The following is a 113,168-nucleotide window of genomic DNA, read 5'->3' on the forward strand; positions in this document are numbered from 1 at the left end:
CCGCTACGACAAGACCGCGACCATCTACCTCGCCGGACTCCACATCGCCGGCATCTTCCTCTGGTCCGCCCGATGATCCAAACGAAACCGCCTAGTGCTGACCGGATGGGTTCACCGGCTCGCGACGTCCGGCACGGCACCTCGCCGTGTTGTCGCATCACCCGGTACATCCAGTGCGCGGGCGATGCTCCGCCTTGCGATGCACCACGCCGGACGCCGCGAGCTTTCCGGCAACCTGTCCGGTCACAGCACTCGCTAGACGGTGACGTCGCTCTCCGGGGTCTGTGCCGTGTCCGGCGTGCGGCCCCGGCCGCGCCGTCTGCGTACAGCCCGGGTCAGGGCGGACACCGCGCCCGCCAGGAACAGCCCGCCCACGACGACGGGGATGCCCGCGAACCACGGAGCCTCCCAGGCGCCGCCGGCGTCACCGGCGTAGATCACGCCCGCGACGGTGAGGAAGAAACCGGCGACCAGCTTCCCGGGCTGAAACTCATGACGCAGCACGGGTGACCTCCACCTGTCCCACACCGACCTGGACGTCGATGTCGATCGTGCCGGTGTTCTCGCCGCCCGTCGGCGACAGCGTCACGTCCTTGTGCCTGCCCGGCTTCACGTCCACGTCCTTCTTGTCGTCCCCCGGCAACCGGATGTCGCCCACACCCACGTCGATGCTCATCCTCACGGTCACGTCGGCAGGCGTGATCACCTTCAGTTGCCCCGCGCCGACCGCGGCCTGCGTCTCCAGCGTCTGCCCCCTGCCGGGCCGCACCCGGCTCAGGTCCAGGGTGCCGACGCCCGTGCCGACGTCGTACTTCGGCTGCACGTCCGTCGCGGTGGCGGGCGTCCACGACGTGCGTATCCAGTGCGTGGTGATGTTCTTGGGCAATGCCGCCGCGCCGATCAGCAGTGCCGCCGTCACGATCGCCAGGAACACCGATCCGGCCCCCGTCCGCCCCAGGAAGGCGCTGACCGCGATACCGAGTCCGAAGACGACCAGCGCCCAGGCCAGGCCGGTCTGCAGGCTGGTGGCGAGCGGATGCTCCTCCCACGTCGCGCCGGTGCGCAGGCCCCCGGCCAGCAGGGCGAGGAGGAAGACCCAGCCGCCGATCCAGCGCGGGCCGCGCGGCCTGGTGGGCGCGGTGTGCCGAGTGCGTATGCCGTCGTAGGCGTTCCAGGAGTCGCCGCGGCCGATGTTGACCGCCGCCGCGATGTCGCGGTCCCGCGAGTCCCCGGGGCCCCACAGATAGCCGGTGCCGCCGACGTGGGTGCCGTCCTTGACGATGGGGTCACGCCACCAGGACGGGTAGGCGGTGGCGACCGGCGGTGCCTGGGCCTCCGGAGGGGCGTCGGCGACGGCTTGGGCGGCCAGCGGATCGGAGTCGGGGGCGTCGCGCCGCCGCGACCAGTACCCGGCGCCGGCCAGGAGCACGGAGAGGACCACGGCGAAGGTGAGCACCCCGCCGTTCCTCAGCATGGTCAGGAAGACCCCGCACCCGACCAGGGCGAACAGCACGGCCGCCAGCGCCTGGCCGTCGACCCGGCCGGTCAGCAGCTTGCGGACCTCGTTCTCCTCCTCGTCCTCGTACGGCACGAAGAGCCACGCGAAGCCGTAGAAGATGAGCCCGATCCCGCCGGACGCGGCCAGCACCGCGAGCGTGATCCGGAAGATCACGGGGTCCATGTCGGTGTGCCGCCCGAGCCCGGCGCACACCCCCGAGATCATCTTGTGCCGCCGGTCCCGCCGGAACCCGCGGGCGGCCTCGGCCGCGGCGGGCACGGCATCCGCCAGCCCGGTGCCCCGGCCGGGGCTCGGGCCGGGGCCGGGTCCCGGACCCGTCGCGGCGCGCTCGTGATCGGTCATGCGTCCATGGTGACGGCCGGGCCGCCGCGACGGCAGTCGGGATGACCCTGGGCGAACCCTGATATCGGCCCTGAGACGGCGCCGGGGACCTGTTCGACCTCCGGTTTTCCGAAGATCAGGGGTGTCTCGGGGCCGGCCCCCGATGCCCCGCTGCTCCGGCCGTGTGACCATCGTGGGCATGCCGGAAGCCGCAGCAGCGCCCCTCGACGACCCGCGGCCCCTGCGCAAGCTCTACCGCAGCAGCGACGGCCGCTGGCTCGGTGGTGTGGCGCGGGGCCTCGCCGGGCACCTCGGGCTGCCCGTGATCTGGGTGCGGCTCGTCTTCGTGGGCCTGCTCATGGGCGACGGCCTCGGCGCGCTGCTGTACGCGGCGTTCTGGTTCTTCGTCCCGCTCGGCGTCGGCGGCGTCGGCGACCAGAAGCCGCCGTCCCTGGTCGGCACGGAGACCGCGCCGGACGGCCGGCGCAGACTCGTTGCCCGCAAGCCGGACCGGGGCCAGATCGTCGCCCTGCTCCTCATGGTCGTCGTGGCCATGGTCTTCGTGGGCAGCGTCAATCTCGGCAGCGCCGCCAAGGCCTATCTGATACCCGCCGTCCTCGTCGGCGCGGGCGTCGCCCTGGTCTGGCGCCAGGCGGACAACGCCCGCCGGGCCCGCTGGGCCGAGGTCGGCAGACGCCGCCGTACCCTCACGCTCCTGCGCGCGGTCGCCGGCGTCCTGCTGGTCACCGCCGGTGTCTCCGGCATGTTCGTCCTGCAGGGCTCCGCCGCCCACCTCGGCTCCGTCCTCCAGGCCGCCCTCGCGGTCCTCGTCGGCATAACGCTGCTCGCCGGCCCCTACCTCGTCCGCATGACCCAGGACCTCTCCGAGGAGCGCCTGATGCGCATCCGCGCCCAGGAGCGCGCCGAGGTCGCGGCGCACGTCCACGACTCCGTGCTGCACACCCTGACCCTGATCCAGCGCAACGCGGAGAACGCGGGCGAGGTGCGCCGCCTCGCCCGTGCCCAGGAGCGCGACCTGCGCGCCTGGCTCTACAAGCCCGAGGGCAACGGCAAGGACGAGGCCGACGAACCCGCCACCCTCGCCGAGGCGGTGAGGCGCAACGCCGCCGAGGTGGAGGACAAGCACGGCGTCCCCATCGAGGTCGTCGTGGTCGGCGACTGCCCGCTCGACGAACGGATCGGCGCGCAGATGCAGGCCGCGCGCGAAGCGATGGTGAACGCCGCCAAGTACGGTGGCGAGGGCGGCGCCGTGCAGGTCTACGCCGAAGTCGAGGGCAGGACGGTCTTCGTGTCCGTCCGTGACCGCGGCCCGGGCTTCGACCTCGACTCGATACCCGCCGACCGCATGGGTGTCAGAGAATCGATCATCGGCCGCATGGAGCGCAACGGCGGTACGGCCCGGCTGCGGGCGGTGCCGGACGGCGGCACGGAGGTCGAGCTGGAGATGGAGAGGGCGGAGAAGACGTCATGAGCGACGCGACCGAGGCGAACGGCACGGCAGGGACGCCGGAGGCGGCCGGGACGGACCGGGCCGCGGGCGGCGCGGCCGGGCGCCACGTGCGCGTGGTCCTCGTCGACGACCACCGCATGTTCCGTACGGGAGTCCAGGCCGAGATCGGCCGGACCGAGGAGACCGGCGTCGAGGTCGTCGGGGAGGCCGCCGACGTCGACCAGGCGGTCACGGTGATCACCGCGACCCGGCCCGAGGTGGTCCTCCTCGACGTCCACCTGCCCGGCGGCGGCGGGGTCGAAGTGCTGCGCCGCTGCGCCCCGTTGATGGCCGACACCGAGCGGCCGGTCCGTTTCCTCGCCCTGTCCGTCTCGGACGCGGCGGAGGACGTGATCGGCGTGATCCGCGGCGGCGCCCGGGGATACGTCACCAAGACGATCACCGGCACGGACCTGGTCGAATCCGTCTTCCGCGTCCAGGAGGGCGACGCGGTCTTCTCCCCGCGCCTGGCCGGCTTCGTCCTCGACGCCTTCGCCTCCACGGACGCCCCGCCGGTCGACGAGGACCTCGACCGCCTCACCCAGCGCGAGCGCGAGGTGCTGCGGCTCATCGCACGCGGCTACGCCTACAAGGAGATCGCCAAGCAGCTGTTCATCTCCGTCAAGACGGTCGAGTCCCACGTCTCCGCCGTCCTGCGCAAGCTCCAGCTCTCCAACCGGCACGAGCTGACCCGCTGGGCGACGGCCCGACGGCTGGTGTAAGCCTCACACCACCCGGCTCGCCCCCGCGAACGGCATCTCGTCGATCGGTGCCAGCCGCACCGGCGCCGAGGGGTTCGGCGCGTGGATCATCTGTCCATTGCCCACGTAGATGCCGACGTGGCTGATGCCGGAGTAGAAGAACACGAGGTCACCGGGGGCGAGTTCGGACCGAGAGACGCGGCGGCCCGCGGTGATCTGGGCGTATGTCGTCCGGGGCAGGGAGATGCCGGCGGAGCGGTAGGCGGCCTGGGCGAGGCCCGAGCAGTCGAAGGCGTGCGGGCCCGTCGCGCCCCACACGTAGGGGCTGCCCAGCTTCTGGTAGGCGTACGCGACGGCCGCCGCCGCGCGGGAGTCGGGTGCCGCGACGGACCCCGGCGCCGGGAGGGCGTCCCGCGTACCGTTCGCGGCCGACCGCGAGGCGGGCCCCGTCCCGTCCGCGGTGACCCGTGTCCGCTCGCGCGGGGTCAGCCGGTCCAGCAGCCGCCGTGCCTCGTCCAGCTTCCCGGTGACGGTCTTCTTCTGCCGCTTCAGCTCCGCCTGTTCGGACCTGAGCGACGCCAGCTCGGCATGGGCGGCGCCGCGCAGCTGCTCGATCTCCCGCAGCCGCTTCCGTACCCGCGCCACGGCCTGCGTCTGCCGGTCGCCGGCCCGTTCGGCGAACGCGGCCCCCCGCAGGTACTGGTCGGGATCGTCGGACAGCGCCAGTTGCAGCGCCGGGTCGAGCCCGCCGCTGCGGTACTGCGCCGCGGCGATCGAACCCAGCGCCCCGCGTGCCGAGTTCAGTTTCTCCTGCTTGCGGGCGGCCTCGTCCCGCAGGGTGTTCAGCCGTTGCTGGGCCGTGTCGGCCTTCTCCTTCGCGCCGTTGTACTTCTCGGTGGCGGTCTCCGCCTCCTGGTACAGCTTGTCCACCTTCGCCCTGACCTGGGCCGGCGTCAGCTGCGGCGCCGCGTGTCCGGTCCCGTCGAAGCCCGTCGCGGTCGCCGCGCCCGCCAGGGCGATGGTCGCCGCCGTCCGGGCGGTGTTTCCGCTGAGCGGGCGCTGTCTGGGCTTGCGGTGTGCTGCCACCTGGACCGTCACGTCCTCTCGTACGACCGCCGTGGGGGGGGGAGCGGTTTACGCGTCCGGCGGCGGCCTGCACAGGGGGAGCGGGCCGCCGCCGGACCTTCTCGGCGGTGGTGTCCGACTGCCGCCCCTGGCCCGGGCGGCGGTGGGGAGCCGGTCACCTGGTGGAGGACGCTAAACCCGACGGTGACGGCTCGGTAACGCCATGTACGGAACTGACGTCACCGGACCGCCGGGTGTCCGCGCATGACCGTGCTCCCGGCCCACAGCCGCCGACTTCGGGCAGCGCGTTGACCGATGCGGCGGTTTCCGGGGCGCGGGAGAGTCAAGTGATGCTATGGGGCGCATGTAGTGCGGCCAATTAGACTGCGGCGCCATGGACTTACTCATCAATCTGTTCATCGGCCTGCACATGGTCGGCATCGCCGCGATCCTCGGCGGCATCCTGAGCCAGGTGAAGGCGATGGGCCGGGGCGAGGCCCGCTTCGTCCCCTTCATGCTGCGCGGCGCCCTCGCCATGTTGGGCACCGGTGTGATCCTGGTAGGGCTCAACCGGGCCGACGACCAGGACGTCAACATGATCAAGATCGGCGTTAAGCTGGCCCTGTTGATCGTGATCCTCGGGCTCGTCTACGTGAAGCGGGACGAGGAGCGGGTGGACAAGAGCCTCTTCGGCCTGGTGGGCCTGCTGACCACGGCGAACATCCTCATCGCCGTGCTGTGGACCTGACCGCGCCCCCCTCGGTCACCTGCCGCGGACCGAACCGGGCCAGGCGAGCGCCTCGGGCCGTTGCCGGCCTGGAACCGGCGGACGATGCCGGCCCGTTGCTTGTACGTGGCTTGACTGTTCAAGCAGGACATCAGGAAGTTTTCGCCCGATTCCCCTTGTGTCAGTGGCTGCCCACGTCATGGCCCTCCTGAGCGGGTTGGTCACCGGCCCCGGAATGCCGGGTCGTCCCCTTCACGGAGCGGCTGCCTCCTCGATCGCGGTCCGGCTCCTGTACCGGCCCGTGGGCTTTCCGGCAGGACGCAAGGAAATCACCAGCACAGCTGCTCCGAAGAGTGCGATGAGCATGATCCAGGCCGCGCCGACGTGCACAGCGTGAACAAACGCATCGTCTGCAGCGTGCGCAAGAGTGGGCCGGTGGACCGCGGTGGTGACATGCCGGGCCTGTTCGGGCGGAAACCCGCGCCCGGTCCTGCACCGGCCCGGGTGCATCGCTCAGCGAGGGTTCGATCGCGCGCCGGTACACGATCGACATGATCGTGCCGCCAACTGCGACTCCCGATCACGCTGCCGGTCTGGCGCACGGTGTTGGTGACAGTCGACCCGGCACCGGCCCGATCCAACGGCAGGGAGCTGATCAATGGCTGCCATCACCGGGCCGATCACCATGCCGATGGAGAGGCCCTGGACCAGCGACAGGATCTCGCTTACGGATGAGCGGGGTTTGCAGTCCGCGGAACCCGTAGGCGCCCATGGTCAGCGCCGCCCTGGTGAGCGCTGGTGTGGTGACAGGCGTAGCGGCCAGCGGCGAACCACATGCCGGCCTACAACGGGCTCAGGCCGGTCGCACCACGCTGTGGATGATCGATTCGCCGCCGTAGTAGATCGACTCCTCGCGGACGTAGGTACCCGGCTTGGGGGCGTGGATCATCATGCCGTTGCCGATGTAGATGCCGACGTGGCTGACATCGTCGTAGAAGAAGACCAGGTCACCGGGCTGGGCGTCGGCGAGGGGAACCGTGGTGCCCGCCTCGACCTGGTCGTAGGTGGTGCGCGGCAGGCTGACGCCGGCGGCCTTCCAGGCGGCCTGGGTCAGGCCGGAGCAGTCGTAGGAGCCGGGGCCGGTGGCGCCCCAGACGTAGGGTTTGCCGATCTGGGCACGGGCGAACGCGATCGCTTTGTCGGCCATGGTGGCGTACGAGGGCGACGTGCCGGAGGAGCCGGACGAGGTTCCGCTCGCCGAGCCCGACGAGCCCGACGAGTCGGACGACGAGCTGTCCTGTTGCGCCGCCGCCGCCTCCTGCTGCTGCTTCGCGAGCTCCGCCGCCTTGCGCGCGGCCTCCTCCCGCTTCTGCCTCTCGATCGCCGCGAGCCGCGCCTTCTCCTGGGCCGTCAGCGTGGACAGCAGTTCCCGTGCGGTGGCGAGCTTCTTCTGGACGGTGGCCTTGGCGGTCTGCAGGTCGTTCCGCGACTCGGTCAGCGTCTCGAGGCTCTTGGTCGCCTCCTGCCGCTTCTTCATGGTCGCGGACTGCTGGGTGACGTAGTCGTCGACCGCGTCCTTCTGCCGGGAGGTCAGCCGGCTCATCAGCTGCGTCTGGTCGAAGTAGTCCTGCGGGGTGTCCGCGAGCAGGAAGGTGGCGGTGTCGGGGGCGGTGGCCCCGGTCCGGTACTGGGCCGCGGCGAACGAACCCAGCTTCTCGCGCGCCTTGTTGAGCTTCTCCGTGCGCTTGGCCACCTCGTCGAGGAGGGCGTCGACCCGTCTGCGCTGCTTACCGGTGTTCTCCTTGGCCGCGTTGTACTTCTCGGTCGCCGACTCCGCCTGCCGGTACAGGTCGTCGACCTTCTTCTCGACCTCCTCAAGGCTCGGCTTGTCACCGTCAGCGGACGGGGTGGCGTCGGCCGTCTGGGAGAGCAGGGCCATGGAGGTGAGCGCGGCGGTGGCGAGGGCGGGGGTGCGTATACCAGCCACACCCGAGGGACGCTTGCGGTGCGACGCCAAGGGAGGCGACTCCTTCCAATGTTCCGCCTACCGGGTTAGCTGTCGGGTTCGGGCGGGTGGTTCGGAAGGGTTGCCCTACGGCCCTTCTCCCGGAGGGAGACGGACCGATTCACCCCAAGTTCGGTTGGGTCCCCGGCTCCGGTCGCCGCAGGGCGGCGCGCCGGACTCGGCGGAGGCCGCGCGGCCCGGCGACGTTCGCCGGTGGGGGCGTGCGGCCCGCCCGGCACGGTAGCCAACTCCTGTGGCTCATGTGAAGATTGATGCACGATATGCCCGATACATTTCTGTGACCCGGGGCAGAGATCCATTTCGGGTGACAGTGCGGCTCCGCAGAGTGAGCGGCGGGGAATCCGGTCATTTCCCGGGGCGGCGGCCGGTTGCCGGTGGGGCGCCCTAGACTCGGAGAGCGATGAGCAGCCTCTTTGACGACAGCTTCCTGGCGGACCTCCAGGCCCCTCGCGGGCACGAGGAGGAGCCCCCGCCACCGCCCGAGGACGAGCACGCTCCGGAGCCGGTTCCGGACGATCTGTTCGGGGGGAAGTTCGACGTGCCGCCGGACCGGGACGCCTACTACCGCGACGGCGCCCACCGCCCGGCCGTCGACTCGGCCGCGCTCCTGGAGGGGCTGAACGACAACCAGCGGGCCGCCGTCGTCCACTCCGGCTCCCCGCTGCTCATCGTGGCCGGCGCCGGCTCCGGCAAGACCCGCGTACTCACCCATCGCATCGCCTACCTGCTGGGCGAGCGGGGCGTGCACCCCGGGCAGATCCTCGCGATCACCTTCACCAACAAGGCCGCGGGCGAGATGAAGGAGCGGGTCGAGCAGCTCGTCGGCCCGCGCGCGAACGCGATGTGGGTGATGACCTTCCACAGCGCGTGCGTGCGCATCCTGCGCCGGGAGAGCAAGAAACTCGGCTTCACGTCGTCGTTCTCGATCTACGACGCCGCCGACTCCAAGCGCCTGATGGCCCTGGTCTGCCGCGATCTGGACCTCGACCCCAAGCGCTTCCCGCCGAAGTCCTTCAGCGCCAAGATCTCCAACCTGAAGAACGAGCTGATCGACGAGGAGGACTTCGCCGCCCAGGCCACCGACGGCTTCGAGAAGACCCTCGCCCAGGCCTACGCCCTCTACCAGTCGCGGCTGCGCGAGGCCAACGCCCTGGACTTCGACGACCTGATCATGACGACGGTCAACCTGCTGCGCGCGTTCCCGGACGTTGCCGAGCACTACCGCCGCCGGTTCCGCCACGTCCTGGTCGACGAGTACCAGGACACCAACCACGCCCAGTACGCCCTCGTGCGCGAACTCGTCGGCACCGCCGGGCACCCGGTGGACGTACCGCCCGCCGAGGACGACCTGCAGCCCGCCGAGCTGTGCGTGGTGGGTGACGCCGACCAGTCGATCTACGCCTTCCGCGGCGCGACCATCCGCAACATCCTCCAGTTCGAGGAGGACTACCCGGACGCGACGACGATCCTGCTGGAGCAGAACTACCGCTCCACCCAGACGATCCTCTCGGCGGCCAACGCGGTCATCGAGCGCAACGAGTCCCGCCGGCCGAAGAACCTGTGGACCAACGCGGGCGCGGGCGCCCGCATCACCGGGTACGTCGCCGACACCGAGCACGACGAGGCGCAGTTCGTCGCCGACGAGATAGACCGCCTCACGGACGCGGGCGAGGCGAAGGCCGGGGACGTCGCCGTCTTCTACCGCACCAACGCCCAGTCCCGTGTCTTCGAAGAGGTCTTCATCCGCGTCGGCCTGCCCTACAAGGTCGTCGGCGGCGTCCGTTTCTACGAGCGCAAGGAGGTCCGGGACGTCCTGGCCTACCTGCGCGTCCTCGCCAACCCGGAGGACTCGGTCCCGCTGCGCCGCATCCTCAACGTCCCCAAGCGGGGCATCGGCGACCGCGCCGAGGCGATGATCGACGCCCTGTCCCAGCGCGAGAAGATCAGCTTCCCGCAGGCGCTCAAGCGCGTCGACGAGGCGTACGGCATGGCCGCGCGCTCCACGAACGCCGTCAAGCGGTTCAACACGCTGATGGAGGACCTCCGTACGATCGTCGAGTCCGGCGCGGGCCCGGCGACCGTCCTGGAGGCGGTGCTCGAACGCACCGGGTATCTGGCCGAGTTGCAGGCCTCCACCGACCCGCAGGACGAGACCCGCATCGAGAACCTTCAGGAACTCGCGGCGGTGGCACTGGAGTTCGAGCAGGAGGCCGGTGAGGGCGAGGAGCCGGGCTCGCTCTCCGACTTCCTGGAGCGGGTGGCGCTGGTCGCCGACTCCGACCAGATCCCCGACGAGGACGAGGACGGCTCCGGTGTCATCACCCTGATGACCCTGCACACCGCAAAGGGCCTCGAGTTCCCGGTCGTGTTCCTCACCGGCATGGAGGACGGCGTCTTCCCGCACATGCGCGCCCTCGGCCAGACCAAGGAGCTGGAGGAGGAGCGGCGCCTGGCGTACGTCGGCATCACGCGTGCGCGGGAGCGGCTGTATCTGACCCGGTCGGCGATGCGCAGCGCGTGGGGCCAGCCGTCGTACAACCCGCCCTCACGCTTCCTGGAGGAGATCCCGCCCGCGCATGTGGAGTGGAAGCGGAAGGGAGCGGCGGCCCAGGTGTCCTCGGGACCGGCGTCGGGAGTGGCGGCCTCGCTGTCGTCGTCCCGCTCGCGCTCCTCGGCGTCGGGCGCGTCCGGTTTCGCCACGCGCCGCACCTCGGAGAAGCCGGTGGTGGGCCTGGCCGTCGGGGACCGGGTGACGCATGACCAGTTCGGGCTCGGCACGGTCGTCGCGGTGAAGGGCACGGGCGCGAACGCCGAGGCGACGATCGACTTCGGTGACGCCAAGCCGAAGCGGCTGCTGCTGCGGTACGCGCCGGTGGAGAAGCTGTAAGACGTCAGGGCGGCAAGGGTCCGGGGGTGCGTCCCCCGGGGCCTACGTCGGGTCGAGCCCGTGGCTGCGCAGCCACGGCAGCGGGTCTATGGCCGCCCCGCCGCCCGGCCGGACCTCGAAGTGCAGGTGCGGGCCGGTGGAGTTGCCGGAATTCCCGGAGTACGCGATCGGCTGCCCGGCTTTGACGCTCGTACCGGAGGGAACCCGGTAACTGGAGAGGTGGCAGTACCAGGTCTCCGTGCCGTCCTTCGCCGTCAGGATCATCATGTTGCCGTAGGCGCTGTTCCACTGCGTCCGTACGGTGCCGTCGGTCGCGGCCATCACGGTCGTCCCGTACGCGACGGGGAAGTCGATGCCGGTGTGCACGGACATCCAGTTCACGCCCGCCTGCCCGAAATAGGCGCTGAGCCCTTTCTGCGTGACCGGAAGGACGTACTTGGGGCGCAGCCGCTCCTTGCGGGCCGCCTCCGCCGCCGCCTTCTTCTTCTCGGCTTCCTGCTGGGCCTTGAGGTCGATGCGTTCCTGCGTCCGGCTGGCCCGGTCGGCGAAGTCGTCGGCGCCGGCGGAGAGGGTCTTGAGCTGGGTGTCAAGCTTGCTGTTGGCGACGGACGGCTTGACCGCATGCGTGTCCGAAGCGGCGGCCGTCGTGCCCTTGCCGCCGTCGGTCAGACTGCCGACGGAGGCGGCGGCGATTCCGGCGACCCCCATGACGCATGCCGAGGGCACGGCGACGGTCAGCAGCGCCGAGCGCTTGGGAGGCGTACGGCGGCGGGAGCGCGCCGCACTCCGGGAGCCCGCCCGGGGCGGGGCCGGGGTGATCTCTTCCTGGTCGTCGAGCAGCGGGGCGACGGTGGGCAGCTCGCCGGTGGCGGCCGACTCGCCGTCGTCCGCGGGGTGTTCCTGGGCGGCTTCCTCGTAGGGGACCTGCTCGAAGGTGGCGGTCGCCTGCTGGTCGAAGGGCTGCTCGAAGGATTCGGGCTGCTGCTCGGGCTCGGCGGCGGTGCCGTCGGAGTTCCACTGCGTGGCGTCGTACGCGCCGGTGTCGAAGGCCTGCGTGCCCCATTCCCACTGCTGGGTGAGGTCGGCGGCGGCACCGGCCTGGTCGGGCCGGAGCCAGGCGCTCGCGTCCCACTGGCCGCTGGTGTCCGGGGCCGTGGCCTGGTGCGGGACACCGGCGAGCTGCTGGTGACCGGTCGTCCAGGCGGTGGAGTCGTAGGTGCCGGAGTCGTAGGCGGTGTGGTGCTGGGCCGCGTACGGGTCGTAGTGGCCGGTCTGGTGGCCGCCGGTCGCCCACTGGGTGGTGTCGTACGCGCCGGTGGCGTGGTCCTCGCCCGGGATGTTGCCGAAGAGCGGGTCGGTCTCGAAGGTCGTGGTGGCGTGGGCGCCGGTGTGGAAATCGGTGGCGCCGTAGTCGCCGTACGTGGTGAAGTCGCCGTAGTGGGCTTCCTGGCCCCCGTGGGTCGCGTAGTGCGCGGAGGCGGCGTCGGAAGCCGGAGCCGGGGTGGTCGTGGTCCCCGACGGGTGACGGTCGTTCACCAACTTCTCTTTCGCCTCGACAACAGGGGCTGGCAGAGCAGTGCGGCGACTGTACCCGGCGGTACGCGGGCGCGACAATCTTCGGCCGGTTTCGCGTGCGAAGGAAACGGGCAATCGGCCGTGTTTCGGGGGACGGCGGGCACGGGTTTGGCTTTGCGTTCGAAGAGTGTTCGATGCCAGGCGGCTGTCCGGGCCCGTAAGCGGGCTGTGCCGGGCGGCTGTTGCGCCGTCCGGCACGTCCGCCGTCAAGCCGGGGTCAAGAAGCGACCGTGAGCCCGCCCCGGCGTTTCGCGGCCCCCGCCGTCGGCCGCTCGGTGTCGAGGGCCTGCCGTATCCCGGCGGCGACGGCCGGGTGGACGGGCAGGGCGAGATGCCCGATCCCGGTCACCGGCACGTTCAGGGCCATCAGGTCGGGGTGGTCGATACGGGCCGTCTCCAGCGGGTCCATCAGGGAGTCGAGGTCGCTCCAGAAGCTCACGAAGTACGTACGGCAGCCGGGCGCGGGCCGGGTCAGCTCCTCGATCAGCTCCGAGTCGGGGCGCATCTGGCGCACGATCGGGTGCGCGTTCGCCAGCGGCACGGCCCGGGTGCCGCCGTGCGGGCTGCCGAGCGTCACGAGCGTACGGACCCGGAGGTCACCGCCGAGCCGCTGCACGTAGTAGCGCGCGATCAGTCCGCCGAGGCTGTGGCCCACGACGTCGACCTGGGGGCTGCCGGTCCGCTCGCAGACCTCCTCTATGTGCCGGCCCAGCAGCTCCGCCGCGACACGGATGTCCCGGGTCAGCGGCGAGTAATTGAGCGACTCGACCCGCTGCCTGCCGTGCTGGAGGAGACTGCGGCGCAGCAGCACGAAGACCGAGCGGTTGTCGATGAAGCCGTGCAGCAGGACGACCGGGGGCCGCTCCTGGACCGGCAGCTTGGCGCCGCCCGGCGCGGGCACCGCCACGGCAGGGGAGCGGTGCTCCTGGATGATGCCGGTCGGATAGAGCAGCACATGCCCCGCCAGGATGGCGGCTTCCAGGGCGGTCGCCTTCAGCAGAGCCAGGGAGAGCCCCGCGAGTCTGTCCGGCACGAGGCGGCGGCAGAGCGGAAGTATGGGTTCCAGTGCCCTGGTGACCTTCATGGCCGGCCTCCTGCCCGCACGCAGGAGAACGGCTCCGTCCCCCGTGTGCCCTCGTGGGATTCCGCGGGGAACGTGGCCAACGGGGCGCGAGCGGCCCGCGAGAGATGCGTGGGGCGTGCGGCGCCCGCGGCGTCCTGCCCGACGTGCCCTTCGTGACCCCGTGGACCACGCCGCGGCTCCCGAACGTGTCCCACCGTGTGATTTCCCCCTCGGTCAGCACCGTGAAACTGGCGGTTGAGGGATGCTGTGGATAACGTTCGTTCACTTCTCGCTTCATGGAGGCAGCGATGGGTGTGGCAGCCGGTCCGATCCGCGTGGTGGTGGCCAAGCCGGGGCTCGACGGCCACGACCGCGGCGCCAAGGTGATCGCGCGGGCGCTGCGCGACGCCGGCATGGAGGTCATCTACACCGGCCTCCACCAGACGCCGGAACAGATCGTCGACACCGCGATCCAGGAGGACGCCGACGCGATCGGCCTGTCCATCCTCTCCGGCGCCCACAACACCCTCTTCACGGCGGTCATCGACCTCCTCAAGGAGCGCGACGCCGAGGACATCCTGGTCTTCGGCGGCGGCATCATCCCCGAGGCGGACATCGCCCCGCTGAAGGAGAAGGGCGTCGCGGAGATCTTCACGCCCGGGGCGACCACGGCGTCGATCGTGGAGTGGGTGCGGGAGAACGTGCGTCAGCCCGCGGGGGCGTAGCACCTCCGGCGGGTGTGCCCGGAGGGCCGGCGCACCATGCCGGGCGCTGTTCAGTGCGCCTCGGCCGAACCCAGCTCGTCGGCCATCGCCGCGCGCAGGCGCAATGTCGTCACGAGCCGCTGGAAGGCCTCCGCCCAGTACCCCCCGGCCCCCGGCGACGCGTCCTCCGGTTCGTCCGGCACCGCCAGCAGCCCGTCCAGCCGTGACGCCTCCGCCGGATCCAGGCACCGCTCGGCCAGGCCCATCACACCACTGAAACTCCATGGATAACTCCCCGCGTCCCGCGCGATGTTGAGAGCGTCCACCACCGCCTGCCCGAGCGGCTCGGCCCACGGCACCGCGCACACCCCGAGCAACTGGAACGCCTCCGACAGCCCGTGCGTCGCGATGAACCCGGCCACCCACGCGGCCCGTTCCCCGGCGTCCAGCGTGCCCAACAGCTTGGCGCGCTCGGCCAGGGAGACCGCCCCGGGACCGCCCGCCTCGGGCGCCGAGGGCGAGCCGAGCAGCGCCCGGGCCCACTCGGCGTCCCGCTGCCGCACCGCCGCGCGGCACCAGGCCGCGTGCAGCTCGCCCTGCCAGTCGTCCGCGACCGGCAGCGCCACGATCTCCTGAGGCGTGCGCCCGCCGAGCCGTGCCGGCCAGGCCCCGAGCGGGGCGGCCTCCACCAACTGGCCCAGCCACCACGACCGTTCTCCTCTGCCCGTAGGAGGTTTGGGCACTACACCGTCTCTCTCCATCCTCGTGTCGCACTCAAGGGGCGCTTCCACCGCGATCGTCGGCGTGTCCCGTGTGTGATCGATGGCCACGCAGGCCCCCGCCCGGACCGCCATCCGGGCGGCGAGCGCCGAACCGGGCAGCGCGGAGAGCAACTCGGCCGCCGTCGCCCGTACGTTGCGGCTGCGGTCGGCCAGGGCCTGCTCCAGGAAGGGCTCGTCCTCGGCGGACAGCCCCGTGCGCAGCGAGTCGAGGAACATCAGCCGGTCCTCCGCGCGCTCCGTTGCCCAGGTGCCCGCAAGCAACTCGCGCCCGACCGCGGGCCTGTGCGCCCGGATCGCCGTTAGCAGCGCGACCCGCTCGGCGAACAGCCCCTCCTCCCAGAGCCGTCGCACCTCGTCGGCGTCGTCCGGGTCCGGCAGCGCCGCGCCGCCGCCGGGCGCCGCGCGCAGGGCGAACCGCCAGTCCGCGTTCAGCCGGGCCAGCCACAGCGCGCGCGGCCCCGCGAACGCCAGCACCGCCGGGCGCAGGTCCGTACGTCCCCGGGCCGCGTCCAGCAGCGCGGGCAGCGCCTGCGGAGGCGGGGCGTAGCCGTGCGCGTTCGCCGCCGCGAGCCACTGGGGCAGCAGCTCCATCAGATCCGGCGAGGTGCCCCGGCGGCCGCCGCCCGGGCCGGGGCGGTCGGCCAGCAGCGTCGCCAGCCTGCGCGCCGCCGGGCCGGGCAGCGCGGGGCGCGGGTCCCCGGGCGCCGGTTGTGGCCGCGGGGCCGCCGGCGCCGGCCGCAGCCCGGCCCGCCGCCGTACGGTCTCCACGGCCGCCGAGTCCAGCAGCGCCACCGGCGCGTTGGTCCCCGGGGCGCTGCCCGCCGGCGGCCGCCGGTCGGTACCGAGCAGGGCCGTGGTGACGAGCTCCTCCCAGGCGCCCGCTGCGGGCGAGTCCGCCGGAGCGGGGGTGCTGTTCATGACGTGCCTCTCGGTCGGCGGGCGGTGCGGCGACGCGGTGGGAGTCGTGGAGTGAGGGAGCGGCGGATTCGTTGAACGGTTATCCACACCGGATGTCCCCCGATGCGGGCTGTATGCGCCCTTTCGCCCGGTCAGCACAGCGCCACCGCCTCCCCCGCTCCCGTCGGCCAGGCCGTCAGTGGGGTGAAGCCCCGGTGGCCGCACTCGCCGAAGACCTTGACGGGGGCGCCGCCGGAGAGGGCGACGAGGCGCCACAGGCCCGGGTGGGAGCGGGTGGTGGGGGTGAGGGGGAGAGCCGAGTCGGAGTCGGCGTCCGCCAGTTGCCAGGAGTCGCCGTCCGGGGCCGGGACGACCCGGTCCAGCGTCACGGGGACCGCGTCCAGCCACGGGTCGTCCCGCAGCGCCTCGCCGTAGCGGGCGGCCGCCTGGGCCGTGGTCAGGCCCGGCGGCCGGATCGCGGCGGGCGCGGGCGGGGCGAACCGCTCGCCCAGGGCCGCCCGCAGCCGGCCGGCACCCGGATAGGCGGACAGCTCGGCCTCCAGGGCCAGGCCGACCGGCAGCGCCAGCTCGGGGGCACGGCCGGCCGCGCCGTACGACAGCAGCAGAGCTGTACGGCCCGTCCCGGCGCCGTACAGCCATATCCGGCGTGTGGTCAGCTTGGTGTCGGACGTGTCGTACTGGGCGAGGACGAGCCAGCGGTCGCGCACCGGTGGGCCGTCCGCCGAGGCGGGCAGGCCGACGCGGGAGCGGACCGTCGCCGCGAGGCCGTCCGGGAGCCGCTCGCGGCGCAGCCAGCCCTGGTCGAGGAGGTGCAGCAGGGCGCAGTCCTCCAGCAGCCGCACCGGCCAGCCGGGCCCGGAGGCCGGTATCGCCCCCAACTCCCGCACCCGGGCCGCCAGTCCCGGCGCCTGCGCGTCGACCATGCGGGCCGCCGTCTCCTCCCACAGCCCGTACCCCGCCTGCTCGGCCGAGGCCAGGCCGCCGCGCAGCAGGTCGGCCAGCCGCTGCTCCAGCTCCGTCACACCCGCGGTGACCCGGTCGGCCCGGCGCTCCGCCCGTCGCCGCGCCGCCGCCGGATCACCGGAACCGGACGGGGAACCCCCGCCGCCCGCAGCCCGTTTCTCCTGCATGCGCTCGCGTCTGCCCGCGAGCCACTCCTCGGCCCAGTCCGGCGCCTGCGCCGCCCCCGGCACCGCACCGTCCCCCTGCGCCCACCGCAGCAGCAGGCCGAGCGCGTGCTTGCACGGGAACTTCCGGCTCGGACAACTGCACTTGTACGCGGGCCCGGCCGCGTCCGCGATGTCGACGACCGTCTGATACGGCTTGCTGCCACTGCCCTTGCACAGCCCCCACACCGTCCCCTCGTCGGAACTGCCCGTCTCGGACCACGGCCCGGCCGCCCCGAGTTTGCTCCCCGCCTTGCGTGACGCGGCGTCAGGCGCCAGTGCCAGCACCTGCTCCGCGGTCCAGCGCACCCCCTGCTCAGTCATGCCACCGACGGTAGATCCCACCACTGACAATCGGCCCTGCGAGCGCGTTTGCGCAGGTCAAAGCGATTGTCAGTGGCGTGGTGCAGGGTGGATGCCAGATCCGAACCGGCCGAGCTGGAGGGGGCCTCAGCCATGACTGTGTCCGTGGAACCGACATCCGTGCAGGTGGGTGGAGAGCAGCCGGCCGAGGCGTTGCGGCCGCACGCCGAGGACGCCTTCGCCGACGAACTCGCCGCGCTGGCCGCGCAGGACGACCGCCCGCGCCCGGCCCGCTGGAAGCTGTCGCCGTGGGCGGTGGCGACGTACCTGCTCGGTGGCACGCTGCCGGACGGCACGGTGATCACGCCGAAGTACGTGGGCCCGCGCCGCATCGTCGAGGTCGCCGTCACCACCCTCGCCACCGACCGCGCGCTGCTCCTGCTCGGCGTGCCCGGCACCGCCAAGACCTGGGTCTCCGAGCACCTGGCCGCCGCCGTCAGCGGCGACTCGACCCTGCTGGTGCAGGGCACGGCGGGCACCCCCGAGGAGGCGATCCGCTACGGCTGGAACTACGCGCGGCTGCTCGCCCACGGCCCCAGCCGCGACGCCCTCGTGCCCAGCCCGGTCATGCGGGCCATGGCGGAGGGCATGACCGCCCGCGTCGAGGAGCTGACCCGGATCCCGGCCGACGTGCAGGACACGCTGATCACGATCCTGTCGGAGAAGACGCTGCCGATACCGGAACTGGGGCAAGAGGTGCAGGCGGTCCGCGGTTTCAATCTCATCGCCACGGCCAACGACCGCGACCGCGGGGTCAACGAGCTGTCCAGCGCCCTGCGCCGCCGGTTCAACACGGTGGTGCTGCCGCTGCCGGAGAGCCCCGAGGCCGAGGTCGACATCGTCTCCCGCCGTGTCCGTCAGATCGGCCGCTCCCTCGACCTGCCGGCCCGGCCCGACGGCATCGAGGAGATCCGCCGCGTCGTGACCGTCTTCCGCGAGCTGCGCGACGGGGTGACCGCCGACGGCCGTACGAAGCTGAAGTCGCCGAGCGGCACGCTGTCGACGGCCGAGGCGATCTCCGTCGTCACAGGCGGCCTCGCGCTGGCCGCCCACTTCGGCGACGGCGTGCTGCGTCCGGGCGACGTGGCCGCGGGCATCCTCGGCGCCGTCGTCCGCGACCCGGCGGCCGACCGCGTCATCTGGCAGGAGTACCTGGAGACGGTCGTCCGCGAGCGGGACGGCTGGAAGGACTTCTACCGGGCCTGCCGGGAGGTGAGCGCGTGAACGACTCCCGCCGGCCGAGGGCATCGGCCGCAGGTCCGCTGCTGCTCGGCGTGCGGCACCACGGCCCGGGTTCGGCGCGGGCGGTGCGGGCCGCGCTGGAGGCCGCCCGGCCGGGGGTGGTGCTCGTCGAGGGGCCGCCCGAGGCCGACGCCCTGATCCCGCTGGCCGCCGACGCCGGTATGCGGCCCCCGGTCGCGCTCCTCGCCCACGCCGTCGACGAGCCCGGCCGCTCGGCGTTCTGGCCGCTGGCCGAGTTCTCCCCGGAGTGGGTCGCGATCCGCTGGGCCCTGGACCAAGGGGTTCCGGCCCGCTTCATCGATCTGCCGGCCACCCACACGATGGCGTGGGGGAGAGAGGAGGAAGGAGAAGAGGAGGAGGCCGGTGCCGCAACTGGGCCCGCCGCGGGGCCCGCTGAAGAGCCCGCTGAAGGCCCTGCCGCCGCGCACGACGTCCGCCTCGACCCCCTCGCCGTCCTCGCCGCAGCCGGCGGCTACGACGACCCCGAGCGCTGGTGGGAGGACGTCGTCGAGCACCGGGGCGTGGCCGACCGGGACCCGTTCGCGCCGTTCGCCGCGCTGGAGGAGGCCATGGCGGCGCTGCGGGAGCGGTACGGCACCGGCGGGCACGCCCGGGATCCCGTGCGGGAGGCGTACATGCGGCTCCAGGTGCGGGCGGCCCAGCGGGAGTTCGGGGACGCCGTGGCCGTGGTGTGCGGGGCGTGGCATGTGCCCGCGCTGCGGGAGAAGGCCGCCGTCAGCGCGGACCGGGCGCTGCTGAAGGGGCTGCCCAAGGTCAAGGTGGACATGACCTGGGTGCCGTGGACGCACCGCAGACTGGCCCGGGCCAGTGGGTACGGCGCGGGCATCGACTCACCCGGCTGGTACGGGCACCTGTTCACCGCGCCGGACCGGCCGGTGGAGCGGTGGCTGACCAAGGTCGCGGGCCTGTTGCGGGAGGAGGACCGGATCGTGTCCTCGGCCCACGTGATCGAGGCGGTGCGGCTGGCCGGGACGCTCGCCGCGATGCGGGGCCGCCCGCTGGCCGGCCTGAGCGAGACCACCGACGCCGTGCGCGCGGTGATGTGCGAGGGCTCGGACGTGCCGCTGGGCCTCGTGCACGACCGGCTGGTGGTGGGGAACGTGCTGGGCGAGGTGCCCGAGGGGGCGCCCGCGGTGCCGTTGCAGCGCGACCTGGCCCGGCAGCAGCGCCGGCTGCGGCTCGCACCGGAGGCGCTGGAGCGGGAGCTGGAGCTCGACCTGCGCAAGGAGACCGACGCCGGACGCAGCAGGCTGCTGCACCGGCTGCGGCTGCTGCGCGTCGACTGGGGCGAGCCGTCCGCCTCCCGGGGCAGCACGGGCACCTTCCGGGAGACGTGGCGGCTGCGCTGGGAGCCGGAACTGTCGGTGCGGGTCGCCGAGGCAGGGGTGTGGGGCACGACCGTGGTCGCCGCCGCGACGGCCAAGGCCGAGGCGGACGCCCTGGCCGCGCAGTCCCTCGCCGAGGTCACGGCCCTCGCCGAGCAGTGCCTGCTCGCCGAACTGCCGGACGCGCTGCCCGTGGTGATGCGCGTCCTCGCCGACCGGGCCGCGCTGGACGCGGACGTCGGCCACCTGGCGCAGGCCCTCCCCGCCCTGGTCCGCTCCCTGCGCTACGGCGACGTGCGCGGCACCGACACCCGGGCCCTGGCCGAGGTCGCCGCGGGCCTCGCCGAGCGGGTCTTCGTCGGCCTGCCCCCGGCGTGCGCCGCCCTCGACGCCGACGCGGCCGAGGAGATGCGCGGCCACGTGGACGCCGTCCATGGAGCGGTCGGGCTCCTCGCGGAGGCGGCCGTCCCCGGCCACGGCGACCTGCGCCGGCGCTGGCGCGCGGTGCTGCGGACCCTGTCCGCGCGCGAGACCGTGCCCGGGGTCGTCCGGGGGCGTGCCGCGCGCATCCTGCTGGACGACGGGGAGCTGGGTCAGGACGCGGCGGCCCGGCTGATGGGGCTGGCCCTGTCGCCGGGAACGCCGCCCGCCGACGCCGCCGCCTGGATCGAGGGCTTCGTCGGCGGCGGGGGCGGGATGCTGCTGGTGCACGACGAGCGGCTGCTCGGCCTGGTCGACGCCTGGCTGACCGGGGTGCCGGCGGCGGCGTTCACGGACGTACTGCCGCTGCTGCGGCGCACGTTCTCGGCGTACGAGGCGGGGGTGCGCCGGACCCTCGGGGAGCTGGTGCGGCGCGGGCCCGGGGAGAGAGGGGGCACGACGGGCGCCGGACCCGGCATACCCGGCTTCGCGGCCGACCTCGACCCGGACCGCGCGGACGCCGTGCTGCCGGTGGTGCGGCTGCTGCTGGGCCTGGACGAGGACGGCGCGCACGCCGACGACAACGACCTGGTGGGGGTGGGCACATGACGACCGAGCCGGCGTACGCCGACGACCCGGCCCGGGAGCGGCTGCGGCGCTGGCGGCTGGTCCTCGGCTCGGACGCGGCCGACGGCACCGGATGCGCGCTGTCCGGGCGGGACGCGGCGATGGACGGGGCGCTGACCGCGCTGTACGGAAAGGGGGACCGGCCGCGGACGGGCCGGGACCGCGCGGCGGGGCTCGGGGCGTCGGCGCCGTCCGTGGCCCGCTGGCTCGGGGACATCCGCACCTACTTCCCCTCCTCCGTCGTCCAGGTCATGCAACGGGACGCCATCGACCGGCTCGGGCTGGCCACCCTGCTGCTGGAGCCGGAGATGCTGGAAGCGGTGGAGGCCGACGTGCACCTCGTCGGCACGCTGCTCTCGCTCAGCAAGGCCATGCCGGAGACGACGAAGGAGACGGCACGGGCAGTCGTGCGCAAGGTCGTCGAGGACCTGGAGAAGCGGCTCGCCACCCGCACCAGGGCCACGCTCACCGGCGCCCTCGACCGCAGCGCGCGCGTCAGCCGGCCGCGCCACCAGGACATCGACTGGAATCGCACGATCGCGGCGAACCTCAAGCACTACCTGCCGGAGTACCGGACGGTCGTGCCGGAGCGGCTCATCGGCTACGGGCGGGCGTCCCGGTCGGTGAAGAAGGAGGTCGTCCTCTGCATCGACCAGTCCGGTTCGATGGCGGCGTCCGTCGTCTACGCGTCCGTGTTCGGGGCGGTGCTCGCCTCGATGCGGTCGATCAGCACGCGGCTCGTCGTCTTCGACACGGCCGTCGTCGACCTCACCGACCAGCTCGACGACCCGGTCGACGTCCTCTTCGGCACCCAGCTGGGCGGCGGCACGGACATCAACCGCGCGCTCGCCTACTGCCAGTCGCGGATCACCCGGCCCGCGGAGACGGTGGTCGTGCTGATCAGCGATCTCTACGAGGGAGGCATACGCGACGAGATGCTCAAGCGGGTCGCGGCGATGAAGGCGTCGGGGGTGCAGTTCGTGACGCTGCTCGCGCTGTCGGACGAGGGGGCGCCCGCGTACGACCGGGAGCACGCGGCCGCGCTGGCCGCGCTCGGCGCACCGGCGTTCGCATGCACGCCCGACCTGTTCCCGGAGGTGATGGCCGCGGCGATCGAGAAGCGTCCGCTCCCCGTGCCGGACCGGTGAAAACGGACATGACTACCCATCGGTAACAGGGGACTTGCGCAACCTCGGGCGTCCCGTGCAAGGATCGACGTCGCGTCGTGCCGACCCGTCGCCCTCGTCATTCCGCCGCACGGGAGGACCGTTCCCCTCTTGACCTGGCCAGCAGCCCTGTCCGGTGCCGCCGTGCGCGTGTTGCGCACGGCGGCGGGACGGCGTGCGCTGCACCTGGTGCTGCTGGTGGGCGGCTTGTTCGTGCTCGGTTTCCTCTGCGGGGGACAGGCGCACGCCGCCGAGGGGACGACACCGGTGGTTGCGGCGACTTCTACGGCTTCGACCGCTTCGACGGTTTCGACCGCCGCCAAGGATGTCGTTCAGTCCGTTCCTGGTCATGTCGCCCGACCGGTCGGTGACCTGGTCGGCACGGTGACCCAGGACCTGGGCGAAGCCCGGGCGAAGGCGCCGTCGTTGCCGAAGCTGCCCGTCCTGCCGAAGCCGCCGGCGAAGCCTTCGCTGCCCGCGCCGGTCACCGAGGCGCCCCGACCGCAGCAGCCGGGCGGCCCCAGCGTCTCGTCGCCTCCGGAAACCGCGTCCGGCGCACACGCAGGCACGCGGTCCCGTACCGATTCCCGCACCGAGCCCCGTACGCGGACGGCCGTGGCCCACGGCCCGGGCCTCACGCCCGGCGTCACCGCACCGGCCGCTCGGACGCACGCCGACGGCCACCGCACCGCGGTCCCCGTCGGCGTCCCCTCCCACCCCGCGCCCACCGGAGACCCGGACGGCGCGCTCAGCAACCGTGCGGCGGTCGACAACGGCACGTCACGCCACGTCGACGCACATGCCGTCACCCCTGACCACCGGGCACCGCTGCGTCTCGTGCCCGGTGCCACCGCGCGCCTCGACGCGCCCGGGACCCGGGACAGGCACCGGGACGTTCCCGTCTTCCCCGGCTAGGGCTCCGTCCCCGAAGGCAGCCACGGCCGTTTCCCGGCCGTACACGACCTGCCGCGCGGGGGCGGAACAGGTCTGCCCGCACGTCCGGACGTCCCTCCGTCCTCCGGACGCAAGCCGCTCCGAAGTCCCGGAACCCTTAAGGATCTGACGCACGCATGAACAAGAACATCCGCCGCTCCATCGTCATAGCCGCCGGTGTCACCGGCGCCTGGGCGCTCGGCTCGGCCGTCGCCAGCGCCGACGAGCTGCCCGCCTCGGCCCTCTCCGTACCGGACACCGCCTCCGGCACCACGGGCACCGTCACCGACACGGCCGACGGTGTCGTCTCCGACGTGCAGGACACGGCGGCCAAGGCCACCTCCACCGTGACCGGCACCCTGGGCACCGCGGCCAAGGCCCAGCAGCCGGCCCGGACCGGCACCGACACCGCCGACCAGGCTCGCCGCTACGTGGACACCAAGGTGCCCTCGGCCGACCGGATCAGGGGGGCCGAGGCCATCAAGGGCGCCCAGGCGGCCCGTGCCCCGCAGGCCGGGACCGCTCACGCGGCCCACCAGGCCAGGGGCACGGCGACCCACAAGACCGCCGACAGGGCGGCTCACGCCGTCTCTGACGCGACCTCTGCGCACACCTCTCCCCAGGACGACATCGACTACCTCTTCGGCCCCCTGTCCTCCTTCGCTCCCGAGCTGGAGGAGGCGCTGGCCGCCGCCCAGACCAAGCTCCGGTCCACCCAGTCGGCCGCCCGCACGCAGGCGCAGGGCGTCGACGGTGTCGTACGGACGAAGACGCAGCAGCCGGCCGCGGCTGCCGGCCGCACCGCGGCCGACGTGACCACGGCCGCCCAGGCCACCGTCTCCGCCGTCCCCGGCCACGTCACCGGCACCGTCACCGGCGTCGAGCAGCGGGTCGTCGGCACGGTCAAGGCCGTGCCGGGGACGGTCACGCCGGTCGTCGACGAGACGGCCGCCGCGGTCGTGCCGCCGGTGGCCGGGACCGCCGTGGACGGGGTGCTGCCGCTCGCCGGGCACGCCGTGGCGGGTGTCGGGCCCGTCGCCGGGCACGCGGTCGCCGGGGCCGTGCCGACCGCGACGGGCGCCGTGGACGGCGTCACGCCGGTGGCCGGCGGTGCCGCGGCCGGGGTGACGCCCGTCGCCGGGCACGCCGTCAGTGCCGCGACGGGGCTGGCGTACGGCGTCGTGGCGGACGTGGAGCCCGTCGCGGGCGGGGCCGTCCAGGGCGTCCAGCCGGTCGCCCAGGGCGCGGTCGCGGGGGTGGGGGGCGTCGCCACGGGTGCTGTCGCGGACGTGCCGCCGTACGCGACGGGGGTTGTCGCCGACGTGCCGGCGTACGCCACCGGGGTCGTCGGGCAGGTCGCCCACGACACCACGGACGCGGTGCTGCCGCCCGTCGCGAACACCGCCGTCCACGGGGTCGTGCCGGTCGCCGGGCAGGCCGTGGCGGACGCGGGCACGCTCGCGTACGGCGTCGCGGGTGACGTGCGGCCCTTCGCGGGCGGGGTCGCCGGTGCCGTACCGCCGCTCGCGTACGGGGTGACCGGGCAGGTGGGGCCCTTCGCGCAGGACGTCGTGGGCGAGCTGCCGCCGTTCGCCGACGGGGTCACCGGGGCCGTCCAGCCGGTCGTCGACACGGTCGCGCGGGCCGTCCAGCCCGTCGCCGGCAGTGCCACGGCGCTGGCGTACGGCGTGACGGGCGACGTCACCCCGTTCGCGGGCGGTGTCGCCGGCCAGGCCGACCCCTTCGCACAGCAGGTCGCCGGGCAGGTGGCGCCGTTCGGGCAGAACCTCACCGGGACCGTGCACGCCACCGCCGCTCCGCTCGCCGGGCACGCCGTCACCGGTGTGGCGGGCGTGACCGAGTCGGCCACTCCGGGATATGTCCATGACACGGGGTACACGCACAGCATGCAGAACCCGCACACGGTGTACGACGGGTACACCTACGGCGTCTGAGGCTCACCCGTCCCGACCGACTCCGTGGGGCTGAAGGGCCCGGACGGCCGAATGCCGTCGGCGCGTCCGCCGACACCTCACGGACCGGGCCGGTTGGTCCCCATTGGGGTGGGGATCACCTGGCCACGGCCCCTGAAGGGCCATTCCAGAGGCCTCACCGGGTCAACCCCAGCCCGGTGAGGTCTCGCCGCTCCGGCACCCCGTGCCAGTGAGCGCGGCATCATGTGACAGGTATCACCGCTCAGGTGTGACCCGCGATTTAGGGGCCCTCCGCAAGCAGCGATAACCTGCGAGACGGACATGCCGCGCGCTCGGACACCGTGTGCGCTTCCCTTGTGACTCAGGCGGACGTCACGTTGCCCTTCGCGGCACGCCCACGCATCCAACGAACCGCGAGATCACTGATAGGGACGGAAGCGCGTGGACCTGTTCGAGTACCAGGCGAGGGACCTCTTCGCCAAGCACGATGTACCGGTGCTGGCCGGTGAAGTCATCGACACGCCTGAGGCGGCGCGCGAGATCACCGAGCGTCTGGGCGGCAAGTCCGTCGTCAAGGCGCAGGTGAAGGTCGGTGGTCGCGGCAAGGCCGGCGGCGTCAAGCTGGCCGCTACTCCGGACGAGGCCGTCGCCCGTGCGACGGACATCCTCGGCATGGACATCAAGGGCCACACGGTCCACAAGGTCATGATCGCCGAGACCGCTCCGGAGATCCTCGAGGAGTACTACGTCTCCTTCCTCCTCGACCGTGCCAACCGCACCTTCCTCTCCATCGCCTCCGTCGAGGGCGGCATGGAGATCGAGGAGGTGGCGGCCACCCGTCCGGAGGCCGTCGCGAAGATCGCGATCGACGCCATCGACGGTGTGGACGAGGCCAAGGCCCGCGAGATCGTCGAGGCCGCCAAGTTCCCGGCCGAGGTCGCGGACAAGGTCGCCAACGTCCTGATCAAGCTGTGGGACACCTTCATCAAGTCAGACGCCCTCCTCGTCGAGGTCAACCCGCTCGCGAAGGTCGCCTCCGGTGAGGTCATCGCCCTCGACGGCAAGGTGTCGCTGGACGAGAACGCCGAGTTCCGTCACCCCGAGTACGAGGAGCTCCACGACAAGGACGCCGCCAACCCGCTCGAGGCGGCCGCCAAGGCGAAGGGCCTCAACTACGTCAAGCTCGAGGGCGAGGTCGGCATCATCGGCAACGGCGCCGGCCTGGTCATGTCGACCCTGGACGTCGTCGCGTACGCCGGTGAGAAGCACGGCGGCGTCAAGCCCGCCAACTTCCTGGACATCGGCGGTGGCGCCTCCGCCCAGGTCATGGCGAACGGCCTGGAGATCATCCTGGGCGACCCGGACGTCAAGTCCGTCTTCGTCAACGTGTTCGGTGGCATCACCGCCTGCGACGAGGTCGCCAACGGCATCGTGCAGGCCCTGAAGCTCCTGGAGGACCGCGGCGAGAAGGTCGAGAAGCCGCTCGTCGTCCGCCTGGACGGCAACAACGCCGAGCTGGGCCGGAAGATCCTCACGGACGCCAACCACCCGCTGGTGCAGCGCGTCGACACCATGGACGGCGCGGCCGACAAGGCCGCCGAGCTGGCCGCCGCCAAGTAAGCACGAGGACGAGGACTCAAACCACCATGGCTATCTGGCTCAACAAGGACAGCAAGGTCATCGTCCAGGGCATGACCGGCGCCACGGGCATGAAGCACACCAAGCTCATGCTCGGTGACGGCACCAACGTCGTGGGCGGCGTGAACCCGCGCAAGGCGGGTCAGACCGTGGACTTCGACGGCACCGAGGTACCCGTCTTCGGCACCGTCAAGGAGGCCATCGAGAAGACCGGCGCCAACGTCTCCGTCATCTTCGTGCCGGAGAAGTTCACCAAGGACGCGGTCGTCGAGGCCATCGACGCCGAGATCCCGCTGGCCGTCGTGATCACCGAGGGCATCGCCGTGCACGACACGGCGTCCTTCTGGGCGTACGCCGGCAAGAAGGGCAACAAGACCCGCATCATCGGCCCGAACTGCCCCGGCATCATCACCCCGGGCCAGTCGAACGTCGGCATCATCCCCGGCGACATCACCAAGCCGGGCCGCATCGGCCTGGTGTCGAAGTCCGGCACGCTGACGTACCAGATGATGTACGAGCTGCGGGACATCGGCTTCTCGACGGCCGTCGGCATCGGTGGCGACCCGATCATCGGCACCACCCACATCGACGCCCTCGCCGCGTTCCAGGCCGACCCCGACACCGACCTCATCGTCATGATCGGTGAGATCGGTGGCGACGCCGAGGAGCGGGCCGCGGCCTTCATCAAGGAGAACGTGACCAAGCCGGTCGTCGGCTACGTCGCGGGCTTCACCGCGCCCGAGGGCAAGACCATGGGCCACGCCGGCGCCATCGTCTCCGGTTCGTCGGGCACGGCCCAGGCGAAGAAGGAGGCCCTGGAGGCCGCGGGCGTGAAGGTCGGCAAGACGCCGACCGAGACGGCCAAGCTCGCCCGCGAGATCCTCGCGGGCTGATCCCGGTCATTCCGGTCACCCAGGTCCACCTGGCAAGGGCCCGCACCCTCACGGGGGTGCGGGCCCTTCCGCGTGCTCATCCGGGCGACGGCAGCAACCGCTCCGGCCCGTTCGCCGTCTCCCGTCGCAGCTTCGCCCGCAGCGCCAGTTCCCCGGCCGACAGCGGGCCCAGGGCCGCTCGCGGCGGTACCCCACGCACCGCCTGGGCCGGGCCGACCGGTGCCTCGTAGTGGGTCGGGGCGGTCCGCAGGGTGAGCGTCGTCGCGCCGATGACCGAGGCCGTGAGGGCGATCGCGGCCCGGGTCCAGCGGCGGGCCTTGCGCTCGCCGCACGACCGCACCACCGTCGGTTCGGCGGCCCGTGGACGATCGGCGGAGGCCAGTTCGGCCAGGCGCCGGTGCAGCAGGTCGCAGTCCGCCAGTTCCGGGATCCGCGCGGCCACGGCGGTGCGTGCGTGCGTCAGCCGGTACGCCGTCGCCGGTGTGCTCGCCTCCGTCTCCGCCGCGGTCTCCGGCAGGTCGAGGCCGACACCGTCGTACAGCAGGAGCGTGCGGCGGTAGGACGGTGGGAGTTTCAGCAGGGCGTGCAGCAGGGCGCGGTCGGCGGCGTCGGCGGGGGGCGGGTCGGGGTCGCGGTGGCGCAGGCGGAAGCGGTGCCAGGGAGAGAGCGCGCACTCGTGCGCCGCCGCCCGCACCCAGCCCGCCGGGTCCCGGTCCCGGGCCACCTCGGGCCAGCGCTGCCAGGCGAGCTCGAAGGCCCGCTCCACGGCTTCGCGGGCGAGCTCGCGCCGGCCGGTGAGCAGGTACGTCTGCCGTACGAGGGCGGGGGCGCAGAACTCGTACAGGGCGTCGAAGGCCTGAGCGGGCGTCAGGGGAGCCTCGGTCTGACGGGCCGTCACTGGTCACCCCTCCACAGGAAAAAACACATAAACGTATATTGAGCGACACTTCGGTGGTTCGCCTGTTACGACGGGAAAGCGCGTGTCGTTGGGAGCATGGCGGCGTGACGCAGATGACCGCTCGCCGACCGTCGTTGTCGTTCTTGCTCACCGGGATGCGTGACCGGTCGCCCGGGCTGGCCGGGAGCCTCCTGGGTGGTGCGGTCGCGGCCGGGCTGGGCCTCGGCTGCTTCGCCGTGCTCGTGATGGTGCTGTGGGTCAGCTCGCCCTACCCCGACAGCGGCCCGGGCGGCGCACTCCGCGTCGCCGCCGCGCTGTGGCTGCTGGCGCACGGCGTCGAACTGCTCCGCACCGACACGCTCTCCGGTGTCCCCGCACCCGTCGGCGTCACCCCCCTGCTGCTCCTCGCGCTGCCGGTCTGGCTGGTGTACCGGGCGGCGCGGGACGCGACGGACGCGCCGGCCGACGCCGACGGGCCCCCGCCGGTCGCCGCGCACACGGCGTGGACCGGCGTCGTCCTCGGTTACCTCGGCGTCGGCGGCGGCGCCGCGCTGTACGCCTCCGGCGGCGCACTGCGGCCCGTGTGGGCGGGGGTGGCGGGGTGCCTGCCCGTCGTCGCGGTGGTCGCGGCGGGGGCGGGAGTGTGGACGGCGTACGGCCGTCCGCGCGAGCCGGTGCTGAGCGTGCTGGCGCTGCTGCCGGGGTTCCTGCGCCGCCGGGCGCTGACGCCGGGCGGGCTGGCCGGGCTCGGGGCGGCCGTACGGGCGGCGACGGCCGGGACGGCGGTGCTCTTCGGGGGCGGCGTGCTGCTGCTCGGGGTGTCGCTGGTGGCGCACGGCGCGGCGGCCCGCGCTTCCTTCCTCCAGCTGACGGAGGGCTGGACGGGACGGTTCGCCGTGCTGCTGCTGTGCCTCGCACTGATCCCGAACGCGGCGGTGTGGGCCGCGGCGTACGCCCTAGGTCCGGGGTTCGCGCTCGGTGGCGGGCATGCGGTGGACCTCTTCGCCTCCGATCCCGCGCCGTTGCTGCCGCCGCTCCCGCTGCTGGCGGCGGTGCCGGACGCCGGTCCGGCGACGCCGCTGCACTGGGCGGCCGGGGTGGTCCCGGTGGCGGCGGGCGTGGTGGTCGCCTGTTTCACGGCGCGGGCCGTGGAGCGGCGGGCGGGCTGGTCCCTCGCGCGGACCGCCGGGACGGCCCTGCTGGCGGCGGTCCTGTGCGGCGCGGCGTTCGCTCTCCTCGCGCGGCTGGCGGGCGGCCCGCTCGGGGTGGCGGCGCTGGCCCGGTTCGGGCCGGTGTGGTGGCAGGTCGCAAGCGCGGTGCCGGCATCGGTGGGGGCGGTGGCGGCACCGGTTTCGGTGGTGGTGGGGTGCCTTCGCGGGCGGCCTTCGCGGGCGGCGCCGCAGGAGGCGCCGAAGACGCGGGACGAAGCGCCGAAGAAGCGCGAGGAGACGCCGAAGAGGCAGGAGACGGCACTGGCACCGGTGTCCGAGCCGTCCGTGTACGACAGCGCCCTCGACGCCTACGACGTCCTGCCGGCCGAAGCACCGATCCCGCCGATCCCGCCGACTCCGTCCACCCCGCCGTCCCTGCCGCCTCACTCGGCTCAACCGGACAAGGACTGACTCCCGCCCCGGCGCACCCCGTCAGCCGCTGTTCCCCAGCACCCCCCGCAACTCCTGCGGCAGCAACTGCTTGCACGACTGCTTGGCCTCGTTGGTGAGGGAGTCGTTCACGCAGGTGTAGTAGTCGCTGTAGACGAGCTGGGCGGTGAAGGTGGCCGCGACGAGGGCCAGGGCAACGGAGCCGGTGACCAGGCCGCTGACGGCCGCCGTGGTCTGGGGGCGGCCGGTGGGCTCAGGGGCCGGGACGTTCGGGTCGGTGGGCGTGCGGGGCTTGGCGCGCAGAGCGCTGATGCCCCAGTAGAGGGCGAGGGCGCCGAGGAGCAGCGCCACGTACGGCCAGCTGAAGAGGGCGAAGAAGAAGGCCCACATGCCGCAGAGCAGCGCGTAGCGGGCGCGGCGCTGGGCGGGGTCGGTGGGGTCCCAGCGCAGGTTGCGGGAGGGGCCGCCGCCCGGTTCCTCGGGGCCGGAACCGGGGCGCTCGCCGAAGCCGCCGGGGGAGCGGCCGGGCTGGCGGTCGCTCCACTGGCTGCCCCAGGGGGAGTGTCCCTCGTCCCCGGAGCCCGGGGAGCCCTGCGGGTCCGAGGGGTGCCGCGGTTGCCACGGCCGGTCCGGTGTGCCCTCCGGCGGCGGGGCGAAGGGGTTGTCGTCCGCCGGGGCGCCGTCCTGGCCGTCACCGTCGGGCCGGCCCGACGGCGCGTCCGGCGGTGAGGCGGGCCGCTCCCGCAGCAGCACGGCGTCCCGCTCCCTTCCCTGGTCCGGCAGTGGGGGGAACGGGAGGAGTCGCAGACTGCGGTCCGGCATCAAGTGAGCGTCTTCCCCTAGATGAGTACGGCTTGTCCGACGTGAGCTGTCACTGACGGGAACGCGCCGCACGACGGCCGCGTTCCCGACCCGCTCCCCCCAGACGCTACCTCCCGGCCACGGCCCCGTCCCGTGGGGGCCGTACGGAGTGCCGGTATCGTTGCTGACGGTCGGCCGCTTCGTAGACTTCCCCGTATCCCGGGGCGCGAAGCATTCGTATGAATACACAAGCCGCCCGCGCAAACCGCTTCCCCGAGAAAGGGCCCCACCGTGGCCGCCAAGCCCGTGGCCAAGCGCCTCGTCGTGCTGGTCTCCGGATCCGGCACCAATCTGCAGGCGTTGCTGGACGAGATCGACCGCGTCGGCCCCGAGGCCTACGGCGCCCAGGTCGTGGCCGTCGGTGCGGACCGGGAGGGCATCGAGGGGCTCGCCCGCGCCGAACGCGCCGGGGTTCCCACCTTCGTGTGCAAGGTCAAGGACCACGCGACCCGGGACGAGTGGGACGCGGCCCTCACCGAGGCCGTCGCCGCGCACCGGCCCGACCTCGTGGTCTCCGCCGGGTTCATGAAGATCGTGGGCAAGGAGTTCCTCGCGCGGTTCGGCGGGCGGTTCGTGAACACCCATCCCGCCCTGCTGCCCAGTTTTCCGGGAGCCCACGGGGTGCGCGACGCGCTCGCGTACGGCGCCAGGGTCACCGGCTGCACCGTCCACTTCGTCGACGACGGGGTCGACACCGGACCGATCATCGCCCAGGGCGTGGTCGAGGTCCGGGACGAGGACGACGAGAGCGCTCTGCACGAGCGCATCAAGGAAGTCGAGCGAAGGCTGCTCGTCGAGGTCGTGGGGCGGCTCGCCCGCAACGGCTATCGCATCGAGGGACGAAAGGTAGTTATCCAGTGACCGCCGAGAGCAACAAGCGGCCCCTTCGCAGGGCGCTCGTCAGCGTCTACGACAAGACCGGCCTGGAAGAGCTGGCGCGCGGGCTGCACGAGGCCGGTGTCGAGCTGGTGTCGACCGGGTCCACCGCCGCCCGCATCGCCGGCGCCGGCGTCCCCGTCACCAAGGTAGAGGAGCTCACCGGCTTCCCCGAGTGCCTCGACGGCCGCGTCAAGACCCTGCACCCCAGGGTGCACGCGGGCATCCTCGCCGACCTGCGTCTCGACAGCCACCGCGAGCAGCTGACCGAGCTCGGTGTGGAGCCCTTCGACCTCGTCGTCGTCAACCTCTACCCGTTCCGCGAGACCGTCGCCTCCGGCGCCTCGCCGGACGAGTGCGTCGAGCAGATCGACATCGGCGGTCCGTCCATGGTCCGGGCCGCCGCCAAGAACCACCCGTCGGTCGCCGTGGTCACCAGCCCCGCCCGGTACGCCGACGTTCTCGCGGCCGTGCAGGACGGCGGCTTCGACCTGGCCACCCGCAAGCGGCTGGCCGCCGAGGCCTTCCAGCACACGGCCGCGTACGACGTGGCGGTGGCGAGCTGGTTCGCCTCCTCCTACGCCCCGGTGGACGAGTCGCAGTTCCCCGACTTCCTCGGCGCCACCTGGGCACGCGCGCACACCCTGCGCTACGGCGAGAACCCGCACCAGCCGGCCGCCCTGTACGTCGACGGCAGCGGGAACGGACTCGCCGTCGCCGAGCAGCTGCACGGCAAGGAGATGTCGTACAACAACTACACGGACACGGACGCCGCCCGCCGTGCCGCGTACGACCACGCCGAGCCGTGCGTGGCGATCATCAAGCACGCCAACCCGTGCGGCATCGCGATCGGCGCGGACGTCGCCGAGGCGCACCGCAAGGCGCACGCCTGCGACCCGCTGTCCGCGTTCGGCGGGGTCATCGCCGTCAACCGGCCGGTGAGCAAGGAGATGGCCGAGCAGGTCGCGGAGATCTTCACCGAGGTCATCGTCGCGCCCGACTACGAGGAGGGGGCCCTGGAGGCCCTCACCAAGAAGAAGAACATCCGGGTGCTGCGCTGCCCCGCGGGCCCGGCGGCCCCCGTCGAGGTCAAGCCGGTCGACGGCGGCGCGCTGCTGCAGGTAACCGACCGTCTCCAGGCCGGCGGCGACGCCCCGGCCAACTGGACGCTGGCGACCGGCGAGGCGCTCGACGCCGAGGAGCTGAAGGAGCTCGCCTTCGCCTGGAGGGCGTGCCGGGCCGTGAAGTCCAACGCCATCCTGCTCGCCAAGGGCGGCGCCTCCGTGGGCGTCGGCATGGGGCAGGTCAACCGCGTGGACTCCTGCAAACTCGCCATCGACAGGGCGGGCGCCGAGCGTGCGCGGGGCTCGTACGTGGCCTCCGACGCCTACTTCCCGTTCCCGGACAACATCGAGGTCCTCGCCGCGGCCGGCGTGAAGGCCATCGTCCAGCCCGGCGGATCGGTCCGGGACGAGCTGGTCGTGGAGGCCGCGCGGAAGGCGGGCGTGACGATGTACTTCACGGGGACGCGTCACTTCTTCCACTGATCCGGGCCCAGCCCGTAACGCGCCAGGGCCGTGTCCTCCCTCGCCGGGGTGGGACACGGCCCTTGGGCGTGAGGCGGCGGCGTACCGGATCAGTACCGCGGGCGGTTGAACCAGGCGGCGCCCGATGGGGCGATCATGGCCGCGGCCATGATGCCGCCGAAGCCGATCCACAGCAGCGCCCACACCAGCGCGGCCGAGGAGCCGGCGTCGGCGGCGCCGATCAGGATGAGAACGCCGAAGAGGGCGCCGAGGATGCCGTAGATCATCGTGGTGATGCGGATGCCCTGGCCGCCCCCGGAGAACTTGACACCCAGCGTGATCGACAGTCCCGCGAGACCGAGGATGACCAGAGCGATGACGAAGATGACGCCGGCCGAGGCATGGCCGATGTCGGAGAAGCCGTTGCTGCCGAAGGTGTCCTCACCCGCGTTGGACGCGTCGTTGATGGTGGCGGCGCCGAAGATGGCGAAGATCCCCATGAGGATCTGCACGCCCGCCACGATGTAGAGCAGGACCCGCGCGGTCATCATGAGGCCGGGCATCGACTGCGGCAGCATGTTCGTGCCCAGGTGCCCCGGGTAGGCCGGCTGCTGCGGATAGCCGTAGCCCTGCGGCGGGATCCCTCCGGCCGGGGGCTGCTGGGGGTAGCCGTAAGTGGGTGCGGCGGACGGCGGCTGCTGCGGCGGGTAACCGGGCGGCTGGCCCTGGGGCGGGCCGTAGGGGTTGTTCGGGTCGCCGAAGCTCATGGCGGTCTTTCCTCCGTTGCTCAAGTGCGGGGACGACGCGGCACGGTTCGGAGGAGAGTTCTACAGATGCGGTCCGTCCCCCCGGTACTGCCCGCGGCACTGTGCACTCATCGTTCTTCAGCGGGCTCTTCCTTGTCCAGCCGCATTCGCTATGTGTTGTGCAAGTGCAACATCAACGATCATGGGCGGACCCGGATTGGAACAGAGGGGCGGTCATCCGCGAGGATGGGACCATGACCGCCCAGATTCTCGATGGCAAGGCCACCGCAGCCGAGATCAAGTCAGAGCTGACCGCCCGCGTGGCGGCGCTGAAGGAGAAGGGCGTCACGCCCGGCCTCGGCACGATCCTGGTCGGGGACGACCCCGGCAGCCAGAAATACGTCGCCGGCAAGCACCGCGACTGCGCCCAGGTCGGCATCGCCTCCATCCAGCGCGAACTGCCGGGCACGGCGACGCAGGAGGAGATCGAGGCGGTCGTCCGGGAACTGAACGAGGACCCGGCCTGCACCGGCTACATCGTCCAGCTGCCGCTGCCCAAGGGCATCGACGAGAACCGCATCCTCGAGCTGATGGACCCGCACAAGGACGCCGACGGCCTGCACCCGATGAACCTCGGCCGCCTGGTCCTCAACGAGCCGGCCCCCCTGCCCTGCACCCCCAACGGCGTGCTCACCCTGCTGCGCCGCTACGGCGTGGAGATCAAGGGCGCCGAGGTCGTGGTCGTCGGCCGGGGCGTGACCATCGGCCGCTCGATGCCGCTGCTGCTGACCCGGCGCAGCGAGAACGCCACGGTGACCCAGTGCCACACCGGCACGCGGGACCTGTCGGCGCACCTGAGGCGGGCGGACATCATCATCGCGGCCGCCGGTTCCGGTCATCTGATCCGGCCCGAGGACGTGAAGCCGGGCGCGGCCGTGCTCGACGTCGGCGTTTCCCGCAACGCCGAGGGGAAGATCGTCGGTGACGTGCACCCCGGGGTCGCCGAGGTGGCCGGCTGGATCTCCCCGAACCCCGGCGGTGTGGGCCCGATGACCCGTGCGCAGCTGCTCGTCAACGTCGTCGAGGCGGCGGAGCGCAGTGCCGGCTGAGGACACCCACGACAGCGCGGAGCCGACCGTCCGCGACGCGATCAGCGCGCCCGGCGCCGAGGGGCGGCCGAAGCGGGCCACGCGCCGCTTTCCCCTGTTCACGCGGGACACCGCGCCCCCGGAGGGCGGCGGCCGGGCGGCCTCCCGTGACGCCCCGGCGCCCGCCCGGCAGTGGCCGATGCTCGTCGTGCTGTCCGTGGTCGCGCTCGGTCTGCTGCTGACCGTGTTCGACCTGTTCCGGCTCGGCACCCTGCTGGTCGGCTCGGCCCTGCTCGCGGGCGCCGTGCTGCGCTGGGTCCTGCCGGGTGTCGGCATGCTCGCCGTCCGCTCCCGCTTCACCGACATCGTCACCTACGGTGCCCTCGGCCTGGCGATCGTCCTGCTGGCGATGATGGCCCAGCCGAGGCCGTGGCTGGAGATCCCCTTCCTGAAGGACACGCTCCACTTCACGCTGAGCAACTAGGCAGTGATCCGCAGGGTTGCTTGTCGCGCCGCCCGCGGCGTGCGACGGTGCGCGCCGGCCGGGCCGGATGCTCCCGTGCGCCCCCCACCTCGGGAACTGGGAACCCGAGTCGGCGCATCCCTGTGGGTAGCCAGAACGGGGACCGGGGGGCCCGCGCCCATGGGGACGGCGCAGGAAGGAAGAGCACGGCCGGGGGGAAAGAGGGGGAAGCGATGCCTCGTTGGAAAGCCTTGCCCGATGAGCTCGATCCGCAGGTGAAGGAGTTCGCCGGCCAGTTGCGGCGGCTCGTGGACCGCGGCGGACTGAGCATCGCGGCGCTGGCCGACCGCACGGGCTACAGCAAGACGTCCTGGGAGCGTTACCTCAATGGCCGGCTCCTGGCACCGAAGGGCGCGATCATCGCCCTCGCGGAGGTCACCGGCACCCATCCCGTTCACCTGACCACCATGTGGGAGCTGGCCGAGCGGGCCTGGAGCCGTTCGGAGATGCGCCACGACAGGACCATGGAGGCGATCCGGATATCCCAGGCGCGGGCCGCGCTCGGGGAGTTCGGCGCGCCCGCGGCGGGCGCGGCCGGCGGCGGCATGGCGGCCCGGGCCGGCGGCAGGGCGACGGTGGCCCCGGGTGTCGCGGGTGTATCGCCCACGATCCCGCCGCAGCCGACGGCGCCGGACGCGGACGCGCGGGAGGGGACCGGGGGCGGTTCCGCGACGGGCGGCAACTCCTGGAGGCTCTCCGGCTACCAGGGCCCCTCGAAGACCGCCGGACGCGCCTCCTCCGGCCCGGCGGCACCGGGCTCGTACGGGCAGCCCTTGTCCGGCTCCCGGGATCCGCACGGTCCACAGGATCCACAGGGCGTGCGGAGCGCGCAGGGGGCGCGGCAACCCGGTGGCGCCTCGGAGGGCAGACGGCGGCTGACGATGTTCGTCGCGGGCGCCGCCGGCGTGCTCGTCCTCGTCGCAGCCGTCTTCTTCCTCACCGGCAACGGCGGGGACGGGAGGAACGAGAGCACGGCCCAGTCGACCTCCCCGTCCGCCACGGTCCACCGCGGCCTGCCCGCGGGCGTGAAGTGCGCCGGCGCCGACTGCACCGGCAGGGACGCGGAGAGCATGGGCTGCAGCGGCGAACTCGTCACCACCGCCAAGACCGCCACCGTCGGCACGACCGTCGTCGAGGTCCGCTACAGCAAGACCTGCCGGGCGGCGTGGGGGCGGATCACCGGGGCGGCGCAGGGGGACGCGGTGCGGGTCAGCGCGGGGACGAGGAAGGTGACCGGGTCCGTCACGGATGCCGGGGACACGATCGCCTACACGCCGATGGTGGCCGTGAAGGACGCGGCCGGGGTGCGGGCGTGCGTGACGCTGGCCTCGGGGCAGAAGGGGTGCACGAACTAGGCCTGGGAGCGGGCGGAAACGGGGGCCCCGGCGCGGCGGCCCGGGACGCCCGCGGTGACCCCGGTCAAAACAATCGGGGTGAACACGCATGGCCGTCGAGATCCTGGGCACGCGAACCGTACCCCACGGGAGTCCGGCCACGGTCCCCCGATCGGCGGCCGTCTCTGTTCCTCCTCTCCCGGACAGGCGGCCGCCTTTTCGGTTGAGCCCAGCGGCAGTGGCACGGCGGCTTGTGGGGTGGGCCACACGGCCCCGGCCGTCCGCGCTCCCCGAGGCGCGATAGCCTGACCGCTGGATCTCTCTTGATGCCAAGAGATCGATCATTTGTACGTCCCCCCGGGGCAGGGACGCCCCACCGCCAGCTGTCATACGGAGAACGCCATGACCCGCACTCCCGTGAACGTCACCGTCACCGGCGCGGCCGGCCAGATCGGTTACGCCCTGCTCTTCCGCATCGCCTCCGGCCAGCTGCTCGGCGCGGACGTGCCGGTCAAGCTGCGTCTGCTGGAGATCACCCCGGCGCTGAAGGCCGCCGAGGGCACGGCCATGGAGCTGGACGACTGCGCGTTCCCGCTCCTGCAGGGCATCGACATCACGGACGACCCGAACGTGGCCTTCGACGGCGCCAACGTCGCCCTCCTCGTGGGCGCCCGCCCGCGCACCAAGGGCATGGAGCGCGGCGACCTCCTCGAGGCCAACGGCGGCATCTTCAAGCCGCAGGGCAAGGCCATCAACGACCACGCCGCCGACGACATCAAGGTCCTGGTGGTCGGCAACCCCGCCAACACCAACGCGCTGATCGCGCAGGCCGCCGCCCCGGACGTACCGGCGGAGCGCTTCACCGCGATGACCCGCCTCGACCACAACCGCGCGCTGACCCAGCTGGCGAAGAAGACGGGCAGCACGGTCGCCGACATCAAGCGCCTGACCATCTGGGGCAACCACTCCGCCACCCAGTACCCGGACATCTTCCACGCCACGGTCGCCGGCAAGAACGCCGCCGAGGTCGTGAACGACGAGAAGTGGCTGGCCGAGGACTTCATCCCGACCGTCGCCAAGCGCGGTGCCGCGATCATCGAGGCCCGTGGCGCCTCGTCGGCCGCCTCCGCCGCCAACGCCGCCATCGACCATGTGTACACCTGGGTCAACGGCACCGCCGAGGGCGACTGGGCCTCCATGGGCATCCCGTCCGACGGCTCCTACGGCGTACCGGAGGGCCTGATCTCCTCCTTCCCGGTCACCACCAAGGACGGCAGGTACGAGATCGTGCAGGGCCTGGACATCAACGAGTTCTCCCGCGCCCGCATCGACGCCTCCGTCAAGGAGCTCGAGGAGGAGCGCGAGGCGGTCCGCTCCCTCGGCCTCATCTGAGCCGCGCGCTGTCCCGCACGGGCTCCCTTCCGGTTTCTTCCGGAAGGGAGCCCGCGCCCGTTTTCGCCGCTACCTTCAAGAGCAGTACGCAGCAAGGCGATTACGGGGGGCTCGCGATGAGCGCACGCAACAGTCAGGACGGTCCTGAGCACGAGCCGAGCGAGGAGAGAGGCCAGGCGCCCTGGGCCGGCCCCGAGCCGGACGCCACGCCACCGTGGGCGTCGGCGCAGACCCAGACGGCCCAGACTCCCCCGCCGTGGGGGGACCGGGCAGCCGCGGACCGCCGCCGCGGCGACGCACCGCCTCCGTCCGCCGAGGGCCACGCGGGCGACCCGCCGCCGCCCCCGGCCGACCGCCGCCACGGTGACGTGCCCCCGCCGCCACCCCCTTGGTCGTCGTCCGGCGCCTGCACCGGCGGCCCCCCGCCCCCGCCCCCGGCCCAGCCACCGGCGCCCGCCTGGACGCCACCGCCGGCCACGCCCTCGTACGCCCCGCCGTCCGCGCCCCGGCGGGCCACCGGCCGCCTGGTCGTTCTGGTCGCCGTCATGGTCCTGGTGGCGGCGGGCTCCTTCTCAGGGGTGTGGTATCTCGGCCGAGACCACGACAAGGGCACCCGGACGGAATCCGGCCCGGGCCCCGGCATCAGCGTCAGCGGCTCGGCCCCCGGGACCTCGCCGCCCGCCACGACCGCGTCCGGCTCGCCGCTTCGGTCCCCGTCCGTGCCCCGGGGCTACCGCCTCGCCCACGACCCGGTCGGCTACACGCTCGACGTCCCCGAAGGCTGGAAACGCAGGCAGAAGCACGGCGAGAAGGCCATGGTCGTCTTCTACGACTCCCCGTCCGACGGCCGCCAGCTGCAGATCTTCGAGCTCTCCGAGGCGACCCCGGCCGAGTCCCTGGACCTGGCCGAGAACGACCAGGGCTACGGCTACTCCCGGCAGCCCGGCTACGAGGTCCGGAGCCGCGACTCGCGAGACACCTGGTCCGAGCTGTCGTACCGCTACGACGACAAGGACAAGGGCGCCCGCCAGGTCATCGACCACCGCTTCCAGGCCGCCGACGGCACGCTGTACGCGATCCGCTCCAGCGGACCGGAGAGCCTGTCCTCCGGCCTGGTCCGCGCCCCGCTGACGACAGCGGTGTCGTCGTTCTGCCCGGCCGGCGCCTCGTGTGCGTAGGGATCACTCCGGCCCGCGCTTGCCCGGCGCCCAGAACGGCTTGGTGAGGACCGCCCGCCGGTCCCGGCCCGCCTCCCGGACGAGCACCTGCCGCACCGCCTGCACGGTCCGCGCCTCCCCGGCGACGTAGGCGACGCCGCCGGGCGCGGGAGCGAGCCGCCGTACCGCCTCCGGCAGCGAAGTCCCGCCCCGGATCAGCCGGTCGAGGCGGTCGGCGTGCGCCAGCGGCAGCCGGTCCGCCGCCGTCGCCGTCTCGACGCAGCCCGAGACCCGCGCGCTCTCGGGGAGCGCGGCCAGCATCGCCCCGAGGGCGACGGGCGCGGTCTCCTCCCCGACGAAGACGTGGTGCGCGGCGCCCGGGCGCAGCACGAAGGACCCCTCGGGCCTGCCCAGCCGCACCTGGTCGCCCAACCGCGGCGGTCCGCCCCCACCGCGCGCCGGGCCCGGCCCCCGGATGGTCCAGCACGCACAACTCGACGGCGACGGGGGCTCGTACCGCCACACCGAGTACGTCCGCCGGGTCAGTCCGCCGCCGACCAGCACCCGCATCTGCTGTCCTGGCCGCACCTCCAGCCCGGCGAGTGCGTCGCCCTCGACGCGCAGCCGGCGCATGCGGGCGGCGATCGGGCCGGCGGCCGTGATGGTCCCGCGCAGCATCAGCAGGTCGAGGACGGGATTGGGCAGGGCGGGCATGAAGCCTCCGGGCGGGAAAGGTCAACCAGAGGTCGACAGGGGGAGTTGACGTCAGGAACGGGCGGAACGCGACAGCACGCGTTCCCGGCCGGACGCGATGGTGCGCGAACTGCCCCGGCCGCCGTACCCGGCCACCACGATCCCCGTCGCCGCCAGCACCACCAGCGCGACCGTGCGCAGGGCCGGGCCCATCCCGTGGGCCAGGTCGGGGTGGGCGGAGAGGATCGTGCCGGTCACGGCCACGCCCAGCGCCGCGCCGATCTCGCGGGCCGAAGTGCCGAGGCCGGAGCCGAGGCCCGCCTGGTGAGGCGGGAGCGAGGAGACGACGCCGAGGGTCAGGGCGGGCATGGACAGGCCGGTGCCCGCCGAGATGACCAGCAGCCAGCAGGCCCACGTCCCGTACGGTGTGCCCGCGTCGGCGGTGGACGCGCCGAGCAGGCCGAGGCCGATGAGCGCGAGCCCGGCGCCGACGACCGGGCGGGGCCGGCCCGCCCAGCGGGCGGCGAGTTTCGGGACGAGCGCCATGCCGACGGTCAGCGGCATGATCGCGACACCGGTGAGAGCGGCGCCGAAGCCGTGGACGTCTTGCAGATACTGGGAGTTGACGTAGAAGAGGGAGAACAGGCCGAAGAAACCGGCGGCCGTGCCGAGGGTGGCCGAGCGCAGGCGGGACGAGGCGAAGACCCTCGGGTCGAAGAGGGGCGCGGGCGAGCGGAGTGCATGGGCGGTGAAGGCGGCGGCGAGCAGCGCGCCGGCCGCGAAGGCGCCCAGGATGCGCGGGGAGGTCCAGCCGTAGGTGGGGCCCTCGATGATGCCGAAGAGGACGGCGACCAGGCCGGCCGTGAGCAGGAGCGTGCCGAGGGGGTCGAGATTGCTGCGGGCGGCGCGGTCCGTGCGCGGGGTGGTGACGGCCACCGCCACGGCGAGGAGTGCCGCCAGCGGGACCATCGCGGCGAACAGGGCCCGCCAGGACAGGAACTGGCCGGCCAGGCCGCCGCCGAGGTTGCCCGCCGCGCCGCCCAGGCCGATCGCCAGGGTCCAGGAGGCCATCGCGCGGGCGCGGTGCTCCGGAGCGGACAGGTGCATCAGGATCGACATCGTGGCCGGGGTGATCAGCGCGGCCCCGGCGCCGGACAGGCCGCGGCCCGCGATCAGCACGGCCGGGTCCGGTGCGAGCGCGCTGGTGCCGGCGCCCGCGGCGAAGAGGGCGAGGCCGGTGAGCAGGGCCCCCTTGCGGCCGTACCGGTCGCCGAGCGCGCCCGCCGGGACGAGGAGTCCGGCGAAGGCGATGACGTAGGCGTCGACCGTCCACAGGACCTCGCTGTGCGAGGGATGCAGCGCGGAGGAAATCAACTGCGGAATGAGGAGGTTGATGGCGGCGACCATGCTCTGCGCGACCAGCACGCAGGCGCACAGGGCGAGCAGGGTCGGACGTTTCAGGGCGTGCGCGGGCACGGCTCCTCCCAGGAGCTCGGTGGGTGGTGGGGGATGCCCTGTCACCGTAGGCTCGGCGATGACCTGCTTCCAGTGCAACCTTGACAAGGGACAGTTGCGCATGACGCAATCCGCCTGCTCGCCTGCCGGGATCGACCTGAACCTGCTGGTCGCCCTGGACGTCCTCCTGGAGGAGCAGAGCGTCCAGGGCGCCGCCCGCCGCCTGCACCTCTCCGAACCGGCGATGAGCCGCACCCTGGGCCGCGTCCGCAAGGCGCTCGGGGATCCGGTGCTGGTCCGCGCCGGCCGCCGGATGGTGCCCACCCCGCACGCCCTGGCCGTACGCGCCGAGGTGAGCGCGGTGGTGGAGCGGGCCCGCGCCCTGTTCGCGCCCGGCCGTGCCACCGACCTGCGCACGGTCTCCCGTACCTTCACGATCATCTGTCACGACGTGATCGCCGCCGCGCACGGCGCGGCCCTGTTCGCCCGTGCCGCCGAGGAGGCGCCCGGCATCCGCATCCGCTTCCTCACCGAGAGCCACGTGGACGCCCCGTTCCTGCGCCAGGGGACGGCCGACCTGGAGGTCGGGGTGGTCGACACGACCGCGCCCGAGGTGCACGTGGAGTCCCTGTGCGAGGACCGGATGGTGGGCGTCGTACGGGCCGGACACCCGCTGCTCGCCGGGGAGTTGACGCCGGAGCGGTTCGCCACGGAGGCCGATCACCTCATCGTCTCCCGGCGCGGCAAGCTGCACGGCCCGGTCGACGCCGCGCTGGCCGAACTCGGCCTGACACGCCGGGTGGTGGGCACCGTCGGCACCTTCCCGGCCTCCCTCTTCGTCCTCCGCGACACCGACCTGGCCGGCCTGGTCAGCTCATGGAGCCTGCCCCTGGCCTCCGCCCTCGGCCTGGTCGCCTTCGAGGTGCCGCTCCCCCTTCCCGCGCTGCGGCTGGGCCTGGCCTGGCACCCACGCCACGACGCCGACCCGGCCCACGCGTGGCTGCGGGGCTGCGTACGGGACCTGGTGGCGCAGTGGTCGCCGCGCAGTCCCTAGCACGTCCGGGAGGCGGTCGCCGAGGGAGGCGCCGGCTACCGGGCGGCGTTCACCATGCGCAGCGGCGAGTCACCCCTCCTGCGTCGTCTCCTGATCGAGGAGTACGCCCGGCACCTCGGTCGGGCCGGCCTGATCCGGGAGTCGATCGACGGACGCGTGGGGGAGGACCCGCCGGCCGACTTCCGACCGCCCCGCTCCTGAGAGGCTTTTGTCCATATATGTCCGCATCTCCAGTGATGCAGCGCACTTTCGGCCGCCCATTGCGCATGCAATCCGGAGCCCCCGGGCAGGGGGACACGGTCCCCCGAGAGTGACACACGTGTGACACACGGGAGCTGAACAGGAACGGAAGGCAACATCGATCATGGCGAAGAGAACGGAACGACCGGCACGGGCGACCATCCATGCCGGGGGCGAGTGGCTGGAAGCGGTCTCCGGCGCGACGCGCGAGATCCTCGACCCCGCGGACGCCCGGCCCTTCGCCGTGGTGGCGGAGGGTGACGAGAAGGACGCGGAGCTGGCGGTGGCCGCCGCCCGCCGCGCCTTCGACACGGGCGACTGGCCGCGCACCCCGGCCGCCGATCGCGCGGCCCTGCTGCGCCGGGTGGCCGACCTCCTCGCGCGCGACCGCGAGGAACTCGGCCTGCTGGAGAGCAGGGACGCGGGCAAGACCGTCGAGGAGGGCCGTGTCGACATCGACTGCGTCGCCGACGCCTTCCGCTACTTCGCCGACCTGGTGGCCGCCGAGGCCCCCGGCCGGGTCGTCGACGCGGGCTCGCCCGACATCCACAGCGTCGTCGTGCACGAGCCCGTCGGGGTCTGCGCGCTGATCACCCCCTGGAACTACCCGCTGCTCCAGGCCAGTTGGAAGATCGCTCCGGCGCTCGCGGCGGGCAACACCTTCGTCGTCAAGCCCAGCGAGATCACCCCGCTGACCACCATCGCCCTGATCGAGCTGCTCGCCGAGGCCGGGCTGCCGGCCGGCGTGGCCAACATCGTCACCGGCCCCGGCCACACGGTCGGCGCCCGCCTCGCCGAGCACCCCGACGTCGACCTGGTCTCCTTCACCGGCGGCCTGGTCAGCGGCACCAAGGTGGCCCAGGCCGCCGCCCCGACCGTCAAGAAGGTCGCCCTCGAACTCGGCGGCAAGAACCCCAATGTCGTCTTCGCCGACGCCTGCGCCACCGACGAGGGCTTCGACACCGCCGTCGACCAGGCCCTCAACGCCGCGTTCATCCACAGCGGCCAGGTCTGCTCGGCGGGCGCCCGCCTCATCGTCGAGGAGTCGGTCCGGGAACGCTTCGTCGCCGAACTCGCCCGCCGGGCCGCCCGGATCCGCCTCGGCCGCGGCACGGAGGACGGCGTGGAGTGCGGCCCGCTCGTCTCCGAGCAGCAGCGCGCCAAGGTCGAGGCCTACGTCGCCTCCGCGCTCGCCGAGGGCGCGGTGCTGCGCACCGGCGGCAAGCGCCCCGGTGCGTCCCCCGAACGCCCCGCCACCGGTTACTTCTACGAGCCCACCGTCCTCGACGCCTGCCACCGCGAGATGCAGGTCGTACGGGAGGAGGTCTTCGGCCCGGTCCTCACCGTCGAGACCTTCCGTACGGAGGACGAGGCCGTCCTCCTCGCCAACGACACCGAGTACGGCCTCGCGGGCGCCGTCTGGACCGCCGACGCGGGCCGCGCCCGGCGCGTCGCCGGACGGCTGCGGCACGGCACCGTCTGGATCAACGACTTCCACCCCTACCTGCCGCAGGCGGAGTGGGGTGGCTTCGGCAAGAGCGGTGTGGGGCGCGAACTCGGGCCGGCCGGGCTCGCCGAGTACCGCGAGACCAAGCACGTCTACCAGAACCTGGCGCCGAAACCGGTGCGCTGGTTCGCGGGCTGACCCCCGGGGCCGACCTCCCGCCGCGACCTCCCGCACCCGCGACACACCCCACCCTCCCCCCGACTCCCCCCAAGCGTCCCCCACCCTGGAGTGAGCACCCCCATGTCCGACAGTCCCCACGTCTACGACTACGTCGTGATCGGCGGCGGCACGGCAGGCTCCGTCATCGCCTCCCGCCTCACCGAGAACCCGGACGTCACCGTCGCCGTCATCGAGGGCGGCCCCAGTGACGTCGGCCGCGACGACGTCCTCACCCTGCGCCGCTGGATGGGCCTGCTCGGCGGCGACCTCGACTACGACTACCCCACCACCGAACAGCCACGCGGCAACTCCCACATCCGGCACAGCCGCGCCCGTGTCCTCGGCGGCTGTTCCTCCCACAACACCCTCATCGCCTTCAAGCCCCTGCCGTCCGACTGGGACGAGTGGGAGGCCGCCGGCGCCAAGGGGTGGGGCGCCGTCCCCATGGAGGCCTACTACGCACGCCTCCTCAACAACATCGTCCCGGTCGACGAGAAGGACCGGAATGCCATCGCCCGCGACTTCGTCGACGCCGCCCGGTCCGCACTCGGGGTACCCAGGGTCGAGGGCTTCAATCACAAGCCGTTCACCGAGGGCGTCGGTTTCTTCGACCTCGCCTACCACCCGGAGGACAACAAGCGCTCCAGCGCCTCGGTGGCCTACCTCCACCCGGTGATGGACGAGCGCCCCAACCTCACGATCCTGCTGGAGACCTGGGCGTACCGGCTGGAGCTGGACGGCACCCGTGCCACGGGCGCGCACGTGCGCACCAAGGACGGCGAGGAACTCCTCGTACGGGCCCGCACCGAGGTCCTGCTGTGCGCCGGCGCGGTCGACTCGCCCCGCCTGCTGCTGCACTCCGGCATCGGCCCGAAGGCCGACCTGGAGCGGCTCGGCATACCGGTCGCGCACGACCTGCCCGGCGTCGGCGAGAACCTCCTCGACCACCCCGAGTCGGTGATCGTCTGGGAGACCCACGGCCCGATCCCCGAGAACTCCGCGATGGACTCCGACGCGGGCCTGTTCGTGCGCCGCGACCCCCGGCAGGCGGGCCCGGACCTGATGTTCCACTTCTACCAGATCCCGTTCACGGACAACCCGGAGCGACTGGGCTACGAACGCCCGCCGTACGGCGTCTCGATGACCCCGAACATCCCCAAGCCGAAGAGCCGCGGCCGCCTCTACCTGACCAGCCCCGACCCGCAGGTCAAGCCCGCGCTGGACTTCCGCTACTTCACCGACCAGGACGACTACGACGCCCGCACCCTCGTCGACGGCATCCGCATCGCCCGCGAGATCGCGAAGACCGAACCGCTGGCGGGCTGGCTCAAGCGCGAGGTGTGCCCGGGCCCGGAGATCGTCGGTGACGCCGAACTCAGCGAGTACGCACGCAAGGTCGCGCACACCGTCTACCACCCGGCGGGCACCTGCCGGATGGGCCCCGTCGACGACGAACTGGCTGTCGTCGACCCCGAGTTGAAGATCCGCGGCCTCGACGGCATCCGTGTCGCCGACGCGTCCGTGTTCCCGACCATGACCGCCGTCAACCCGATGATCGGGGTGCTGATGGTCGGTGAGAAAGCCGTCGACCTGATCGGAGGTGGTGCGCGATGACCGTCACCACGCCCACCACCCGGAAGCCGCCCACCACCGACGCCCCCGTCTTCTCCGTGGGCGGCCTGTGGAAGGTGTTCGGCCCGAAGGCCGACCGCGTCCCCGCCGACCCCGAGCTGACCGGCCTGGACCCCGCCGAGCTGCGCTCCCGCACCGGCTGCACGGCCGCCGTCCGGGACGTCTCCTTCGACGTCCGCAAGGGCGAGGTCTTCGTCGTCATGGGCCTGTCCGGCTCCGGCAAGTCCACGCTGGTGCGCTGTCTGACCCGGCTGATCGAGCCCACGGCGGGCACCATCGCCATCGACGGCGAGGACGTCCGCGCGATGGACCGCTCCCGGCTGCGCGAACTGCGCCGCCACCGCACCGCCATGGTCTTCCAGCACTTCGGTCTGCTCCCGCACCGCACGGTCCTCGACAACGTCGCCTACGGCCTGGAGATCCAGGGCGTCGGCCGATCCGAGCGCCGGGCGCGGGCGAAGGAGGTCGTCGACAAGGTCGGCCTTGAGGGCATGGAGAAGCGCCGGCCCGGGCAGCTCTCCGGCGGCCAGCGCCAGCGCGTCGGCCTCGCCCGGGCGCTGGCCGTCGACCCCGAGGTGCTGCTCTTCGACGAGCCGTTCAGCGCCCTCGACCCGCTGATCCGGCGGGACATGCAGGACGAGGTGGCCCGCCTGCACCGCGAGGAGGGCCGCACGATGGTCTTCATCACCCACGACCTCTCCGAGGCGCTGAGACTCGGCGACCGCATCGCCCTCATGCGCGACGGCCGCGTGGTCCAGCTCGGCACCCCGGAGGAGATCGTCGGCTCCCCGGCCGACGACTACGTCCGCGAGTTCGTCCGGGACGTCCCGCGCGAGCAGGTCATGACCGTCCGTACGGCCATGCGCCCCGGCGACTGCGGCGGCCCCGACCACCCGGGCGCGCTGCCACCGGACGCCGTGGTCGCCGAAGCGATCAAGGTCGTGGCGGGGACCGGCCGGCCGGCGTGCGTGGTCGAGAACGGGCGGTGCCTGGGCGTCGTCGACCACGAGCGGCTGCTCGGCGTCGTGGCCGGCGTGGCCGCGGGCGGCCGTACCGCCGGGGCGGCACCCGCTCCGCGGAAGGCGCCACGCCCCACGCGCCGGCGCGAGACCCCGCCCGCCGGCACCGGCGCGGAGGCCGTCTGATGGCAACCGTCACCGCACAGGCCCCCCGCATCGCACTCCCCGCCGCCCTCAGGCACCGCGCCGCCCGCAAGCTGCTCCTGCTCGCCCTGGCCGCGGCCGTCCTCGCCCCGCTCGCCCACTCCCACTGGCCGAGCGCCGCATGGCCCCACGCGCTGACCGTCGACCTCACCAAGCCGCTGGCCAACGCCAGTGACTGGGTCATCGACAACCGGGACAGCCACCCGCTGTTCCTGTACTTCTTCGGCTACATCAGCAACGCGGTCGTCCTCTCCGTACGCGCCGTCTACCTCGCCCTGCTCGCCGCCGGCTGGGCGGGCGTCACGGCGTTCGGCGCGCTCGTCGCCTGGCGGGTCGCCGGGGTGCGGCTCGCCGTGGGCACGGCCGTCGCGTTCCTCGCCTGCGGCCTGCTCGGCATGTGGGTGCCGACCATGCAGACGCTCGCGCTGATGGTGGTCGCCGTCCTGGTCTCCGTGGCCGTCGGCTTCCTGCTCGGCCTGGGCGCCGGCCTCTCCGACCGCCTGGACCGCGCGCTGCGCCCGGTCCTGGACACCATGCAGGTCCTCCCGGCGTTCGCCTACCTGCTCCCGGTCGTGCTGGTCTTCGGCATCGGCGTCCCGGCGGCCGTCCTCGCCACCGTCGTCTACGCCGCCCCGCCCATGGCCCGCCTCACCGCGCTCGGCCTGCGCGGCGCCGACCCCGAGGTGCTGGAGGCCGTGGAGTCGCTGGGTGCCACGGCCCGCCAGCGCCTGCTGACCGCCCGCATCCCGCTCGCCCGCAAGGAACTCCTCCTCGGCCTCAACCAGACGATCATGATGGCGCTGTCCATGGCGGTCATCGCCTCGGTCATCGGCGCCGGCGGCCTCGGCGACCGCGTCTACCAGGCGCTCGCCTCGGTCGACGTCGGCGCGGCCCTCGCGGCCGGCATCCCGATCGTGCTGCTCGCCGTCGTCCTGGACCGGGTCACCTGCGCGGCCGGGCAGGACACCGCCGGACAGGCCGCCTCCCGCCCCCGCACGATCGGATGGCCCTACGCCCTGGCCGTCCCCGTGGCCGTCGCGGTGGCCGTCCGTCTCCTCGGTCACCTCGACTGGCCCGACGCCTGGACCCTGAACATCGCCGAACCGGTCAACCGCGCCGTCGACTGGATGACCGCGCACCTCTACTCGGGCGTCCCCTACGTCGGCGGCACCGCGGACTGGGCCGGCCACTTCACCACCTGGGTCCTCGACCCCCTGCGCGACGGCCTGCAGTGGCTGCCCTGGTGGTCGGTGCTGCTCATCGTGGCCGCGCCGGCCTGGTTGATCGGCACCTGGCGCACCGCCCTGACCGCCGTCCTCGCGATGGCCGCGATCGGCGTGCTCGGCGTGTGGGAGCCGTCCCTGGACACCCTCGCTCAGGTCCTCGCCGCCGTCGCCGTCACCCTCGTGCTCGGCTTCGCCACCGGTATCGCCGCCGCCCGCAGCGACCGCTTCGAGCGGGCCCTGCGCCCGGTCCTGGACGTCTTCCAGACGATGCCGCAGTTCGTGTACCTGATCCCGGTCGTCGCGCTGTTCGGCGTCGGCCGCGCCCCCGCCGTCGCCGCGGCCGTCGTCTACGCCCTCCCGGCCGTCGTCCGGATCACCGCGCAGGGCCTGCGCCAGGTCGACCCGGCGGCGCTGGAGTCGGCCCGCTCGCTCGGCGCCACCGGCCGCCAGCAGCTGTGGCAGGTACAGCTCCCGCTCGCCCGCCGGTCGCTGCTGCTCGCCGTCAACCAGGGCGTGGTCCTGGTCCTCGCCGTCGTCATCATCGGCGGTCTGGTCGGCGGCGGCGCCCTCGGCTACAACGTGGCCTTCGGCCTCGCCCAGGGCGACCTGGCGACGGGCCTGGTCGCGGGCGCCGCGATCGTCTGCCTCGGCCTGGTCCTGGACCGGGTGACCCAGCCCACCGAACGCCGCGCGACGAAGGGAGCGTGACATGAAGATCGACCGCCGGACGGCCCTGCTCGCCTCCTCGGCCGCGGCCCTGTCGCTGCTCACCGGCTGCGGTGCCGCGGACATGACCAAGCAGGCCTCGCCGTTCGCCAACGCCCAGGGCTCCAGGACGGTCACCCTGTCCGTCCAGTCCTGGGTCGGCGCCCAGTCGAACGTGGCCGTCGCCCAGTACCTGCTGGAACACAAGCTGGGCTACCGCGTCGACACCGTCCAGGTCGACGAGGTCCCCGCCTGGGACGCGCTCAGCCAGGGCAGGGTCGACGCCATCCTGGAGGACTGGGGCCACCCGGACCAGGAGAAGCGGTACGTCGACGACAAGAAGACGATCGCGCCCGGCGGCGACCTCGGGGTGACCGGTCACATCGGCTGGTTCGTGCCGGCCTACCTCGCCAAGCAGCACCCCGACATCACCGACTGGAAGAACCTGAACAAGTACGCCTCCCTCTTCCGCACCGCGGAGAGCGGCGGCAAGGGCCAGCTCCTCGACGGCTCCCCGTCGTACGTCACCAACGACAAGGCGCTGGTGAAGAACCTGAAGCTGAACTACCAGGTGGTCTTCGCCGGTTCGGAGGCCGCGCAGATCACCCAGATGCGGCAGTTCGCCAAGGAGAAGAAGCCCTTCCTCACCTACTGGTACTCGCCGCAGTGGCTGTTCAAGAAGGTCCCGATGACGGAGGTGAAGCTGCCGCCGTACAAGGACGGCTGCGACGCGGACGCGGCGAAGGTCGCCTGCTCCTACCCGCACACCCCGCTGCAGAAGTACCTCAACGCCGACTTCGCCAAGTCCGGCGGCAAGGCAGCGGCCCTGCTGAAGAAGTTCAAGTGGACCACCGAGGACCAGAACGAGGTCTCCCTGATGATCGCCGACCAGAAGCTCACCCCCGAACAGGCGGCGAAGAAGTGGGTGGACAGCCACCCCTCCACCTGGAAGGCGTGGCTGTCCTGAGCCCTACCGCAGCCCGTCCGCGATCTCCCGCAGCGCCCGCACGGACCGCTGCTGGAGTCCCGGCCCGAACGTGACCCGGGTGGCCCCGAGTCCGCCGAGCTCGGCGGGCGAGGGGCCCTCGCCGTCCAGCCGGGCCGCCATGTTGACCGGCCCCTGGATCCCGGACCGCAGCAGCGGCAGCACGGCGGCCGGGGCGAAGATCGGGTACACGCAGTCGACGCCCGCGGCGACGTACAGCGCGGCCCGCTCGATGGCCCGCGCGGGATCCGTGACCCCGCGTGCGAAGGTGTCGATACGGGCGTTGACGAACAGCTCGTCGGCCGCCGCCGAGCGCACCTCGGCGAGCCAGTCGGCATGCCGGCGCGGGTCCTTGAGGACGCCCCCGCTGGAGTCCTCGAGGTTGCAGCCCACGGCCCCCGCCTCCAGCAGCCGTTCCACCAGCTCCTTCGGCGCGAGCCCGTACCCGCCCTCGACGTCCGCCGACACCGGTACGTCCACCGCCCGCGTGATGCGCGCCACCGCGGCGAACATCTCCTCGGCCGGGACCTCCCCGTCCGCGTACCCGAGGGATGCGGCGATCCCCGCGCTGGGCGTGGCGAGCGCCGGGAAGCCGGCCTCCTCGAAGACCCGCGCGCTCGCCGCGTCCCAGGGGCCGGGCAGGACGAGGGGGTCGCCCTGGGCGCGCCGCCGGTGCAGGGACCGGAAGACATCCACTTTCCTCACGGCTGGTAACCCCCCGGCGGGACACGGCGGCTGACCATGCCCCGGTTCCAGCTGTTGATGACGGTGATCAGACCGACGAGATGGGCGAGTTCGGCCTGGTCGAAGTGCTTGGCCGCCTGCTCGTACACCGCGTCCGGCACGAACCCTCCCGCGGACTTCGTCCGGGAGGTGCCCCCAGTCAGCACGGTCACCGCCTCCGTCAGCGCCGGGGCCGCCCGCTCCCGCTCGCTGTAGAGGTCCTCCGCCTCCTCCCAGGCGTTCAGCAACTGGATGCGGTCCTCCGACTCCCCGTTCCCGCGGGCCACCTGGAGGTGCATGTCGAGGCAGAAGGCGCAGTGGTCGATCTGCGAGGCGCGGATCATGACCAGTTCGGCGAGGACCGGGTCGCCGAGCCCCTTCTTCGCGGCCGCGCTGAGCGCGGACATGGCCTGACCGACCTCGCGGTCCAGCAGCTTGGTACGGCTCACTTGTGCTGCCCCGGTTGGTAGTGGCCCGGGACCATACGGGTCGTCACCCCGATCCGGTTCCACGCGTTGATCACCGTGATGGCGGCGATCAGCTGTGCCAGCTCCGCCTCCTCGAACTGCTCGGCGGCCTTCTCGTACACCTCGTCCGGCACGAACCCGTCCGTCAGCACGGTGACCGCCTCGGTCAGCTCGATCGCCGCGAGCTCCTTCCGCGTGTAGCAGTGCCGCGACTCCTCCCACGCGTTGAGCTGCACGATCCGCTCGACGCTCTCGCCGGCCGCGAGGGCGTCCTTGGTGTGCATGTCGAGGCAGAACGCGCAGTGGTTGATCTGCGAGGCGCGGATCTTCACCAGCTCGTACAGCCTGGGGTCCAGGCCCTGCCGGGCGGCGGTGTCCAGCCGGACCATCGCCTGGTAGACCTCGGGGGCGTGCTGGGCGAAGCGCAGGCGGGGGGTGTGTTCGGGCGCGTACTCGACGGTTTCCTCTGTGATCATGTCTTCGACCCTAGGAGCCGGGCAGCCCAGGAGTATGGTCCATTTCCATGGCGGAAACCTGGGCCACTTTGGGCGTCGACCTGCACTTGGAACCGGCCCGCTCGGGCGGTCTGCGCCGGGGCCTGACCGACGCTCTGCGGGACGCCGTCCGCACCGGCCGCCTGGCCCCCGGCACCCGGCTGCCGTCCTCCCGAACCCTCGCCGCCGACCTGGGCATCGCCCGCAACACGGTCGCCGACGCCTACGCCGACCTGGTCGCCGAGGGCTGGCTCACCGCCCGGCAGGGCTCGGGCACGCGGGTGGCGGCGCGGGCGGTCATCCCGCCGGCCGGCGCGGCACTCCACCGCGGCGAACCCCGCCGGCCGGCCTACAACCTCATCCCCGGGACCCCCGACGTCGCCGCCTTCCCCCGCGCCGAGTGGCTCAAGGCCGCCCGCCGCGCCCTGACCGCCGCCCCCAGCGACGCCCTCGACTACGGCGATCCCCGTGGCCGCCCCGAGCTGCGCACCGCCCTCGCCGGCTACCTCTCGCGCTCCCGGGGCGTACGCGCCGACCCCGACGCCATCGTCGTCTGCGCCGGCTTCTCGCACGGGCTGCGGATCCTCGGCACGGTACTGCGGGCACGCGGCGTACGGACGGTGGCGGTGGAGTCGTACGGCCTCGACGTGCACTGGCAGCTGCTGACCGACGCCGGACTGACCACGTGCCCCCTGCCGTACGACGAACTGGGCACCGACACCCGCGAGCCGGCGCCGGCCGGGGCCGTGCTGCTCACCCCCGCCCACCAGTTCCCGACGGGCGTGGCGCTGCACCCGGACCGGCGGGCCGCCGTCGTGGACTGGGCGCGGCGCACCGGCGGACTGGTCCTGGAGGACGACTACGACGGCGAGTTCCGCTACGACCGCCAGCCGGTCGGCGCCCTCCAGGGACTCGACCCCGACCACGTCGTCTACCTGGGCACCGCCAGCAAATCCCTCGCGCCCGGTCTCCGGCTGGCCTGGATGGTGGTGCCGCCGGCGCTGACGGCTCAGGTCGCGGCGGCCAAGGGGGGTGTCGACACCTGCGGGGTACTGGACCAGCTGACCCTCGCCGAGTTCCTCGCCTCCGGCGCCTACGACCGCCACGTCCGCTCCTCCCGCCTGCGCTACCGGCGCCGCCGGGACGCCCTGGTGGCCGAGCTCGCGAGGCGGGCCCCCTCGGTCCACGCCACCGGCATCGCGGCGGGCCTGCACGTGGTGCTGCGGCTGTCGCCGGGCACCGAACAGGCGGCGCTGCGGGCGGCGGCCTGGCACGGGCTGGCGGTGCACGGCCTGCACCGCTACCGGCACCCGGAGTCGACCGCCGAGCGGCGGGACGCGCTGGTCGTGGGGTACGGGACACCGCCGGACCACGCGTGGTCGGGGGCGCTGGACGCGTTGTGCGCGGCGCTGCCCGAATAATCGCGCCGCCGTTTCCGCGGCCCAGGACGCGAAGGCCGAACCCGAACTCCTGGAACCGACGGTGACGGGATTACCGGTCACGCCGTCTGCTCACTCCGGCGCGTTTCACACGGCGACGAACCACAGCGGTCCGGCGGCTGTCACCCCACCTCCGCCGGCGCCTCCCCGAACCGGGCCAGTGCCAGCGCCCCCGCCACCGCGACGAGGAACCCCAGCACCGCGAGCCACGCCAGCCCGTCCCGCGTACGGTCGCCGAGCCAGACCACGCCCACGGCCGCCGGGCCGATCGTCTCCCCGATCACCATCCCGGCGGTGGCCGTGGTCACCGAGCCCCGCTGGAGGGCCGAGGTGAGCAGGAGGAACGCGGCGCCCCCGCCCAGCAGCAGGGCGTACGCCGACGGGTTGGCGAGCAGGCCGGACGGCCGGAGCGAGTCGATCAGCCGGACCGTCACCTCCACCACCCCGAACCCGAACCCGGCCCCCAGCCCCAGCAGCAGCGCCCGCCCGCGCTCCGGCAACCGCCCGCCGACCGCGCCCAGCAGCAACACGCCCACCGCGGTCCCGAACATCGCCCACCTCAGCGCGGCGGACCCGCCCCGGTCGCCCTCCGTCCCCGAGGCCAGCCCCAGCATCGCCAGCCCTCCGCACACCACCGCCACCGCGCCCCACTCGGCCCCGCTGAGCCGCACCCGAAGCAGCCGCGCCGCGACCACCGCCGTGACCGCCAGACTGGCGGCCAGCGCCGCGCCCACCGCGTAGATCGGCACCGACCGCAACGCCGCGACCTGCAACAGGAACCCCAGCCCGTCCAGTGCCAGACCGGCCAGATACCGCCACTGCCGCAGGGCCCGCAGCAGCAGCGCCGCGTCCCCACCGCCACCCCCGTCCGTGCCCGCCGCCCGCGCGGCCACCGCCTGCCACACCGTCGCGGTACCGAAGCAGACCGCCGCGCCGAGGGCGCACACCATTCCAAACAGCACGAAGTGACTCTAGGGGAACGGCAGATCCCCGGCCCCCTGCACGGTCGTTCGCACCGATCTCTAGGCTGACCGGACAGCGACAACAACCGGACACCAACGGGGGATACACGAACATGGCCACCGCACGCCGGCCACTGCGCTCCACCACCGTCGTCCTCGGCGGTATGGGCCTCCTCGCCGCAGCCCTCGCCGCCTGCTCCTCCGAGCCGGACAAGCGCTGCGTCGACCGCGACAGCTACAACCTCGCCAAGGGCTACAAGGTCGTCTCCGACAAGAACTGCAAGTCCACCTCCGTCAAGAGCTCTGTGAACGGCGCCTGGTACTACGGCGGCAAGAAGAAGAGCGGCTGGGTCGACGGCGGCTCTTTCACCAAGCCCAGCAAGGGCTCCGGCTCCTCGGACGACGACGACAGCCACGGCACCGGTGTCCACCGCGGCGGCTTCGGCGGCGGCAAGGGCAGCTCCGGCGGCTGAACCAGGACCCGTATCCCGCCATGGAACGCCACACGATCGCCCCCCGCCCCGGCTGGCAGCAGACCGTCGAGGAACAGGGCCTGATCTATCCCCTCACCCGCCACCCCGACGGCTCCCTCCGCCCGTACTGGGACGAGAGCGCCTACTACGCCTTCACCCTCGGCGAGGTCGAGGCCCTGGAGGAGGTCGTCGAGGAACTGCACCGCATGTGCCTGGCGGCGGCCGGCCACATCGTCACCGCCGGCCGCTTCGCCGACCTCGGCATCACCGACCCGCGCGTGGCCCGGGCGGTCGCCGAGGCCTGGCACCGCCGCGCCGAACTCCCCTCCGTGTACGGCCGCTTCGACCTCCGCTACGACGGCACCGGCCCGGCGAAGCTCCTGGAGTACAACGCCGACACCCCCACGTCCCTGGTCGAGGCCGCCTCACCCCAGTGGTTCTGGATGGAGGACCGCTTCCCCGGCGCCGACCAGTGGAACTCCCTCCACGAACGCCTCGTCGCCGCCTGGCGGAAGCAGTCCGCGCTCCTCCCGCCCGGCAGCCCCCTGTACTTCGGGCACTCCTCCGCCGACGAACTCGGCGAGGACCTGATGACGGTCGCCTACCTGAAGGAGACCGCCGAACAAGCCGGCCTGGACACCGACTGGATCTCCATGGAGGAGATCGGCTGGGACACCCTCTCCGGCCGCTTCGTCGACAACAACCTCCGCTTCCTCCGCAGCATCTTCAAGCTCTACCCCTGGGAATGGCTCACCACCGACCGCTTCGCCGGCCACGTCCTGGACACCCTCGACAACGGCGGCGGCACGGGTACGACGATGTGGATCGAGCCCGCCTGGAAGATGCTCCTGAGCAACAAGGCCCTCCTGGCGATCCTCTGGGAGCTGTACCCGGGACACCCGAACCTGCTCCCCGCGTACCTGGACGGCCCGCGCGAGCTGACGGTGACGTCCGGCTACGTGGCCAAGCCGCTCCTCGGCCGCGAGGGCGAGGGCGTGACGGTCCACGAGCCGGGCACTGCCGCCGCCGTCCGCGAAGAGCCCTGTTGCTACCAGCAGCTTGCCCCCCTCCCCGCCTTCGACGGCAACCACGTCGTCCTCGGCGCGTGGGTCGTCGAGGGCGAGTCGGCGGGCCTCGGCATCCGCGAGTCCTCCGGCCTCATCACGGACGAGTACGCCCGCTTCCTGCCCCACGTGATCCTTTAGAGCCCGAGCACGCCCCTGAGCCGGTCCAGCCCCCAGTCCAGGTCCTCCTCGGAGATGACGAGGGGCGGCGCGATCCGGATCGTGGACCCGTGGGTGTCCTTCACCAGCACACCCCGGTCCATCAGCTTCTCGGAGATCGCCCGCCCGGTGCCGTACGCCGGATGGACGTCCACCCCCGCCCACAGCCCCCGCCCCCGCACCGCCGTCACCCGGCCCGTCCCGGTCAGCGCGCCCAGCTCCCGGTGCAGACGCTCGCCCAGCTCCGCCGCCCGCGCCTGGTACTCGCCCGATCGCAGCATCGCGATCACCTCCAGCGCCACCGCGCAGGCCAGCGGATTCCCGCCGAACGTCGACCCGTGCTCACCCGGCCGGAACACCCCGAGCACCTCCGCGCTCGACACCACCGCCGACACCGGCACGATCCCGCCGCCCAGCGCCTTCCCCAGCACGTACACGTCCGGTACGACCCCCTCGTGCTCGCACGCGAACGTCCGCCCGGTCCGGCCCAGCCCCGACTGGACCTCGTCCGCCACGAACAGCACGTTCCGCTGCCGGGTCAGCTCCCGCACCGCCGGCAGGTAACCGGCCGGCGGCACGATCACCCCCGACTCGCCCTGGACCGGCTCCAGCAGCACCGCGACCGTGTTCTCGGTCACCGCCGCCCGCAGCGCGGTCAGGTCGCCGTACGGCACGATCTCGAAGCCGGGCGTGTACGGCCCGAAGTCGGCCCGCGCCTCCGGATCCGTGGAGAAGCTGATCACCGTCGTCGTACGCCCGTGGAAGTTGCCCCCCGCCACCACGACCTTCGCCATCTCCGCGGGCACCCCCTTCACCCGGTACCCCCACTTGCGGGCCGTCTTCACCGCGGTCTCCACCGCCTCCACGCCCGTGTTCATCGGCAGCACCATCTCCATGCCGCACAGCTCGGCCAGCTGCTCGCAGAACGCGGCGAACCGGTCGTGATGGAAGGCCCGGGACGTCAGCGTCACCCGTTCCAGCTGCCGCTTGGCCGCCTCGACCAGCCGCCGGTTGCCGTGCCCGAAGTTCAGCGCGGAGTACCCGGCCAGCAGATCGAGATACCGCCGCCCCTCCACATCCGTCATCCAGGCGCCCTCCGCCGTGGCGATCACCACCGGCAGCGGATGGTAGGTGTGCGCGCTGTGCGCGTCGGCGGCGGCGATGAGGTCGTCCGTGGCGGTCAAGGCAGCTCCCGAAGGTGAGGGTCGACCCCCCTGCGATCACCCCCCTTGCCCATCTTCTCCTCGCTCGCATGGTGGACGCGGGAACGGCGCCGCCGGACCCGCCCGGTAGGCTGATCAGCGGGCCGTGACTGGCGCGCTGGGATGGGATGGACCATCAGGGAGCGGTCCGGGAACCAGCGAGTGCCGTGCGCCTGGGCCGAACCGTGAACGCCGATCGTCACCCGTCCGGAGGTCCCCGTGTCCGAGCCGTTGTCCACCGAGTCCACCGCCTTCCGCGCCGCCCTCGACGTGATCCGCGCCGTCGAACCGCGCGTCGCCGACGCCATCGGCCAGGAGGTGGCCGACCAGCGCGAGATGCTCAAGCTGATCGCCTCCGAGAACTACGCCTCCCCGGCCACGCTCCTGGCCATGGGCAACTGGTTCAGCGACAAGTACGCCGAGGGCACGATCGGCCGCCGCTTCTACGCGGGCTGCCGCAACGTCGACACGGTGGAGTCGCTGGCCGCCGAGCACGCCCGCGAGCTCTTCGGCGCCCGCCACGCCTACGTCCAGCCGCACTCCGGCATCGACGCCAACCTCGTCGCCTTCTGGGCAGTGCTCGCGGACCGCGTGGAGGTCCCCTTCCTCGAGAAGACGGGCGTCCGCCAGGTCAACGACCTCTCCGAGGCGGACTGGGCCGAGCTGCGCCAGGCCTTCGGCAACCAGCGCATGCTCGGCATGTCCCTGGACGCGGGCGGCCACCTCACCCACGGCTTCCGCCCCAACATCTCCGGCAAGATGTTCGACCAGCGCTCCTACGGCACCGACCCGGCGACGGGCCTGATCGACTACGACGCCCTGCGCACCCAGGCCCGCGACTTCAAGCCCCTGATCATCGTCGCGGGCTACTCGGCCTACCCACGCCTGGTGAACTTCCGCATCATGCGGGAGATCGCCGACGAGGTCGGCGCCACGCTCATGGTCGACATGGCCCACTTCGCGGGCCTGGTCGCCGGCAAGGTCCTCACCGGCGACTTCGACCCGGTCCCGCACGCCCAGATCGTCACGACCACCACCCACAAGTCCCTGCGCGGCCCCCGCGGCGGCATGGTCCTGTGCGACGACTCCCTCAAGGACCAGGTGGACCGCGGCTGCCCGATGGTCCTCGGCGGCCCGCTCCCGCACGTCATGGCTGCCAAGGCGGTGGCCCTGGCCGAGGCCCGGCAGCCCGCCTTCCAGGACTACGCCCAGCGGATCGTGGACAACTCCCGCGCCCTGGCCGAGGGCTTGATGCGGCGCGGCGCCACCCTCGTCACCGGGGGCACGGACAACCACCTCAACCTGATCGACGTCGCCACCTCCTACGGCCTCACCGGCCGCCAGGCCGAGGCGGCCCTCCTCGACTCGGGCATCGTCACCAACCGCAACGCCATCCCCGCCGACCCCAACGGCGCCTGGTACACCTCCGGCATCCGCGTCGGCACCCCCGCGCTCACCACCCGCGGCCTGGGTACGGCGGAGATGGACGAGGTGGCGGGCCTGATCGACCGGGTCCTGACCACCACCGAGCCGGGCACCACCAAGTCGGGCGCCCCCTCCAAGGCCGCCCATGTCCTGGATGCGAAGGTGGCGGAGGAGATCTCCCAGCGGGCAACGGACCTGGTGGCGGGCTTCCCGCTGTACCCGGAGATCGACCTCGGCTGACGCCCGGTCCTGACGGGAGCGGCCTTCCGAGGCGCTCCCGTCAAAGCGGTCCCCAACACCTGAGAGAATGGTGGGCATGGCCTCTGATCGACCCCGCGTGCTCTCCGGAATCCAGCCCACCGCAGGCTCGTTCCACCTCGGCAACTACCTCGGCGCCGTCCGCCAGTGGGTGGCCCTGCAGGAGAGCCACGACGCGTTCTACATGGTCGTCGACCTGCACGCGATCACGGTCCCGCAGGACCCGAAGGAGCTGCGCACCAACACCCGGCTGGCCGCCGCCCAGCTGCTGGCCGCCGGGCTCGACCCGGACCGCTGCACGCTCTTCGTCCAGAGCCACGTCCCCGAGCACACCCAGCTCGGCTGGGTCATGAACTGCCTCACCGGCTTCGGCGAGGCCTCCCGCATGACCCAGTTCAAGGACAAGGCCGCCCGGCAGGGCGCCGACCGCGCCTCCGTCGGCCTGTTCACGTACCCCGTCCTGCAGGTCGCCGACATCCTGCTGTACCAGGCCCACGAGGTCCCCGTCGGCGAGGACCAGCGTCAGCACGTCGAGCTCACCCGTGATCTCGCCGAACGCTTCAACGGCCGGTTCGGCCAGACCTTCACCGTCCCGAAGCCGTACATCCTCAAGGAGACGGCGAAGATCTACGACCTCCAGGACCCGACCGTCAAGATGAGCAAGTCGGCATCCACGCCGAAGGGCCTCATCAACCTCCTGGACGAGCCGAAGACCACCGCAAAGAAGATCAAGAGCGCTGTCACGGACACGGACACCGTGATCCGCTACGACGCCGAGAACAAGCCCGGCGTGAGCAATCTGCTCACCATCTATGCGACGCTCACCGGGGCGGGCATCACCGAACTGGAAGAGAAGTACGAGGGCAAGGGCTACGGCGCGCTCAAGACGGACCTCGCCGAGGTGATGGTCGAGTTCGTGACGCCGTTCCGGGAGCGGACCCAGCAGTACCTGGACGACCCCGAGACGCTCGACTCGATCCTGGCCAAGGGCGCGGAGAAGGCGCGTGCCGTGGCCGCGGAGACCCTCGCCCAGGCGTACGAGCGGGTGGGCTTCCTCCCCGCGAAGCACTGAGAAGCGCCAAGAAGCGCTGAGAAGCGCTGAGAAGGGCTGATTGGGCGCCGACATCACCGAGGCGTACGACCGCACACATGTGCCCTGGGCAGAGCGCTGTACATCACTTCTCTTGCGCCTGCCCACAGCACACCCGTGGCCGTACAGTCGATAGCCGGACGGCTGTGCACGTACCGGACGAGAACGAAACAGAGCGACGACAGGAGACGACGTGGGGACCGTAACGATCGGCGTGTCGATCGCGGTCCCGGAGCCCCACGGCAGCCTGCTCCAGGAGCGGCGCGCGGGCTTCGGCGACGCCGCGGCTCTTGGAATCCCCACGCATGTCACCCTGCTGCCACCGACCGAGGTGGACGACGCCGACCTGCCGGCCGTCGAGGCGCACCTGACCGAGGTGGCCGCGGCCGGCCGGTCGTTCCCGATGCGGTTGTCCGGCACCGGCACCTTCCGGCCCCTGTCCCCGGTGGTCTACGTGCGGGTCGTCGAGGGCGCCGAGGCCTGCGCGTGGCTGCAGAAGCAGATCCGCGACCCCTCCGGTCCCATGGCGCGCGAGCTGCAGTTCCCGTACCACCCGCACGTCACGGTGGCGCACGGCATCGACGACGCGGCGATGGACCGTGCCTTCGAGGAGCTCGCCGACTACGAGGCCGCGTGGCCATGCACCGGCTTCGCGCTCTACGAGCAGGGTGCCGACGGCGTGTGGCGGAAGCTGCGGGAGTTCGCCTTCGCCGGCGGCGCGGCCGTGGTGCCCCAGCAGGCCGCCCCCGTGGACCGGGGCACGATCCCCAGCCGGTAGCCGGTCACAGCGCGACAGGCCCTAGATCGGCAGGCGGCGGAACACCGTCCGCGGTACATGCCGCAGCGCCGACATCACCAGCCGCAGCGCCCCCGGCACCCACACCGTCTCCGACCGCCGCCGCAGCCCGAGCTCGATGGCCGTGGCGACGGCCTCCGGCGTGGTGGCCAGGGGCGTCTCGTCCAGGCCGGCGGTCATCCTCGTGCGGACGAATCCGGGGCGTACGACCATGACGTGCACGCCGGTGCCGTGCAGCGCGTCGCCGAGGCCCTGGGCGAAGGCGTCGAGGCCGGCCTTGCTGGAGCCGTAGATGAAGTTGGAGCGGCGGGCCCGCTCGCCGGCGACCGAGGAGAGCACCACCAGGGAGCCGTGCCCCTGGGTCTGGAGCGCGCGGGCGCTGACCAGACCCGCCGACACCGCGCCGGTGTAGTTGGTCTGGGCGACCTTGACCGCGCTGACCGGTTGCCGCTCGTCGCTGGCCTGGTCGCCGAGGATGCCGAAGGCCAGCAGCACCATGTCGATGTCGCCCTCGGCGAAGACCTTGCCGAGCACGGTCTCGTGGGACTCGGGGTCGAGGGCGTCGAAGGCGACGGTGCGGACCTCCGCACCCAGGGCGCGCAGACCTTCGGCCGCCCGGTCCAGGGCGGGGGACGGTCGGCCCGCCAGCCACACGGTGCGGGTGCGGCGGGTGATCAGCCGGCGTGCGGTGGCCAGCGCGATCTCGGACGTACCGCCGAGAACGAGCAGGGACTGGGGGATTCCGAATGCGTCCTTCACGACAACTCCTAGAGGTTGAGCCGACGGGATAGGTCCGACGTGAAGACCCCGTTCGGGTCCAGCTCCGCGCGCAGTGCCCGGAAAGCGTCGAGCCGTGGGTACATCGCGGCGAGCAGGTCCGGACGCAGCCGGGAGTCCTTGGCGAGGTAGACGCGCCCGCCGGCGGCGGCCACCTCCTCGTCGAGCTCGTCCAGGAAGGCGGCGAGGCCCGGCAGCCCGGCCGGGATGTCGAGGGCGAGCGTCCAGCCGGGCACGGGGAAGGACAGCCAGCCCGGGTCGGCGTCCCCGAAGCGCTTGAGGACGGCGAGGAAGGACGGGCACCGGCGCTCGGATACGCGGTGCACGATGCGGCGCAGGGTGTCCTCGTGGCCGTACCCGACGACGAACTGGTACTGGACGAAGCCGGCGCGGCCGTAGATCCGGTTCCAGTGGGGGACGCCGTCGAGGGGGTGGAAGAAGGCGGAGATGCGGTGGAGCTCGCCGGCCCGCGCGCGTGGCGCCTTCCGGTACCAGATTTCGTTGAACAATCCGACGGAGGTGCGGCTGAGGACCCCCTCGGGAACGAGGGCGGGGCCGAGGGCAGGGACGGCCGGGCCCTGCCGGGGGCGGAAGGCCAGCGGGTGCCGCCACGCGCGCGTGCCCGTGCCGAGCGCCTCCAGGGGGGCGTGGTCGCCGCGGGTGAGCACCGCGCGGCCGGTCGCGGCGCCCCGGGCGAGGAGGTCGATCCAGGCGACCGAGTAGCGGTAGCGGTGGTCGGTGGCGGTCAGACGGGCCATCAGGTCGTCGAGGTCGGCGGCGCGCTCGGTGTCGACGGACATGTACGACGTCTCGACCGGCAGCAGCCGCAGGGTGGCCGTCAGGATCACCCCGGTCAGGCCCATGCCGCCGGCGGTCGCGTCGAACAGGGGCGTGCCCGGGCGCACCGTGCGGATCCCGCCGTCGGCGGTGAGCAGCTCCAGGGACAGCACATGCCGGGAGAAGGAGCCGGAGACATGGTGGTTCTTGCCGTGGATGTCGGCGCCGATGGCCCCGCCGACGGTCACGTGGCGGGTGCCCGGCGTCACCGGGACGAACCAGCCGAGCGGCAGCAGCACCTCCATCAGCCGCTGCAGGGAGACGCCCGCGTCGCACAGTACGGTGCCGCCGTCGGCGTCGATGGCGTGGACGCGGTCCAGGCCGGTCATGTCGAGCACGGCACCGCCGGCGTTCTGCGCCGCGTCCCCGTACGCCCGTCCCAGGCCCCGCGCGATGCCGCCGCGGGCCCCGCAGGTGCGGACGGCGGTCGCGGCCTCCTCGTAGGTTCGCGGGCGGATCAGCCGCGCGGCGGTGGGGGCGGTACGGCCCCAACCCGTGACGGAAACGGTGTCTCCAGACATGTCGGCGACCGTATCGCCCCTATGCGGAAGAGTAGTTAAGAAACATCACCTTCCTCCCCGAAATGGGTGATTAATGGGATGTCGCCCAATATTGCCGTAATTCAAGCGGTGCGGGCAGGGACAGTGGGTCCACATGGACGACATGGATCACGACCTGGACCACCGGATCCTTTCCGCATTCCACGCCCGTGGCGCCGATCCGCGCGTGGCGTCCGCCGCCCGTGGCTTGTCCCTGGCCGGTGAGCACGGCGCGCTGTGGCTCGCGGCGGGCTTCGCCGGAGCCGCCGTGGACGGCGCGCGGCGCGGCTCCTGGTTGCGGGGTACGGCGCTCGTCGCGGGTGCGCACCTGGCCAGCATGGGCGTGAAGCGGCTCGTGCGCCGTGCGCGCCCCACGCATGTCGAGCCCCTGGTGCGCACCGCCGGCCGGCACTCCTTCCCCAGCTCCCACGCCGCCTCCGCCGCGGCCGCCGCCGTCGCCTTCGGAGCCCTCGGGGCTTCCGGGGCGTACGCGGTGCCGCCGCTCGCTGTCGCCATGTGCGTGTCCCGCCTGGTCGCCGGCGTCCACTACCCCTCGGACGTGGCGGCGGGCGCGGCTCTGGGGGCGCTGACGGCCCGTGCGGGAACACGCTGGATGAGAGGGAGCGCCCATGGCTGAGATCGCGCTCCTGGAGCACCGCCCACCGAGCGGGCAATCCCCGCCCCCGCGCAGGCGCGCTCTCCTGGGCGGCCTGCTGAGGGCCGCCCGCCCCAGACAATGGATCAAGAACATCCTGGTCCTCGCCGCCCCGGCCGCCGCCGGACGGCTCTTCTCCCGGCACGCGCTCACCCAGGTCTGCCTGGTCTTCGTCCTCTTCACCGCCTGTGCCGCCGCCGTCTACCTGATCAACGACGCCCGGGACGCCGAGGCCGACCGCGCCCACCCCACCAAGTGCCGCCGCCCGGTCGCCGCCGGACAGGTCCCCGTGCCCGTCGCCTACGCCACCGGAGCGGCGCTGGCCGTGCTCACGCCGGCCGCCGCCGTCTGGCTGGCCTCGCCGGCCGTCGCCGCCCTGCTGACGGCGTACCTCGGCATGCAGCTGGCGTACTGCGTCAGCCTCAAGCACGTACTCGTCGTGGACCTCGCCGTCGTCACCACCGGCTTCCTGGCGCGCGCGGTGATCGGCGGGGTCGCGCTCGGCATCCCGCTGTCCCGCTGGTTCCTGATCACCACCGGCTTCGGGGCGCTGTTCATGGTGTCGGCCAAGCGTTACTCCGAAGCCGTCCAGATGACCGGGCAGGCGGGCGCCACGCGTGCGTTGCTCACCGAGTACACCACCGGCTACCTGCGCTTCGTCTGGCAGCTGGCGGCCGGCGTCGCGGTCCTCGCCTACTGCATGTGGGCCCTGGAGGAGGGCGGCGTGCCGCACGCGAGCGTGCTGCCCTGGCGGCAGCTGTCCATGATCGCCTTCATCCTCGCGATCCTCCGCTACGCCGTCTTCGCCGACCGCGGCACCGCCGGCGAGCCCGAGGACGTGGTCCTGCGCGACCGCGCCCTGGCCCTGATCGGCGCGGCCTGGCTCGCCATGTACGGCCTGGCGGTGGCCGATTGGTGACCCCGTTGCGGCGCGGCGAGCTGCTGGGCTTCGCCACCGTGGGGCTCGTCGCCTACGCCACCGACCTGGCCCTCTTCACCTGCCTGCGCGGCCCCGCCGCCTGGGACCCGCTCACCGCCAAGTCCCTCTCCTTCGCGGCCGGCTGCACGGTCGCGTACGCCGGCAACGCACTCGGCACCTACCGCCACACCCGGCCCAAGGGCCTGCGCCCGTACGCCGCCTTCGTCGCCGTGAACCTCGTCGGGGCCCTCGTCCAGTTGCTCTGCCTCACCGTCAGCCACTACGGCCTCGGCCTCACCTCGCAGCGGGCCGACACCGTCTCCGGCGCCGGAATCGGCATGGCGCTGGCCACACTTCTGCGCTTCTGGGGTATCCGCACATTGGTGTTCCGAGACGAGGGCAGAGTCGGATCATGGACTGGCTGAAGAGGCTCCCCGGCATCGGGCCGGCCGTCGCACGCCTGATGCTCACGCACGCGTGGCGGTCGTACGAGCGTCTGGACCGGGTCAAGTGGACGCGGCTGGCCGCCGCCATGACCTTCGTCAGCTTCGTCGCGCTGTTCCCGCTGCTGACGGTGTCCGCCGCGATCGCCGCCGCCACGCTCAGCCGGTCCCGGCAGAGCAACGTCGAGAAGAAGATCGCCGAGCAGTTCCCCGGCATATCCGACCAGCTCGACATCAGCTCGCTGGCCCAGAACGCCGGCACCGTCGGGGGCATCGCCGGCGCCGTCCTGCTCCTCACCGGCATCGGCTGGGTCGGGCAGGTACGGGACTGCCTGCGCGCGGTGTGGGAGCTGTCCGACGGCGAGGAGAACCCCTTCCTGCGCAAGGCCAAGGACGCCGGGATCCTGCTCGGACTCGGCGGCGCGCTGCTGGTCACGCTCGCCGCATCCACCGTCGCCTCGGCGGCGGTCGGCTGGGTGGCCCGCGGCCTCGGCCTCGACGAGCACGGCTGGGGCAGCGCGCTGCTGCGCGTCGTCGCGTTCGCCGTCGCCGTGCTCGCCGACTTCCTGGTCCTGCTGTACGTCCTGACCCTGCTGCCCGGCGTCGAACCGCACCGCCACCGCCTGTTCGTCGCGGCGCTGACCGGCGCGGTCGGCTTCGAACTGCTGAAACTGCTGCTCAGCGGCTACATCCAGGGGGTCGCCTCGAAGAGCATGTACGGCGCGTTCGGCGTCCCCGTGGCCCTGCTGCTGTGGATCAACTTCACGTCGAAACTGGTGCTGTTCTGCGCCTCCTGGACGGCGACGCAGAGCAAGGAGATCGAACTCAGGGACGAGTCCGGCGACGCACCAGATCCGGCAAGGGCCACCGGCGGTTGACGAGGAACGCCCCGCCGCCCAGCAGCACCAGCAGTCCGCCGGCGACCGCCAGGGCGATGCCGACGCCGCTCCCACCGCCGCCGGAAGGGGCGGCGGCCACCGGCTTCGACGACGAACCGCCGGTGCCCGCACCGCCCGCCTGTCCGGCCGACGCCGTCGCGCCGGGCTGCGCGCTCGACTGGCCGGCGCTCTTCGGCGGCACCAGCTCGCCGACCGGCTGGACCTTGCCGGCCGCCTTGAAGCCCCAGTCGAAGAGCCGCGCGGTCTCCTTGTAGACCTCGTTGTGCTCGTGCTTCTCCGGGTTCATGACGGTGACCAGCAGGACATGGCCGTCGCGTTCGGCGACACCCGTGAAGGTGGCGCCCGCGTTGCTGGTATTGCCGTTCTTCACGCCCGCGATGCCCTGGTAGACGGGGACGTCGGTGTCGCCGCTGAGCAGCCGGTTGGTGTTCCGGATCGCGCTGGAGCCGAACTTCGCCTTCACGGTCGAGCAGTAGTCGCGGAAGTCCTTCTTCTGCAGTCCGGAGCGGGCGACCAGCGTCAGGTCGTACGCCGACGACACCTGTTCCGGCTCGTCGTAGCCGTCGGGGCTGACCACGTGCGTGTCGAGGGCCTGGAGGTCGTCGGCGTGCGCCTGCATGTCCTTGACGGTCCGCCCGACGCCGCCGTTCATCGCGGACAGCACGTGCACGGCGTCGTTGCCGGAGCGCAGGAAGACGCCGAGCCACAGGTCGTGGACGGTGTAGGTCTGGTTCTCCTTTATGCCGACCACGCTGGAGCCGACACCCATGCCCGCCAGGTCGGACGGCACCACCTTGTGCTCGGTCGTCTTCGGGAAGCGCGGCAGCACCGTGTCGGCGAACAGCATCTTCAGCGTGCTCGCCGGGGGCAGCCGCCAGTGCGCGTTGTGCGCGGCCAGCACCTCACCGGACTCGGCGTCGGCGACGATCCAGGAGCGTGCGGTGACGTCCTTGGGCAGCACGGGGACACCGCCGCTCAGGTTGACCTGCGTGCCGGGCGCGCCCAGGCGGGTGCCGCCGACCGTCGACATGTGCGCCGGGGGTGTGGCCGACGGGCTCGTCGAGGGGGTCGGGGCGGCGACGGCGGCGGGTGCGGCGAGGGCGGCGGACAGCAGGGCGGTGGAAATGACCAGCAAGGATCGCCTGACGGTCTTCGTGGGTGCGGGCACGACCGGAAACGTACCCGGCACGGGCCGCGAAGTCCCAACACCGGTGGCTCCGCTCCCACCCCGGACGCGGAACCGGACGGCCGATGGCGATACTGAACGTATGAAGCTCAGCCGCCCGGTCTCCTGGTTCCTGCTCGCCTTCGGGGTGTGGAGCTGGGGCATCTGGGTCACTTTCGTCAAGAATCTCGTCAAGGACAGCAGCGGTCTCGCCTTCGACGACGGGCACCCGACGGCGTACTTCTGGGTGCACCTGACGCTGGCGGTCGTCTCCTTCGTATTGGGGACGGTCATCGGGGTCATCGGGTTGCGCGGACTGCGCGCACTGCGCCGGACGTCATAGCGGGCGATCGCGGGGGGACACAGCAGGGTGATCATCGTCTTCGTACTCGTGGGGTTGGCCGTCCTGGCCGTCGTGGCGGGCCTGCACTGGTACGTCTGGCGCCGCCTGGTCCGCGACACGACGGCGGGCCCCGGCGCGGCGCGCCGCGCCGGTACGGCGGTGTTCGTCGCCGGGCCCGTCCTGGTGATCGCGGCCCTGGTCACCGAACGCGCCGGCGCCCCCTTCTGGCTCCAGCGGGTGCTGGCGTGGCCCGGCTTCCTGTGGATGGCCCTGGCGCTCTACCTTCTGCTGGCGGTGGCGGCGGGGGAGGCGGTACGGCCCCTGCTGCTGCGGCGGCTGCTGCGGCGGGCGCGAACCACCCCGACCCCGGCGGCCGTACCGGCGAGGGCGGCAGCGGTCCGGGCGGCCGTACCGGCACCGGCACCGGAGCAGGCGGAGGCGCCCGAGGCTGCGGAGGAGCCCGAGGAGCCCGAGGAGCCCGCCCAGGCACCCCCGTTCGCGCCCTCCCGCCGCCTCTTCGTCTCCCGGGTCGTCGCCGGGGCGGCCGCCACCGCCGCCGTGGCGACCGTCGGGTACGGCACGTACGGGGTCCTGCGCGGTCCCCGGGTGAAGCGCGTCACCGTCCCCCTGGCCAAACTGCCGCGTGCCGCGCACGGTTTCCGGATCGCCGTCGTCAGCGACATCCACCTGGGTCCGGTCCTCGGCAGAGGCTTCGCGCAGAAGGTGGTCGACACCGTCAACGGCACGCGGCCCGACCTCATCGCGGTGGTCGGGGACCTGGTGGACGGGAGCGTGAGGGACCTGGGGCCGGCGGCGGCGCCGCTGGCGGGGCTGCGGGCCCGGCACGGGGCGTACTTCGTCACCGGGAACCACGAGTACTTCTCCGGGGCCGAGCAGTGGGTCGAGGAGGTACGGCACCTGGGGCTGCGCCCGCTGGAGAACGCCCGTACCGAGCTGCCGTACTTCGACCTGGCGGGGGTGAACGACGTCCAGGGCGAGAGCGAGGGGCAGGGGCCGGATTTCGGCAAGGCGCTCGGCGACCGGGACACGGCACGCGCGTGCGTGCTGCTCGCCCACCAGCCGGTGCAGATCCACGAGGCCGTCCGGTACGGCGTCGACCTCCAGCTCTCCGGTCACACCCACGGCGGCCAGCTCTGGCCGGGCAACCTCATCGCGGAGGCCGCCAACCCGACCGTCGCCGGACTGGAGCGCTACGGCGACACCCAGCTGTACGTCAGCAGGGGCGCGGGCGCCTGGGGCCCGCCCACACGCGTGGGCGCGCCCTCGGACGTCACGGTGATCGAGCTGGCGTCACCGTCACTGTGAACGGGCCCCGAAGCCGGGCGAGGGTCAGCAGTTCGTCGACGAGCCGGCCCATGCGGTCGGCGCCGGCGTTCATCCGGTCCCAGGCCCGCTCCCGCTCGGCGGGCTCGCTGAGCATCCCCTTGTCGTACAGCTGCAGGTAACCGCGTATCGCGGCGAGGGGCGTTGAGTTGAGGGCCGGCCGGGCGCCGGGCGTCCCGTTCGAACCGCTTCACCCGACAGTGATCACTCGCCCTGCCGCCCCCTGCCCGCCGGATCCGGCAGCGCCTTCGTCATCCCCGGCAGGAAGTCCGTGAACAGCTCGTGCACCTCCTTGACCAGCGGCCGCAGAACCCGGAACCGCGCCAGGTACACCCCCCGCGCGGTGAGCCGCGCCCCCCGCTCGGCCAGCCGGTAGCTCCGCTCCCGCCCCTCCGTCCGGTCGAAGACCCAGTACAGGACGAGCCCCATCTGCGAGAGCCACATCAACTCGGGCAGGACGTCCCGCAGTTCCTCCGGCACCTTGGTCTTCGCCCCGCGCAGCACCTCCCGGTGGACGCTGATCGCCTCCACGCGCGCGTGCTCCGACTCGGGGGAGAAGGGGCTGAGCGGACTGTCCGGGTCGGCGGCGTTCTTGAAGAACTGCACCGCGAACTCGTGGTACGGGGAGGCGATGTCCAGCCAGGCCCGCAGCACACCCGCGAGCCGCGCCTCCAGATCGGTCTCCCTCTCCAGGACCTCCCGGACCGCCACCTGGTGCTCGGCGGCGATCCGGTCGTAGAAGCCCTGGATCAGGTGCTCCTTGCCGTCGAAGTAGTAGTACGCGTTGCCGACGGAGACCCCGGCCTCCTTGGCGATGGACCGCATGGTCGTCTTGTCGTAGCCGCGCTCCTGGAACAGCCGCATCGCCGTCTCCAGGATCAGCGCGCGGGTCTGCTCGGACTTGCTGGCTTCGTTCTTCGCGGACACGGACAAGAGCCTAACGACTGCCGCAGGCACCGCCGTCACAGCCCGTCGGGGCCGAGACCGGCGGGGTGTAGGTCCACCCCTGGCTCGGGTGGTAGGACCACCCGTCCGCCCGGCGGTACGACTTCCCGCCCCACTGCGCCCCCCGCCACCTCGCCGCCGCCAGCACCGCGCCCCTGGCCAGCGCCGCGCCGGCCGGCGTGCTGAGCCGGTGGGCGAGCGGGCGGTGCTCGCGCAGCGCCCAGAGCACGACGACCCAGGCGGCGGTGGACCGGTAGACCTGCCCGGCGTCCCCGACGACGGTGACCTCGTCGAGGGTGCCGCCGTGATCGAGGCCGGGAAAGCGGCGCCGGGCCTCGTCCGACCCGGCCGGGACCAGCTCCAGCGGCACCAGCTGCGGCTGCCGTACGAGCCAGCCCCGCAGGTGGCTGCACAGGGCGCAGCCGGCGTCGTACAGCACGGTCAGCCCGCGGACCGGGACGCGCACGGCGCCCCGGCCCCCAGCGGTCGCCACCTCGCTCACACTCCGGCCGCCGGGGCGACCCAGCCCTGCGGCTCGACGGGCGGCAGCTGCTCCCGCTCCATGACCCCGCGCCGCCGGATCCGGTTCAGCACGTACACGTTGCCCAGGTGCATCACCCCGAGCACCAGCAGCACCACGCCCACCTTGGTCGACAGCGCCTCGAAGATGCCGCGCGTGTCCCCGACGGTCTCGTCGTCGCTCAGGTACAGGGCCACGAAGCCGAGGTTGACCAGGTAGAAGCCGACCACCAGCAGGTGGTTGACGGCGTCGGCGAGCTTCTCGTTCCCCCGCAGCACGTCCGCGAGGAACACCCGCCCGTTGCGGCTGAGCGTGCGGGCCACCCAGATGGTCAGCGCGATGCTGACGACCAGGTAGATGACGTAGGTGATGACCGTGCGGTCCATTCCCCCACCCCTTCTCGGCTCCCAGAGCCTTCTTGAACGCGTTCAAAATGCTGCCAGGGATGACTGTAGACCTATTTTTGAACGTGTTCAACTCGCTGGGCGGGGTGCGTTTCAGGACCGCCGGCCGAGCTCCGGCCGCTTGGTGTAGTCCGTGAACCCGAGGATGTTCCCCCAGGGGTCGGCGACCTCGACGGTCCACCCGGTGGCCACGGAGAAGGGCTCGTCGAGCGGCGCGATCCCGGCATCGGCGAGCTTCCGTGCCGCCGTACACGCGTCCGGCACCTCCAGCCACACCCGCGGCGAGGGCCAGGCCGGCGGCCGGTGCCCCAGCCCGTCCTCCACCCGCAACAGAATCCCGGGCGTCTCGACCCCGACCTTCAGCAGCGCGATCCCGGCCTCGTCGAACCGGAACCCCACGGCGAACCCGGCCCGCTCGTAGAACGCCACGGCCTCGGCGAGGTCTCCGACGGGCAGCAGCACGTTGTCGAACCCGAGCAGCTCGTAGGACTTTTCATCTGACATGCCATCAGATTAAGTTGACGTGGCCGCGGACCGGGGAGGCCGGACCGCCCGGGTCACTCGCCCGGACGAGGGGGCCTCACAGCGGGGCGAGTTCCGTCCGGCCGCTGAACCGGCCACCCACCCGCACGGCGAGCCGGCGGACCCGGTCCAGGTCGCGGTCTCCCCGCACATGCACGTGAACGGTGTGGTCCGGGGCGGGTTCCTTCTGGCACAGGTCCGCGAGTGCACCGACAGCGTGACCGGAGCTCGGCCTCGAAATCCGCCTCGGCGTAGTCGAGGTCCCGATCCCGGGCAGTGCGCGCACGGCACGCAGCACCTCGTCCAGGCCGGGGGAGGTGAGGACGGCGGCGGCCGTGGAATTGCTCATGGGGGCAGCCTGGGCAGGTGAGGCGGCCGGTGTTCCCCCGACCCGACCCGCGGCACGGGGAAGGCCCCGCCCCCCGGAACAGACCGGATGCTGTTGGTTAATTCGGGGCCCGTCTACTTCGCTCCGCTGGTCGTCAGATCGGCGGGGCGAAGTGCTGCGAAGTGGCTGGTTCGGGTGCGGGCTCGTGGGGTGCCGGTGAGATGGGCGTCGATGCGGGCGAGGTTGATCGCCGCTCCGGTGAGCTGGTGCTGGAGGCTGGTTTTGGCAAGCCCGCGGTAGCGGGATCTGCGCAGGCCGCAGCGGCTCACGGCCTGGGAGATGGCGCCTTCGACACCGGCGCGCGGCGCGGGTGGCGTAGTGCCGGAACCAGTCCGGCTCGGCGACTTCGGCCAGCCAGTCGGGAACGGCGGCGGCGACCGCGTTCAGGGCCGTGCGCAGGGTTTCGGCGACCATCTCCAGCCAGCACAGCTCCCGCGCCGCCGACAGCACATGCGTGGAGTCGGTCCGGGCCTTACCCCTGCCGGTGAGCAGCCCCTTGTCCCGGGCCGCGGCGAGAATGCCGTCCAGCACCCGCCGTCCGGCGTCCGCCTGAACCAGCCGGTCCCTGAAGTCCGAGAGGACGGAGAAGTCGAAGCCCGGATCATCCAGCCGGAGCCCGAGAGCGTACTTGAAGTCGATCCGGGCCCGGACCGCCTCCGCGGCCTGCCGGTCGGTCAGCCCCTCGACGAACTGCAACACCAGCACCAGCGCAAGGCGGCCCGGTGACCAGGCGGGCTTGCCCCGCACCGGGAACAGGTCCGCGAAGTCCTCGTCCGTGAACAGCGGCCCCAGCTCGTCCCGGACCCGGATCGCCAGACTCCCTTTCGGGAACGCGGCCCGCGCCACCCGCTCCGTCTCCGCCGGGATCTCCCCAGACCCCTTCGGCTGCATCGACATCCGCACCCACCCCATACGACAACGTCGGCCTCCAAGACCACAACCGGGTCTTGAAGGCCGACGTCACGCACGGCCCCGAATTAACAGACCGGGGAACGGGGCCTTCACGGACGTACCGGAACCGGCAGACCTCAGTACCGCCGCGTGATCAGCGCCCGCTTGACCTCAGCGATCGCCTTCGTGACCTCGATGCCGCGCGGGCAGGCGTCCGTGCAGTTGAAGGTCGTGCGGCAGCGCCAGACGCCGTCGCGGTCGTTGAGGATCTCCAGGCGCTGCTCGGCGGCCTCGTCACGCGAGTCGAAGATGAATCGGTGGGCGTTGACGATGGCGGCCGGGCCGAAGTACTGGCCGTCGTTCCAGAAGACCGGGCAGGAGGAGGTGCAGGCGGCGCAGAGAATGCACTTCGTCGTGTCGTCGAAGAGCTCGCGGTCCTCCGCCGACTGCAGACGCTCGCGCGTCGGCTCGTTCGTGTCCTTCGTGATGAGGAAGGGCATGACGTCCCGGTACGCCTGGAAGAACGGCTCCATGTCCACGACCAGGTCCTTCAGGACCGTCAGGCCCTTGATGGGCTCGACCGTGATCGGCTTCTCCGGGTTGATGTCCTTGATCAGCGTCTTGCACGCGAGGCGGTTCTTGCCGTTGATCCGCATCGCGTCGGAGCCGCAGATGCCGTGCGCGCAGGAGCGGCGGAAGGTCAGCGTGCCGTCGACGTCCCACTTGATCTTGTGGAGGCCGTCGAGGACGCGCTCCTTCGGGTCGATCTCCAGCTCGAAGTCTTCCCAGGTGGCCTCCGCGGAGACCTCCGGGTTGAAGCGGCGGACCCGGAAGGTGACCGTGATGTACGGGGACGCGGCGGACTCGGCCTCCACCTTGTCCATAACGGGGGTTGCCATCAGTACTTACGCTCCATCGGCTGGTAGCGGGTCTGGACGACCGGCTTGTAGTCCAGGCGCACGGTCTCGGTGCCGTCGTCGCCCACCTCGCGGTACGCCATGGTGTGGCGCATGAAGTTGACGTCGTCGCGGTTGGGGTAGTCCTCGCGGTAGTGGCCGCCGCGCGACTCCTTGCGGGCCAGGGCGGACACCGCCATGACCTCGGCCAGGTCCAGCAGGTTGCCCAGCTCGATCGCCTCGAGGAGGTCCGTGTTGAACCGCTTGCCCTTGTCCTGGATCGCGACGTTCTTGTAGCGCTCCCGCAGCTCGGCGATCTTCTCGACGGCCGTCTTGATCGTCTGCTCCGTGCGGAACACCATGACGTTCGCGTCCATGGTCTCCTGCAGCTCGCGGCGCAGGGTCGACACCCGCTCGGTGCCGGTGGAGGCGTGCAGGCGCTCGATCTGCTCGACGACGAACGACTCCGGGGCCTCGGGGAGCTCCACGAAGTCGGCCTTCTGGGAGTACTCCGCCGCCGCGATGCCAGCCCGCTTGCCGAAGACGTTGATGTCCAGCAGGGAGTTGGTGCCGAGACGGTTCGCGCCGTGGACGGACACGCAGGCCACCTCGCCGGCCGCGTAGAGACCCGGGACCACCGTCGTGTTGTCGGCGAGCACCTCACCCTCGACGTTCGTCGGGATGCCGCCCATCGCGTAGTGCGCGGTGGGCTGGATCGGGATCGGGTCCGTGTAGGGCTCGATGCCCAGGTAGGTGCGCGCGAACTCCGTGATGTCGGGCAGCTTGGCGTCCAGCTGCTCCGGCGGGAGGTGCGTGAGGTCGAGGTAGACGTGGTCGCCCTCGGGACCGCAGCCGCGGCCCTCGCGGATCTCCGTGTAGATCGAGCGGGAGACCACGTCGCGGGAGGCGAGGTCCTTCATCACCGGCGCGTACTTCTCCATGAAGCGCTCGCCGTCCTTGTTGCGGAGGATGCCGCCCTCACCGCGGGCGCCCTCCGTCAGTAGGATGCCCATGCGCCAGATGCCGGTCGGGTGGAACTGGAAGAACTCCATGTCCTCCAGCGGGATGCCCCGGCGGTAGACGGCGGCCTGGCCGTCACCGGTCAGCGTGTGCGCGTTCGACGTCACCTTGAAGAACTTGCCGCAGCCGCCGGACGCGTAGATCACGGCCTTCGCCTGGAAGACGTGGATCTCGCCGGTCGCCAGCTCGTACGCCACGACACCGGCCGAGCGCTTGACGCCGTCGACCTCGGTGATCAGCTGGTCCAGGACGTAGAACTCGTTGAAGAACTCCACGCCCTCCTTCACGCAGTTCTGGTACAGCGTCTGGAGGATCATGTGGCCGGTGCGGTCGGCCGCGTAGCAGGAGCGGCGGACCGGGGCCTCGCCGTGGTTGCGGCTGTGACCGCCGAAGCGGCGCTGGTCGATCGTGCCGTTCGGGGTGCGGTTGAACGGCAGGCCCATCTTCTCCAGGTCGAGGACGGAGTCGATGGCCTCCTTCGCCAGGATCTCGGCGGCGTCCTGGTCGACCAGGTAGTCACCGCCCTTGACCGTGTCGAAGGTGTGCCACTCCCAGTTGTCCTCCTCCACGTTGGCGAGCGCGGCGGCCATGCCGCCCTGCGCGGCGCCCGTGTGGGAGCGGGTGGGGTAGAGCTTGGTCAGCACGGCGGTGCGGCTGCGCTTCGTCGACTCGATGGCGGCGCGCATACCGGCGCCGCCGGCGCCGACGATGACGGTGTCGTACTTGTGGATCTTCATGAGTGGTTGCCTCAGCCCCGTGCCTAGCGGATGTTCGGGTCGAAGGTGAAGATCACCAGCGTGCCCAGCAGGATGGTGAACACCGTGGCGGTGTAGAGCAGGCCCTTGAGCCACAGGCGGGTGTTCGCGCGCTCCGCGTAGTCGTTGATGATCGTACGCAGGCCGTTGGCGCCGTGCAGCATCGCGAGCCACAGCATGAGCAGGTCCCAGACCTGCCAGAACGGGGACGCCCAGCGGCCGGCCACGAAGGCGAAGCCGATCTTGGAGACGCCGCCGTCCAGGACGAGCTGGATCAGCAGGTGGCCGATGACCAGCACGACCAGCACGACGCCGGACAGGCGCATGAACAGCCAGGCGGCCAGCTCGAAGTTGCCCCGCGTGGACTTCGGGGTCTTCTTGGTGCGCTTGCGCGGGGCCTCGATGAAGGGGGCCGGGTTGTCGACGTTGTAGAGCGAGCCGCCCTCGACGGGACCGATCCCGGAGGCGGTCTTCTCAGTCGTGACTGTGTTGTTCGACATGAGCGGCTTCAGCTCCCCAGGAGGACACGGGCGGCGTGGCCGAGGACGGGGTAGATCGCGCCGGCCATCAGGACGACCCAGACGACGATGACTGTCCAGAACATCTGCTTCTGGTAGCGCGGGCCCTTCGACCAGAAGTCGACGGCGATGACACGCAGACCGTTGAGCGCGTGGAAGAGGATGGCGGCGACGAGGCCGTACTCCAGCAGCGCGACGATCGGCGTCTTGTAGGTGGCTACGACCTTGTCGTAGTCCTCGGGGCTGACACGGACGAGTGCGGTGTCCAGCACGTGAACGAACAGGAAGAAGAAGATGAGGACGCCGGTGACTCGGTGAGCCACCCACGACCACATTCCTTCCCGTCCGCGGTAAAGCGTTCCAGCCGGCACGGAAGAACCCTCCGGGAGCGGGGACTAGGGCCGCGCCGGCTTCACTGTCGGTCGGGCCCGGCCGGGTACGGTCCACCGGCCCCCAGCATCGTAGCCACGTGCTGCCGCGAGGCTTAGTGGGGGGCCTGCCTGTGTGATCAAACTGGCACCGGAAGGGCTAGCAGCGGGTGGCCACCGGGGCAGCGGGTTCTACGGTTTGCCGGGTGTGCGGCCATTTGGGCTGGTCGCGCCCCGCGGTGGAGCCGCAGACCGACGCAGCCCCGCGCCCCTGACGGAGGCGAGCAGGCGCCCCCTCGCCAGGCGGCGGAGTTGATCCGCCGTGACCACCCGTTCCTCCTCCGGATCGTTTGTCAATCGTGACCGGATCCCCTCCAGGACGCGGTCCATGGTCTCGTCCGGGGGGACATCGTCCAGGCTGATCACGAACACGTGTCCGAAGCGGGCCTCGTACGCCGCGTGTGCCGCGCTCAGTGCCGTGTGGGCCGCCGAGTACGTGCCCTCCGGCAGGGTGGGCAGGGACTCGCCCGCCAGGGCCTCCGACAGTTCGGCCGGTGAGAGGTCGTACGCCGCCTCGTCCGCCGCGGCCAGGAGGGAGTCCAGGTCGGGGTAGGGGCGGTGATCGGCGACACGGTGGGCCCAGCGGAGGCTGCGCAGGCAGGTCAGGAGGGTGGCGTGGGCCTCGTCGGCGGGCGCGGCGTTGAACCGCTCCAGTGCGGTGGCGGACGGCGGGGTGCGGGTCTGCCCGGGGAGCGCCGGTATGGCCACTCGGCCGGAGGGGTACGGGTGGGCAGGCAGCGTGGGTCCTCGCGTCACTGTGGTGTGGCAGGGGATGCTGTGAAGAGTGTGTCATCACGTTATCGAGAGTGGTCATGGTGTGTCCGATGGATGCCCGAATTTCACTCGGACGGAAGAGTTTCGGGACGTGTGGGTGACGAAGAGCCGGCGTCCCGGTCGTAGGTTGGGGACGTGAGCCAGCACAGGCGCCGGGTACCGGCGCAGCAGGTGAGGCGGAGGCGGGCGATGGCCGTCGCGGCCTTCGTCGGCACGGTCGGGCTGGGAGTGGGGCTCGGGGTGTGGGCCTCGGCGGACGGGGGCGGGCCGGCCAAGGCCGCGCCGCGGTCCGCGGCCACCCCCGCCACCTCTCCGTCGGCCAAGGCGAGCCCGACGCCCAGCCGTTCCTACCCGCTGTCCCGGGCGCCCCGCACGATCCCCGCCGTTCGGTCCCACACCCCCGCCCGCGGTCCCGGCTGGCGCCCGGCGCGCGGTGAGCGCGTGGTGGTGAGCGACGCCGACCTGGCCGACGAGGGGCGGCTCATCGCCGGCGAGCTGGGTCTGTCGTACGCGGGCGAGAAGGACGACGTGCGCGCCGGGGACGTAAGGCTGTCGCTGAACGACGACGAGGGCGCGAACCCGGAGTCGTACAGCATGACCGTGCGCGGCGGCCGGGTGAGCATAAGCGGGCCCGCCGACGCGGGCGTCTTCTACGGCACCCGCACCCTCAAGCAGGAGGTCCACGGCGGCGGTACGGCCCCGGAGGGCGTCGTGCGCGACCAGCCCGCCAAGCCGCGGCGCGGGTTCATGCTGGACATCGCCCGCAAGCCGTTCACCGCGTCCTGGATCGAGGACCGGATAAGGGAACTCGGCGACCTGAAGTTCAACGAGCTGGGGCTGCACTTCTCCGACGACCAGGGCTTCCGGATCGAGTCCACGAGCCATCCCGAGATCGTGTCCCGGGACCATCTGACCAAGGCCCAGGTCAAGCAGATCGTCGACCTCGCGGCCGGCCGGCACATCACGGTCGTGCCCGAGATCGACTCGCCCGGGCACCTCGGCGCCGTCATCGCCGCCCACCCGGACCTGCAGCTGCGCAACGCGCAGGGCGTCGCCACACGCGGCGCGGTCGACATCTCCAAGGACAGCGCCGCGACGATCGTGGACGACCTGCTCGACGAGTACGCCGACCTGTTCCCCGGCTCCGACTGGCACCTCGGCGGCGACGAGTACCAGGCGCTGACGGTGTCCAACCCGCAGGCCTCCTACCCGCAGCTCGCCGCCGCCGCCCGGCAGGCCTACGGCGCCGGCGGCACCGTCGCCGACCTCGCGACCGGCTGGCTCAACGACCGGGCCGACACCGTCCGCGCCCACGGCAGGACGATGCGGGCGTGGAACGACGGGTTCTTCCGGGGCACGTCCGTGCGGCCCGCCAAGGACCTCCAGGTCGCGTACTGGACCGGCAAGGAGATCGGCGCCCGGCAGCCGGTGGAGTACCTGAGCGCGGGACGGAAGGTCCTCAACCACAACGACGAGTTCCTGTACTACGTCCTCGGACAGCCGCAGACCTTCGTCTACCCGACGGGACAGCGGATCTACGAGCAGTGGAGCCCGCGGGTGCTGCGCGGCACCACCGCCGTCCCGGCGCGCTACGACGGGCAGATCCTCGGCGGGTCCTTCGCGGTGTGGTGCGACTTCCCGAACGCACAGACCCAGGCCCAGGTCGCCGCCGGGATCCGGATGCCGCTGCGGGCGACCGTGCAGAAGCTGTGGGATCCGGGCAGACCGGCGCTGTCGTGGGCCGGCTTCCGGAAACTGGCGGACCGGCTGGGCTGAGCGGTACCCGTATCACCGGTGGACGCGCGGCGGCCGGGAACCGTATCTTCCGATGCCGCGCGGGTGCCTCGGGGAGAGCAGCGCCCGGCGTCCGGACCACGCCTCGGGGGACCCACCGTGATCTGCTCACGCTGTCATCACTTCGCCGCCGCGCCCGGCGGCACCCTGTGCACCCTGTGCGCCGGCGCGCCCGAACCGCCCGCCCCGCCGTTCGCCGGGGCGCCGGTGGCCTGGCTGCGCTCGCCGGTCGGGCTGGGGCGGGCCGCGGCGGCGGTGCTCGGGCTCGTCATCGCCACCGACGTGTTCGCGGTCTACGCGGACTTCCTGCAGTTCGACGTCTCCGGTGACCTCGTGGACGGTACGTACGGCGTGGCCGTCAGCCGGCGCGCCGACCACGCCGACGCCCTCTGCAACGCCTCCGGCAGCGCCCAGGCGTCCGCGCTGCTGACCTGCGTCGTCGTCTACCTGTGCTGGTTCTACCGGGCCCGGGTCAACGCCGAGGTCTTCAGCCCCTTCGGGCACAGCAGGAAGCGCGGCTGGGCGATCGGCGGCTGGTTCACCCCCGTCGCGAACCTGTGGCTGCCGCGCCGGGTCATGCTCGACATCTGGGACGCGAGCAGCCCGTGGGGCGCGCCGCGCGCGCACGCGCTGGTCAACGCCTGGTGGACGGTGTGGCTCGCCTCGTTCCTCGCCGACCGGGCCGCGTTCAGCGGGTACCGCCGGGCCGAGGGCGCGCAGGCGCTGCACGACGCCGCCCGCCTGATGCTGTTCTCCGACGCGATGGACATCGCGGCCGCCGTGCTCGCCATCGCCGTCGTGCTGCGGCTGACCGGCATGCAGCACCGGAAGGCGCTCGCGGGGCCGGTGCCGGCCGCGGTCTGACGTCCCGCGGACTTCGCTCGCCGTTTGGCTGATTACCCTTTCTCCCGCCGCCTCGACCGGGTCGGCGCGGTACCCCTGTGACACTCCCGGGCCGTCGCACGCAGTAAGGGGAAGTGCGGGCTCCGTAAAGGTCGGCGCCCTGGCGAGGGAGGCGGATCATGAGCCTGGTGGAGCTGATCGCTCAGGCCGACGAACGCGGACTGGCCGCCAGCGGGTTGGCTTGTTTGGATCGGTGCGTGCCCCTGCTGGGCGGCGACGACGAGGTCCTGCGACCGCTGTGGGGGAGCCTCGCGGACGCCGGTGACTGGGCGGAGTGCCTGGAGAAGGCACGCGCCGCGCTCGGCTCCGCCGATCCGGGCGAGGCGGCCGAGGACGAGGCCGCGACCCTGGCCCGCCGGATGCTCGAGGCCGCCCCGGCCGCGTGCGCAGGCGCCGGCGTACGGGTCTGGGCCGACGCCTGCTCCGTCGCCTCCCTCCAGATCCACCGTCTCCTCGACCCCGCCGACGACACCTCCTCCGTCGACTCCCGCCGCGAAGGCCGCACGGAGGACATGCCGCCCCTGGTCGCCGCCGAGCTCCGCCGCCAGATCACCGTCCTTGAGCTGCTGTCCGGACACGGACCGGCAGGCCTGCGCGGCGCCCTGGAGGTATCGACCGAGGGCCGCCGGATACTGCGCGCGGTGGTGTCGCGGCGGGCACGGGGGCGGCGGGGCTGACGTGAGCCGTGCTCACAGCACCAGCCACTTCACCACCGCGTCCCCCGACGCCGAGGCGTGGGCGTAGAACTGCGTGAGGTCGCGGTGTGCGGCTGCGAAGGTGCCGTGGGTCCGGGGCTCGGTGGCCGGGCCGCCGTAGCGGGGGAGGAGGTCGTCGCGGGACTGGCGCCAGAGGGCCTCGAAGTCGGACGAGGTGAGGAACGCGGCGACGGCGGCCGTCTCGGGCGCGGTGAGCAGCAGGAACGGGGGGAGTCCGAGCGACGAGTGGAACACCGGGCGGCCGCCGAGGACGACCTGGGCGCGGGGGCCGTCCGCCGCGAGGTGCGGGGGCGAACCGGCGTACAGCAGCTCGTGGTCCAGGTAGCGCTGGTCCAGCACCTGCTCCCGGCGCAGGCCGATCCGTCCCCGCACGGTCTCCCAGTCGTCCTGGAACAGCCGCTCCAGCGAGGGCACGTCGTCTCGTAACTCCCCGGGCGGCACCGCGCGGAGGTGGAAGGACATAGTCATCGTGAGATAGGAGCGCACGGGGGGTGCGGAACATCACTCCCGCCCCGAACCCCGGACGGCGCGCGGGTCCTGTGACCGTCGTGAGGTGGAGCTGGGGCGGTGTTGCGCCGGTTGCGGGAACGGCCCGGATCGGCGTGACGAAAGGCCCCTCGGGCCCGCTCTTCCCTATGTGACAGCGCAGGACGTGACAGCACAGCAGGAGACCAGGCCGCAGGCCGCCGCCAAGCCCGTGCGGTGGGCGGCGGACGCGGTGGCGACCATGCGCGAGGGCGCGCGGGTGCGGCTCGACTACTCGGCGCAGAGCCTGTGGCGGGTCGACCGGATGATCGAGGAGATACGGCGCGAGGAGGCCCCGTACGACGCCGTGCAGGGTGTGCTGCGCGGCTTCGGGGCGTACGCCGGTGAGGTGATCGTCCGGCAGACCGGCGCCGAGTGGTGGGCGACCGGCGGTGACCACTGGATCCGCACGCCCGACGGGCGACTGTGGGACCCCATCGACGAGGCCCGGCGCTGCTTCGGGGGGCACGGCTCGCTGCGCCTGCTGTGCCGGGACGCGACGGCGGGGCAGGCCCGCTAGACCGGCCCCGCGCACCGGATCAGAGGTCACTCAACGTCACGGCTGTGACACTTCCATGAGATCCGGCGCTGATGACCTTGGGGGATCAAGGTCGGTTGTTGGCGAGGGAGGGGACACCCGCCGCGTGCAGGCGTACGACGGGGAACTGGGCGCGGCTGTCGCGCGGGCCCAGGAAGGCGACGAGGCGGCCTTCGCGGTGGTGTACCGGCTGGTGCAGCCCGGCCTGCTGGGCTATCTGCGCGGCGTGGTCGGGGACGACGCCGAGGACGTGGCGTCCGACGCCTGGCTGGAGATCGCCCGCGACCTGGGGCGGTTCAAGGGCGACGGGGCGGGCTTCCGCGGCTGGAGCGCGACCATCGCCCGGCACCGGGCCCTGGACCATCTGCGCCGCCAGCGGGTACGGCCCCGGGCGACGGCGCTGGAGCAGGACGTACTGGAACTCCCCGGCCGGCACAGCACCCATGAGCAGGCCCTGGAGTCCATCTCCACCGAGGACGCGCTGGCCCTGCTCCGCCGGTTGCCGCGCGACCAGGCCGAGGCCGTGCTGCTGCGCGTGGTCGTGGGCCTGGACGGCCCCGCCGCCGCCCGCGTCCTGGGCAAGCGCCCCGGCGCGGTGCGCACGGCCGCGTACCGGGGGCTGAAGCGGCTGGCCGGGCTGCTGGGGGTGGCGGACGGGGCGGAGGGTGTGACGGACGACGGCCCTCGCACGCTGGGGGAGTCGACATGAACGGTGACGGCGGCGGGCCGCCGGACAGGGATGGATACGCACATGGGTGAACGGCACAGCGGCGGCGGGCTCCCCGGCCGCCGGGGCGTGCACCCGGACGGCCGCACGCATCCGGACCCCGACGGGTCCGGCCTGGCGGAGCTGCTCGGTGCCGCCCTGCGCGAGACCGTCGTCGACGCCGAGGCCGAGCACCGGGCCGTGGCCGCCTTCCGAACCGCCCGGGAAGCCGGGGCACGCCGGGCCCGGACCCGGCAGCGGGACGACTGGCGGCCCCGCGAGCGCGGCCTGGTGCGCCGCTCGTTGAAGGCCACGGTGGCGATGCTGCTGGCAAGCCTCACCGTGGGCGGCGTCGCGATCGCCGCCATCGGCACGTCCGGCTCCCCCGGCACGGCCCACGGCGATCCCGGCCGCACCGTCCCGTCGGCCCGCGCGACGCGGAGCCCCGCCGTACGGCCGTCCTCCCCGGCGGCGCCCTCGGTGTCCGGCCCGGCCTCGGCCGACCGCCCGGCCACCGCCAAGGACACCCTGGCCCACTGTCGTGCCTACGAGTCGGTCAAGGACCACGGCAAGGCGCTGGACGCGACGGCGTGGCAGCGGCTGGTCACGGCGGCGGGCGGCGAGGCCGACGTCGCCTCCTACTGCGCCGAGCAGGTGGCGGCGGCGGAGAAGGACGGCAGGACCGCCAAGACCAAGAAGGTCGACAAAGCAGACAAGGCGGAGAAGGTGGCGAGCGGGGCGGGCGGGAGCGAGAGCACGGAGAAGGCGGACGAGGGCGGCAAAGCCAAGCCGGAGAAGTGACGCCGCGCACCCGGCGCGCCCCCCGCCGTTTCGCCGCCATGGCAACGGCCGGAGCCGCCACCCCCCACAGGAGAGGCCCCGGCCGTCGCGCGGCACGGACCGCGCGGCGGCCCGTACTTCCTACAGCGCCAAGCGTGCGTCTTCTGTCACACCCCGCCACGGTCCACCGCGTCACGAGTTAGTTGCATCTTGGACGGACATGGACGAGGAGCGGTTTCAGGTCGTAACGTGCCTTTCCGTCGAGCACGAATGCGTGATCACTGCAACGATCGGCGGCCTCGAGGCCGCGACCATCTACTGAGGAACCAGGTGCTGGGGGACGACGCGGAGCTGACCGCCGCGGTACGTGCGGCACAGGCCGGGGACGAGACCGCGTTCCGGACGGTCTACCGAGCGGTGCATCCGCGGCTGCTCGGGTACGTACGGACGCTGGTCGGCGACCCGGACGCCGAAGACGTCGCGTCCGAGGCCTGGCTGCAGATCGCCCGTGACCTGGAGCGCTTCAGCGGCGACGCGGACCGCTTCCGCGGCTGGGCCGCCCGGATCGCCCGCAACCGCGCCCTCGACCACATCCGGATGCGCGGCCGCCGCCCCGCGATCGGTGGCGACGAGACCGAGCTGACCGGCCGGGCCGCCGAGTCCGACACCGCGGGCGAGGCCATCGAGGCCCTGGCCACCGACAGCACCCTCTCCCTCATCGCGCGGCTCCCGCAGGACCAGGCCGAGGCCGTCGTCCTGCGCGTGGTCGTGGGCCTGGACGCCAAGACCGCCGCCGAGACCCTCGGTAAACGCGCGGGCGCCGTCCGCACCGCCGCGCACCGCGGCCTGAAGCGGCTCGCGGAGATGCTCGGCGAGGATCCGGAATCGGCCGGCAGGCTCGACGCGCTGCCGTCCCAGCGAGAACCGCGCGGTCGCGCGGTGACATCCGCCACTGTGACGCATACGTGTGCGCGGACGCAGAAGGACATGTGATGGCCAACGAGCAGTACAGGTGGCTGAACCGCGAAACGGCGGAACGTCTACTGCGCGGTGAGCCGCTCGAAGCCGTCGACGCCTCCGCCCGCGACGAGGCCGAACGGCTCGCCAAGGCCATCGGCGCCCTGTCCGCCGACGCCGCGTCGGCCCAAACGGAACTCCCCGGCGAGGAAGCCGCGCTGGCCGCCTTCCGCAAGGCCCGCGAGGGTGAGGTCACCGCCGTCGAGCAGGCCGGTCATCGCGTCCCGTCCGCGCGCCCGGCCGACGCCGGGCTGGTCGGCATGGGCGGCCGGACCCGCGCCGCACGCCGTCCCGGCTGGGCCCGGCCGGTGCGCCTGGCGCTCACCGCCGCGCTGGCCGCGGGCATGATCGGCGGGGTCGCCGTGGCCGCCGGGAGCGGGGTGCTGCCGACGCCGTTCGGCGGCGACACTCCCGGGCCCGCCGCCTCCGTCTCGGCCGCCGTTACTCCCGAACGCCCCCTCGTCTCGCCCTCGCAGGGCGGGACGTCCGGCCTGCTGCCCCCGAGCGGCGGCGCGAGCGGCACCCCCGGCGACGGCTCCTCGCCCGGCACGGACCGCGAGGACCCGGCCAAGGGCGGTGCCACCGGCTCGGCGGAGACCTCCCACTCCACCGGCACCTGGTGGAGCGGTGCGCCCTCGGCCTGCCGTGACATCCGGGCCGGCAAGGAACTGGCCCCCGACCGCAAGCACGCCCTGGACGGGGCGGCGGGCGGCTCGGCGCGCGTGTGGAAGTACTGCCAGGGCATCCTCGAGACGTCCGGGAACGCGTCCGGTGACAAGGACAAGGACAAGGACGGCCAGGGCGACCAGAACGGCCAGGGCGGCCAGAAGGGCGACAGCGGCCAGGGCGGTGACGACGACGGCCACATAGGGCCGGGCGGCAACGACCACCACGGCGACGGAGCCATCGCCACGCCCTCCCCGTCCGCGTTCGTCCCGCTGGCGCCGAAGCGCCCGGCGACGACCGTCCCGCTCCCGTCCCCGAGCCCGACCTACACCGCGCTCTGACCTGCGCGTTCGCAGGCCGGGAAACTTTTTTTCCGCAGCGCGTAACGTTTTCGGCCGCCGGTACGCAGTACAGAGTGAGCCGACTGGTCATCGGCCCTCGCACAGAGCCGGGGTTCCCCCCGTACCCACGGCTCGTGCACCTGGCGCGGGGGGGGGGCGGGGGCCCCGCGCCCCCCCCCCCCCCCCCCCCCCCCCCCCCCCCCCCCCCGGGGCCCCCCCCGCGGGCCGGCCCCCCCCCCCCCCCCCCCCCCCCCCCGGCCCCCCCCCGGCCCGCCCGCCCCCCCCCCCCCCCCCGGGGGGGGCCCCCCCCCCCCCCCCCCCCCCCCCCGGGGGGGCGGGCGCCCCCCCCCCCCCCCCCCCCCCCCCCCCCCCCCGCAGCACCTCCCCGCCTCACCGGTGGACGACGACCTTGTCGCCGTTCCGCACCTGCGCGAACAGATCCGCGATCGCCGCCTCGTCCCGCACGTTCACACAGCCGTGGGAGCCGCCCGCGTAACCGCGCGCGGCGAAGTCGTAGGAGTAGTGCACCGCCTGGCCGCCGCTGAAGAACATCGCGTACGGCATGGGGGAGTCGTAGAGCGTCGACACATGGTGCCGGGACTTCCAGTAGATGTGGAAAACACCCTCCCGGGTGGGGGTGTACCGCGCGCCGAAGCGGACGGCCATCGTGGACACCGTCCGCCCGTCGATCATCCAGCGCAGCGTCCGGCTGGTCTTGCTGATGCACAGCACCCGTCCGGTCAGGCAGCGCGGGTCGGGCGCGGCGGCCGGCTGACCGCCCATCAGGTACAGCTCCCACTTGCCCGGCTCGTGGGTCATGCCCAGCAGCCGCTGCCAGGTGACGGCGTCCGTCTCACCGGTCTGCGGCAGCCCGCGCTTGCGCTGGAAGCCTTTGACGGCCTGCTCCGTCAGATCGTCGTACGTCCCCGTAGGCCCGTCGAAGAGCCAGCCGATCTGGCGCAGCCGGGCCTGCAGCTCACGTATGTCCGTGCCGCTGTCGCCGCGGGTCCACAGGACGTGCGGTGGCGTCAGGGCGGGCGTGGCGCTGCCGGGCTCGGGGGCGGCCGGGCCGGCCGCCCCCGAGCTGCCCGGCAACCGGATGTGCACCGGCGAACGCTGCTTGCCGTCCGCGTCCGGGGCCTGCACCGTGCAGCCGCCGAGGACGGCGAGTGCGACGGCGGAGACGAGTGCGGCGGCGGTCGAGCGTCCGATGCGGCTCATGCCCGTGATGCTTCCCCGCGTGACCGCCGCCGAACAACGGGGCATGGTGAGGAGTACCGAACGTACCGCCCGTACTGCGGAGGCACACCATGGCGCGTGAGTCGGAGTCCGGACTGCCGATCGAGCCGGTCTACGGGCCCGGGGACCTGACCGGCTGGGACCCGGCGCAGAAGCTGGGCGAACCGGGCGCGTACCCGTTCACCCGGGGCGTGTACCCCACCATGTACACCGGCCGCCCCTGGACGATGCGCCAGTACGCCGGCTTCGGCACGGCGACCGAGTCCAACGCCCGCTACCGCCGGCTGATCGAGCACGGCACCACGGGCCTGTCCGTCGCCTTCGACCTGCCCACCCAGATGGGCCACGACTCCGACGCGCCCCTCGCCCACGGTGAGGTGGGCAAGGTCGGCGTGGCCATCGACTCGATCGACGACATGCGGGTGCTGTTCGACGGCATCCCGCTGGACAAGGTCTCGACGTCGATGACGATCAACGCGCCGGCGGCCCTGCTGCTGCTTCTGTACCAACTGGTCGCGGAGGAGCAGGGAGTCCCGGCGGACCGGCTGACCGGCACGATCCAGAACGACGTCCTGAAGGAGTACATCGCGCGCGGGACGTACATCTTCCCGCCCAGGCCGTCCCTGCGGCTGATCGCAGACATCTTCGAGTACTGCAAGGCCGAGATCCCCAGGTGGAACACCATCTCGATTTCCGGCTACCACATGGCGGAGGCGGGCGCGTCCCCCGCGCAGGAGATCGCGTTCACCCTCGCCGACGGCATCGAGTACGTGCGTACGGCGGTCGCGGCCGGCATGGACGTCGACGACTTCGCGCCCCGCCTGTCCTTCTTCTTCGTCGCCCGTACGACGCTCCTGGAGGAGGTCGCCAAGTTCCGCGCCGCCCGCCGGATCTGGGCGCGGGTGATGAAGGAGGAGTTCGGCGCGCGGGACCCCAAGTCGCTGATGCTCCGCTTCCACACCCAGACCGCGGGCGTCCAGCTGACGGCCCAGCAGCCCGAGGTGAACCTCGTCCGCGTCGCCGTCCAGGCCCTGGCGGCGGTGCTCGGCGGCACCCAGTCCCTGCACACCAACTCCTTCGACGAGGCGATCGCGCTGCCCACGGACAAGTCCGCCCGCCTGGCCCTGCGCACCCAGCAGGTACTGGCCCACGAGACGGACGTGACCGCGACCGTCGACCCCTTCGCGGGCTCGTACGCCGTCGAGCGGATGACGGACGACGTGGAGGCCGCCGCGCTGGACCTGATGCGCCGGGTCGAGGACATGGGCGGGGCGGTCGCGGCGATCGAGCGGGGCTTCCAGAAGGAGGAGATCGAGCGCAACGCGTACCGGATCGCCCAGGAGACCGACTCCGGCGAGCGGGTGGTGGTCGGCGTCAACCGCTTCCGGCTGGACGAGGAGGAACCGTACGAGCCGCTCCGCGTGGATCCGGCGATCGAGGCCCAGCAGGCGGAGCGGCTCGTCCGGCTGCGGGCCGAGCGGGATCAGGGGGCGGTGGACTCGGCCCTGGCCGCCCTGAAGAAGGCCGCCGAGGGGGAGGACAACGTGCTGTATCCGATGAAGGAGGCGTTGCGGGGGCGGGCGACTGTGGGGGAGGTGTGCAACGCCCTTCGGGAGGTTTGGGGGGCTTATGTGCCCAGCGATGCTTTCTGACCTGCGGGATTCCTTCGAATGAGTGATCGAGGTCAGATTCCGTACGCCCCCGTTACGCTCCTTGCAGAGTGGGCCCCGAAAAGGAGGACGCCATGGCCGTACTGCAGCAGGAGCTGCCCGTGCCGGAGTGCGTCGGCATCCACCTGGAGTTCCCGGTGGACACCCTCCTCGACGGCTGACGCCCGCAAACCGGAGCGTCACCCGCAGCCCACGCCCGCCAGGTACTCCGCGAGTCCCGCCTCCGACTCTCCCGCCCAGCCGACGTAACCGTCCGGGCGGACGAGGAACAGACCGGGGCCGTACGACTCGGGGGCCGGCCCCCGTACCACCCGCACCGGCTCGGGGACGCCGGACGCGTCCCCCAGCAGCGTCCAGTGCGGCCCCCGGAACGCGTCGAACAACCGCACCCCGCCCACCGTGCCGTCCGGTGCCCGGTCCCCGGCCCGTACCCCGGTCACCGTCGCCCGCGTCTCCACCGTCAGCGACGACTCCCGGTACCCGATCCCCAGCTGACGTGTGGCCTCTCCGCGCCGCACCTCGCCCCGGTGCACACCCGTCGACAGGTCCAGCATGTGGGCGGCGTTGGGGCGCCGTTCCTCCTCGTAGGTGTCGAGGAGCGCGGCCGGGGCCTCGCCGCGCAGTACCGCGCCCAGCTTCCAGCCCAGGTTGTAGGCGTCCTGGACGCTGGTGTTCAGGCCCTGGCCGCCGGCGGGGGAGTGCACGTGGGCCGCGTCCCCGGCGAGGAAGACCCGCCCGTCCCGGAAGCGGTCGGCGAGTGCCGCGCGCGGGCGGAAGTCCGAGGACCACAGCACCTCGGTGACGTCCTCGGGAGCGATGTGCGTACGCTCGGCGACGACCTTTCGGACGCCGGCCAGGGAGAGGTCCGGGTCCGAGCCGTCCGGGAACCGGGCGGCCAGCTGGAAGTCCTCCGTGCCCGCGAGCGGCCAGATCACCAGGAAGCCGCCGTCCTCCCCGCGCTGGGGAAAGATGTGCAGGTAGTCCCGGCCCAGGCCCGTGATCCGCACGTCCGCCACCAGCATCGGGTTCGGGTCGACCGTCTCGCCGGTCATGCCGGTGCCGAGCGCCCGGCGCACCGCCGAGCGGCCCCCGTCGGCGGCGACCGCGTACCGGGCGCGGACCGCGGTGCCGCTCGCGAAGCGCACGGTCACCCCGTCCGCGTCCTGGTCCAGGCCCACGACCTCCCGGTCGAAGGCGACCTTCCCGCCCAGTTCCGCCAGCCGCGTGAACAGGATCTCCTGGGTCCGCCACTGCGGCACCATCCACGGCCCGGTGTACGGGGAACCCTCCTCGCCGTCCTCCGCCGGGTCGAACATCTGGTGCTCCCCGGCCTGCTGCCCGTCCTGCCAGATCATCCCGACCGGGTACGACCCGCCGGCCTCGAGGATCGCGTCGAGCACCCCGAGGTCCTCGAACACCTCCAGGGTGCGCGGCTGGAGCCCCTTGCCGCGTGATCCGGGGGACAGTCCCGGGCCGCGCTCCACGACCAGCGCCTCCACGCCGCGCCGGGCGAGGTCGATGCCGAGCGAGAGGCCGGTCGGGCCCGCGCCCACGATCAGGACGTCCGTGCCGTAAGCATGCGCAGTCATACCCCGCTCCTTAACGTCGTTAAGTTCCGTCGGTGTCGAGCGTGCCCTTAACGCTGTTAAGCTGTCAAGCGTGAGCACGGAACGACGACCGCCCCTCGATCGCACCCGGGTCGCGGACACGGCCCTGAAGCTGCTGAACGAGGTGGGCCTGGACGGGCTGACCCTGCGCGCCATCGCCAGGGAACTGGACGTCAAGGCGCCCGCCCTGTACTGGCACTTCAAGGACAAGCAGGCGCTGCTCGACGAGATGGCGACGGAGATGTACCGCCGGATGGTCGCCGGGACACCGCTCGGCCCCGGCGACACCTGGCAGGAACGGCTGCGGAAGTCCAACCGCGGCCTGCGCGCGGCACTGCTCGGCTACCGCGACGGCGCGAAGGTCTTCAGCGGCTCACGCTTCACCGGCATCGAGCACGCCGAGCAGATGGAGGAGAACCTGCGCCTGTTCACCGGCGCCGGCTTCACCTTCGCCCAGGCGGTCCGCGCCACGTCGACGACGTACCTCTACACCCTCGGCTTCGTCACCGAGGAACAGGGCGTCCAGCCCCTGCCCGGCGAACGCCGCGCGGGCTACGACATCGAGGAACGCGCCCGCCTGATGGCCGACTTCCCGTTGTCGGCACGGGCGGGCGCGGAGATGTTCCAGGACTACGACGAGCACTTCGAGGAGGGCCTGGCACTGGTGATCGCGGGGATCGGGGCGCGGTACGGGGTTGCCTGACGGCCGTACTCAGCGTGCCCTCGACAGCGCCGCCCGCAGCCTCGGTGTCCACGGCTTCTCGACGAACCGGTTGAGCAGCCATGCCAGCAGCAGCATCGCGGCGAGCGTCAGGGCGAAGGTCACCGCCGACGACAGGTGCAGACCCCGGTGCAGCGCGTGGATCACGACCCAGCCGAGGTGCTCGTGGACCAGGTAGAACGGGTACGTCAACGCTCCGGCCACCGTCAGCCAGCGCCAGTTCGCCCAGCTCAGCCAGCCCAGCGCGATCGCCGCGACCGCCACGAAACCGAAGGCGACGACGAGGACGATGCCGAGCGTGGTGCGGTGGGCGAACGCGGTCGGGCCCGAAGCGTTCCACAGTTCGCGCACGGCATAGTGCTGCCCGATCAGGAAGCCCACGCCCACGATGCCCCAGGCGCAGGCGTCCCGCCGGTCGCGGTGGACGAGGTAGAGGCCGACACCGCCGACGAAGAACGGGGCGTACTGGGGCATCAGGACGAGGTCGAGCAGGGGCTCGTGCGCGGCCTGTGCGATCACCGCCGCCAGCGTCCAGCCCGCGCAGAACATGATCACCCGGCGGCGGCTCGCCCCGGGCAGTACGACGCACAGCGCGAACAAGGCGTAGAACCGGATCTCCGCCCACAGGGTCCAGCACACCCCCAGCACCCGGTCCGCCCCCAGCGGCTGCTGAAACAGCGTCAGGTTGACGAGGGCGTCACTCGGCGACACCGCCTTGTAGGCGACCACCGGCAGCGCGAACACCGCCGTCACGAGGATCACCGCCGCCCAGTAGGCGGGCAGCAGACGGGACGCGCGGGAGGCCAAGAACGACCGCGGTGACCGGCCCCAGCCGCTCATGCAGATCACGAATCCGCTGATCACGAAGAAGACCTGGACGCCGAGGCAGCCGTAGGCGAAGTACGAGTGCAGCGTGGGGAACTGGAGCTTGGGCGAGCTGCCCCAGGCGCGGGTGACGTCACCGTCGCGGCCGCCGTAGTGGTACACCGCCACCATCAGCGCGGCGACCAGCCGCAGCCCGTCCAGGGCGCGGAGCCGGCCCCCGGCGGCCTTCACCGCCGGCGGCCGGCCGGCCGGAGCGCCTTCCTGAACGGGCACAGCCGCGGGTTGCGGACTCGCTGTCGTCACGACCGTCTCGGTCATGCTGTATCCCTCGCCTCTCTCACTCGGATTTCAGCAGCCGGGCGGAACGATCGGCGAGTTCGATGCGGATCGACTCCTTGCGGGCGAGCCGCCGTACCGCCTTCCCCCGCGGTCCGGGCCCCGCCGCCACGCGCGCGACTCGCCCCCCGATGAGGCAGGCACCATAGGCACCGGAGGGACAGTCGTACCTTCATTTGTTTGAATGAAATACGACCGTGTTCCCCGCAGGGCCGAATTGCGACGGAACCCTTGGTGAACAGTGGGTGGTGCCCATCCGGCGCGTGGTGCCGAGCATTTCACGCAAGGGCAAGGAGCTTCACTGCCGCCGGTTCAGTGGCCGGCCGGGGGCCCGGCGCTCAGCGGCGTACCGCCTTGCGCAGGGCCCGGGCCCGGCGCACCACCCGGCGTGCGGTGGAATTGCGGGGCAGGAACGACAGCCGCTCCGGAATGCCGCCGGGCAGGCCGAGGGACGTGAGCCGGCGCTTCTTGAAGTAGCGTCTGGTGCGCGGACCGAAGTGCCGGGACAGATAGCCCTCGGCGGCGGTGCGCAGCGACGGGTGTATCTGCGGCTGCATGCTGAAGCCGACCGCGGTGACCAGGCCGGTCAGCGTGCCGGCGGGAACCGGGTCCTCGCCCTCGCGGCCCTCCAGGTCCGGCAGCAGCGCGTCGGCCAGCACGGCGGGGACGCGGTTGCTGTTCTGGTAGGGCGTCAGGCGCTCCAGGAGCAGCTCGGTGCCGATGCGGGCGACCGGCAGGCCGTAGAACGCGGACGCCGTGAACAGCGCCGTGGAGAAACAGCCGACGACCAGGCCGGGCGGTGACATCTCGAACAGCGCCTCGGCGAGCACGGGCACGTCGAGGACCGTCAGGTCCACACCCAGCTTCTCGGCCTCGGTCTCCAGGACGCGGCTGTAGCGGGCCGGCGCGGTCGGGTGCGGCTTGAAGACGATCGCACGGTGGCCGCGCTCCACGGCCCCGCGCATCATCCGCACATGCAGGTCCTCCTCCTCCTGGGGGGAGAGGATGCCCAGCGCGGACAGGTACTGGCCCAGCAGCAGCGCCGAGTTGCCGGACAGCGCCGGCAGCCGGCTCACCGATGCGCTGAGTTCGCCCAGCACCTTCAGGAACGCGGCCGTCGGCACGACCTGCGCCGGCACGTCGAACTCGGTCAGCAGCATCGGCGTCAGGCCCGGCACGAGATCCAGGTGCAGGAGTCTGCGCACCCGCGTGCCGACCAGCGGGTCGAGCTTGTTGCGGGTGGGACCGTAGCTCATCAGACCGTCGGCGTAGACGTGGATCGGGGCGTCGGTGAACAGCTGCGCCACCGTCAGGGCCGGGGCGACCTGGATCGACTCCAGGACCAGCTCGACGTGGTCGTCGCCCAGATCCCACAGCAGCCGCAGATAGCGCTCGAAGAGGGGGATGTCGTCCGGGCGCGGTGTCCAGGCGCCGGGATGGAAGGGGCGGATGGCCTCGTTCCAGGACAGTACGGCGTCGAAGTGGTCGCGCAGCGGCTCGAAGCCCGGCATGGCGTCGACGGCCGGGGTGGTCTCGGGGGTCGCGGAGTTGTTGAAGACCAGCAGGAGTCTGCGGTCCTCCTGCGTGAAGCAGTCGGAGTCGAGGGCGGCGGCCAGCGTGGCGGCGCCGTACAGGGTGGAGACGCAGAAGATCCGGGTGGTACGGGGCATCAGGCAGCCGCCTTCGCTGTGGTGATCCGGCGCCGCAGCCGCCGCAGCCTGGAGGAGCGGCGCAGGTCCATGGTGTCGAGCACGTCACCGAGCGCGTCCTGCGGCATACGCTGTATGGCCGCCGCGCTCATCGACCGCAGCTGCCTGGCCACGGCCGGTTCCCACTTGCTCTCGTCCGAGAGGTGGTGGGCGATGATCGCGCAGTAGGTGCGCACCGCCTTCGGCAGCAGCCGGTCGGCGTCCGGGTCCGCCGCCGTCTCCTCGATGACCTGGTCGAAGGCGCGGATGAAGTCCAGCTGGCGGACGTCGCCGATCTGGGTCAGGGAGGAGGCCACCCCACGCCGGTAGAACACGCCCAGCAGGCTCACCACGGCGAACGACTCCGCCTCGCGGTGCAGTTTCCAGATCCACGGCCGGTCCTCGGCCGTGCGCAGCCCGTCGGTGAAGTGCAGCAGCCCCTTCTCCAGCAGCCGGCGGTGATAGACGCCGGCCCAGGCGTAGGCGTAGTCCACCGAGGTCGTCCGGTCGGCCGGCAGGATCGCCTCGCGCGGGTTCATGACGTACCGGCGCCGCCCGTGCGGCACCCGGTGCACCGTCCGCGCGCGGGCCGTCGCCTGCACATGGTCGGTGCGGACGAAGTCACACCCCAACTCATCGATGGCGGCCACCAGTTCGGCGTAGTAGCCCGGGGCCAGCCAGTCGTCGCCGTCCAGGAACGTGAGGTACTCGCCGCGCGCCGCGTCCAGACCGGTGTTGCGCGCGGTGGCGAGCCCTCCGTTCTTCTCGTGGCGGATGTAGCGCACCTGGGCGACGTCGGAAAGCTCCTCGGCAGCGCGTTCGAGAAGCGCCGGTGTTTCGTCCTTCGAATGGTCGTCGACCAGTACGAACTCGAAATCGGAACGGGCGTTCAGGTGAAGGCTGCGGAGGGTGTCCGGGGCATATTGCCGCACGTTGTAGAACGGCACGATCACGGAAAGCTTAGGCACTCGCGAAAGCCTAGGAGCCCGTCCGGCTGCGGAACTTTCGGGTATTCGTACGGCGGGTGAACTCAATGTGTCGGAACGGTGCACCGCATGTACTTCCCGTGCTGCGACGGGCCAGTTGGGCTCGTGGCGATGTGTTGTTAACTTTTTGTTGAGATGGGGTTGGGCCCTACCTAGGAATTGCTTCCTAGCGTCTTCGTCGTGCCACCAAGTACACCGAAGCCCACGCGAATCGCGGTACTCGCGGACTCCGACACCCGCTGGAAATGGGGTGCGTTGACGGCGGCCCGAATCGCACCGGGCCCGTCCATGGAAGCCGCAACCCGCGAGGACGCGCAAGCCGGCCCCGAGCTGAGCGGATTCCTGCTGCGCGGCCGGGCCACGCCCACCGCGCGCCAGCTGGCCGAGGTGGGCGTCACCGCCGACTCCCTCCGGGAGGTCACGGCCGTCGAGTTCCTGCGCGCCATGACCGAGGAGCCGTACGACCTCGTCGTGCTCGCCCTCGTCGGCGGCGGCGTGCAGGCGATGCTGCACGGCCTCAAGCGCGTGTGGGAGGGCCACCCGAAGCGCCCCGTCGTCGTCACCGGTTACGTCGGCGTCGTCTACGAGAAGCTCGCCGACGGCCTGCTGCTGCGGCACGGCGCGGACCTCGTCCTCGCCAACTCCCGCCAGGACGCCGAACGTTTCCGGGCCGTGTACGAGGGGGTGGGCGCCGACGCCTCGGCGGTGACGGAGGTGGCACTGCCGTTCCTCGGCGGCGCTTCGTACGCAGGCGAACACGACCCCTACACCGTGGTGTTCGCCGCGCAGCCGTCCGTGCCGGACAACCGCGGGGACCGGACGTACCTGCTGGAACGCCTGGTCCGGCACGCCCGCACGCACCCCGAGCGGGAGGTGCTGCTCAAGCTGCGCTCCAAGCCCGGCGAACACACCACGCACATCGAGGAGCTGCCCTACCAGAAGCTGGTCCAGCGGCTCGACCCGCCGGCCAACTTCCGCCTGGTGTACGGAAACATGGGCGAGGTCCTCGACCGCACCGACCTGCTGGTCACCATCAGCTCGACGGCCGCGCTGGAGTCCCTGCACCGCCGTATCCCGACCGTCGTCCTCACCGACCTCGGCGTGCGCGAGGTGCTCGGCAACCACCACTTCGTGGGCTCCGGCTGCCTCGCCTCCTGGGACCAGCTGGACGCCGGACACCGGCCGGCGCCCGACCCGCAGTGGGTGGCCAGGCAGGGGGTCGCCGCTGGGGGTCCCCCCTCTGGGGCAGGCTCCTACGCCGCCGCCTTCGACACGGCCCGCGAGCGGATCACCAAGCTGCTCGCCCAGCCCGGCGGCCTGCCGCCGCTGACCCCCTACTACACCCCCGAGACCGCGCCCGGCTACCTGCCCGGCATCCTCGCCCGCCACCACCTCGGCCCCGACGGCAGCCCGCTGCCCGGCGCGCCCGCCGCCGACAGGGAACCCGGACCGGTCCGGCAGATCGTGCGCCGGGCGGCGCGCGGCGCCTACCGGCACGGAGTGCAGCGCGTGGCGCCCGTCATCCGGCGGATGGGGGAGCTGTGAGCGCCCTGATCCCATCTCAAGGAGCAGAACCCATGTCCCACCCGGAAGCGGGCCAAGGCGCTTCGGTGCGCCGGGTGCTCGCGGTGATCCCCGCACGCGGCGGTTCCAAGGGCGTGCCCGCGAAGAACCTCGCCCCCGTCGGGGGCGTGCCCCTGGTGGCGCGCGCGGTGCGTGAGTGCCGGGCCACCCGCCTGGTGACGGACGTCGTGGTGTCCACCGACGACCAGGCCATCGCGGCGGCGGCACGGGAGGCCGGCGCGGAGGTCGTGCTGCGGCCGGCCGCCATCGCCGGGGACACCGCGACGTCGGAGGCCGCGGTCCTGCACGCCATGGACGCGCACGAGGCCCTGCACGGCGCGGCCGTCGACGTGGTGCTGCTCGTGCAGTGCACCAGCCCGTTCATGGTCCGGGAGGACATCGACGGCGTGGCCGGCGCCGTCGCGGAGAACGGCGCGGACACCGCGGTCACTGTGGCACCGTTCCACGGATTCATCTGGCGCGACGCGCAGGACGGCGTCGACTCGACGGAGGACGGCGGCGGTTACGGCGTCAACCACGACAAGTCCTTCCGCCCCCGCCGCCAGGACCGCCCCCAGGACCTGCTGGAGACCGGCGCCGCCTACGCCATGGACGCGGCCGGCTTCCGCAAGCACCAGCACCGCTTCTTCGGCCGCACAGAACTCGTGCGCACCGACCCCGCGCGGGTGCTGGAGATCGACGATCCGCACGACCTGGCGCGGGCACGGGCCCTGGCTCCGCTGTTCGACGCGGACCGCCCCGGCGCCCTTCCGACCGCCGACGACATCGACGCGGTCGTCCTCGACTTCGACGGCACCCAGACCGACGACCGGGTGCTGATCGACTCCGAAGGACGGGAGTTCGTCTCCGTGCACCGCGGCGACGGCCTCGGTATCGCGGCCCTGCGCAACAGCGGCCTGCGGATGCTGATCCTGTCCACGGAACAGAACCCGGTGGTCGCCGCTCGCGCCCGGAAGCTGAAGCTCCCGGTGCTGCACGGCATCGACCGCAAGGACCTCGCCCTCAAGCAGTGGTGCGAGGAGCAGGGCATCGCGCCGGAGCGCGTGCTCTACGTCGGCAACGACGTCAATGACCTCCCGTGCTTCGCCCTCGTCGGCTGGCCCGTGGCGGTCGCGAGCGCCCACGACGTCGTGCGCGGCGCCGCACGCGCGGTCACCACCGTCCCCGGTGGTGACGGCGCGATCCGGGAGATCGCCGGCTGGATCCTCGGCCCCTCTCTCGACACCCCCGCCAAGTCCACCAAGTAAGGACATCTCCACGATGAGCACCAACTCCCGTACCCGCCCGTTCGGTTCGCGCGAGGCCGGCCCCGGCCGCCCCGTCTACATCTGCGGCGAGATCGGCATCAACCACAACGGTGAGCTGGAGAACGCCTTCAAGCTGATCGACGTGGCCGCCGAGGCCGGCTGCGACGCCGTGAAGTTCCAGAAGCGCACCCCGGAAATCTGCACCCCGCGCGATCAGTGGGACATCGAGCGTGACACCCCCTGGGGCCGGATGACCTACATCGACTACCGCCACCGCGTGGAGTTCGGCGAGGACGAGTACCGCCAGATCGACGAGCACTGCAAGGAGAAGGGCATCGACTGGTTCGCGTCCCCGTGGGACACCGAGGCGGTCGCCTTCCTGGAGAAGTTCGACGTGCCCGCGCACAAGGTGGCCTCCGCGTCCCTGACCGACGACGAACTGCTGCGGGCGCTGCGGGCGACCGGGCGCACGATCATTCTGTCGACGGGCATGTCCACCCCCAAGCAGATCCGGCACGCGGTGGAGGTCCTGGGCAGCGAGAACATCCTGCTCTGCCACGCCACGTCGACGTACCCCGCGAAGGCGGAGGAGCTCAACCTCCGCGTGATCAACACCCTGGAGCGGGAGTACCCGAACGTCCCGATCGGCTACTCCGGCCACGAAACCGGCCTGCAGACCACCCTCGCGGCGGTCGCCCTCGGCGCCACCTTCGTCGAGCGCCACATCACCCTGGACCGCGCGATGTGGGGCTCCGACCAGGCCGCCTCGGTGGAGCCGCAGGGCCTGCAGCGCCTCGTCCGCGACATCCGCACGATCGAGGCCTCGCTGGGTGACGGCGTGAAGAAGGTCTACGACTCCGAGCTCGGCCCGATGAAGAAGCTGCGCCGCGTCACCGGCGTCGTCGCCGAGGCGGAGATCGCGGCGGCGGCGGGCGAGCCGGTCGCGGTGTGAGACCTGGACAGTCGAGTCCTTTACGACGGGACGGTCGTACGTCGATGAGCCCCCGCGCCGGGAACACCGGTCCCCGCACTCTCGCGTTCGTCGAGAGTCCGGTGCAGTTGCTGAACCTGCTGGAGTGGGCGCACGTCCACGGCCTGCGCGGGCCGGACACGCCCGGCCCGGGGCCGGCGCTGCCCGGGTCCGGGCGCGGGCCTGTGCCCGTGCCCGCCCGGGTGCGGCGGTCGGTGGACGGCGGTCCGCCGCCGGCCGGCGCGGACCTCACCGTCGTCGTGCTGTCCCCGACCGATCCCATGACCCGGGGCCAGCTGCGCCGCATGGCCGACCTGGCCCGGGACGAGGGGCACCGGGTCCGCTGGGAGGAGGCGCGGGGCGGCCCGGCCGCGCCCTTCCACACCATCGGGGGGCTCGCCGGGCAGCTGCGCCGGGCGGACCGGATCGTCATGGGAGACCCCTTCTCCCGCTACGTACAACTGCTGCTGACGATCACCCGGGCCAAGGACCTGGTGGTGGTCGACGACGGCACGGCGACGATGGAGTTCGTCGCCCAGCTCGCCCGGGGCGAGCGCCTGGTGCGCTGGCACCGCAAGGGCGGCCGCCCCGGACCGCGTGACCTGCTGTTCGCGCCGGTGTCCTCGTCCGCCCGCCGCCGGCTGACCCCCAGCGCCGGCCGCCGGGTGGAGGTCTTCTCCTCCATGCCGATGGAGGAGACCCCGGAGGGCGTGACGGTCACGGCCAACGACTTCGGCTGGACCCGCGCCCGCTTCGGGCCCCCGCGCATCACGAAGGGCGCGGACATGGTCGGCACGTCCCTGGTCGAGACGGGGGTCGTGGACGGCGACCGGTACCTGGAGGCGGTCCGCAACCTGGCCAAGGCCCACGGGGCCACCCGCTACTTCGCCCACCGCAGGGAGAGCGCCGAGAAGCTCCACCGGCTCGCCGCGTGGACCGGACTGGAGATAGTCCGCCCCGACCTGCCGCTGGAGCTGATCGCCCGGCGCGGCCCGATCGGGCGGACCGTCCTGAGTTTCCCCTCGACGGTCGTCCACACCTTGCCACTGGCCCTCGTCGGCACGGGGGTGCGGGTCGCCGTGTGCGACATCGACCCCGGCTGGCTGACCGAGAACGCGTCGCCCCGGGCACAGGGCTTCCTGTCCGGGGTCACGGGGACCGCTCGGGATGTGCATCGGTTGGCGGCGGTGAGTTCGGGTTAGGGGGTGGCTGGGGGCTGGTTGGAGGGGCTGGTTCGGGCTCGGCTGGGGGGCGGCTGGTTGGGGTTCGGCTGGGACTTAGCCGGGGGCCGGCCGTGGGCTGTCGTCCGGCTTGAGGGTGGGTTTGCGGGCCAGGAGGAAGACCCGGGGGCGCTTCTCGTCGTCGAGCGGTGCGCGGCGGGTTGCGGCCATGGGCTCGAGACCCGCTTGGGTGAGCCTGGCGGAGACGGTTTCCGGGGTCCGCCAGTAGTAGTCCAGGCCGATCTCGTGGCCGAAACGTTCCGTGAGGCGCAGGTGGCCCTCCTCGTCCCCCTGGAAGGCCAGTAGTACGTGTCCGCCGGGGACGAGGGTGCGGTGGAACTCCGCGAACGCCGTCGGCAGGTGGTCGTCCGGGACGTGGATGATCGAGTAGAGGGCCAGGATGCCGCCCAGCGTCCCGTCCGGGAGGTCCAGCGACGTCATCGACCCCACGTGGAACCGGAGGTGCGGGTGCGCCTCGCGGGCCAGCGCCACCATCCGGGGTGAGAGGTCCACCCCGAAGACCGGGACGCCGAGGTCGTGCAGGCGGGCGGTGACGTAACCGGGGCCACTGCCGAGATCGGCGACCGGCGCCGGGGCGTTCGCCCTGACCAGCTCGGCGAAGGCGGTGACCAGGGCTCTGTCCAAGGGGTTGAAGGCCAGGCCGTCGGGGAAGCGGTCCGCGTACTCCTTGGCGATCGCGTCGTAGGAGGAGCGGGTGGCCTGGAGGAAGTCCGCGTTCGGGTGGGTCACGGGGCGCAGGTTAGTGGGTTGCCGTGGGGGCCGCCCGCTTCTTTGTCAGTCGCCCGCTTCTTTGTCAGTGTCGTGACCCGGTGACCCAGGTGGGTGTTCCCTGAGGCGGTAATGGGAGGATATGGGACAGCGGGGGCGGTAAAGGTGCAGGTGGGTTGGGGGGTGGGGTGGCCCGGATCCTCCAAATGGGGTCGGCGTGTCGGTAGGGGGGCCGTTTCGGTCCGTGGACTGCTCCAGCGTGGCTCTGGCGCTGCGTGGTATCCGTGGAAGAGGAGAAGATGGCATGGGTGTCCCTGCGCGAGCCGCGCGAGTTTACCCAGTCCATACAACGGCTATGCGTCGGGCGGTCGGATTTTCTTCCCCTAACGGGTTGAAGTTTTGTTGATCGAGGCTCAGTTGACCGGTCCGGCGTCCTACCCTTCAGAGGGTGAACCAATTGATGTCCCAAGAGTCCGAGGCCGACCTTCCCGGCGATGCCGTGCTCCCCGGTCTGCTGAGCGAGTCGCTGTACGGCGAACTCGTGGCGTTCCGGCGCGATCTGCACATGCACCCCGAGCTGGGCAACCAGGAGTTCCGTACGACCGCCGCGATCAAGGCGCGGCTGGAGAAGGCCGGGCTCAAGCCCCGTGTCCTCACCTCCGGGACGGGGCTCCTGTGCGACATCGGGGTGGAGCCTGGTGAGGAGGTCGACGGGGCGCCCATCCTGGCGTTTCGGGCCGACATCGACGGGCTGCCGATTCCGGACACGAAGAGTGAGTGTTCGTACCGGTCCACCGTGCCCGACCGGGCGCACGCCTGTGGGCATGACGTGCATACGACCGTCGTGCTGGGCGCGGGGCTCGTGCTCGCCGCGCTGCACGAGAAGGGGCTGCTGCCGCGGCCGGTGCGGCTGATCTTCCAGCCTGCCGAGGAGGTGCTGCCCGGCGGAGCCGGCGACGCCATCGAGTGCGGGGCGCTGGACGGGGTGGGGCGCATCGTCGCCGTGCACTGCGATCCCCGGGTCGATGCCGGGAGGATCGGGTTGCGGCAGGGGGCGATCACGAGTGCCTGTGACCGGCTGGAGATCGCCTTGGACGGGCCTGGTGGGCACACCGCTCGGCCGCATCTGACCACCGACCTCGTCACCGCTGTGGCACGGGTCGTCACCGACGTGCCCGCGCTGGTCGCGCGGCGGGTCGACAGCCGGAGCGGGCTCGCCGTGACCTGGGGGCGGATCGAGTCGGGGCATGCGCCGAACGTCATTCCGCAGCATGCCGAGCTCTCCGGGACCGTGCGCTGCCTGGACATCGACGCCTGGCGGCTGGCGCCCGACGTGCTGCACGCGGCGATCGACGAGGTCGCCACCCTGCACCGGGCCAAGTCCGAGATCAACTACGTGCGCGGTGTGCCGCCGGTCGTGAACGACCCGGAGGTCACCGAGCTGCTGCAAGAGGCCATGGTCGCGCGGCGTGGGGTCGAGTCGGTCGAGGGGACCGAGCAGAGCCTGGGCGGGGAGGACTTCTCCTGGTACCTCGAGCGCGTGCCGGGGGCCATGGCGCGGCTCGGGGTGCGGACGCCGGGGGAGCGGACGGTGCGTGACCTGCACCAGGGTGACTTCGACGCCGACGAGAGCGCCATCAGGGTCGGCGTGGAGCTGTTCACCGCGGCTGCGCTGCTGGACGCCGTGCAGTAGAACGGCTGGGCGAGGGGCTCCGCCCGGTTGGTGCACCTTCGTCCCCTTGTGCCACCCGGGTGTAACCGGTGGTCGGCGGTTGTAACCGGGGGCGGCACGAATCGATAACGGCCCGGGGAAACCCCGTTCCCCTCCTCTTCTACGCGCGTTACTGTGCGCCGAATCGCCACCACCGGCGGCATCTTCGCCACCGGCGGCACATTGGGGATGAGCGGGCCGGTGACGGTGCCGTGGGGACGAAGGGTGCTCGCTGTGCGTCTGATCTCTCGGAGGACCAGGTTCTCCCAAGCTGCGGTGACCGTGGCGGTCATCGCCCTCGCGGCCGCCGGGTGCGGCAAGTCCAGCACGGACTCCAGCAGTGGAGGCTCCGATGACGGCAAGTACTCCGGCAAGGGCATAGGCCTGGCCTACGACATCGGCGGCAAGGGCGACCAGTCCTTCAACGACGCCGCGTACTCCGGTTTCAAGAAGGCCGAGGACGAGTTCAAGATCGGCGGGCGGGACGTCGAGCCGCAGGACAACGAGTCCGACGCCGACAAGGTGCAGCGCCTGGAGACCCTGGCCAAGGCCGGCTACAACCCGATCATCGGTGTCGGCTACTCCTACGCGCCGGCCGTGAAGCAGGTCGCCGCCAAGTACCCGAAGGTCACCTTCGGCATGATCGACGACTCGACCATCAAGGCGAAGAACGTCGCCGACATGGTCTTCGCCGCAGAGCAGTCCTCCTACCTCGCGGGCGTCGCCGCGGCGTCGGCCACCAAGAAGGACCACATCGGCTTCATCGGCGGCGTGGACATCCCGCTCATCCACACCTTCGAGGCGGGCTTCGACCAGGGCGCCAAGTCGGTCAACCCGAAGATCAAGATCGAGTCCCAGTACCTGACCCAGACCGCCCAGGAGGGCGGCTTCTCCAGCCCGGACAAGGGCAGGGACGCGGCGCAGGGCCAGATCGACGCGGGCGCCGACGTGATCTACCACGCGGCCGGCCTCTCCGGCCAGGGCGTCATCCAGGCCGCCGCCGAGCACAAGGTCTGGGCGATCGGCGTCGACTCCGACCAGTACCAGCAGACCGCGCTGGCCAAGTACAAGGACTACATCCTCGGCTCCGCCCTGAAGAACGTCGGCGGCGCGGTGTACGACCTGGTGAAGTCGGTGTACGAGGGCAAGCCGGAGAGCGGCCTCGTGGAGGGCACCCTCAAGTCGGGCGGCGTCGGCTTCGCCGACTCCAACCCGAAGTACAAGGCGATGACCAAGGTCGTGGCCGCCGTCGACAAGGCCAAGCAGGACATCATCGACGGCAAGGTCACCGTCAACACCAAGTGATCCAGCACCGGCCCATACCTCCGGTCGGGCACCGTTGCAGTCGTACGCCCCTTGCCTCCCGCAAGGGGCGTACTGCTGTCCGTAACCTTGGCCGTGACTGTGGCCACAGCTCGATAACGGACCGGACATTGGGGGTTTTCCGTCCGGTCTACGCGCGTTACGCTGCGGCGGAACCAGCACCTGGTATGGGTGCTTGCACGAAGGAGTCTCGTTCCATGCGCCGGGTGTCCCGTATCGCGGTTGCAGGCGTTGCAACCGCAGCTCTTGCCGTCACTGTTTCCGCCTGTGGCAGCTCGTCGACCTCGTCCTCCACCGGTGGCAAGTCCAAGGGCATCGGTCTTGCGTACGACGTCGGCGGCAAGGGCGACCAGTCCTTCAACGACGCCGCCTATGCGGGCCTGCAGAAGGCCGAGAAGGACTTCGGCGTGAAGGCCCGGGACGTCGAGCCGCAGGACAACGAGTCCGACGCCGACAAGGTGCAGCGCCTGGAGACGCTCGCCAAGCAGGGTTACAACCCGATCATCGGTGTCGGCTACTCCTACGCGCCGGCCGTGAAGACGGTCGCCGCCAAGTACCCGAAGGTGACCTTCGGCATCATCGACGACAACACGATCAAGGCGAAGAACGTCGCCGACATGGTCTTCCACGAGGAGGAGTCCTCCTACCTCGCCGGTGTCGCCGCCGCCAAGGCCACCAAGAAGAACCACATCGGCTTCATCGGCGGTGTGGACATCCCGCTGATCCACAAGTTCGAGGCGGGCTTCGTCCAGGGCGCCCAGTCGGTCAACCCGAAGATCAAGGTCGAGAAGCAGTACCTGACCGAGACGGCCCAGGAAGGCGGCTTCTCCAGCCCCGACAAGGGTGAGAACGCCGCGGACGGCCAGATCGACGCCGGTGCCGACGTGGTCTACGCCGCCGCCGGCCTCTCCGGCCAGGGCGTGATCAAGTCCGCCGCCGCGCACAAGGTGTGGGCCATCGGTGTGGACTCCGACCAGTACCAGCAGACCGCGCTGGCCCCGTACAAGAACTACATCCTGACCTCGGCGCTGAAGAACGTCGAGGGCGCGGTGTACGAGCTGTCCAAGTCCGTCCTCAAGGACAAGAAGCCGCTCTCCGGCGAGATCCGCGGCTCGCTCGCCAACGGCGGCGTGGGCCTGGCCGACTCCAACCCGACCTTCAAGAACAACGCCGACATGCAGGCCGCGATCAAGAAGGCCGAGGAGGGCATCAAGAACGGCACCATCAAGGTGAAGACCTCCTGACCGTCTCGGGCAGAGGCCTTGGCCAAAAGAGCGCTGTAATGGCAGCGTTACGGCCACGGAACGGGGCACGGGGAGCATGTCTCTCCGCGCCCCGTTCGCGCGGCAGAATGCTCGGAACGGATCGGGTACTTGAGCGTCTTGAACAAGGCCGATCAGGTCCGGGCACTATTTAAAGCAGGGGCGCTACGCGCGTAGAGCGGCCCCTTTCCCGAGGAGAGTGCGCCATCGACGCGTCCAGCAGCCCTCCGCTCACCGCTCAGTCGACAGTCGCGGTAGAGCTCGCGGGCATCACCAAGCGATTCCCCGGTGTCGTCGCCAACCACGACATCCACCTCACGGTCCGCAAGGGCACCGTGCACGCCCTGGTCGGCGAGAACGGCGCCGGCAAGTCGACCCTGATGAAGATCCTCTACGGCATGCAGAAGCCGGACGAGGGCACCATCGCGGTCGACGGTGAGCAGGTGAGCTTCCACAGCCCGGCCGACGCCATCGCCCGCGGCATCGGCATGGTCCACCAGCACTTCATGCTGGCCGACAACCTGACCGTGCTGGAGAACGTGGTGCTCGGCAGCGAGAAGCTGTACGGCATCGGCGGCGGCGCCCGCAGGAAGATCAAGGACATCTCCGACCGCTACGGCCTCGGTGTCCGCCCGGACGTCCTCGTGGAGGACCTCGGTGTCGCCGACCGCCAGCGCGTGGAGATCCTCAAGGTCCTCTTCCGCGGCGCCAGGACCCTGATCCTCGACGAGCCGACCGCCGTGCTCGTCCCGCAGGAGGTCGACGCGCTCTTCGACAACCTGCGCGAGCTGAAGTCCGAGGGCCTCTCCGTCATCTTCATCTCGCACAAGCTGGGCGAGGTGCTCTCCGTCGCCGACGACATCACCGTCATCCGGCGCGGCACGACCGTGGGCACGGCGATCCCGTCGGAGACCACGCCGCGCCAGCTCGCCGAGATGATGGTCGGCAGCGAGCTGCCCACCCCGGAGACCGCCGAGTCGACCGTGACCGACAAGGTCGTGCTCGAGGTGCGGGACCTCACCGTCTACGCCAGCGGCGGCGCCTCCCTCGGTACCGAGGCCGAGCCCTCGGCGGCCGGGCTCACCGAGTTCGCGGGGGCCGGCGAGGCCAAGCGCGTCCTTGACAACGTCAGCTTCACCATCCGCGCCGGCGAGGTCATGGGCATCGCCGGTGTCGAGGGCAACGGCCAGACCGAGCTGATCGACGCCCTGATCGGCACCAAGCACGCCGACTCCGGCCGGATCCTCTTCCTCGGCGAGGACATCACCCCCTGGCCCACCCGCAGGCGTCGCGAGCAGGGCGTCGGCTACATCCCCGAGGACCGCCACCGCCAGGGCCTCCTCCTGGAATCCCCGCTCTGGGAGAACCGCATCCTCGGCCACGTCACCGAGAAGCCCAACGCCAGGGGCTTCTGGCTCGACCCCAAGGGCGCCCAGGCCGACACCCGGCGGATCGTCGAGGAGTACGACGTCCGCACCCCGGGCATCGACGTCACGGCGGCCTCCCTCTCCGGCGGCAACCAGCAGAAGCTGATCGTCGGCCGCGAGATGAGCCACAACCCGAAGTTCCTGATCGCCGCCCACCCCACCCGCGGTGTGGACGTCGGCGCCCAGGCGCAGATCTGGGACCGCATCCGGCAGGCCCGCCGCGAGGGCCTGGCCGTGCTGTTGATCTCCGCCGACCTGGACGAGCTGATCGGCCTGTCGGACACCCTGCGCGTGATCTACGACGGCAGGCTCGTCGCGGACGCCGACCCCGCCACCGTCACTCCGGAGGAGCTGGGCTCGGCGATGACGGGTGCCGCGTCCGGTCACCTGGAGCACGTAGAGACCACCGACGACAACGCCGGTCCGGAGGACGAGGCCCGATGAAGAAGTTCGACAAGGAGCGGCTGCTCATCGCGGTGGCCGGACCGGTCATCGCGCTCCTCCTGGCGATCGTGCTGACCTCGGTCGTGCTGATCGCCTCGGGCAAGAACCCGATCGAGCCGTACGTGCTGATGCTGCAGCAGCTGCCGTACTCGGACATCCAGGTCCTGATCATCAACCAGGCGTCGCTGTACTACATCGCCGCCATCGCGGTCGCCCTCGGCTTCCGCATGAACCTGTTCAACATCGGCGTCGACGGCCAGTACCGCCTCGCCGCCGTGATGACCGCCGTGGTCGGCGCCAACGTCGCCCTGCCGGGCTTCCTGCAGATCCCGCTGCTGCTCCTGGTCGCCATGTGCACCGGCGCCTTCTGGGCCGGCATCGCGGGCGTCCTGAAGGTCACCCGGGGCGTCAGCGAGGTCGTCGCGACGATCATGCTGAACGCGATCGCCACCAGCGTCATCGGCTACGTCACCCTGGCCGACGTCTGGGGTGTGCAGGTCGGCAACAACATGACGACCGGCATCATGAAGAAGTCCGGCTGGTTCCCCGGCATCAACCTGGGCTCGGACGTCGGCGAGATCTACGGCCTCGTCTTCCTCGCGGTCCTGCTGGGCGTCGGCTACTGGCTCGTCCTCAACCGCACCCGCTTCGGCTTCGACCTGCGCGCCACCGGCGCCTCCGAGACCGCCGCCGCGGCCTCCGGCGTCGACGCCAAGCGGATGGTGCTGATCTCCATGCTGATCTCCGGCGCCATCGCGGGCCTGTCCGGTCTCCCGCTGCTGCTCGGCGACACCCACACCTACAGCCTGAGCTTCCCGGCAGGCCTGGGCTTCACCGCCATCGGCATCGCCCTGCTCGGCCGCAACAACCCCGGCGGCATCGCGTTCGCCGCCCTGCTGTGGGCCTTCCTCGACAAGGCCTCGCCCGCCCTCGACTACGCGACCCCGGAGGCGTACCCGAAGGAGATCGCCACGATCATGCAGGGCCTGATCGTGTTCGCGGTCGTCATCTCGTACGAGTTCGTACGCCAGTGGGCTCTGCGCCGCCAGCAGAGCCGGGTCGGCGCCGAGCTGGCCGCCGCTCAGAAGACCAAGAAGGAGGTGGCGGCCCGATGACCACCGCGACCGCAGCGAAGCCGCAGGCCCAGCAGCCCGGCAAGCGCAGCCGCCGTATCTCGCTCCCGGTACTCCTGCTCGTCATCGCGGGCGTGCTGGTGCTGACCTCGATCGTCCGCCTGATCACCGGCGCGGACGGCATCACCTCGACCGGCCAGATGTCCACCGCCCTGCGCCTCGCCGTGCCGATCGGGCTCGCCGGCCTGGGCGGCCTGTGGGCCGAGCGCTCCGGCGTCGTCAACATCGGCCTAGAGGGCATGATGATCCTCGGCACCTGGTTCGGCGCCTGGGCCGGCTACCAGTGGGGCCCGTGGGCCGGCGTGGCCTTCGGCATCGTCGGCGGTGCCCTCGGCGCCGTCCTGCACGCCATCGCCACCGTCACCTTCAACGTCAACCACATCGTCTCCGGTGTGGCCCTGAACATCCTGGCCCTGGGCACCACCCGCTACCTGTCGAAGTTCACCTTCGAGAACGCCCCGCAGGGCTCCTCCAAGCAGTCCCCGCCGATCGACTCGCTGGGCACCTTCAGCATCCCCGGCCTGTCCGACTGGCTGGACACCCTCAACCGCAAGCACTGGTTCCTGGTCTCGGACATCGGCGGCCTGCTCGGCGGCCTGGTCACCGACCTGTCGCCGCTCACCGTCATCGCGGTGGCCCTCGTCCCGCTCACCTGGTGGGTGCTGTGGCGCACGGCGTTCGGCCTGCGCCTGCGCTCCTGCGGTGAGAACCCGGTCGCGGCGGAGTCGCTGGGTGTGAACGTCTACAAGTACAAGTACATCGCCGTGATCGTCTCGGGCGGCTTCGCCGGGCTCGGCGGCGCCTTCCTCTCGATCGTCGCCTCGAACGTCTACCTCGACGGCCAGACCGCCGGCCGCGGCTACATCGGCCTCGCCGCGATGATCTTCGGCAACTGGATGCCGGGCGGCCTGGCCATCGGCGCGGGACTGTTCGGCTACACCGACAGCCTCAACCTGCGCGGCGGCACGGTGAACGTCCACGCGCTGATCCTGCTGCTGGCGATCCTGCTGGTGTTCGGCGCGGCGTACCTCGCCTGGAAGAAGAAGTACGTGCCCGCCGTCATCACCGTCACCACCGCGGCCCTGATGTTCCTCTGGTACACCGCCACGAACGAGGTCCCGCGCCAGCTCGTGACGGCGACTCCGTACATCGTCACCCTGCTCGTCCTCTCGCTGTCCGCGCAGTCCCTGCGGATGCCGAAGGCGGACGGCCTGCCGTACCGGAAGGGACAGGGCAAGTGACCCCGCCCGCCGACTTCGACTGGGAGGCGCTGCGGGCGAAGGCGCGGGAGGCCATGTCCCACGCCTACGCCCCCTACTCGGGCTATCCGGTCGGCGTCGCGGCCCTCGTCGACGACGGGCGCACGGTCACCGGCTGCAACGTCGAGAACGCCTCGTACGGGCTCGGCCTGTGCGCCGAGTGCGGGCTGGTCTCTCAGCTGCAGCGCACGGGCGGCGGCCGCCTGACCCACTTCACGTGCGTGGACGGCAGCGGCGGCCTGCTGGTGCCGTGCGGGCGTTGCCGCCAGCTGCTGTACGAGTTCGGCGGGCCGGACCTGCTCCTGGACACCCCGGCGGGCATCCTGCCGCTGTCGCAGATGCTGCCCCAGGCCTTCGGGCCCGACCATCTCACCTAGTAACTCCCGTATCTCCCCTGCGGCCCCTCCGGGCTCCACCAGGCTTCACGAGCCGATCGGAGGGGCCGTGGGCTTTCGCACCACACTCCGGAAGGAACGAGGCCATGGCCATGGACGCCATCTCCGTCATCCGCACCAAGCGGGACCGCGGTGAGCTCAGCGACGAGCAGATCGACTGGGTCATCGACGCGTACACGCGCGGCGAGGTCGCCGACGAGCAGATGTCCGCGCTCGCGATGGCCATCCTGCTCAACGGCATGAACCGCCGCGAGATCGCCCGCTGGACCGCCGCGATGATCGCCTCCGGCGAGCGCATGGACTTCTCGTCCCTGTCCCGCCCGACAGCCGACAAGCACTCCACGGGCGGCGTCGGCGACAAGATCACCCTCCCGCTGGCCCCGCTGGTCGCGGCCTGCGGCGCGGCCGTCCCGCAGCTCTCCGGCCGCGGCCTCGGCCACACGGGCGGCACCCTCGACAAGCTGGAGTCCATCCCCGGCTGGCGCGCCCTGCTCTCCAACGAGGAGATGCTGCACGTCCTGGACACCACCGGCGCGGTGATCTGCGCGGCGGGCGACGGCCTCGCCCCGGCGGACAAGAAGCTGTACGCCCTCCGGGACGTGACCGGCACGGTGGAGGCCATCCCGCTGATCGCCTCGTCGATCATGTCGAAGAAGATCGCCGAGGGCACCGGCTCGCTCGTCCTGGACGTGAAGGTCGGCACGGGCGCCTTCATGAAGACCGTCGAGGACGCCCGGGAACTGGCGTCGACGATGGTGGGCCTCGGCACGGACCACGGCGTGAAGACGGTCGCCCTCCTGACCGACATGTCCACCCCGCTGGGCCTGACGGCCGGCAACGCCCTCGAGGTCCGCGAGTCGGTCGAGGTCCTCGCGGGCGGCGGCCCCGCGGACGTGGTCGAGCTGACGATCGCCCTGGCCCGCGAAATGCTCGACGCGGCCGGAGTGAAGGACGCCGACCCGGCGAAGGCCCTGGCCGACGGCTCGGCCATGGACGTCTGGCGCCGCATGATCGCGGCCCAGGGCGGCGACCCGGACGCCCCGCTCCCCACGGCGAAGGAACAGCACGTGGTCAAGGCCCCGGCATCCGGCGTCCTGACCCGCCTCGACGCCTACGACATCGGCATCGCCGCATGGCGCCTCGGCGCCGGCCGCGCCCGCAAGGAGGACCCGGTGCAGGCGGGCGCCGGCGTCGAGATCCACGCCAAGCCCGGCGAGCCGGTGACCGAGGGCCAGCCCCTGCTGACCCTGCACACGGACACGCCCGAGCGGTTCGAGTACGCGCTGCAGGCGGTGGAGGGCTCCTTCGACGTCGCGGCGGAGGGCACGGAGTTCTCGGCGTCGCCGGTGGTGCTGGAACGTATCGCCTGACCAGGCGATTTACCGTTCCGGTGAACGGGATCGGTGGACCTGTGCCGATCCCGTTCGGCATGCTGGGATCGGTGACGCACCGATAGGAAACCGCCATGAGCGCACTCGCCGTCAGCCAGGACCCCGAGCAGAGCTGGGACGACCTCGTCCGGTTCTGGGAGGAGACGGAATGGCCCGAGGGCAGCAAGGTGGAGATCATCGAGGGGAGCATCACCGTGTCACCTGCTCCCGCGTACCGTCACAACGTGATCGCGGCACGCGTTCAGCGTCGCCTCTACGCCGTGATCCCAGAGGAGTGGGAGATCTTCCAGACGTTGGCCATCGCCGTGCCGTCCCGCATGAGCATGCTCATCCGGGAGAACCCAAGGGGGATGTCTACCGCCCGCTGAGCAGCGCCAAGTTCGGCGAGCCCCTCAAGATTCCCGCACCCTTCGATCTCGTCATCGACACCAGCGAGTTCCCGGCCGAGTAGGGCTCGCCCCGCCCCGATGAGTTACGGGTGGCCACCCGGTCTACAGCACGTGGAGCCCAAGACACCCCCCGTACTCGTGCTGCCCGGCCCCGTCACCAAGGAAGAGGTGACCGGGCTCTGTGACGACGTGCGGGCGCTCCTGGAGGCCACCGGGGCCGGAGTCCTGGTCGTGGACGCCGGCGGGCTCGGGCCCGCCGGACTTCGCGCCGTCGACCTCCTCGCCCGCCTCGAACTGGCCGCCCGCCGGTCCGGAGGCCGGATACGCCTCCGCGACCCCGACCCCGGGCTACACGCCCTCCTCGACCTCGTCGGCCTCCGCTTCGAGGTGGAGGGGCAGACCGAACAGCGGGAACCAGCGCTTGGTGTCGAGGAAGCAGTGGAACCCGGTGATCCGGCCCTCTGATATCTCCAGCACCTGGACCGCCCACGGCGCGAAGCCCCCCGCCTCCGGGTCCGGCTTGTACTGAGCGAACCCCGGCAGGCCGTTGACCTGCACCGGCAGCAGGCGGGAGCCCGCGCAGGCCGCGCCGAGCGTCGTCATGAAGCCCGTGATGTCGTCGTGGCCGGTGAGCCACAGGTCGAACGGCGGCATCGTCATGACGGCGTCCTCGTGGAGAAGGGCCGTGAGCGCCGCCATGTCGTACCCCTCGAACGCCTTCACATAGCGCTCCAGGAGCTTCTGCTGCTCCTCGTCCAGCGGGTCGGACACGGCCGCCGAAGCGCCCTTGTCGTCCCGCTCGGCGAGCGTCGCCCGCGCCCGCTGGAGCGCGCTGTTGACCGAGGCGACCGTGGTGCCGAGCAGCTCGGCGACCTCGCTCGCCCTCCACGCCAGCACCTCGCGCAGGATCAGCACCGCCCGCTGCTTGGGCGGCAGCTGCTGCAGGGCGGCCATGAAGGCGAGCCGGACCGACTCCTTGGCGACGGCGGCCTCCGCCGGGTCCTCGACCGCCGGCAGCACGCGGGCGTCCGGCATCGGCTCCAGCCAGGTGTGGTCGGGGCGGGGGGAGAGGGCCGCCCGGGCGAGCGGCGTCGACTCCGTGAGGTCCGTCGGCCGGGCGCGCTTGTTGCCCGCGGACAGCATGTCCAGGCAGACGTTCGTCGCGATCCGGTACAACCAGGAGCGCAGGCTGGAGCGGCCCTCGAACTTGTCGTAGCTCCGCCAGGCGCGGACCAGGGTGTCCTGCACCGCGTCCTCCGCTTCGAAGGAGGAGCCGAGCATGCGGTAGCAGTACCCGGTCAGCTCGGTCCGGTGCTTCTCCAGTGCGACGTCGAGGTCCGTCGTCGCCGTGCCGCTGTTGCCCATCGTCCACCCACCCCTGCGGCCGTTCCTGTCGCGCGCCTTCGCGCCCCAGCACTTCGGAAGCTACCGCAGCCCACTGACAACGGCCCCCGGAGCGCACGAATGCGCAGTTCACAGCCCTGACAGGCCCCGGTCAGACCAGTTGTTCGACGGACATGAGCAGATGCCGGTGAGCGCCTTGAGCAGCCGCCGCCCGAGGACCAGCACCTCACCGGCCCCCTCCGTCCGCGCGTCGGCCTCGATGCGTGCCGCCGTCTCGAAGTCGAACCCGGAGACGCTTCAGCCGCCCGGCCCCGGCCGCCGGCAGCAGCCCGCCCGGCACCGGTACGGGCGTACGGGCGTACGGGCGGGCAGTGCGCGGGCCGCCCTGGGGGAAAAGCCACGCCCCCGGACGGCAAGTCCTAGTGCGCGCCCACCGGCACCCGACGTGCCGCGACCCGGGCCGCCCGCGACCCGAACACCGTGATCGTGACGACGCCGAGCACCGCCAGAACGCCCACGCCGACCGTCCCTGCCCAGCCGCCCGCGTGGAAGGCCGTCGCGCCGAGCGTGCTGCCCGCACTGGAGCCGATGTAGTACGCGGACTGGTACAGCGCCGAGGCCTGGGCCCGGCCGGTCGTGGCCGTCTTGCTGACCGCCGAGGACGCGACCGCGTGGCCCGCGAAGAAGCCCGCCGTGATCAGGACCAGGCCCAGCAGGACCAGCGGGAGGGAGGCCGCGAGGGAGAGCAGGAGACCGGTCGCCGTGGTTCCGCCGGCCAGGTACAGCGCGCCGCGGCGGCCCAGGCGGCCCACCAGCCGGCCCGCCGTCGACGCCGAGACCGTACCGACCAGGTACACGAGGAAGATCGAGCCGACGATGCCCTGCGGCAGCCCGAAGGGGTCCTCCGTCAGGCGGTAGCCGATCACCGTGTACACGCCGCCGAAGACGGTCATGAACAGTGCGCCGATCGCGTAGAGGCGGCACAGCAGCGGGTCGCCGAGGTGGTCGCGGACCGTGCGGGCCAGCACCCGGGGGCGCAGCGAACCCGGCGTGAAGTGCTTCGGCGCCGGCAGCAGCAGCCGGAACGCCACCGCGCAGGCCACCGCGAGCGCGCCGACCACGCCGACCGCGACCCGCCAGCCCCACTCCTGCGCCACCCAGCCGGTGATCACCCGGCCGCTCATGCCGCCGATGCTGTTGCCCGCGACGAACAGGCCGATCGCGGTGACCAGCGCCTTCGGCCGGACCTCCTCCGCCAGGTAGGCCGTCGCCGACGCCGGCAGCCCGGCCAGCGCGGCACCCTGGAGCGCCCGCAGCACCACCAGGGCGCCCAGGGACGGCGCGAAGGGCACCAGTATCCCGACGGTCACCGCCACCACCAGCGAGCCCGTCATCACCGTA

Annotated in this window: 101 protein-coding genes, 5 pseudogenes and 2 riboswitches (1 of these 108 running past the window's edge); of the genes and pseudogenes, 63 read left to right on the forward strand and 43 right to left on the reverse strand. The window is 72.1% G+C overall.

Features of this window, described 5'->3' with window-relative positions:
- Nucleotides 1–255: 255 nt before the first annotated feature.
- On the reverse strand, nt 256–504 hold the full coding sequence (locus ACIBBH_RS06975) for a hypothetical protein (protein ID WP_399402750.1): 249 nt from the start codon (nt 502–504) through the stop codon (nt 256–258).
- A complete protein-coding gene (locus ACIBBH_RS06980) occupies nt 491–1,861 on the reverse strand; it encodes a PspC domain-containing protein (protein WP_399402751.1) in 1,371 nt (456 codons plus the stop codon). Before ACIBBH_RS06980 ends, ACIBBH_RS06975 begins: the two co-directional genes overlap by 14 nt.
- Before the next feature lie 178 nt (nt 1,862–2,039).
- Between ACIBBH_RS06980 and ACIBBH_RS06985 the strand changes: the two genes are divergently transcribed.
- Nucleotides 2,040–3,332, forward strand: a complete 1,293-nt coding sequence (locus tag ACIBBH_RS06985; protein WP_399402753.1) for a PspC domain-containing protein — start codon at nt 2,040–2,042, stop codon at nt 3,330–3,332.
- Nucleotides 3,329–4,072, forward strand: a complete 744-nt coding sequence (locus tag ACIBBH_RS06990) for a LuxR C-terminal-related transcriptional regulator (RefSeq protein ID WP_399402755.1) — start codon at nt 3,329–3,331, stop codon at nt 4,070–4,072. The genes ACIBBH_RS06985 and ACIBBH_RS06990 overlap by 4 nt, the downstream gene beginning before the upstream one ends.
- A 3-nt stretch (nt 4,073–4,075) precedes the next feature.
- Here the strand turns inward: ACIBBH_RS06990 and ACIBBH_RS06995 are convergent, their stop codons facing one another.
- Nucleotides 4,076–5,137 (reverse strand): NlpC/P60 family protein, encoded by a 1,062-nt coding sequence (locus ACIBBH_RS06995; RefSeq protein ID WP_399403625.1) that lies wholly within the window; start codon nt 5,135–5,137, stop codon nt 4,076–4,078.
- 373 nt (nt 5,138–5,510) lie between these two features.
- Between ACIBBH_RS06995 and ACIBBH_RS07000 the strand changes: the two genes are divergently transcribed.
- On the forward strand, nt 5,511–5,864 hold the full coding sequence (locus ACIBBH_RS07000) for a hypothetical protein (protein ID WP_399402757.1): 354 nt from the start codon (nt 5,511–5,513) through the stop codon (nt 5,862–5,864).
- An 832-nt stretch (nt 5,865–6,696) separates the two neighbouring features.
- On the opposite strand, the gene ACIBBH_RS07005 is transcribed toward ACIBBH_RS07000, so the two are convergent.
- The gene (locus ACIBBH_RS07005) at nt 6,697–7,860 is read right to left on the reverse strand and encodes an NlpC/P60 family protein (RefSeq protein ID WP_399402759.1); all 1,164 of its coding nucleotides are present in this window, start codon (nt 7,858–7,860) and stop codon (nt 6,697–6,699) included.
- A 7-nt stretch (nt 7,861–7,867) separates the two neighbouring features.
- Nucleotides 7,868–8,042: riboswitch (cyclic di-AMP (ydaO/yuaA leader) on the reverse strand.
- A gap of 227 nt (nt 8,043–8,269) precedes the next feature.
- On the opposite strand from ACIBBH_RS07005, the gene pcrA reads away from it, so the two are divergent.
- Nucleotides 8,270–10,756 (forward strand): DNA helicase PcrA, encoded by a 2,487-nt coding sequence (pcrA, locus tag ACIBBH_RS07010; RefSeq protein WP_399402761.1) that lies wholly within the window; start codon nt 8,270–8,272, stop codon nt 10,754–10,756.
- Nucleotides 10,757–10,798: 42 nt separating this feature from the next.
- On the opposite strand, the gene ACIBBH_RS07015 is transcribed toward pcrA, so the two are convergent.
- Together ACIBBH_RS07015 and ACIBBH_RS07020 are read right to left on the reverse strand one after the other, a co-directional pair.
- Entirely contained in the window at nt 10,799–12,292 is a 1,494-nt protein-coding gene (locus ACIBBH_RS07015) for a peptidoglycan DD-metalloendopeptidase family protein (RefSeq protein ID WP_399402763.1), read from the reverse strand.
- 256 nt (nt 12,293–12,548) lie between these two features.
- Nucleotides 12,549–13,415, reverse strand: coding sequence for an esterase/lipase family protein (locus ACIBBH_RS07020; protein WP_399402765.1), 867 nt, complete (start codon nt 13,413–13,415; stop codon nt 12,549–12,551).
- A 287-nt stretch (nt 13,416–13,702) separates the two neighbouring features.
- On the opposite strand from ACIBBH_RS07020, the gene ACIBBH_RS07025 reads away from it, so the two are divergent.
- Nucleotides 13,703–14,119, forward strand: coding sequence for a cobalamin B12-binding domain-containing protein (locus ACIBBH_RS07025; protein WP_399402767.1), 417 nt, complete (start codon nt 13,703–13,705; stop codon nt 14,117–14,119).
- A 50-nt stretch (nt 14,120–14,169) separates the two neighbouring features.
- Here ACIBBH_RS07025 and ACIBBH_RS07030 read toward each other — a convergent pair whose 3' ends face one another.
- Nucleotides 14,170–15,798 carry a DUF5691 domain-containing protein gene (locus ACIBBH_RS07030; RefSeq protein ID WP_399402769.1) on the reverse strand — a complete coding sequence of 543 codons (1,629 nt, stop codon included), beginning with the start codon at nt 15,796–15,798 and terminating at the stop codon, nt 14,170–14,172.
- Nucleotides 15,799–15,929: 131 nt separating this feature from the next.
- On the reverse strand, nt 15,930–17,288 hold the full coding sequence (locus ACIBBH_RS07035) for an SWIM zinc finger domain-containing protein (protein WP_399402771.1): 1,359 nt from the start codon (nt 17,286–17,288) through the stop codon (nt 15,930–15,932).
- Nucleotides 17,289–17,420: 132 nt separating this feature from the next.
- Between ACIBBH_RS07035 and ACIBBH_RS07040 the strand changes: the two genes are divergently transcribed.
- The 7 genes from ACIBBH_RS07040 to sucD all read left to right on the forward strand — a co-directional run bounded on the left by ACIBBH_RS07040 (nt 17,421) and on the right by sucD (nt 27,526).
- On the forward strand, nt 17,421–18,551 hold the full coding sequence (locus ACIBBH_RS07040; RefSeq protein ID WP_399402773.1) for an AAA family ATPase: 1,131 nt from the start codon (nt 17,421–17,423) through the stop codon (nt 18,549–18,551).
- Nucleotides 18,548–20,944: a DUF5682 family protein gene (locus ACIBBH_RS07045; protein WP_399402775.1), complete on the forward strand. Its 2,397-nt coding sequence runs from the start codon at nt 18,548–18,550 to the stop codon at nt 20,942–20,944. The genes ACIBBH_RS07040 and ACIBBH_RS07045 overlap by 4 nt, the downstream gene beginning before the upstream one ends.
- On the forward strand, nt 20,941–22,110 hold the full coding sequence (locus ACIBBH_RS07050) for a VWA domain-containing protein (RefSeq protein ID WP_399402776.1): 1,170 nt from the start codon (nt 20,941–20,943) through the stop codon (nt 22,108–22,110). Before ACIBBH_RS07045 ends, ACIBBH_RS07050 begins: the two co-directional genes overlap by 4 nt.
- A gap of 129 nt (nt 22,111–22,239) precedes the next feature.
- Nucleotides 22,240–23,043: a hypothetical protein gene (locus tag ACIBBH_RS07055; protein WP_399402778.1), complete on the forward strand. Its 804-nt coding sequence runs from the start codon at nt 22,240–22,242 to the stop codon at nt 23,041–23,043.
- A gap of 155 nt (nt 23,044–23,198) precedes the next feature.
- Nucleotides 23,199–25,016: a hypothetical protein gene (locus ACIBBH_RS07060; RefSeq protein ID WP_399402780.1), complete on the forward strand. Its 1,818-nt coding sequence runs from the start codon at nt 23,199–23,201 to the stop codon at nt 25,014–25,016.
- Between the two features lie 420 nt (nt 25,017–25,436).
- Complete coding sequence (sucC, locus tag ACIBBH_RS07065) at nt 25,437–26,615, forward strand: ADP-forming succinate--CoA ligase subunit beta (protein WP_399402782.1); 1,179 nt, start codon at nt 25,437–25,439, stop codon at nt 26,613–26,615.
- A gap of 26 nt (nt 26,616–26,641) precedes the next feature.
- Nucleotides 26,642–27,526, forward strand: a complete 885-nt coding sequence (gene sucD / locus ACIBBH_RS07070; protein ID WP_399402784.1) for a succinate--CoA ligase subunit alpha — start codon at nt 26,642–26,644, stop codon at nt 27,524–27,526.
- Nucleotides 27,527–27,602: 76 nt separating this feature from the next.
- On the opposite strand, the gene ACIBBH_RS07075 is transcribed toward sucD, so the two are convergent.
- Nucleotides 27,603–28,424 (reverse strand): RNA polymerase sigma factor, encoded by an 822-nt coding sequence (locus ACIBBH_RS07075; RefSeq protein WP_399402786.1) that lies wholly within the window; start codon nt 28,422–28,424, stop codon nt 27,603–27,605.
- Nucleotides 28,425–28,537: 113 nt separating this feature from the next.
- Between ACIBBH_RS07075 and ACIBBH_RS07080 the strand changes: the two genes are divergently transcribed.
- A complete protein-coding gene (locus ACIBBH_RS07080) occupies nt 28,538–30,046 on the forward strand; it encodes a DUF6350 family protein (protein WP_399403627.1) in 1,509 nt (502 codons plus the stop codon).
- Nucleotides 30,047–30,067: 21 nt separating this feature from the next.
- Here the strand turns inward: ACIBBH_RS07080 and ACIBBH_RS07085 are convergent, their stop codons facing one another.
- Nucleotides 30,068–30,847 carry a hypothetical protein gene (locus ACIBBH_RS07085; protein ID WP_399402788.1) on the reverse strand — a complete coding sequence of 260 codons (780 nt, stop codon included), beginning with the start codon at nt 30,845–30,847 and terminating at the stop codon, nt 30,068–30,070.
- Nucleotides 30,848–31,117: 270 nt separating this feature from the next.
- Between ACIBBH_RS07085 and purN the strand changes: the two genes are divergently transcribed.
- Both purN and purH read left to right on the forward strand, forming a co-directional pair.
- Nucleotides 31,118–31,747 carry a phosphoribosylglycinamide formyltransferase gene (purN, locus tag ACIBBH_RS07090; RefSeq protein WP_399402790.1) on the forward strand — a complete coding sequence of 210 codons (630 nt, stop codon included), beginning with the start codon at nt 31,118–31,120 and terminating at the stop codon, nt 31,745–31,747.
- Entirely contained in the window at nt 31,744–33,309 is a 1,566-nt protein-coding gene (purH, locus tag ACIBBH_RS07095) for a bifunctional phosphoribosylaminoimidazolecarboxamide formyltransferase/IMP cyclohydrolase (protein WP_399402792.1), read from the forward strand. The genes purN and purH overlap by 4 nt, the downstream gene beginning before the upstream one ends.
- 89 nt (nt 33,310–33,398) lie before the next feature.
- Here purH and ACIBBH_RS07100 read toward each other — a convergent pair whose 3' ends face one another.
- On the reverse strand, nt 33,399–34,055 hold the full coding sequence (locus ACIBBH_RS07100; RefSeq protein WP_399402794.1) for a hypothetical protein: 657 nt from the start codon (nt 34,053–34,055) through the stop codon (nt 33,399–33,401).
- 233 nt (nt 34,056–34,288) lie between these two features.
- Between ACIBBH_RS07100 and ACIBBH_RS07105 the strand changes: the two genes are divergently transcribed.
- The 5 genes from ACIBBH_RS07105 to ACIBBH_RS07125 all read left to right on the forward strand — a co-directional run bounded on the left by ACIBBH_RS07105 (nt 34,289) and on the right by ACIBBH_RS07125 (nt 39,549).
- Nucleotides 34,289–35,143 (forward strand): bifunctional methylenetetrahydrofolate dehydrogenase/methenyltetrahydrofolate cyclohydrolase, encoded by an 855-nt coding sequence (locus tag ACIBBH_RS07105; protein ID WP_399402796.1) that lies wholly within the window; start codon nt 34,289–34,291, stop codon nt 35,141–35,143.
- A complete protein-coding gene (locus tag ACIBBH_RS07110) occupies nt 35,133–35,606 on the forward strand; it encodes a DUF3017 domain-containing protein (RefSeq protein WP_399402798.1) in 474 nt (157 codons plus the stop codon). The genes ACIBBH_RS07105 and ACIBBH_RS07110 overlap by 11 nt, the downstream gene beginning before the upstream one ends.
- Before the next feature lie 230 nt (nt 35,607–35,836).
- A complete protein-coding gene (locus tag ACIBBH_RS07115; protein ID WP_399402800.1) occupies nt 35,837–37,000 on the forward strand; it encodes a helix-turn-helix domain-containing protein in 1,164 nt (387 codons plus the stop codon).
- 381 nt (nt 37,001–37,381) lie between these two features.
- Nucleotides 37,382–38,371 (forward strand): malate dehydrogenase, encoded by a 990-nt coding sequence (locus tag ACIBBH_RS07120; RefSeq protein ID WP_399402802.1) that lies wholly within the window; start codon nt 37,382–37,384, stop codon nt 38,369–38,371.
- A gap of 116 nt (nt 38,372–38,487) precedes the next feature.
- Entirely contained in the window at nt 38,488–39,549 is a 1,062-nt protein-coding gene (locus ACIBBH_RS07125) for a hypothetical protein (protein ID WP_399402804.1), read from the forward strand.
- Between the two features lie 3 nt (nt 39,550–39,552).
- Here the strand turns inward: ACIBBH_RS07125 and ACIBBH_RS07130 are convergent.
- Together ACIBBH_RS07130 and ACIBBH_RS07135 are read right to left on the reverse strand one after the other, a co-directional pair.
- A pseudogene (locus ACIBBH_RS07130) lies at nt 39,553–40,242 on the reverse strand (siderophore-interacting protein).
- Between the two features lie 51 nt (nt 40,243–40,293).
- Nucleotides 40,294–41,697, reverse strand: coding sequence for an MFS transporter (locus ACIBBH_RS07135; RefSeq protein ID WP_399402806.1), 1,404 nt, complete (start codon nt 41,695–41,697; stop codon nt 40,294–40,296).
- Nucleotides 41,698–41,797: 100 nt separating this feature from the next.
- Between ACIBBH_RS07135 and ACIBBH_RS07140 the strand changes: the two genes are divergently transcribed.
- From ACIBBH_RS07140 to ACIBBH_RS07170, 7 genes are all read left to right on the forward strand, one after another.
- Complete coding sequence (locus ACIBBH_RS07140) at nt 41,798–42,730, forward strand: LysR family transcriptional regulator (protein ID WP_399402808.1); 933 nt, start codon at nt 41,798–41,800, stop codon at nt 42,728–42,730.
- A 54-nt stretch (nt 42,731–42,784) separates the two neighbouring features.
- The gene (locus ACIBBH_RS07145; protein ID WP_399402810.1) at nt 42,785–42,931 is read left to right on the forward strand and encodes a hypothetical protein; all 147 of its coding nucleotides are present in this window, start codon (nt 42,785–42,787) and stop codon (nt 42,929–42,931) included.
- 163 nt (nt 42,932–43,094) lie between these two features.
- Complete coding sequence (locus ACIBBH_RS07150; RefSeq protein ID WP_399402812.1) at nt 43,095–44,615, forward strand: aldehyde dehydrogenase family protein; 1,521 nt, start codon at nt 43,095–43,097, stop codon at nt 44,613–44,615.
- Nucleotides 44,616–44,717: 102 nt separating this feature from the next.
- On the forward strand, nt 44,718–46,250 hold the full coding sequence (locus ACIBBH_RS07155) for a GMC family oxidoreductase (RefSeq protein ID WP_399402814.1): 1,533 nt from the start codon (nt 44,718–44,720) through the stop codon (nt 46,248–46,250).
- Nucleotides 46,247–47,413 (forward strand): glycine betaine/L-proline ABC transporter ATP-binding protein, encoded by a 1,167-nt coding sequence (locus tag ACIBBH_RS07160; protein ID WP_399402816.1) that lies wholly within the window; start codon nt 46,247–46,249, stop codon nt 47,411–47,413. Before ACIBBH_RS07155 ends, ACIBBH_RS07160 begins: the two co-directional genes overlap by 4 nt.
- Nucleotides 47,413–49,365, forward strand: coding sequence for an ABC transporter permease (locus tag ACIBBH_RS07165; protein WP_399402818.1), 1,953 nt, complete (start codon nt 47,413–47,415; stop codon nt 49,363–49,365). The genes ACIBBH_RS07160 and ACIBBH_RS07165 overlap by 1 nt, the downstream gene beginning before the upstream one ends.
- Before the next feature lies 1 nt (nt 49,366).
- The gene (locus ACIBBH_RS07170; protein WP_399402820.1) at nt 49,367–50,329 is read left to right on the forward strand and encodes an ABC transporter substrate-binding protein; all 963 of its coding nucleotides are present in this window, start codon (nt 49,367–49,369) and stop codon (nt 50,327–50,329) included.
- 3 nt (nt 50,330–50,332) lie between these two features.
- On the opposite strand, the gene ACIBBH_RS07175 is transcribed toward ACIBBH_RS07170, so the two are convergent.
- From ACIBBH_RS07175 to ACIBBH_RS07185, 3 genes are read right to left on the reverse strand one after another with little or no spacing between them, the layout of a single operon-like run.
- The gene (locus tag ACIBBH_RS07175) at nt 50,333–51,052 is read right to left on the reverse strand and encodes an isocitrate lyase/phosphoenolpyruvate mutase family protein (RefSeq protein ID WP_399402822.1); all 720 of its coding nucleotides are present in this window, start codon (nt 51,050–51,052) and stop codon (nt 50,333–50,335) included.
- Nucleotides 51,049–51,519, reverse strand: coding sequence for a carboxymuconolactone decarboxylase family protein (locus ACIBBH_RS07180; RefSeq protein WP_399402823.1), 471 nt, complete (start codon nt 51,517–51,519; stop codon nt 51,049–51,051). The genes ACIBBH_RS07175 and ACIBBH_RS07180 overlap by 4 nt, the downstream gene beginning before the upstream one ends.
- Entirely contained in the window at nt 51,516–52,013 is a 498-nt protein-coding gene (locus tag ACIBBH_RS07185) for a carboxymuconolactone decarboxylase family protein (RefSeq protein WP_399402825.1), read from the reverse strand. The genes ACIBBH_RS07180 and ACIBBH_RS07185 overlap by 4 nt, the downstream gene beginning before the upstream one ends.
- 47 nt (nt 52,014–52,060) lie before the next feature.
- Here ACIBBH_RS07185 and ACIBBH_RS07190 point away from each other — a divergent pair, with 47 nt between their 5' ends.
- Entirely contained in the window at nt 52,061–53,452 is a 1,392-nt protein-coding gene (locus ACIBBH_RS07190; protein ID WP_399402827.1) for a PLP-dependent aminotransferase family protein, read from the forward strand.
- A 140-nt stretch (nt 53,453–53,592) separates the two neighbouring features.
- Here the strand turns inward: ACIBBH_RS07190 and ACIBBH_RS07195 are convergent, their stop codons facing one another.
- Nucleotides 53,593–54,420 (reverse strand): hypothetical protein, encoded by an 828-nt coding sequence (locus tag ACIBBH_RS07195; protein WP_399403629.1) that lies wholly within the window; start codon nt 54,418–54,420, stop codon nt 53,593–53,595.
- A 125-nt stretch (nt 54,421–54,545) separates the two neighbouring features.
- Here ACIBBH_RS07195 and ACIBBH_RS07200 point away from each other — a divergent pair, with 125 nt between their 5' ends.
- A complete protein-coding gene (locus tag ACIBBH_RS07200; RefSeq protein ID WP_399402829.1) occupies nt 54,546–54,905 on the forward strand; it encodes a hypothetical protein in 360 nt (119 codons plus the stop codon).
- A gap of 20 nt (nt 54,906–54,925) precedes the next feature.
- Nucleotides 54,926–56,110 (forward strand): glutathionylspermidine synthase family protein, encoded by a 1,185-nt coding sequence (locus ACIBBH_RS07205; RefSeq protein ID WP_399402831.1) that lies wholly within the window; start codon nt 54,926–54,928, stop codon nt 56,108–56,110.
- Here ACIBBH_RS07205 and rocD read toward each other — a convergent pair.
- Nucleotides 56,107–57,312 carry an ornithine--oxo-acid transaminase gene (rocD, locus tag ACIBBH_RS07210; RefSeq protein ID WP_399402833.1) on the reverse strand — a complete coding sequence of 402 codons (1,206 nt, stop codon included), beginning with the start codon at nt 57,310–57,312 and terminating at the stop codon, nt 56,107–56,109. The two genes, ACIBBH_RS07205 and rocD, sit on opposite strands and share 4 nt — an antisense overlap.
- Nucleotides 57,313–57,426: 114 nt before the next feature.
- Nucleotides 57,427–57,516: riboswitch (ZMP/ZTP riboswitch) on the forward strand.
- A 33-nt stretch (nt 57,517–57,549) separates the two neighbouring features.
- On the opposite strand from rocD, the gene ACIBBH_RS07215 reads away from it, so the two are divergent.
- The 3 genes from ACIBBH_RS07215 (at nt 57,550) to ACIBBH_RS07225 (ending at nt 60,881) form a co-directional block, all read left to right on the forward strand.
- Entirely contained in the window at nt 57,550–58,995 is a 1,446-nt protein-coding gene (locus tag ACIBBH_RS07215) for a glycine hydroxymethyltransferase (protein WP_399402835.1), read from the forward strand.
- Between the two features lie 76 nt (nt 58,996–59,071).
- Complete coding sequence (trpS, locus tag ACIBBH_RS07220) at nt 59,072–60,085, forward strand: tryptophan--tRNA ligase (protein WP_399402837.1); 1,014 nt, start codon at nt 59,072–59,074, stop codon at nt 60,083–60,085.
- A 211-nt stretch (nt 60,086–60,296) separates the two neighbouring features.
- A complete protein-coding gene (locus tag ACIBBH_RS07225; RefSeq protein ID WP_399402839.1) occupies nt 60,297–60,881 on the forward strand; it encodes a 2'-5' RNA ligase family protein in 585 nt (194 codons plus the stop codon).
- Between the two features lie 21 nt (nt 60,882–60,902).
- Here ACIBBH_RS07225 and ACIBBH_RS07230 read toward each other — a convergent pair whose 3' ends face one another.
- Nucleotides 60,903–61,658 carry a decaprenylphospho-beta-D-erythro-pentofuranosid-2-ulose 2-reductase gene (locus tag ACIBBH_RS07230; protein ID WP_399402841.1) on the reverse strand — a complete coding sequence of 252 codons (756 nt, stop codon included), beginning with the start codon at nt 61,656–61,658 and terminating at the stop codon, nt 60,903–60,905.
- Between the two features lie 8 nt (nt 61,659–61,666).
- Nucleotides 61,667–63,034, reverse strand: coding sequence for an FAD-binding protein (locus ACIBBH_RS07235; protein ID WP_399402843.1), 1,368 nt, complete (start codon nt 63,032–63,034; stop codon nt 61,667–61,669).
- A 133-nt stretch (nt 63,035–63,167) separates the two neighbouring features.
- On the opposite strand from ACIBBH_RS07235, the gene ACIBBH_RS07240 reads away from it, so the two are divergent.
- From ACIBBH_RS07240 to ACIBBH_RS07255, 4 genes are read left to right on the forward strand one after another with little or no spacing between them, the layout of a single operon-like run.
- On the forward strand, nt 63,168–63,689 hold the full coding sequence (locus ACIBBH_RS07240) for a phosphatase PAP2 family protein (protein ID WP_399402845.1): 522 nt from the start codon (nt 63,168–63,170) through the stop codon (nt 63,687–63,689).
- A complete protein-coding gene (locus ACIBBH_RS07245; protein WP_399402847.1) occupies nt 63,682–64,626 on the forward strand; it encodes a decaprenyl-phosphate phosphoribosyltransferase in 945 nt (314 codons plus the stop codon). The genes ACIBBH_RS07240 and ACIBBH_RS07245 overlap by 8 nt, the downstream gene beginning before the upstream one ends.
- A complete protein-coding gene (locus ACIBBH_RS07250) occupies nt 64,620–65,051 on the forward strand; it encodes a GtrA family protein (protein WP_399402849.1) in 432 nt (143 codons plus the stop codon). Before ACIBBH_RS07245 ends, ACIBBH_RS07250 begins: the two co-directional genes overlap by 7 nt.
- A complete protein-coding gene (locus ACIBBH_RS07255; RefSeq protein WP_399402851.1) occupies nt 65,039–65,947 on the forward strand; it encodes a YihY/virulence factor BrkB family protein in 909 nt (302 codons plus the stop codon). The genes ACIBBH_RS07250 and ACIBBH_RS07255 overlap by 13 nt, the downstream gene beginning before the upstream one ends.
- Here ACIBBH_RS07255 and ACIBBH_RS07260 read toward each other — a convergent pair.
- A complete protein-coding gene (locus ACIBBH_RS07260) occupies nt 65,895–67,136 on the reverse strand; it encodes a D-alanyl-D-alanine carboxypeptidase family protein (RefSeq protein ID WP_399402853.1) in 1,242 nt (413 codons plus the stop codon). The genes ACIBBH_RS07255 and ACIBBH_RS07260 overlap by 53 nt on opposite strands.
- Before the next feature lie 100 nt (nt 67,137–67,236).
- On the opposite strand from ACIBBH_RS07260, the gene ACIBBH_RS07265 reads away from it, so the two are divergent.
- A complete protein-coding gene (locus ACIBBH_RS07265) occupies nt 67,237–67,476 on the forward strand; it encodes an SCO4848 family membrane protein (RefSeq protein WP_399402855.1) in 240 nt (79 codons plus the stop codon).
- A 27-nt stretch (nt 67,477–67,503) separates the two neighbouring features.
- The gene (locus ACIBBH_RS07270; RefSeq protein WP_399402857.1) at nt 67,504–68,802 is read left to right on the forward strand and encodes a metallophosphoesterase; all 1,299 of its coding nucleotides are present in this window, start codon (nt 67,504–67,506) and stop codon (nt 68,800–68,802) included.
- A 10-nt stretch (nt 68,803–68,812) separates the two neighbouring features.
- Here ACIBBH_RS07270 and ACIBBH_RS07275 read toward each other — a convergent pair.
- The 12 genes and pseudogenes from ACIBBH_RS07275 to ACIBBH_RS07330 form a co-directional block, all read right to left on the reverse strand.
- Nucleotides 68,813–68,965, reverse strand: a pseudogene (locus ACIBBH_RS07275) (histidine kinase dimerization/phospho-acceptor domain-containing protein); the annotation flags it as partial.
- A gap of 59 nt (nt 68,966–69,024) precedes the next feature.
- Nucleotides 69,025–69,747 carry a TetR/AcrR family transcriptional regulator gene (locus ACIBBH_RS07280; RefSeq protein ID WP_399402859.1) on the reverse strand — a complete coding sequence of 241 codons (723 nt, stop codon included), beginning with the start codon at nt 69,745–69,747 and terminating at the stop codon, nt 69,025–69,027.
- Nucleotides 69,748–69,757: 10 nt separating this feature from the next.
- Complete coding sequence (locus ACIBBH_RS07285) at nt 69,758–70,267, reverse strand: thiol-disulfide oxidoreductase DCC family protein (protein WP_399402861.1); 510 nt, start codon at nt 70,265–70,267, stop codon at nt 69,758–69,760.
- Nucleotides 70,264–70,671 carry a hypothetical protein gene (locus ACIBBH_RS07290; RefSeq protein WP_399402863.1) on the reverse strand — a complete coding sequence of 136 codons (408 nt, stop codon included), beginning with the start codon at nt 70,669–70,671 and terminating at the stop codon, nt 70,264–70,266. The genes ACIBBH_RS07285 and ACIBBH_RS07290 overlap by 4 nt, the downstream gene beginning before the upstream one ends.
- Nucleotides 70,672–70,782: 111 nt before the next feature.
- The gene (locus ACIBBH_RS07295; protein WP_399402865.1) at nt 70,783–71,193 is read right to left on the reverse strand and encodes a VOC family protein; all 411 of its coding nucleotides are present in this window, start codon (nt 71,191–71,193) and stop codon (nt 70,783–70,785) included.
- 76 nt (nt 71,194–71,269) lie between these two features.
- A complete protein-coding gene (locus ACIBBH_RS07300) occupies nt 71,270–71,560 on the reverse strand; it encodes a hypothetical protein (protein WP_399402867.1) in 291 nt (96 codons plus the stop codon).
- A 113-nt stretch (nt 71,561–71,673) separates the two neighbouring features.
- Nucleotides 71,674–72,496 (reverse strand): annotated as a pseudogene (locus ACIBBH_RS07305) (transposase).
- A gap of 131 nt (nt 72,497–72,627) precedes the next feature.
- Nucleotides 72,628–73,389 (reverse strand): succinate dehydrogenase iron-sulfur subunit, encoded by a 762-nt coding sequence (locus ACIBBH_RS07310; RefSeq protein WP_399402869.1) that lies wholly within the window; start codon nt 73,387–73,389, stop codon nt 72,628–72,630.
- Nucleotides 73,389–75,143: a succinate dehydrogenase flavoprotein subunit gene (gene sdhA, locus ACIBBH_RS07315; protein ID WP_399402871.1), complete on the reverse strand. Its 1,755-nt coding sequence runs from the start codon at nt 75,141–75,143 to the stop codon at nt 73,389–73,391. Before sdhA ends, ACIBBH_RS07310 begins: the two co-directional genes overlap by 1 nt.
- A 23-nt stretch (nt 75,144–75,166) precedes the next feature.
- A complete protein-coding gene (locus tag ACIBBH_RS07320) occupies nt 75,167–75,661 on the reverse strand; it encodes a succinate dehydrogenase hydrophobic membrane anchor subunit (RefSeq protein ID WP_399402873.1) in 495 nt (164 codons plus the stop codon).
- Between the two features lie 8 nt (nt 75,662–75,669).
- Nucleotides 75,670–76,050, reverse strand: coding sequence for a succinate dehydrogenase, cytochrome b556 subunit (sdhC, locus tag ACIBBH_RS07325; protein WP_399402875.1), 381 nt, complete (start codon nt 76,048–76,050; stop codon nt 75,670–75,672).
- Nucleotides 76,051–76,239: 189 nt separating this feature from the next.
- Nucleotides 76,240–76,815 carry a 2-oxo-4-hydroxy-4-carboxy-5-ureidoimidazoline decarboxylase gene (locus tag ACIBBH_RS07330; RefSeq protein ID WP_399402877.1) on the reverse strand — a complete coding sequence of 192 codons (576 nt, stop codon included), beginning with the start codon at nt 76,813–76,815 and terminating at the stop codon, nt 76,240–76,242.
- A 255-nt stretch (nt 76,816–77,070) separates the two neighbouring features.
- Here ACIBBH_RS07330 and ACIBBH_RS07335 point away from each other — a divergent pair, with 255 nt between their 5' ends.
- From ACIBBH_RS07335 to ACIBBH_RS07345, 3 genes are all read left to right on the forward strand, one after another.
- On the forward strand, nt 77,071–78,657 hold the full coding sequence (locus ACIBBH_RS07335; RefSeq protein ID WP_399403631.1) for a glycoside hydrolase family 20 protein: 1,587 nt from the start codon (nt 77,071–77,073) through the stop codon (nt 78,655–78,657).
- Nucleotides 78,658–78,774: 117 nt separating this feature from the next.
- Complete coding sequence (locus ACIBBH_RS07340; RefSeq protein ID WP_399402879.1) at nt 78,775–79,539, forward strand: DUF4328 domain-containing protein; 765 nt, start codon at nt 78,775–78,777, stop codon at nt 79,537–79,539.
- Between the two features lie 158 nt (nt 79,540–79,697).
- Entirely contained in the window at nt 79,698–80,255 is a 558-nt protein-coding gene (locus ACIBBH_RS07345) for a hypothetical protein (protein WP_399402881.1), read from the forward strand.
- Nucleotides 80,256–80,267: 12 nt separating this feature from the next.
- On the opposite strand, the gene ACIBBH_RS07350 is transcribed toward ACIBBH_RS07345, so the two are convergent.
- Entirely contained in the window at nt 80,268–80,762 is a 495-nt protein-coding gene (locus ACIBBH_RS07350) for a DUF1877 domain-containing protein (RefSeq protein WP_399402882.1), read from the reverse strand.
- 184 nt (nt 80,763–80,946) lie between these two features.
- On the opposite strand from ACIBBH_RS07350, the gene ACIBBH_RS07355 reads away from it, so the two are divergent.
- The 5 genes from ACIBBH_RS07355 to ACIBBH_RS07375 all read left to right on the forward strand — a co-directional run bounded on the left by ACIBBH_RS07355 (nt 80,947) and on the right by ACIBBH_RS07375 (nt 84,867).
- Nucleotides 80,947–81,339, forward strand: a complete 393-nt coding sequence (locus ACIBBH_RS07355) for a hypothetical protein (RefSeq protein WP_399402884.1) — start codon at nt 80,947–80,949, stop codon at nt 81,337–81,339.
- Between the two features lie 124 nt (nt 81,340–81,463).
- A complete protein-coding gene (locus ACIBBH_RS07360) occupies nt 81,464–82,066 on the forward strand; it encodes an RNA polymerase sigma factor (protein ID WP_399402886.1) in 603 nt (200 codons plus the stop codon).
- Nucleotides 82,067–82,108: 42 nt separating this feature from the next.
- Nucleotides 82,109–82,864: a hypothetical protein gene (locus ACIBBH_RS07365; RefSeq protein ID WP_399402888.1), complete on the forward strand. Its 756-nt coding sequence runs from the start codon at nt 82,109–82,111 to the stop codon at nt 82,862–82,864.
- 309 nt (nt 82,865–83,173) lie between these two features.
- Nucleotides 83,174–83,836, forward strand: coding sequence for an RNA polymerase sigma factor (locus tag ACIBBH_RS07370; protein WP_399402890.1), 663 nt, complete (start codon nt 83,174–83,176; stop codon nt 83,834–83,836).
- Entirely contained in the window at nt 83,836–84,867 is a 1,032-nt protein-coding gene (locus tag ACIBBH_RS07375; protein ID WP_399402892.1) for a hypothetical protein, read from the forward strand. The genes ACIBBH_RS07370 and ACIBBH_RS07375 overlap by 1 nt, the downstream gene beginning before the upstream one ends.
- A gap of 390 nt (nt 84,868–85,257) precedes the next feature.
- Here ACIBBH_RS07375 and ACIBBH_RS07380 read toward each other — a convergent pair whose 3' ends face one another.
- A complete protein-coding gene (locus tag ACIBBH_RS07380) occupies nt 85,258–86,088 on the reverse strand; it encodes a L,D-transpeptidase family protein (RefSeq protein ID WP_399402893.1) in 831 nt (276 codons plus the stop codon).
- A gap of 89 nt (nt 86,089–86,177) precedes the next feature.
- Here ACIBBH_RS07380 and ACIBBH_RS07385 point away from each other — a divergent pair, with 89 nt between their 5' ends.
- Entirely contained in the window at nt 86,178–87,758 is a 1,581-nt protein-coding gene (locus ACIBBH_RS07385; RefSeq protein ID WP_399402895.1) for a methylmalonyl-CoA mutase, read from the forward strand.
- Between the two features lie 197 nt (nt 87,759–87,955).
- Here ACIBBH_RS07385 and ACIBBH_RS07390 read toward each other — a convergent pair whose 3' ends face one another.
- The gene (locus ACIBBH_RS07390) at nt 87,956–89,365 is read right to left on the reverse strand and encodes an FAD-dependent monooxygenase (protein ID WP_399402897.1); all 1,410 of its coding nucleotides are present in this window, start codon (nt 89,363–89,365) and stop codon (nt 87,956–87,958) included.
- 70 nt (nt 89,366–89,435) lie between these two features.
- On the opposite strand from ACIBBH_RS07390, the gene ACIBBH_RS07395 reads away from it, so the two are divergent.
- The gene (locus ACIBBH_RS07395; RefSeq protein WP_399402899.1) at nt 89,436–90,086 is read left to right on the forward strand and encodes a TetR/AcrR family transcriptional regulator C-terminal domain-containing protein; all 651 of its coding nucleotides are present in this window, start codon (nt 89,436–89,438) and stop codon (nt 90,084–90,086) included.
- Nucleotides 90,087–90,095: 9 nt separating this feature from the next.
- On the opposite strand, the gene ACIBBH_RS07400 is transcribed toward ACIBBH_RS07395, so the two are convergent.
- The 3 genes from ACIBBH_RS07400 to ACIBBH_RS07410 all read right to left on the reverse strand — a co-directional run bounded on the left by ACIBBH_RS07400 (nt 90,096) and on the right by ACIBBH_RS07410 (nt 93,921).
- Nucleotides 90,096–91,247 (reverse strand): acyltransferase family protein, encoded by a 1,152-nt coding sequence (locus ACIBBH_RS07400; RefSeq protein ID WP_399402901.1) that lies wholly within the window; start codon nt 91,245–91,247, stop codon nt 90,096–90,098.
- Nucleotides 91,248–91,603: 356 nt separating this feature from the next.
- A complete protein-coding gene (locus ACIBBH_RS07405) occupies nt 91,604–92,935 on the reverse strand; it encodes an alpha-2,8-polysialyltransferase family protein (RefSeq protein ID WP_399402903.1) in 1,332 nt (443 codons plus the stop codon).
- Nucleotides 92,935–93,921 (reverse strand): glycosyltransferase family 2 protein, encoded by a 987-nt coding sequence (locus tag ACIBBH_RS07410; RefSeq protein WP_399402905.1) that lies wholly within the window; start codon nt 93,919–93,921, stop codon nt 92,935–92,937. Before ACIBBH_RS07410 ends, ACIBBH_RS07405 begins: the two co-directional genes overlap by 1 nt.
- A gap of 198 nt (nt 93,922–94,119) precedes the next feature.
- On the opposite strand from ACIBBH_RS07410, the gene ACIBBH_RS07415 reads away from it, so the two are divergent.
- The 4 genes from ACIBBH_RS07415 to ACIBBH_RS07430 are packed head-to-tail and all read left to right on the forward strand — an operon-like array spanning nt 94,120 to nt 98,942.
- Nucleotides 94,120–95,484 carry a DUF6716 putative glycosyltransferase gene (locus ACIBBH_RS07415; protein ID WP_399402907.1) on the forward strand — a complete coding sequence of 455 codons (1,365 nt, stop codon included), beginning with the start codon at nt 94,120–94,122 and terminating at the stop codon, nt 95,482–95,484.
- A 32-nt stretch (nt 95,485–95,516) separates the two neighbouring features.
- Nucleotides 95,517–96,770 (forward strand): cytidylyltransferase domain-containing protein, encoded by a 1,254-nt coding sequence (locus ACIBBH_RS07420; RefSeq protein WP_399402909.1) that lies wholly within the window; start codon nt 95,517–95,519, stop codon nt 96,768–96,770.
- 13 nt (nt 96,771–96,783) lie between these two features.
- Complete coding sequence (locus tag ACIBBH_RS07425) at nt 96,784–97,722, forward strand: N-acetylneuraminate synthase family protein (protein WP_399402911.1); 939 nt, start codon at nt 96,784–96,786, stop codon at nt 97,720–97,722.
- Nucleotides 97,723–97,766: 44 nt separating this feature from the next.
- On the forward strand, nt 97,767–98,942 hold the full coding sequence (locus ACIBBH_RS07430) for a hypothetical protein (RefSeq protein WP_399402913.1): 1,176 nt from the start codon (nt 97,767–97,769) through the stop codon (nt 98,940–98,942).
- A gap of 75 nt (nt 98,943–99,017) precedes the next feature.
- On the opposite strand, the gene ACIBBH_RS07435 is transcribed toward ACIBBH_RS07430, so the two are convergent.
- The gene (locus ACIBBH_RS07435) at nt 99,018–99,710 is read right to left on the reverse strand and encodes a class I SAM-dependent DNA methyltransferase (protein WP_399402915.1); all 693 of its coding nucleotides are present in this window, start codon (nt 99,708–99,710) and stop codon (nt 99,018–99,020) included.
- A gap of 439 nt (nt 99,711–100,149) precedes the next feature.
- On the opposite strand from ACIBBH_RS07435, the gene ACIBBH_RS07440 reads away from it, so the two are divergent.
- From ACIBBH_RS07440 to ACIBBH_RS07485, 10 genes and pseudogenes are all read left to right on the forward strand, one after another.
- The gene (locus tag ACIBBH_RS07440) at nt 100,150–101,382 is read left to right on the forward strand and encodes an amidohydrolase (protein WP_399402917.1); all 1,233 of its coding nucleotides are present in this window, start codon (nt 100,150–100,152) and stop codon (nt 101,380–101,382) included.
- 294 nt (nt 101,383–101,676) lie between these two features.
- Nucleotides 101,677–102,705, forward strand: a complete 1,029-nt coding sequence (locus tag ACIBBH_RS07445) for a BMP family protein (RefSeq protein WP_399402919.1) — start codon at nt 101,677–101,679, stop codon at nt 102,703–102,705.
- 215 nt (nt 102,706–102,920) lie between these two features.
- Nucleotides 102,921–103,967, forward strand: a complete 1,047-nt coding sequence (locus ACIBBH_RS07450; protein ID WP_399402921.1) for a BMP family protein — start codon at nt 102,921–102,923, stop codon at nt 103,965–103,967.
- Between the two features lie 224 nt (nt 103,968–104,191).
- A complete protein-coding gene (locus ACIBBH_RS07455; RefSeq protein WP_399403633.1) occupies nt 104,192–105,856 on the forward strand; it encodes an ABC transporter ATP-binding protein in 1,665 nt (554 codons plus the stop codon).
- Nucleotides 105,853–106,971 (forward strand): ABC transporter permease, encoded by a 1,119-nt coding sequence (locus ACIBBH_RS07460; protein ID WP_399402923.1) that lies wholly within the window; start codon nt 105,853–105,855, stop codon nt 106,969–106,971. The genes ACIBBH_RS07455 and ACIBBH_RS07460 overlap by 4 nt, the downstream gene beginning before the upstream one ends.
- Nucleotides 106,968–108,230 carry an ABC transporter permease gene (locus tag ACIBBH_RS07465; RefSeq protein ID WP_399402925.1) on the forward strand — a complete coding sequence of 421 codons (1,263 nt, stop codon included), beginning with the start codon at nt 106,968–106,970 and terminating at the stop codon, nt 108,228–108,230. Before ACIBBH_RS07460 ends, ACIBBH_RS07465 begins: the two co-directional genes overlap by 4 nt.
- Nucleotides 108,227–108,625: a cytidine deaminase gene (locus ACIBBH_RS07470; RefSeq protein WP_399402927.1), complete on the forward strand. Its 399-nt coding sequence runs from the start codon at nt 108,227–108,229 to the stop codon at nt 108,623–108,625. The genes ACIBBH_RS07465 and ACIBBH_RS07470 overlap by 4 nt, the downstream gene beginning before the upstream one ends.
- Before the next feature lie 104 nt (nt 108,626–108,729).
- Nucleotides 108,730–110,013 (forward strand): thymidine phosphorylase, encoded by a 1,284-nt coding sequence (locus tag ACIBBH_RS07475; protein ID WP_399402929.1) that lies wholly within the window; start codon nt 108,730–108,732, stop codon nt 110,011–110,013.
- Nucleotides 110,014–110,108: 95 nt separating this feature from the next.
- Nucleotides 110,109–110,485: pseudogene (locus ACIBBH_RS07480) on the forward strand (hypothetical protein).
- Between the two features lie 16 nt (nt 110,486–110,501).
- Complete coding sequence (locus tag ACIBBH_RS07485; protein WP_399402931.1) at nt 110,502–110,888, forward strand: STAS domain-containing protein; 387 nt, start codon at nt 110,502–110,504, stop codon at nt 110,886–110,888.
- Here ACIBBH_RS07485 and ACIBBH_RS07490 read toward each other — a convergent pair.
- The 3 genes and pseudogenes from ACIBBH_RS07490 to ACIBBH_RS07500 form a co-directional block, all read right to left on the reverse strand.
- A complete protein-coding gene (locus ACIBBH_RS07490; protein ID WP_399402933.1) occupies nt 110,772–111,788 on the reverse strand; it encodes a sigma-70 family RNA polymerase sigma factor in 1,017 nt (338 codons plus the stop codon). The two genes, ACIBBH_RS07485 and ACIBBH_RS07490, sit on opposite strands and share 117 nt — an antisense overlap.
- A gap of 177 nt (nt 111,789–111,965) precedes the next feature.
- Nucleotides 111,966–112,107 (reverse strand): annotated as a pseudogene (locus ACIBBH_RS07495) (DNA polymerase III subunit beta); the annotation flags it as partial.
- A 79-nt stretch (nt 112,108–112,186) separates the two neighbouring features.
- Nucleotides 112,187–113,168, reverse strand: the 3' portion of a protein-coding gene (locus tag ACIBBH_RS07500) for an MFS transporter (protein WP_399402935.1). 299 nt of this gene lie beyond the right edge of the window; only the last 982 of its 1,281 coding nucleotides appear in the window; the start codon falls outside the window, past its right edge; the stop codon is at nt 112,187–112,189.

The organism is Streptomyces sp. NPDC051636 (genome assembly GCF_044453765.1).
GTDB lineage: Bacteria > Actinomycetota > Actinomycetes > Streptomycetales > Streptomycetaceae > Streptomyces.

Excerpts from the sequence above, each read along its gene's own strand:
- ACIBBH_RS07290 (WP_399402863.1), bottom strand. The coding sequence starts at position 70,671 with ATGGACCGCACGGTCATCACCTACGTCATCTACCTGGTCGTCAGCATC.
- pcrA (WP_399402761.1), top strand. The coding sequence starts at position 8,270 with ATGAGCAGCCTCTTTGACGACAGCTTCCTGGCGGACCTCCAGGCCCCT.
- ACIBBH_RS07320 (WP_399402873.1), bottom strand. The coding sequence starts at position 75,661 with ATGTCGAACAACACAGTCACGACTGAGAAGACCGCCTCCGGGATCGGT.
- ACIBBH_RS07335 (WP_399403631.1), top strand. The coding sequence starts at position 77,071 with ATGGCCGTCGCGGCCTTCGTCGGCACGGTCGGGCTGGGAGTGGGGCTC.
- ACIBBH_RS07025 (WP_399402767.1), top strand. The coding sequence starts at position 13,703 with ATGGGTGTGGCAGCCGGTCCGATCCGCGTGGTGGTGGCCAAGCCGGGG.
- trpS (WP_399402837.1), top strand. The coding sequence starts at position 59,072 with ATGGCCTCTGATCGACCCCGCGTGCTCTCCGGAATCCAGCCCACCGCA.
- ACIBBH_RS07420 (WP_399402909.1), top strand. The coding sequence starts at position 95,517 with ATGTCCCACCCGGAAGCGGGCCAAGGCGCTTCGGTGCGCCGGGTGCTC.
- ACIBBH_RS07040 (WP_399402773.1), top strand. The coding sequence starts at position 17,421 with ATGACTGTGTCCGTGGAACCGACATCCGTGCAGGTGGGTGGAGAGCAG.
- ACIBBH_RS07120 (WP_399402802.1), top strand. The coding sequence starts at position 37,382 with ATGACCCGCACTCCCGTGAACGTCACCGTCACCGGCGCGGCCGGCCAG.
- ACIBBH_RS06985 (WP_399402753.1), top strand. The coding sequence starts at position 2,040 with ATGCCGGAAGCCGCAGCAGCGCCCCTCGACGACCCGCGGCCCCTGCGC.
- ACIBBH_RS07400 (WP_399402901.1), bottom strand. The coding sequence starts at position 91,247 with ATGACCGAGACGGTCGTGACGACAGCGAGTCCGCAACCCGCGGCTGTG.
- ACIBBH_RS07295 (WP_399402865.1), bottom strand. The coding sequence starts at position 71,193 with ATGTCAGATGAAAAGTCCTACGAGCTGCTCGGGTTCGACAACGTGCTG.
- ACIBBH_RS07185 (WP_399402825.1), bottom strand. The coding sequence starts at position 52,013 with ATGATCACAGAGGAAACCGTCGAGTACGCGCCCGAACACACCCCCCGC.
- ACIBBH_RS07490 (WP_399402933.1), bottom strand. The coding sequence starts at position 111,788 with ATGGGCAACAGCGGCACGGCGACGACGGACCTCGACGTCGCACTGGAG.
- ACIBBH_RS07345 (WP_399402881.1), top strand. The coding sequence starts at position 79,698 with ATGAGCCTGGTGGAGCTGATCGCTCAGGCCGACGAACGCGGACTGGCC.
- ACIBBH_RS07380 (WP_399402893.1), bottom strand. The coding sequence starts at position 86,088 with ATGAGCCGCATCGGACGCTCGACCGCCGCCGCACTCGTCTCCGCCGTC.
- ACIBBH_RS07425 (WP_399402911.1), top strand. The coding sequence starts at position 96,784 with ATGAGCACCAACTCCCGTACCCGCCCGTTCGGTTCGCGCGAGGCCGGC.
- ACIBBH_RS07375 (WP_399402892.1), top strand. The coding sequence starts at position 83,836 with ATGGCCAACGAGCAGTACAGGTGGCTGAACCGCGAAACGGCGGAACGT.
- ACIBBH_RS07390 (WP_399402897.1), bottom strand. The coding sequence starts at position 89,365 with ATGACTGCGCATGCTTACGGCACGGACGTCCTGATCGTGGGCGCGGGC.
- ACIBBH_RS07170 (WP_399402820.1), top strand. The coding sequence starts at position 49,367 with ATGAAGATCGACCGCCGGACGGCCCTGCTCGCCTCCTCGGCCGCGGCC.
- ACIBBH_RS07155 (WP_399402814.1), top strand. The coding sequence starts at position 44,718 with ATGTCCGACAGTCCCCACGTCTACGACTACGTCGTGATCGGCGGCGGC.
- ACIBBH_RS07245 (WP_399402847.1), top strand. The coding sequence starts at position 63,682 with ATGGCTGAGATCGCGCTCCTGGAGCACCGCCCACCGAGCGGGCAATCC.
- ACIBBH_RS07195 (WP_399403629.1), bottom strand. The coding sequence starts at position 54,420 with ATGGTGTGCGCCCTCGGCGCGGCGGTCTGCTTCGGTACCGCGACGGTG.
- ACIBBH_RS07350 (WP_399402882.1), bottom strand. The coding sequence starts at position 80,762 with ATGACTATGTCCTTCCACCTCCGCGCGGTGCCGCCCGGGGAGTTACGA.
- ACIBBH_RS07150 (WP_399402812.1), top strand. The coding sequence starts at position 43,095 with ATGGCGAAGAGAACGGAACGACCGGCACGGGCGACCATCCATGCCGGG.
- ACIBBH_RS06980 (WP_399402751.1), bottom strand. The coding sequence starts at position 1,861 with ATGACCGATCACGAGCGCGCCGCGACGGGTCCGGGACCCGGCCCCGGC.
- ACIBBH_RS07125 (WP_399402804.1), top strand. The coding sequence starts at position 38,488 with ATGAGCGCACGCAACAGTCAGGACGGTCCTGAGCACGAGCCGAGCGAG.
- ACIBBH_RS07035 (WP_399402771.1), bottom strand. The coding sequence starts at position 17,288 with ATGACTGAGCAGGGGGTGCGCTGGACCGCGGAGCAGGTGCTGGCACTG.
- ACIBBH_RS07140 (WP_399402808.1), top strand. The coding sequence starts at position 41,798 with ATGACGCAATCCGCCTGCTCGCCTGCCGGGATCGACCTGAACCTGCTG.
- ACIBBH_RS07460 (WP_399402923.1), top strand. The coding sequence starts at position 105,853 with ATGAAGAAGTTCGACAAGGAGCGGCTGCTCATCGCGGTGGCCGGACCG.
- ACIBBH_RS07430 (WP_399402913.1), top strand. The coding sequence starts at position 97,767 with ATGAGCCCCCGCGCCGGGAACACCGGTCCCCGCACTCTCGCGTTCGTC.
- ACIBBH_RS07265 (WP_399402855.1), top strand. The coding sequence starts at position 67,237 with ATGAAGCTCAGCCGCCCGGTCTCCTGGTTCCTGCTCGCCTTCGGGGTG.
- ACIBBH_RS07385 (WP_399402895.1), top strand. The coding sequence starts at position 86,178 with ATGGCGCGTGAGTCGGAGTCCGGACTGCCGATCGAGCCGGTCTACGGG.
- ACIBBH_RS07405 (WP_399402903.1), bottom strand. The coding sequence starts at position 92,935 with ATGCCCCGTACCACCCGGATCTTCTGCGTCTCCACCCTGTACGGCGCC.
- ACIBBH_RS07000 (WP_399402757.1), top strand. The coding sequence starts at position 5,511 with ATGGACTTACTCATCAATCTGTTCATCGGCCTGCACATGGTCGGCATC.
- ACIBBH_RS07100 (WP_399402794.1), bottom strand. The coding sequence starts at position 34,055 with ATGAGCTTCGGCGACCCGAACAACCCCTACGGCCCGCCCCAGGGCCAG.
- ACIBBH_RS07485 (WP_399402931.1), top strand. The coding sequence starts at position 110,502 with ATGAGTTACGGGTGGCCACCCGGTCTACAGCACGTGGAGCCCAAGACA.
- ACIBBH_RS07160 (WP_399402816.1), top strand. The coding sequence starts at position 46,247 with ATGACCGTCACCACGCCCACCACCCGGAAGCCGCCCACCACCGACGCC.
- sdhA (WP_399402871.1), bottom strand. The coding sequence starts at position 75,143 with ATGAAGATCCACAAGTACGACACCGTCATCGTCGGCGCCGGCGGCGCC.
- ACIBBH_RS07300 (WP_399402867.1), bottom strand. The coding sequence starts at position 71,560 with ATGAGCAATTCCACGGCCGCCGCCGTCCTCACCTCCCCCGGCCTGGAC.
- ACIBBH_RS07020 (WP_399402765.1), bottom strand. The coding sequence starts at position 13,415 with ATGAAGGTCACCAGGGCACTGGAACCCATACTTCCGCTCTGCCGCCGC.
- ACIBBH_RS07240 (WP_399402845.1), top strand. The coding sequence starts at position 63,168 with ATGGACGACATGGATCACGACCTGGACCACCGGATCCTTTCCGCATTC.
- ACIBBH_RS07365 (WP_399402888.1), top strand. The coding sequence starts at position 82,109 with ATGGGTGAACGGCACAGCGGCGGCGGGCTCCCCGGCCGCCGGGGCGTG.
- ACIBBH_RS07030 (WP_399402769.1), bottom strand. The coding sequence starts at position 15,798 with ATGAACAGCACCCCCGCTCCGGCGGACTCGCCCGCAGCGGGCGCCTGG.
- ACIBBH_RS07205 (WP_399402831.1), top strand. The coding sequence starts at position 54,926 with ATGGAACGCCACACGATCGCCCCCCGCCCCGGCTGGCAGCAGACCGTC.
- ACIBBH_RS07475 (WP_399402929.1), top strand. The coding sequence starts at position 108,730 with ATGGCCATGGACGCCATCTCCGTCATCCGCACCAAGCGGGACCGCGGT.
- ACIBBH_RS07255 (WP_399402851.1), top strand. The coding sequence starts at position 65,039 with ATGGACTGGCTGAAGAGGCTCCCCGGCATCGGGCCGGCCGTCGCACGC.
- ACIBBH_RS07190 (WP_399402827.1), top strand. The coding sequence starts at position 52,061 with ATGGCGGAAACCTGGGCCACTTTGGGCGTCGACCTGCACTTGGAACCG.
- ACIBBH_RS07465 (WP_399402925.1), top strand. The coding sequence starts at position 106,968 with ATGACCACCGCGACCGCAGCGAAGCCGCAGGCCCAGCAGCCCGGCAAG.
- sucD (WP_399402784.1), top strand. The coding sequence starts at position 26,642 with ATGGCTATCTGGCTCAACAAGGACAGCAAGGTCATCGTCCAGGGCATG.
- ACIBBH_RS07060 (WP_399402780.1), top strand. The coding sequence starts at position 23,199 with ATGAACAAGAACATCCGCCGCTCCATCGTCATAGCCGCCGGTGTCACC.
- ACIBBH_RS07105 (WP_399402796.1), top strand. The coding sequence starts at position 34,289 with ATGACCGCCCAGATTCTCGATGGCAAGGCCACCGCAGCCGAGATCAAG.
- ACIBBH_RS07200 (WP_399402829.1), top strand. The coding sequence starts at position 54,546 with ATGGCCACCGCACGCCGGCCACTGCGCTCCACCACCGTCGTCCTCGGC.
- ACIBBH_RS07235 (WP_399402843.1), bottom strand. The coding sequence starts at position 63,034 with ATGTCTGGAGACACCGTTTCCGTCACGGGTTGGGGCCGTACCGCCCCC.
- ACIBBH_RS07080 (WP_399403627.1), top strand. The coding sequence starts at position 28,538 with ATGACCGCTCGCCGACCGTCGTTGTCGTTCTTGCTCACCGGGATGCGT.
- ACIBBH_RS07310 (WP_399402869.1), bottom strand. The coding sequence starts at position 73,389 with ATGGCAACCCCCGTTATGGACAAGGTGGAGGCCGAGTCCGCCGCGTCC.
- ACIBBH_RS07085 (WP_399402788.1), bottom strand. The coding sequence starts at position 30,847 with ATGCCGGACCGCAGTCTGCGACTCCTCCCGTTCCCCCCACTGCCGGAC.
- ACIBBH_RS07450 (WP_399402921.1), top strand. The coding sequence starts at position 102,921 with ATGCGCCGGGTGTCCCGTATCGCGGTTGCAGGCGTTGCAACCGCAGCT.
- ACIBBH_RS06990 (WP_399402755.1), top strand. The coding sequence starts at position 3,329 with ATGAGCGACGCGACCGAGGCGAACGGCACGGCAGGGACGCCGGAGGCG.
- ACIBBH_RS07050 (WP_399402776.1), top strand. The coding sequence starts at position 20,941 with ATGACGACCGAGCCGGCGTACGCCGACGACCCGGCCCGGGAGCGGCTG.
- ACIBBH_RS07145 (WP_399402810.1), top strand. The coding sequence starts at position 42,785 with ATGCGCAGCGGCGAGTCACCCCTCCTGCGTCGTCTCCTGATCGAGGAG.
- ACIBBH_RS07165 (WP_399402818.1), top strand. The coding sequence starts at position 47,413 with ATGGCAACCGTCACCGCACAGGCCCCCCGCATCGCACTCCCCGCCGCC.
- ACIBBH_RS07440 (WP_399402917.1), top strand. The coding sequence starts at position 100,150 with ATGTCCCAAGAGTCCGAGGCCGACCTTCCCGGCGATGCCGTGCTCCCC.